Below are 115,343 nucleotides of genomic sequence, written 5' to 3' on the forward strand. Positions count from 1 at the left end.
CGGCATTTCCGAACCGAAGGGGTATTTCAGGGTTTGCCAGTGATCGGCGCGCTTTTTCATCAGCGCCTCGACCTCGGTCGCCAATTCGGTCATGCCCTCGCGCTTCAGATCTTCCAGAATGTAGACAAAGACATCGCCTTCCATCTGGCCGAACTGGGTGTAGTACGGGGCCTTGCTCATCATCGCCTTGGTCGTCTCCCCGGCGCGGGTCAGATAGGTCTGCCAGCTTTCCTTGGTCGCCAAACCGGAATGGTAGCGGCCGAGCCGATAAAGGGTCCACCAGGCAGCAGCCGGGTGCGGATAGTTGTAGGAGCGGCCGAGATCGGCCGCGCCCTTGCGGTCCCAGGCCGACCAGACCTTCCAGTTCAGCGTCGGATCGTAGGTGCCTTCGGGCATGGTTGGATCATAGAACATGACCGACTTGCGCACGCCGTACTTATCTTCGCCATCCGACACCTGTATATCGCCCCACAGGGTCTCGGAGGCAAAACGCTCGAACTTGGTGACCTCTTCCGGGGTCGGATTGTCGAGTTGCTTCATGATCGTCGCCAGCCACGAACCGGCGCCGCCCTCGTCGCTCAGGCCCGAAATCCAGACGCGGTTGTCCTGGGTGATGATCTGGTTCTTGTCGCGGTCATAGCCCATGATCGACGGGCTGCGGCCGAAAGGATCTTGCGGATTTTCGTACCACTGCTCGGTCGTCAGGAAGCGGCCCATGTCGGCGACCTTTTCGGCCTCCGGCCTGGTGACGAGGTAGTGGATCGTCTGGCGCGAACCGTCGGCGTAGGTCAGCGTGACGCGCACGCGGCCGGTCGTCTTGCTGGTGACGGTATATTTCAGCCAACCGTCCTTCGCCTTGACGGGCGTGGAGATGTCGAGCGCGCCTTCAGGCGACTGCGCGATCAGCTTGACCGGCTGCTTGGCCTTCAGGAACAGGCTCGCCGGCATATCGGTCGGCACGATGTAGCCTGGCAGGCCAACAGCCACAGGCCGGTCATTCTTGCTCAGTGTCGTCTCGATCTCGCGGATCGACGGTGACAGCGCAAACCGGAAAGCATAGGTCGTGGTGGCCCCGGGCTGGATGTAAATCGAGGAGGTTTCATTCCACTGCTCGACACCCTTCCAGTCGGTGTCCGCAAACCCCTTGGAAGCGACCATCCAGCTGTAGAAGCCTTCGAAGGTCATGTTGCGCGGCTCGGGATCGTTGTAGATCTTCAGCGTCTTGTCGGCTGTGCGCTCATTGAGGATCGGCTTATACAGCTCGAACTTCGCCGACTGCGTATCCGGCAGGACCAGCAGTGACGGCCCGCGACCGTTCAGGCGATTGACTTGAAGATAACCGGCATCGAGGCCGACGTAAGGGTCATAAAAGGAGGCGACGTCGTGTGCCTCTTCCAAGTGACGGCCGGTGATGATGTTGTCGAAGACCATGGGCACACCGAAACCGCCGATCTCGACGGCGGTCTTGCCCGGATTGCTGACGGTAAAGCGCAGCACCAATTGCCCCTTGTCGACGGCCCAGATGCGCACGACCTTCAGCGGCAGTTGGCCCGCGAAGGCACCAGAGATATCGGCTGAGGCGATGACGCCCTTGCCGGCGCGCAATGGCTTGATCGCGCCGCGCTTGAAGGCCGTCGAATAGTCCTGCCACGCAGTCTCGCCGGCCAGGCGGACACGCAGATCGAGATCGCCAAGCCGATAATAGCCATCGCCAGTGCGCTGGGTAAAGCGGTTCGATGGCAGATAGTCAAACCCACCCTGCCCTTTCGGCTTCAGCGCCACCAGGGTTTGCGACGTCGTCTGGAAAGCGCCGTCAAAATCCTTTGTCTCGAAGAGGGTCGTCTGCGCTTCCGGCGTATTCCACGGCAAGACCGTAGCGGTTGCCGCCTGAGCCAGGGCGTGCGTGCTCACCCCGGCGGATGCGACCATCAGGGCGGCAAGAACGGGAGCAAAAACACGGCAGACGGACGTCATGTGGTTCTCCTTCGGCCCGCGGGTCCGAAACAAATAAAGCGTCCGTCATGCCAGGACTAGACATGCACAACGGACGCTCAAGTTTATCCCGTCCAGGAGATGCCGCCGCAGGGAGTTGCAAAACGGACCAAGGGCAAGGGTCGAAGATCCGGAGATCAGGGATAAGCGAAACTTACGCGTACACACGGGTGAAGCTTTGGAAATGCAGTCCGACGGCAGAATGGGTATTCCACTGCTTTGCATTGCTGGTGCTCCACCCGTGGAACACTCAGCTTAAACTTGACGAACCCGGAGGAGTATCGACCCGCTATCAGAACCATGCCCCTCTGTCGGCGTCAAGTATATATTATACTATTTTGTGACGGTCAGCACTTATCGCTTCTTTTTCAACGCCTTGGGTTTTAGGGCAATCCGGACGGTCGCCCCGCCCGAGGGGGCCAGACGCAGCGAAAGGGTCGCCGTCCGCGTAGTCGCCTGCGTCGTGCGATCAAGCGTCTCCGGCGTCGATCCGTCCTGCCAGAGCGTGGCGTCATACTGGCCGTCGCTCAGGAAGCTCAGGGGCACCTCAACCGTGCGACCGGCCTCATTGGTCATGGCGCCGATATACCAGGCGTCGCCCTTGCGCCGGGCGGTGACGATATACTCGCCGATGTCGCCGGCCAGCACCCGCGTCTCATCCCATGTCACCGGCACGTCGCGGATAAAGTCGGCCCCGTCTTCCCAGGAACCGTCGGCTGTCTTGTAGGCTTGCGGCGCATCGGAAACCATGACCAGCGGGCTGTCATAGACGACGTACATGGCGATCGCCTGTCCGCGCGTCGTCATGATCAGCGGACGGTTTTCGTGGATCTCGAACGTTTCGGGCGTCCGGTTGGCAAACCCGCCTGGTGTATAGTCGATCGGCCCCAGGATCATGCGCGTATAGGGCAGGGTCACATTGTGCCGCGCTGTAATCCGCGTCGTCCACTTGTTGTATTCCGCCCCCAGCACACCTTCCTGGGTGATGTAGTTCGGCCAGGTCCGGACCAGTCCGTTGGGCGCATAGGCGCCGTGCAGGTCGACCAGCAATTTATGGCTCGCGGCCTTCGACAGCACCTTGTGGAAGTAGTCGACCATCTCCTGATCCGAGCGGTCCATGAAGTCGATCTTGACGCCGGCAATGCCCCACTTTTCATAGGCGGCGAAGGCCTCGTCCATCTGCCAGTCAAGCTGTTGCCATTGCAGCCAGATCATGACGCGGACATTGCGTTCCTTTGCGTATTTCAAAATGGCCGGCATATCGACAGCCGGAATGGGTTTGGTGACATCCGAACCGGTGCGCGGGCGCGTCGACGAGCCGGTGTACCAGCCTTCGTCGATCAGGATGTAGTCGAGACCCATCTCCTTGGCGAAGTCGACATAGGCCTTGTAGGTCTCGGTATTGATGCCAGGCTTGGCGACCGGGGCATTGAAGCCGTTCCACCAGTCCCAGGCGCTCTTGCCGCCCTTGATCCACGACGTGTCCTTGATCTGCGAAGGCTCACCTAGCGTCGCGACGAGGTTAGATTGAACGAGCTCGCGGGCGCTATCACCCAGCATGACGACGCGCCAAGGCGTGCGAAATTCGCTGCCGGCTTGGGTAATCTTCGCGACGTAGGGCTTGATCGAATCGCTGTCCAGACGCGGCGGCAGCTTGATCGTTACGCCCAGGCCATTGTCACCTTTGCGGGTGTAGAAGGTCGCAGGATAGCCCTTCACGTCCGACTCAGCGATGGCAAAGGCGGTTTCTTTCACCCCGGTTTTACACACCAGCGGCGAGTCGAGCAGGTAGTGGTCGCGGATCAGCGACGACTTGACCGGATCGAACTCGCCTTCGTGGGCGTTGTGGTACTTGCCGATGTTCAGGCCCCAGCAGTCGTAGTCCTTCGCAAACGAGAACTCGGTCTTTTCGCCATAGACGCCAAAGGTCTCAAACCCTGGCTGCTTTGGTAGAACATAGCGCAGCGCGACGCCATTGTCGTAGGCACGCACGATCAGACCGATGGCCCGCCCCCCCTCCTTTTCCTGAAAGGTCAGTTGCGTCTCGGTATAGACATCGGGCGCCGTCTTCGCCTTGCCGAGTACGATGGCGTAGGTCTCATTGACCGAACGCGTCTTGGCATCGACAACCGTAAAGCCCTTGGCGCCGAAGCCTGTGACATCGGTGCGCAGTCCAGTCGCCGACGGCGCAATCACAGCAGAGCCATCGCGCGTCACCGACCATGTCGGCAAGTCCGCGCCCGATTGATCGAGCGTCACGACATTGCGGCCATCGGGCGAAGCCACGGTCCATGTCTCGGCCGACGCAGTGCCGGCAGCCATCAGAAACAGGAGGGGGATCAGGGAGCGGGACATGCGAACCTTTTTCGGATGGACGAACGGATAAATATGGATACTGTATACGATATTGGAATGTAAAGGTGGATTGAGATGCGCGCAGCTTTGATGGCGACTTTGATTGGCGGGTGGGCCTTGACGCAAGCCACGATGGCTGCCGCGCCCACGGGCGCCTATGTCTTCGACAGTTCGCCGAAATATCCGGACTTCACCCGCGTCGTCATTTCGGACAAAGGCGGCAAACTGACCGGCACCATTACTTCGCGCTGGTACGGTGATCTGCCGATGAAGGATCTGCGCGCGGACGGCGACCGGCTGATCTTCCAGATCTATAACGGCAACCCAAGACTCAAGCCTGAAGACATCGTCATTGCCCAAGACGCCAAGGGTCTGCGCATGACGGGAAAGCTCTGGTACCAGGACTTCGACATCACCGCGCACAAGGGTACAAGTGCGCAGATCAAGGCGCTCGATTTCCCGACCTATCCCCTGCCCCCGCATCGCGTTGTTGCGCAAAAAAACCTGGCCGCGAAGCCGCCCATAGGCTGGAATTCGTGGAACAAGTTCGCCACCGATATCGACGACAAAACCGTGCGTGAGATCGCTGATGCCCTGGTCAGCTCGGGGCTGCGCGACGCCGGCTATGTCTATATCAATATCGACGACGGCTGGCAGGGCAAGCGCGAGGCGAACGGCGTGCTGCAACCCAATGAGAAGTTTCCGGACATGAAGGCCCTGGCCGACTATGTTCATTCCAAGGGGCTCAAGATCGGCATCTACAGCTCACAGGGGCCGAAATCGTGCGGTGGCTTTGAGGGCTCTTACGGCCACATCGAGCAGGACGCCAGGACCTGGGCAGAATGGGGTATCGATTACCTGAAATACGACCTGTGCTCGGGCGAGGCCTTCTACAATACCAGGGAAACGGTCTACGCCACCTATCAGCAGATGGGCGAGGCTCTGGCCGCGACGGGCCGCGACATTGTCTATAGCCTCTGCCAATACGGCCGCTTCGATGTCGGCTCCTGGGGGCGCGACGTCGGTGGCCACCTGTGGCGCACGACCGGCGATATCGAAGACACCTATGCCCGCATGTCGTGGATCGGCTTCGATGCAAATGGCAAGCCGAACCATACCGGGCCCAATGGCTGGAACGATCCAGACATGCTGGAAGTCGGCAATGGCGGCATGACGCACGATGAGTACAAGACGCATATGTCGCTGTGGGCGCTGATGGCGGCGCCGTTGTTGCTCGGCAACGACCTGCGCAGCATGACGCCGGAGACGGTGGCGCTACTGACCAATCGCGACGTCATTGCGGTCGATCAGGACCCTGCCGGCATCCAGGGCCTGCCGGTCAAAAAGGACGGCACGACCGAAATTTGGACCAAGAAACTTAGTGACGGCTCGACCGCCGTTGGCTTCTTTAACCGTGCGGAAACGGCCGTCACCATCAGGGGCGCGTGGGCCGACATAGCACTGAGTGACGCCAAGACAGTGCGCGATCTGTGGGCGCATACCGATGCGGCGGCAGGTGCCGAGTATAGCTATGAAGTCCCCGCCCATGGCGCCGTGTTGGTGAAGGTGCGCTAACCGCGCACCTCCCTTACTTCACATCGATCAGGTTGGTGACGAAGTAGCTGGTCAGCTTGTTCCAGTAGTAGGGCTGCATAACTGCGTGATTGGTGTTGGGCAGGATAACCAGTTCGTGCGGCTTGCCAGCCTTGATCAGTGCATTCGAGAGCCGCAGTGAAGCAGCCACCGGCACGTTATCGTCGATATCGCCATGGATCAGCATCAGCTTGCCCTTGAGATTACCGGCGACCGAGATGTTGGAATTGCGCTCCCACGTCGCGTCGTCGGCAATGCCCATTGACACTTCCGGCCACCACGCCTTGTCAAGCCGGAGGTCGTGATTGCCGCTCGATGCAACGCCGACCTTGTAGACATCCGGACGGCGCAGGACGAAGCGCGCCGTATCGTAGCCGCCGGCCGAGCCGCCGTAGACGCCGACGCGGTCGAGATCGATATAGGGATATTTCGCCTTCATCGCCTTCAGGACATAGATATGATCGTCAAGGCCGACCTCACCCAGGTTCTGATAGGCCGGCAGGCGGAACGCCTTGCCGCGCTGAGACGTTCCGCGCCCGTCGATGGTCACAACGATCGCGCCCCATTGCGCCAAACCATTGAGGCCAGCGACGACGTTGTCGTCATACGCTTCCCCGAAACGGTGCGTCGTGGGGCCGGTATAGACGTTCTCGATCACCGGATAAGACTTCGACGGGTCGAAATTGGCCGGGCGATGAATTATACCGTAAAGCTTCGTCTTACCGTCGTCGGCCAGGGTCTCGAAGGGTTCCGGCATGGTGAACCCAGACGCCAGCAAGGCCGAAGGATCTGCGCGGCCCAGTTCCATGACGATGGCGCCGTCGGACGCCCGGCGCAGCAGGGTGCGCGTCGGCTCGGTCGGCGACGACATGCGATCGATGATCCATTGGCCATCGTCCGAGACGCGGGTTTCGTGGTCGAGCGGTTCCGGCGTCAGATTATTGATCTTGCCGGCCAGATCGACACGATAAAGGCTTTTATAGTAGGGATTGACGCCCTGCTCGCGGCCGATGCCGGTGACCAGAACAGGACCATTCTTGGCGATATGGGTGATCTCGGTGACCTCCCAGTTGCCCTTGGTCAACGGCTTGCCGCCATTTGGATCTTCACCGCGCTTGATGTAATAGAGTTGCGCCCAGTCCGAGCGCTCCGAAATCACCAGATAGCCGCCCAGTTCCGATGTATTGCGGATGGCCGTCGAGGTTACGGTGACCAGCGGCTTAAGCGCCTCGCGGACGCGAACCTCGGCCCTGCCTGTCGCCGGATCGGCCTCATAAAGCCGGACTTCGCCGTAACCCCGCTGCTGCCATTCGTAGACGACGCGTCCCGCATCATCCCAGTAGATTGCCGGATCGCCCGGCCACAACAGCGACTGAGACGGCGCATCGATGGCAGTGATCGCCGCATTGCCTTTTATGGCCTCGGCGAGATCGATGACGATCGGATGGACCTGCGGTACATCCTTGGCGCCGGCGCTTGGGTAGACATAGGAGAATTCGCGCGCGAACTGGCTGCCGGACGGATTTTGCTGGACCGCGCGCCATATGTAGCTGCCGTTGCGATCAAGACGGTAGGTCAGGATTTTCTTGGAGTCCTGCGACCACTGCACCGACACATTGTTTGACGGCGTCTCGGAATTGGCGGCGACCATATCGCCCAGCAGCGGGTAGTTCTGGCCATAGCGCCGGTCGTAGGTGCCGTCGGCGGTAAGCGCCGTTTCCTTTCCGGTGGCGACCTCGATGAGCCACAGATTGTAGTTGCGCGCGACGACCTTCCATTTGCCGTCGGGCGAAGCCACAGCGTCGTCCTTCACTGGCAACTCAGCGGCTTTAACTGTGACTGTGCCGGTGTCATAGAGCCAGTCGAGGCCGCCTGCCAAGACCTTCAGAATCTTGGTTTCGGTATCATAGTCCTGAAGACGGATATAGGCCGGGCCATCGATTTTCGCGCCCTGGGCCGTCAGCAGGGGCACAAGCGTCGCTTCGTTGACCAGTTCGCGCGTCGTTGCGGTTTGCGGATCGGCAATCATGAACCGCCCTTCCCCGCGTTTGCCCAGGCGATAGACGACGCCCTTGCTGCCGCCGACGAAGCGCGCCTCGATATTGAGATCGGTAATCAGCGCACCGATCTTGCCGCCCATGTACATCTCGGCCTTAGCTGCGCGCGGATCCTGGGTAACAACGGCTGTTGGTGTTTGAGCGAATGCCGTAACAGCGGGCGTTGTCATCAAAGCCGCGGCACAGGCAGCAAACATCAGGGAGCGGATACGCATGAAAAGAACCTTCCGGTTATCTGGAATTAAATTCGGCGGTTCTGTCTTGCCCGCGCCCACATCCGGAGTTTTGGCACAAACAACCGCCCAGTCAAATAAATTATACGATATACAACAAGATTGACACTAGCTGGCCTATAACTTCATATCTAAGCTCTGTTTGGAATTCAGGGGCATATCATCATGGCTGTTGGCGCTGTTCGCAGGATCGTTGTTGTCGGGGGCGGCACTGCGGGGTGGATGGCGGCTGCGGCACTGTCGCGCGCGTTTGGCGCCGGCGGTTACAGCATCACACTGGTCGAGTCGGATGAAATCGGCATTGTCGGCGTTGGCGAGGCGACCATTCCGCCGATCCGGGAATTCAACGCCATGCTGGGCCTGGACGAGAACGAGTTCCTGAAGGCTGTCAACGGCACCTTCAAGCTGGGCATCCGCTTCGTCAACTGGTCCGCGCCAGGCAGCGATTATCTTCACCCATTCGGTGTCTACGGCGTCGACATGGGCGTCAACTTCAACCACCACCTGATGCGCTACCGCAAGGCTGGCGGCAATAGCGACTTTGGCCTCTTCAATCCCCAGACTATGGCGGCGCGTCAGAACCGCTTTGCCCGAATGGAGGAGATCAACCCCAAGGCGCCGCGCGTCAACTATGCCTTCCATTTCGACGCCTCACTCTACGCCAAGTACCTGCGCGCCTATTCGGAAAAGCTGGGCGCCGTTAGACGTGAAGGCAAGATCATCCGCGTAGAACAGCATCCGGAAAGTGGAGACATCACCGGCGTCGTCCTTGAGAACGGCCAGGTCATCGCCGGCGACCTGTTTATTGATTGCTCGGGCTTCCGCGGTCTCCTGATCGAACAGACGCTGAAAAGCGGCTATGAGGACTGGTCGAAATGGCTGCCGTGTGATCGCGCTGCTGCCGTGCCGTGCGACAAGGTTGGACCGGCAGCCCCCTACACCACCTCCACGGCGCGCGAAGCCGGCTGGCAGTGGCGCATTCCGCTGCAGCACCGGACGGGCAACGGCTATGTCTTCTGTTCCGAATACATGTCCGAGGACGAGGCCGCCGCAAAACTGCTGGAACGGCTCGATGGCAAGGCCCAGGCCGATCCGCGCATCGTGCGCTTCCAGACCGGCCATCGCCGACAGATGTGGAATCGCAATGTCGTCGCCATGGGCCTTTCTTCCGGTTTTCTGGAACCGTTAGAATCGACCTCGATCTGGCTGGTCCAGCAAGCCATCATGACCTTGCTGAAATATTTCCCGCGCGACGGCATCACCGCAATCCAGCGCAAGTGTTTCAATGACGATCTGCTTGCGGATTACGACAACGTCAAAGACTTCCTGATCGCGCACTACAAGGTCACGGAGCGTGAGGACACGCCGTTCTGGGCCTACTGCAAGAATATGGACATTCCCGACAGCCTGGCCGAGCGACTGGACTCGTTCAAGGCGCACAACCAGCCGCTTGTGCGTGACGCGGAGCTGTTCAAGGAGGCCAGCTGGTTTGCCGTCCTGGTCGGTCAAGGCATGGAACCGGCCTCGTACCATCCCCTGGCCGACATCATGCCGCAGGATGAGTTCCGCTGGCGGATGGACCGTATTCGCGAAGGCACGGCCGGTCTGGCTGCGGCCATGCCCAGCCACGAAGCCTACCTCGTCAAGGCCTGCCCTTCGCCCAACCTGGTCCCGGTTTAGTGTCAGACCTGTGGAATGGTCAGGAACAGGTTGGCCGTGAGCCGGCCTGTCCTTGGATTGGCGTTGTAGGCGAATGTATCCGGTATCTGCGCCGTATGCAGAAGCGCGCCGGAATAGATCAGAAGCCGGTTGAAAACGCCTTCAAAATAGCCGGTCTGCTCATAGGCCTTGTCCGAGCCGCCCATATAGGCCTCAGGGGGATCGCCGTAGTCCGCCCAGTCCTCGCGCAGGCCCTCATGAAACCTGTCCTTGCGTTCGGCCGTTATGCGTTCAAAGCCCGTGCGCTTGTGGCGATAAAAGCCGGTTCCCCCCTGGGATACCGGGGTCAGGAAATGGAGGAGCGCATATTTGACCTGGGTGATCTCATCATAATGTGGAATGCGCGTCAGGGGATTGGCTTGCAGTGGGCGCTTGGTCATCAATGAAAACGCCGCATGATCGACGTTAAAGCGCTTGATACCGAACGTCTCATGCATGATCGGCCCCGCGAGCTTGCACAGGAAGTTGACATAGTCGCGCTCGGCTTCATGTGCTGGACTAAGCACGCGGCGAATGCCCGGATAACTGCTGGCCGTCACCTCGCGAAATGGCTCACCCAGCGCCGCCATGGCAATCAGGCCGTCGGCGGCTGGCACGGCCTGGTCAATAATGATGACCTTATTGCCTTCGTTGCCAAGCGTGTGAACGGTGACCTTCATGGCTATCATCTCCCGAGGCATTACCCGGCACCGCCGGACAAAAAACAGCCTGCCGTTTCCGGCAGGCTGTTTCTGTAACATATCCGCCGGCTATCAGTAGCGGAAGCGGGCGCTGAGCTGGATGGTCCGCGCCTGAACCCGCATACCCATCGGAATCAGATGCTGCTCACCCCAGAACCGCTGGGTATTGTTTTCCAGCAGGTTGGTGCCTTCCAGCGCCAGCGTCAGCTGCTTGATCGGCGTCCAGTTGACCGCTACGTCGAGGCGCGATGTCGGATCGACGTAGAGCGAATAGAGGCCGTTGGCATAGTTCAGGTCGGCACTGTCGCGGTAGCTGTCGCGATAGTTATAGGCGACCCGGGCGCTGAATTCCGGTGTATCGTAATACAGCGCCAGATTATAGGTCGACTTCGAGTTCCCGATGGCGTTGTAGTCGCCGAGGCCCGTATCGTCGAGGTACGGATACTTGATCGTCGCCTTCTCGTTATAGGTCGCGTTGACGCTGGCGCCAAAGTTGGCCCACTTGCCCGGCAGGAAGTCGAAGAAGCCCTGAGCCGAGAACTCGTAGCCCTGGAACTCACCCGGTCCGGCGTTGGTCGGACGGTCGATCGTCCACAGGCCCTCATAACCGCCAACGGGAACGTTGACTTCGTGCGTCCAGGTGATGAAGCCGTCAGGCTTCTTCAGATAGGTCGCGAACGAGACGATGCCGCCACGGCCGAAATAGTATTCCAGCGAGGCATCATAGCTCTGTTCGTGGTTAGGACGCAGAAGTGTATTACCACCCCAGCCGCAGCGGCAGCCGGTATCCAGGGACACCCAGGACGTCGCTTCGCCGAAGTTCGGGCGCTGGACGTTTTCTGTGTAGGCCATGCGCAGTTGCAGCTTAGGCGTAAAGTGCACCACGGCCGTCACGCTGGGCAGGACGAAGTGATAGTCGATCGGGGCTTCTACCGGGTCAGCAGTTGGGTTTTGCTTGGTGGTGCTGGTGCCTATGGTGTTCGTGGCACGGAAGCCGACGACGCCGTCAACCGGGAAGCTGCCGAGGTCGAAGCCATAGAGAGCCTGCGCATACACCGCTGAGTTCTTTTCGGTGGCAGTGAACGAGCCGAAGCCGTCCTCGGTCGTGACGACCTCGTCCGTCCAGCCGCCAGAGCCCGTGAACGAATTGGTCTTCTTGGACTGGGCGAAGGCACGGATATCACCAAAATTGTCGATGATGCTGTCGAGATCCAGGCGGTACCAGGTCGGCGAATCGAAGCCCGGAACCTGGATTGATACGGCGTCGTAACCCTGGCCGGTCGGGAAGTCGACCAGCTTGACGCGGTTGGGCGCGGCAAAGGTCGCGTAGCGATAACCGTAGGCACGGCCCGTCTGGCGATCCTTGTGCTGGGCGCCAAACTTCACCGAGCGGATCAGCTTGTCGTCGCTGACGCGGTAGCTGGCGTTGAACTGCCAGACGTTTTCCTTGCTGTCTTCGAAGCTCTTGCCGTTTTCGAATTCGTGCAGGTAGTAGTTGTTGACGTCATCAAGATTGATGCCGGTAAATTCGACATAAGGAGCGCCCTGGATGGTGTTGGGCGAGTTCATATCGATCTTGAACTGGGTGGCCGTGCTGAAACGGATGGTCTGACGGTACCATTCCATATCGAAATTGTTTTCGTCGACCGAGATACCGGCGTCGATATCCCAGCGATCATTGGTCCAACGGGTCTCGAAGTTCAGGCGAGTGTTGACGACATCTATATCCTGGTCGTTGGCCCAGGGACCGATCGGCAGGTCGGTGCCGGTGAAGGTGGCCGACTTCAGCGACTTGCCGTCCGGCATCAGGACGACGTTCGACAGCGTCGCGTTCGAGTCTTTCAGGCGCGCTTCCAGCACGTCCAACTGACGATGCTCCTTGGCATTGAACTGCGAGGCTTCGAGGAGGAAGGTCAGTTGGTCACTGGCGCGCCACTGGAAGGCGGCATTGTACGACGGACGTTCGACATAGCCGCGTTCGACACCGTAACGGACCTTGTAGACACCGACGATGTCCTTCTGGTTGGCTGGCAGGCTGGTCTGTTGGGCGCCCCAGAATTCACGCGGGGTTTCGCTTTCGATATACTGTTCGCCATAATTGTTCTTCTGGAAGGACAGGTTCAGCAGGAAGCCCATCTCACCGATCGAGGTGTCGAATCGGTTGGCAACCAGGCCGCTGATATAGGGGCTCTCGGTCTCGCCGACATTGCTATAGACGTTACGGATGCTGCCCGCCGCGGTCCAGCCCTTGCGCAGGTCCAGCGGACGGCGCAGATCGACGTTGACAGTGCCGGCGATGCCGCCTTCTTCCTGGTCGGGCGTGCGGGTCTTGTAGACCTGGACCGACTTCAGCAGTTCGGCCGGGACGTCGTTCAGGCCCGCCGAACGGCCGGTGCCCGAATTGGTCGCCTTGCCGTTGACCGAGGTCTGGATGTCCGTCATGCCGCGGATGGCAACGCTGCCGCCTTCGCCGCGCTCGCGCGTAATCTGAACACCGGAAACGCGCGAAATCGCTTCGGCAACGTTGTTGTCTGGCAGCTTGCCAGCGTCTTCGGCGTCGATCGAATCGACGATCTGCGCCGAACGACGCTTGCGATCGACTGCGGTTTTAAGGCTCTTGCGAATGCCTTTAACGACAACGACGTCGTCATTCTGTTCCGCCGCAGTTGCCGTGCTCGTATTGGCTGGCGCAGAAACCTCCTGCGCGACAGCCGGTGAGCACAGTACCGCAGCGATCAATCCCCCAGTGACCAGATATGTCCGCTTAATCTTCATAGTGCCTTGTCCTTTTTTCCCTGACAAATGTGCGACGCCATGAAGACACAAGTTTACAAAACCGTCAAAATATTTTATACGATATACGTGACTACCTTGGCCTTTTGTGCACTATCGTCAATCGCGTGTCATAAATGCAACGAAGGTTATATAGAAGATTTTTGTGTATATAAGCCAATTTTCCCCGCATGAAATGAAATATATAGAGATTCCTACTCATTGCATGCATGCACTACATCGTTGCAACTTAAACATGTTGAAGTTTAAATTACATATTTGCAGGATTTTGATTTTCATATACGGCAATAACTTCCTAAGTCCGAGGCTAAAATTCTGACAAAACGGTGATATTGTCTGACAACATTGTTGAAATTCACCCTGTATATCGTATACATATGTCAGACATATAGGGGTGTATAATGGGCGCAGTTGTCATGAATCGTCGCGGACTCCTTTCCGGCGCAGGTGCGCTGGCTCTGGCGACGGCCGCCGGGCCGCTTCGCGCCGACACGATCAGTGCCCCCATAACCGCGCGGTCTCTGCCGCTGAGCACAGTTCGCCTCCTGCCCTCACCGTATAAGACAGCCGTCGATGTCAATGAGCGGTACCTGCTCAGCGTCGATCCTGATCGTCTGCTGCATAATTTCCGCAAGAGCGCCGGCCTGAAGCCCAAGGCCGAAATCTATGGTGGCTGGGAGCGCGATACGATCGCCGGCCACAGCCTGGGCCACTACCTGTCCGCCATCTCGCTGATGCATGCCCAGACGGGCAATGCGGTGCTTAAAGCGCGCGCGGCATATATTATAGACGAACTGGCCCTGATCCAGGGCGCCCATGGCGACGGCTATGTCGCCGGCTTCACGCGCAAGCGCAAGGACGGTAGCGTCGTCGATGGCAAGGAGATTTTTCCGGAAATCATGGCCGGCGATATCCGCTCGGCGGGCTTCGACCTCAACGGCTGCTGGGTGCCGCTCTATAACTGGCACAAGCTTTATGGCGGCCTGTTCGACGCCCAGACCTTCTGCGGCCACGGCAAGGGCATCACCGTCGCGACGCGATTGGGCGTCTATATAGACCGCGTTTTCACCTCGCTGAGCGACGAACAGGTGCAGAAGGTCCTCGACTGTGAGTTTGGCGGCCTGAACGACTCGTTCGCCGAACTCCATCGCCGCACCAAAGACCCCCGCTGGCTGGCCCTGGCCCGCCGCATGCACCACAAGCGCATCATCGATCCGCTGATCGCCGGCGAAGACAAGCTGGCCAACAACCACGCCAATACCCAGGTGCCGAAGCTGTTGGGTGAGGCCACGCTTTATGAGGTTGCAGGCCAGGACGACAATCGCAAGGCGGTCAGCTTCTTCTGGGATCGCGTCGTCAACCACCACTCCTACGTCATCGGCGGCAATGCCGACCGGGAATATTTCTTCCAGCCAGACACCATCTCGAAGCACATCACCGAGGCGACGTGCGAGCATTGCAACACCTACAACATGCTCAAGCTGACCCGGCATCTCTATAGCTGGGACAATGATGCGCGCTATTTCGACTATTTCGAACGCGCCCACCTGAACCACGTCATGGCGCAGCAAAACCCCAAGACCGGCATGTTCAGCTATATGACGCCGTTGTTCACGGGCGCAGCGCGCGGCTTCTCGGATCCGGTCGATAACTGGACATGCTGTCATGGTTCGGGGATGGAAAGCCACGCCAAGCACGGCGAGTCGATCTTCTGGGAAAGCGGCGACACCCTGTTCGTCAATCTCTATATCCCGGCGACGGCGAAATGGGCGGCCAAGGGCGCTCAGGTCCGCATCGACACCGGCTATCCCTACGATGGTGATATCGCCGTGAGCCTTCCTTCCTTGCGCCGCCCGACTAGGTTTAAAGTCGCTCTACGCATTCCAGCCTGGGCCAAGTCGGCGGACCTTACCGTCAACGGCAAGCCGGTAGCGGGCACCCGCGACCGCGGCTACCTGATCGTTGATCGTGTCTGGAGCGGCGGCGATACCGCGCGTCTGAAGCTGCCGCTCGACCTGCGCTTCGAAGCGACCAGCGACAATCCGAACGTCGTCGCCCTGCTGCGCGGACCGATGGTCATGGCGGCCGATCTCGGTTCGGTCGAAGAAGACTACAAGGGCACCGAGCCGGCGCTTGTCGGTGACGACCTGCTGGCGACCTTTGCCCCCGTCAGCGTCAAAAAGGCGCTTTATCGCACCAAGGGTTCCGGCCGTCCCGGCGACATGGACTTCGTACCCTTCTATAGCCAGTACGAGCGCCGCAGCGGCGTCTATTTCAAGCGCTTTACGGAGGCCGAGTGGAAGACCGAAGAAGCCGCCTTCCTGGCCGAACAGGAGCGCCAACGCGACCTGTCGGCGCGGTCAGTCGACGTCATGTACCTTGGCGAGATGCAACCCGAACGCGACCATAACCTCGAGTCCGACGTGTCGTGGCCCGGCACCTATCGCGGCCGCAACGGCCGTGATGCCCGCCAGGGCGGCTTTATGCAGTTCACCATGAAGGTCCGCCGCGAGCCCGGCAAAGACGCTGGCCCGCTCAAGCTGCAAGCAACTTATTGGGGCGACGATCGCCGTTCCTACGACGTGATGATCGACGGCAAGGTCGCCGTCAGCGTCTCGCACCCAGCGGCGCCCAAGCCCGGTGAGTTCTTCGACGAGACTTACGATATCCCCGAAGAACTGACCAAGGGCAAGGGCACGGTACTGATGCGCCTGCAACCGACTAATAATCGCTCGACCGGCATGGTCTTCGGCGTCCGCCTGTTCACCGCGTCAGCATCGAAGGGTACCGTCTGATGCGTACCCTGCTTGCTGTGAGTGTAGCCGCCCTGACCCTTGCACTCGCGGGCGCCGCCCAAGCAGAAACCTGCGTGCCGGGCGACTGGACTATCGTGTCTGGTGAGCCGAACGAAGCGCCAGTGCGCTATGAAACCGCGCACTTTGCCTTCCGCTGGAAGGACAACACCGTCAATCCGGACGACGCGAAGGCCGCAGGCATAAAGCTGGAAGAGATCTGGAACTTCTATATGGGCCCGGTCGCTTTTGCCGAGCCCTATTGCGATACCGCCAAGAAGCACAAGACCAATATCAATCTCGACCCGACCTTTGGCCTGGCGGGCGGACCAACCGGTGAACGCGACATGGGCATGTGGATCGCCCCACCGGCGCTCAAGGACAACTGGGGGCTGGCGCACGAATTTGCTCATGCCTTGAGTGGCTCGACGCAGGCTCTGCGCGACTCTCCTTACGTCGGCTGGCTGTGGGAAAGCCACGCCAACTGGATGACGCATCAGATGCCGGAGTTCCACAACAAGGAAGTCCATTGCTCCGAGATGCTGGTCAATTTCCCGCACCTCTATTACGGCTCGACGCGCGACCGCTACTGCAACTGGCAGTTCCTCGAGCACCTCAAGAACGAGTATGGCTATGAAGCGGTCAACAATATCTGGCTAAAGGCGATCAAGACCGGTCAGCCGGGCTATCTCGAAGAAGACCCGTTCTCGATCCTGAAGCGCAACCAGGGCTGGAGCCAGGACGATCTCAACGACGTTTTTGGCGCCTGGGCCATGTACAATGTCAACTGGGACTACATCAATCCGGACGGCAGCGACCAGGGCGTGCTCTATCGCACCAAGTACGGCAGCTATGACCAGCGCGATGGCGACCGCCGTTTGCGGGTCACCGCGCTCGACGCGATCGATGCCGCCAAGGGCCGCTACGCCGTGCCGTTCGACTGGGCGCCGCAGCGCTGGGGCTACAATATCGTCCAGTTGGTTCCCGATACCGGCGCGGGCAAGATCAAAGTGACCTTCAAAGGCGTAATCCAGGACAAGCCGGCCGCAACCACCCTGCCCGGCCTGGCTAACGAGCCCGACAGCATTGGCAATCCCGATTCCGATTGGCGCTGGGGTGTGGTGGCAATCGACGCCAACGGCGAGTCGCGCCTCAGCCCACTGATGGGTGGCGCCGACGGCGAGATGGTCTTCCCGGTCAAGCCAGGCGACAAAGCGGTTTACATGGTCGTCGTCGGCACGCCGAAGACGATGCACAAGATCAAGTGGGACCAGCCCTACTATTCGATCTATCGCTATCCGTGGATGGTCGAGCTTCAGGGCGCCAAGCCGCAAGGCTTTGAGGCCAACGCGAAGACGCCGACGGCCAAGGGACACAAGCATAAGAATGGCGGCGGCTGGGTCGCTGAAGGCGCACAGGTCGATTCCACAGCCTATGTCGGGCCTTACGCTCAGGTGCTGGGTGGCAAGGTCCTGGGCAATGCGCGTATCGAAGACCACGCCATCATCGTCAACGGCACGGTCCAGGACAATGCCACGGTCGGCGCTATGACAATCCTCGACAGGGGTGTCGTTGTGAAGAACAAGGCCGTCGTCGCGACCATCTTCATGAGCCCGGGCGCGTTCGAGCCCGGTACGGTCGTCGGCGGAACGGCGCAGATTCGCGGCGATGCCGAGGTGCGCGGCGGACCTAAGCTGTCGAAGGGCGTCTATTACGGCTTTGTCGATCAGAACAGCCAGGACAGCCCGGAAGCGGCCCAACAAGGCGGCACACTGACCGCACCCGTGCCGGAAGTCACCGCCAGGCCGGATTATCGCTGGTAAACCCTAGCCGGTATATCCGGACTGCCGGCTGATCTTCATGGCGGTGTCCTTAACGTAGCCGCGCATGAGTTGAATGCGGTCGTCGTCCATATATTGCGCCGCCGAAGAGACCGAGATGGCGGCAATGATCTTGCCCGACATGTCACGAATCGGGGCTGCGACGCAGCGGACATGGTCCTCGTTCTCATCGAGGTCGAGCGCATAACCGTGCTCGCGATAATGCGCCATGACCTCAAGCCACTGCTTGATGTCATATCGATAGCGCGGATAGAGCAGGGCCTCGCGCTGGAAGACTTCACGCAGGCGATCCTCGGGTTCATCCAGCAGAAGCGCCTTGCCGAGGCCGGTGTGGCGCAGTGGCTGGCGTTCGCCGACGACGCAACGGACTTCGACCCGGCGCGTGCCGGGGATCTTGTCGATATAGTGGACCTGGTCGCGTTCCAGGATACCGAGATTGACCGTGTCACCCGTATCGGCCGACAGCTGGCGCAGATAGTCGTGGCTGACGCGTGTCAGGGTGATCTGCTGCTGGGCGGCAAAGCCGAGTTCGAGAAGCTTGGTGCCGAGCGCATAACCCTCACGCGGCGAGAATGATAGAAAGTCGCTTTCGACCAGAGTCGTAGCCAGGCGGTGCACTGTCGTCTTGTTCAGCCCCAGCGCCTTCGACATCTTGCCCAGCGTATTGTCGCCCTTGGCCACCCGCGACAGAACGTCCAGCCCCTTGGCCAGGGTCAGGGCCGCAGGCATGCGCACCGCCGCAGCCTCATCGACGGGTTCGCTTTCCACATTGGGGGTTACGGGCTTGTTCATGCCAGGATTCTCTTAAACATTAACTCGGGTTACTCTTACAAAGCCGCTTTGGCAACTTCCACGGCATAAACATGATTCACGCCGTGCATATTCGAACAGAAGATGATCCACTTTCCGTCCGGCGTAAAGCGCAGGTTCGGTTCCAGCTTATAGTCATGCGTCGACATATCGACGAGGCGCGTAGACGCAAAGGTCTCGATCGAGATCAGCCTGTCGTCATATGATGGCAAATCCGCGTCGACGATTGTGTTCGCCTTGAGAAGCGTAATCCATTTGCCATCAGGCGCATGCGCCACCATGTCGGCATCGCCGCCGTCGCTGGCGAAGGTTACGCCATCGGGCGCGACGTTGAAGTGCACACCCCAGTCGTTTGGCTCCATCCGCTTCCAGACGCGGCGGCCAGTCGCCAGTTCCAGACCTGCCACCCAGAACACCTGGCCGCGCGGTGTTTGCAGGTCGTACCACAGCCACTTGCCATCCTGGCTGAAGAATTCATGGCCCCAGATTTCCATGTTCATGGTGCGTTGATGTACGCTTCTGAGGTTGGAACCATCGGCATTGATCAGCTTGATGCGATCGACGCGATGCCATGGCCCCTCCATACAGAAGCGGACCAGGTTCGGATCGGTCGGCGAAAACTGGGCGTGGCCGATCCATTCCTCAGTCTTGTAAAGAACCTTGCGCTCGCCGGTCCTGATGTCGATGGTGAACAGCTCGGCCGGCACGCGCGCCGCCCACCGCTCCAGCATGCGCACGCCCTTGGCCTTGGCAAAGTTCAGCGGCTTGCCGTCAGGCCCCAGCGCCGCATATTCCGCCTGGCCAAACTTGTCGACGCTGTCCTTGTCCTTGGGTTGCAATGGCTTGGCACCATAAGCGACGGTGCCGAGCAGCAGCGTATCGTCAGCATTCATAGCGGTGATCTGGCCGGCCACGATGCGCGTGATCTTGCGCACCTTTTTGGTGTCGACATGGACGGCGTAGATCGTCTTGGGGCGGTCGATCGCCTCGCCCTCGCCGGCATCTGTGACGGAATAATAGACCTCGCGGGACTTGCGCGCCATGAACATCAGCTCAAAGCCCGGCCCGGTTACCAACGGCTTTACCACCCAGGTCTTCAGGTCCACCGTCTGGATACCGGTCGGCGATTTGATGACCATCAGATCGCCTTCGGGCGTGTAGACCGGACGGTAGAAGTACATAACCATCGCGCCCGGCTCGTCCGATATGCGGACGACGCGATGACCGGTCTTTACGTCTATCCACGACTTCGGCGGATTGCCTGCGGGCTGCACAAGCACCGCTTGGGCGTTTGCCGGACCATGGATCATCAACGGAAGCAAGGCCGAAGCGCTCCACAGGCCCTTCAGCGCCGTCCGGCGTGTTTCACGCATCATGCGGATACTCCCTTACTTACCGGCGTCGAAGCTGAATTTCTGCGCGTTGGCGAAGCTTTCCCAGGCATCGCGCGAGGTGAAATCGAGACCGCCATCCCAGGCCGATCCCATATAGTAGACGAACGGCTTGCCCGGCGTGACGCGCAGCAGGATCAGGTAGTTTTCGGCGTCCTCGGCAAAGCCTTCGACCATGGCCGGATCGACAGCGATCGAGATGCCGATGCTGCCGTGAACGCCGTCGTTCGGCTCCCAGAAGCTCAGGCGGCCGGCCTTGGCGTCCTTGGTGACGTTACCGGAACCGCCGGGACCTTTCCGCTTGTCGATGCCGATGCCGACGATCAGCGGCTCGGATGTATCCGACTGGAGGGTCGACACCATGCGCGTGAAATTTGAACCGAGCGGCAGCGAGAAGCTGCGCGTCTCCCAGACCTTACGCGTCACATCGACCGGCCAGGGCTTGTAGTCGACAGTGAACTTCGCCTCGTCGCCGCCGGTCTTGAGGATCTCATATTTCGTGAAATTACGAGATGTCCACAGCTTATTCTCGTACCAGATGCCAAGTCCGCCGGCGCCGCGACCACGGCCGACATCGTAATAGTCGAGCCCCTCGCCGCGATCGACGTGATAGGACGGAAACTTCAGCTGGCGGTCCATATACGGATAGCGAACGCGCTTGGCCCAGACATCGATTCCCGAGCCCGAAGGCGGCTCGCGCAACTGCAGCGCCGGTCCGTAGATGCGGTGGGCGACCTTGTCGTTTTCCCACAGGATGTCATCGAAACGATCTGGTGCGAAGCGGGCCACGGCGCGCGGCGTCTGGTCGGCCGGTGGCGTCAGCCGCTCGACCGGCGCTGGACGCTTGAGCGTCGCCGGATCGTAGGCCAGGGCGCGCGTCGCCTTCATCTCGTCCTCGCGGCGTGCTTTCTCGGCGTCCCCAACTATGGTCGCGGGCGGTACCGGCTGCGGCGTCGTAGCCGTGATGGCAGTGTCATTATCGCGGGCGGGTTCGGCCTCCGGCAGGCTCTGAGTCTTGCCATTCAGATCCATCACTTCGATACCTGCCAGCAGGAAGGCACCCGTGGCATAGGGGCCAGTCTCATCGGCCGCTGTCGTCACAGGACGGTCACCAGTCTTCTGCGCCGCGCCGATCAGGCCGTTCGGCAGAATATGGCGGTTGAGGGCCGCCCAGCCCTTCAGCACATGCGGCTGATAGGTCCTGCGGTCGAGCAGGCCGTGATTGATCCCCCAGGCCAGGGCGTAGACGAAGAAGGCCGAGCCCGAGGTTTCCGCCTCGGGGAAGTGGGTCGGATCATTGAGGTCGGCGCGCCACAGGCCGTCGGCCTGCTGAAGCGTGACAATACGCTTCGACATTTTCTGAAACATCGTAATGTAAAAATCGCGGCCGGCGAAATCGGCCGGCATGGCTTCGAGCGTACGCGCCAGGCCGCCCATGACCCAGCCATTGCCGCGCGCCCAGTAGATCGGCTTGCCGCCCTCGCCCGTCCGCGTCTTGAAGCGTTCGTCACGCAGGAACAGCTGGTCGTCTTCGACCCACAGGCGCGCATAGGTGCGGCGCCATTCCTTGTCCATGGCGCGCACATATTTGGGATCGCCGGTCAGAACCGACATGCGCGCCAGCACCGGCGGCGCCATATAGAGCGCGTCGCACCACCACCAGACCAGCGCCTCGGTCTCTTCGGGGCGATTGAGGTGCGGCACCTGGTAATCGAGGCGCTGCTGCAGCGGCATCAGGGCGCCCTGCTGGCCGCGGCGGCTATAGAGTTCCTCATAGAGATCGCCGATCGCTATATCGTCGGCGTTCAGCAAGGTCCGTTCGGAGCGCCCTCCGCGAAGCGCGTAATTATAGTGCTCGGCCGTCGCGGTCAGGAAGCGCAGCGTCGTCTTGTTCTCCGACATGCGCGCCAGGCGCGCCGCGCCGATATAGAAGGTGGCCGCCACCCAGTTGGAGGAAATTTCGGTCAGGTTTGAACCCGTCGACAACTGGATCGGCCGGCGGCTCATATCCGCGATCTGCGAGGTCGCGACATAGTCGAGCACCGTCAGGACAGCTTCGCGCGTTGGCAGGCGGTCGGGCGAGAAGACTGTATCGGGCCGCGCCGTCGGCGTCAGCCAGCTGGCTTCGATGCCGGCGACCGGAGGGGCGCTCTGCGCCGCAGCCGACAGTGGGGCCGCTAGGATGGCGGCAGCCAAAACGCAGCCAGAAACATAAAGGCCCAAGACGTTGAGACCCAAGACTTGGCGCATGATCATGATCGAGTATCCTGAAAGACGAAATCTTGCAGCAAAAGCCACCCCCGACGAGCAACCTTAGCCTGACATCAAACTTGCCGAAAGTCCGACCCCGCGCTGCAGGGCCGGACCTACGGTTTACGCGTACCTAGAAGGTTGCAATGACGCCGAAATAGAGACGGCGGCCATAGTACAGGGTGTCGAAGACGTAGGGCGTGCCGTTACCAACATCGCGGAACTCTTCCGGAGCATAGCGGGTGAGCGTATCGTTCAGAAGGTTTTTGCCTTCGGCGAACAGTTCGACGTGCTTGTTGATCTTGTACGACATGCGGGCATCAAGCGACTTCGTCTTGTTCTTGAAGACCGGCGTGACGGTCTTGAAGTAGCTGGTCGCACCGCCATACGGCGGCAGATTGATACCCATGGCGTTCTGGGTGGCTTCATTCGGGACGCGGTTGGTGCCTTCGGAAGCATCGATCCGGTCGTAGTAGAAATCACGCTCCTGGTAGGCGACGCGGGCATTCAGCTTGCCGTCATCGTACCAGAAGTTGAGGTTATAGTAGTAGCTCGACTGCTTGATGGGCGGAAGGGGCTTGCCGGTTATCGGGTCGATTGCCGTGAAGCTTTCGTTGCTTTCCGTGGTCGAGTAGTTGAAGCCTGCACCCGTGTACTTAAGGACGCTCGGTGCGAAGCTGAACGCGGTCCGACCCGCCAGTTCAATGCCCTTCTGTTGCAGGCCGCTGGGCCCGTCTTCATAGGTCGGAGCAATGTAGGTGTTGCCTTCCAGCTCGTATTCCGGGAGCGTGACTTCTTCCGGGCGGCCCGACTTCACGTCAATGGAATAGCTGGCGATGCTCAGCTGGCTGTCGCGGTTCGGATACCATTCCAGCGAGATGTTCGACGTCGTGGCCCCATAGCCCAAAAGCTCCGGGTTGCCGATGCGGCCTGAGCAACGCTTGTCGTTGTTTGGCTCCACTTCCGCGTCCGGGTCGGCGTCGTTCCAGTAACCGGGGAAATTGATCCCGAGTTGTTCCAGTGTCGCCGAGTCCTGAGTGCTGATGAAGTTACAGGTCGCCGCCGACGTGCCGGTCAGCTGCGCCATGCTGGGACGCGCACGCTGCTTGGCGATCGAATAGCGGACCACCAGTTCGTCTTCGATTGGCCAGACGGCCAGGTTGAAGCTCGGCAGTACGTCTTCCGACTGGCGATGAATGTCGAAGATCCGGCGCTCGACAAACGTCGTGACCGTGGGGTCGATCCCCGTGCCGCCGGCCTGGATCTGACCCAGACGCACCGGGTCAATCGTCGTGGTCTGGAAGACGACCGATGGCGCTGCATCGACCGTAATCTTCTGATAGCGCACGCCCAGGTTACCAAACACCGGCATATTGAACAGACGCGTTTCGAAATCGCCCATGACGTAGGCAGACGTCGTCACTTCGTTGGTCGAATAGCTGGGGCGCGTATAGGTCTTGCCGTCCGAAGCGATGCACTCATACAGACAGTCGAGCGTATGGTGGCTCAGGTCGGCATATTTGCCCAGGGTGCCGAACAGGTTATCGAAGCTGAAGGCCTGCCACGAGTCGATCAGGTTGCCGCGATCGGGCATGCCTTCGAAGTAGTTCGCGCCCGGAAGAGGCATGATGCTGTTATTGATCAGCTCCTGATACTGCGCCCGCGTCAGCATATGCTCCTTTTCAAGCCGGTCCTGACTGGTCGCGACCGTGTTCAGCGTGCGCGAACCGAAGGTGCAGTTGGCGCCGCTGACCGCCGGGTCGCAGAAGCGGACATAATCGAGGCTTCTGGCGCGTGACAGCATGACGCCCGGCGCGATGTTGAAGCCGCCTTCGCGCCAGGTTTCGTTGTCCCGATCGGTGTGCGAGCCACCGAACTTGATGCTCTTCAGCGGACCGAAATCGGTGAAGTTGCGCGTCAGATCCAGTTGGTAGTTCCACTCCTGGTTCTTGTCCGCTTGCGGCGTATATTCCAGGCGCGCTGTGGTCGTCGGGTTCTGGAAGACACCGGGACGGACCGGCGTCGAGTTGTCCGGCGAAGTCGGATAGTAAGACGCCGGGTTGTCGAGATCGACGGTCGGGACGTCGAACGTCCACAGGCCGTTTTCCGGGATCATGTAGAAATGCGCCGACGGGATCGAGGCGATGATCTTGAAGGCATCGTCCTCACGTTCGCCTTTCGCAAAGCCATATTGGATACGCGCCTTCGCGATCCAGTTTTCGTTTTTGAAATCAGCGCCAATCTGGGTATAGTGCTGCTCGTTCGTGCGCTGGATGTCGCGCACCTGGCTGTCATAGTTCAGCGTCGTGACACCATTGCCGCGGATCAGGTCGTATTCCGTGACGTAGTGGTTAGCGTTGACCTTGACGTTGCGCATATTGGTGGTCAGTGCGCCCGTTGTGCCCGTCGTGCCACTCGGCGCGATGATCTGCAGGTTGTAGGCCTGGAAATCCTGCTTGCGGATGTTCGGGTTGTACGACGCGAAAACCGTCAGGTCATCGCTCAGGCGATAGTCGGCGCGCAGCTGGAACGAGGTGCGGGTGTCGCGGCGGTTTTCGCGGCGCATGCGCGGCAGCGACGGCGTATAATCTTCCCACTGGGCGTAGCAGTTCAGGCGGCTGTTGATGCCGGTCGTCGGCAGGGCCGCGCAGCCGGCCTTGGTCGTGACGGCCGCGGCCACCTTGTCATAAGCCTGAGTGAAGGTCTTTTCCGGCGAGTTGTCGTGATCGCCGAAAGGCTGATAGCCGACCTGCTTGTCCGACACGCTGTTGAAATCGGTCGAGGTGCGCTGGTCGTCATAGGTGAAGTTGAACAACAGGCCCAGACGGTCATCGAGGAACTTGCGGGTCGCGATCACGTTGAGACGCGGCGACCACTTACCGTCCAGTGTATTCTTCTGGTACTGCAGGTTCATCTTGTAGAGCGGCTTCTTGAAGTCGAGACCGCTGCGCTGTTCGATGCGCACCGTCCCACCGACGCCTCCCGGACGCATGTCAGCGGTCTGGCCCTTGACCACGTCCACGCTCTTGATCAGGTCGGAAGACATGTCGTTGAGGCCAGTGACCGAGCGGCCGTTCTGGGAATCCGTCGGCAGCATCGACATGCCATCGACTTCGACACGAACCAGATCAGCGGCCTGACCGCGGATGGTGAAGCCGCCCTGGTCGCCGGCGTCGCTGACATCCAGTGCCACACCCGCGATACGCGAAATGGCCTCGCCGACATTCTTGTCCGGGAAGTTGCCGACGTCGTCGGCGACGATCGAGTCCTGGGCCGTCGCCGCGCGTTTCTTGCGCTGGATGGCCGATCGCTCCGAGTTACGAGCGCCGGTAATGACGATCGCCTGGTCGTCAACCGCCGCATCGCTGCTGGCCGCAGCCGGCGCCTGGGCGTGGGCCGACGCCGCCGTCAGTGCCATCAGGGATGCGCCGAACATGAACCTTAATGTACTACCCTTGAGTTTCATCGTTTTCCTACCTTTTTCATTTGCCGCTTGAAACGGCTTTTGCCGGATGGCTTCGCCACCGGTGTCATCTGGCAGCGCTTTACGCGCCGTCTTTTGCCCCGTCAGGGCAATCCTGTGATATCGCTTGTGTTTTCCAGTGTGACTGTCCCCCCTTGGCTGGCTGTGATCCGGCTGTTGCTGAAGTGAATGCCGTTGGCATGACGAATGACGCCGAACTGCTGGGCTTCGATGTCGATGTCTTCCAACCGGACGTTCTGGATGGGCGCATCGGGATAGGCCTCGAACTCGACCGCCGTTTTGAGGCCCCGCGCCTTGACGCGCGCGATGCGGATGTCGCGGACGTGGGGCAGGCCCTTTTCTGCCGGAACCTGGGCCGTCAGCACCTTCCAGTGCGCCGGCACGTCGGTGATGCCCTTCGGAATTTTGGTATAGGAATACTGCGGAAACCAGTTGAGATTGATGCGGATACCCGCGTCCGCCTGGCCGATATCGATATCGTGGATGTCGATGTCCGACACTGTCCCGCCGCGCGTCTTCGCCGACTTGAACAGGATGCCGTAACGCACCGGTCCTACGACCTTCAGGCCATAGACCTCGACATTGCGGATGCCGCCTGACGTCTCTGACCCAAAGGTGATACCAGCATAGGCGTTGCGGATGGTCGAATTGCGGATGACGACATTTTCGGTTGGCCGGTTGACCTTCAGACCGTCAGCGTCGCGTCCGGCCTTCAGGCATAGGGCGTCGTCATTGGCGTCGATGTCGGCATTTTCGACCAGGATTGTGTGCGAGGAATCGATGTCTATCCCATCCGTCGAAGGCCCCTTGCCGTCGACATTGTTGCGCACCATGACGCCGGACACCTTGACGTCATGCGAATAGACGATCTGCACCGTCCAGAAGCCCGACCGCGTCAGCAGCAGGTTCTCGGCCTCTCCGCCCAGCTCAATGCGGCTCGACTTGTAGATCTGGATCAGGCGCGGCCGTTCGGCGTCGTAGTCGGCCGCCCAGCGCAGGCCGCGCGGTTCATAGTCAGCGCGGATCCTCTGAAAGCTGTCCCAGAAGACCTTGCCATCGCCGTCAATTGTGCCTTCGCCATAAACCCTGATATCCGACTGCTCGTAGACATTGAGCAGCGCCGACGGCCAGGTGATTTCGACGCCGGCGATGCGGGTGAACTGACGGGGATAGGCATCGATCGTCTGGCGGCCCAGCAAACGCACGCCCTTGTCGAGGCGCAAGGCCATGCCGGATTTTAGAAACAAAGACCCTGTCAGATAGGTGCCTGGCGTCAACACCAAGGTGCCGTGTTTCGTGGCTGTGGCATCGATTGCCTTTTGCAGGGCGACAGTATTGTCCGTAAGCCCGTCACCTTTGACCCCATAGTCGTCTGCACGCACGATCGTACCGGTCAGCCCACGCGGCGCCGCCGGATCGACGGCCGCCATGGCGTGCGCCGACATCATCACCACAAAGGCAATGATGGCGATCAGGGACTGACTAAGACGCGTGCACAAGGCCACGAACCGACTCCACATGACAAACGAAAGACCCTGAAAAAGGTGGAGCGTGCGCCACGGGAAGGTACACACCCCAAAGGCTTCAGAGGTTCTTCAGGGTCCACTCCGCATAGGCGTCGAGCGCTTTCTGCGGCATGGCTGAGTACCAGGAGTAGCCGTTGCGACGCCCCTTGGAGATAGCGTTGACGTCATCCTGGATTGACTTGTCCCAGTCGCCGAAGATCGGCTTACCCGTGCGGATGTCGTAATTGCGTGACCAGATCGGGCCAGCGCCCGGCTGCTCGATCAGCTTGCGGCCTTCGAGGTCACTGACCTTGGTGAAGGCCTTGCCGTAGATGGCGTGCGCCTTCAGCCAGGCGACTCCGGAATGCACGGCGTCCTTTATCTTCGGCGACGGATTGGGCTGGCGCATCAGGAAGATCAGGATGTCGGCGCTCTCGGCGCTGGCCAGCGAGCGCATCTCGTAATTGCGCGCCGAAATGGGCTCCAGCGTGAGGGCGTCGACCTGCTGCGGCCACACGGTTGCCTTGCCGTCGACCACGACCTGGGCGGCCAGAATGACCTCAACGGCTTGTGCGCTGGCGGCGCCGGCCTTCTTGCGCAGGTCGGCCGGGACAAAGGCGAATTCGGCGCTGCCCTCGGCGACATCTTCCAGGATCATCGACGCCTCGGCGACCGCATTGTCATTGAAGGTGATCCCATCGTGGAACCCGCCTTCGATCGGGTAGATCTGCGGCCATCCGCCATTGGGATATTGCCCAGCCAGCAGGTATTTCACGCCTTTGATAATGCTGGCGCGATAGACGTCGCCGTCCCTGCCCGGCAACTGCTGCTGCACACGCGCCAGGAAGCGCATCTCAGTCGTCGTAGCGCCGTTGTCGAGCGTGCCGACAAAAGTCCAGAAACGATCCTTGGGTGCATCGAAGCTGCCTGTGCCGACCTCCATGGTCTCGGCATTATTGCTGTAACGCTGGCCCGGCAGACGCTTGGGGCCGGTGCGGTTCTGGTTCTTGCTCCAGCCACCGGCAGGCGTCTGGAAGCTGACAATGGTGTCGGCAATGGCGCGCGCCTCTAATGTGCCGTACCAGGCGGCATCCTTGTTGAGCACCATATGGCCGCTGCCGGCGACCGGCGGTGGCGGCGGCAGTTCGCCCGGCTTCAGTTCCGCGGCCAGGGTGGCGCGATCGGTCTTTTCCTGCGCTTCCGAGCGACGGATATAGTCCGCCCACGGCATGTGCTGATTGGCCGGCAGTTCGCTCAGGCGTTCGACGGTCAGGGGACGCGCCGGCGTATTCTCGCCGACGACTGCCGCATGGATGACCATCGGCGCAGCAAGACCTGCAATGGCTACCGCATACGTTAAAACGCCCACCTTCATAACTCGTCCCTGTTTTTGATATCCTTATGTCAAAATTGATACGGATCATTTCGCATTTGTAAACACAAATGATCACGATCGATTAGTTTTTTTAAAAATGGTTTTAAATTTGAAATGAAAGTACACGTTCAATTTTAGATGGGGAAATATTGTTGCAAAACTCGCACAACTCATCATTTCCACGCACGCTTTCATGCAATAAGTTGATTGTAATACAAATAAAGCGCTGGCGCGGCGTAAAAAGGCGCGCAATATAGGCTTGCGAAGGCCGCGACATCGGTAGGATCGGCCTTCTTTTCGCTTAATTTTCCAGCATTTCCGCGTGTCTGGCTCAACAGGTACAATTTAAGATAACGCACGTCATTTGACTGTTCCGGATAACGGAAAACGTTGTCAGTATTTTTTGCGCACACCGACGCCGCTCAGGACGATCCTATGCCTCGCCTTCCCCAGCTGCACCACCTCTCCCGCCGCCAGTTGCTGGCGGCATCGGCTGCGACCTTCGCCGCTGCGGCGACGCAGCCCGTCCTGGCCGAGGCACCGATTGACCGTCAGGCCCTGGTGACCCGGCACAACCCGGTGCTTACCCAGGTCGATCCTTCGGCGCCGCTCATGCTTGGCAACGGCAATATCGGCTTCACGGCCGACATCACCGGGCTTCAGACTTTCACCGAGCCCTATTCAAAGATCGCGCCCTTGCTGACCGAGGCGCAATGGGCCTGGCACAGCTTTCCCAATCCGCAGGGCTTCACGGTCAGGGATACGCAGGTTCCGATCGACGTGCGCGGCCGCACGCGCCGCTACGGCTATATCAAGGACTGGGCTGACGCCGCCGGGAACCCGGCCGTTGCCTATATCCGCGAGAACCCGCATCGCTTTTCGCTGGGACGCGTGGCGCTCGATCTGAAGACAAAGGACGGTACGCCGGCACGGTTCTCGGACATCCGCGATCCCCGCCAGACACTCGATCTGTGGACAGGCACGCTGATCAGCCGCTTTGTCTACGATGGTGAGCCGGTCACGGTCACCACCTGTGTCCTGCCAGATCAGGATACCGTCCTGGCCGAGATCACTTCAAAGCTCGTGGCCGATGGACGGCTGGCCGTCATCGTCAAATTCCCCGGCGTGTCGAAGTCACTTAATCCCGATCCGTCCGACTGGTCCAATCCCGATGCGCACAGCACGACAGAACGCCGCCGCACTGCCAGCGAGGTCCGGCTGGAACGCAGGATCGACGCAACTACATATCATGCCGCCATTGCCGCACCCGGCGGCCAGGTCGCGGCAGCGGGCACTCACACTTGGCGCGCCGCCGCCAAAGGCCATACCCTCACCGTCCTGACCCAGTTCGCCACCCCCGATATCGCCCTGCCCGCCCCGGCGAAGGGCAGGGCCGCTGTGACAACGCACTGGCGCGACTACTGGTCGAAAGGCGGCATGGTCGATTTCTCCGGCAGCACCGCCCCGCGCGCGCACGAACTGGAGCGGCGGGTCATCCTGTCGCAATACCTGATGGCGGTGAATGCCGCCGGCGACTTCCCGCCACAGGAAGAAGGCCTGTTCTCCAACAGCTGGAACGGCAAGTCGCATCTGGAGATGCACCCATGGCATTCGGCGCACTTTGCGTTGTGGGGCCGGCCGCAACTGTTGGAGCGCAGCCTCGGCTGGTACCTGACCCACTTGCCCAATGCCAAAGCGCGCGCCGTCAACCAGGGCGTCAAGGGCGCCTGGTGGCCCAAGATGATCGGGCCGGATGGCGTCGATAGCCCCAGTAAAGTGTCGCCCTTCATCATGTGGCAGCAGCCACATCCGATCTATATGAGCGAACTGATCTGGCGCGCTGGCAAGGACAAGGCCGTGCTGACGCGTTACGCCGAACTGGTCGAACAGTCCGCCGAGCTTCTGGCCTCCTTCGCGCATTTCGATGAGGCATCGGGCCGTTATCGCCTGGGTCCGCCGATCATCCCGGTGCAGGAAAATTTCGATCCGCTGACGACCTTTGATCCGATGTTCGAAGTTGCTTATTACCGCTGGGGCATCGAAACCGCACAGAGCTGGCGCGAACGTCGAGGGTTGGGCCGTCGCGCCGACTGGGACGCCATACTTGCAAAGTGGCCGGACCTGCCGCAGAAAGATGACCTCTACCTGCCTACGCGCTCTGTGCCCGACTTCTGGGATCGCGCCGCCGGCACCTGCCTCAGCAACGCGCTCGAGGAATCGTGCCAGAATCGCGATCACCCATCCTTCCTGATGCCGCTTGGCTGGTTGCCGGGCCGCGACGTCGATCGCGCCGTTATGCGCCACACACTCGATCGGACGAAATCCGACTGGGATCTGCGCCAGACCTGGGGCTGGGATTACGCCATGATCGCCATGACGGCGGCGCGGCTGAACAGCCCGGAAGAGGCCGTTGACTGGCTGTTCTTCGACGCCAAAAACAACAAGTACGGCAAGTCCGGCATGACCCCGCGCGTCCACCTCGATGCTCACGCCCAGGCCTTTGTGCCGACCGCAACCGGCGAAGGCCCTGGCGCAGATGGCCCCGGTTATCAGCGCGCGGCCGAGACCTACTTCCCGTCGAACGGCAGCCTGCTGATGGCGGTGGCTCTGATGGCGGGCGGCTGGGATGGGCAGTCAGGCCGTGCCCCGGGCTTCCCCAAGAAATGGAATGTCAGGGTCGAGGGTCTGAAGCCCTCGCTTTAACGCTCCAGACTGACCGCCATCAGGCCAATGACCACCTCATTGGCGACGCTGCGCACGGTCAGTGACTTCAGCGTCCGCGTCGCGTCCAGTTCGATGTCGAGGATGTTCGCGGCCCCGCCGTCGATTGTTTCGCGGTCGGTCCGGCCCTTGCTGTCCGGCCCAGGAAGGGTCACAGTGCCAGTCTTGAGGTCAAGCCGCACCGGCGCTTCACCGCACAGCTGGAACTGATAGTCATCTACGAAATAGTCGCGCTCAATCGGCCACCAGTTTTGGGGATTTGACAGCGTCATCCGCGTTTCCGTGCCGTCCGTATAGGTGACAATCACCTCACCATTGGTGACACGGCTTTGCATGGCATTGGTCGATCCAGCCATCATCAGGAAGGCGCGCCTTGCCTTGCCGTTAAGCGGCACGGTTGCCTCTTTCGGATAGTTATCCCATTGCGACGTAAAGACGATATTGGCGCCCTCAGCCGGCGTCCTGAAGGTCAGGCCGCTGGGCAACCTGACTTCGCCGCCGGCAGCGCGCAAGGCCGCATCGTCGATATTGGCAGTCGCCTTGACGTGGCCGGCCCAGGCGCCGATGCCCTGCGCCGGGATGGCCAGCGAGACATGCGGCGAACGTGGCGAACGGTACTTGCCCCGCGCGAAGATGTCCGTGACCCTGGCGTTGAACGACGCCGACAGATCGACCGCTTCGGTCTTGAGCAGACGGCTCATCCATGCCCAGCGCGGCGCCTGAAGCGCGCAAGCTGTCTGATCGGGTGCTGGCACGGCGGCCAATGTCCACCATTCGAAATTGCCCTGGCGATGCGCCGTAAAGCGCGGATCAGGGCCGGTGCCGATGACCTCGGCCCTGGCCGGATCGAGCGCCGCGCCTTTGAACACGACCTTCACGACCGCCTGCTTTTTCAGCGCGCCTTCGATGCGCAGCTTGGGCGCACCGACGCCCTTGACCGCTGTCCAGTGCACTTCCTTGCCGTCGACTGTGACCTCCTCGACCATCTCACCCGTAACCGGCACTTCGATAACAAAACGGGCAAAGAGCGTGCCTGTCTGGCTGACCGTCCAGGTCTCATTCGCACCGTCGCGCTTGAAGCTCAGTCCGAGATCCGGATGGATCAGGCTGGCGTGGTTCCAATCCTTCGGAAAGCCCGGCGTCAGTCGCAGCGTCTTGTCGAGCGCATCGGGCTTGACGCCGAACAGGCCTTCGACGACAGCGCGCGACATGACACCAGCGCCATCTGCGAAGTCGCGCTGGGCCTCACGGCGATAGGTGTCGAGATAGTTGAGGCTGCCGATATTGCCGGGTGCGATGCCCATATAGAAGCTGGCCAGCAGGCTGCCGCGCGTCAGCGTATAGGCGCCTTCCGCATCACCCGCCTGCCACAGGGCCAGGGCGGTATGCAGGTTCTCGCCCATGACCACATTGTTGAGCGACCAGCTATAGGGCATCCAGTCCGAGCTCGGCAGGACGTGGTGCGGCCGGTCGACAGGAACGCCTTCACCGGTGACGGGAATTGGCTTTAAATGCCGCTCGAGGTCGGCAGCCATCTGCGCGGCTTCGAAGCCATCGGGCACGCCGGAATCGAGCGTGTGATAGAAACTCCATAGACCGTAGCTCGGGTGGAGCATCTGCCCACCCAGCAGGTCGCGGAACTCACCAAAGGCGCCGCGATCCGGCATCCACAGATATTGCCGCATGCCCCGACCGATCAGCTCCGCCTCACGCGCATAAGCGCTGCCGTCCTTGCCTAGTAAGCCAGCGACGCGCGCCGCCATGCGGTTATGATAGAGGTTATAGGCCGAGGTGTAGGCCACGCCGCCGCCATGGTACTGCATGTCGTCGCTGGCCCAGATGGCCGCATAGGCCTCGTAGAGCGGCAGCTTTTCAGGCCCGTATTCGCGGCGAAACAGCCGCTTTTCCCACGCCAGATGGCGTTCGATCACCGGCCAGTTTGTGCGGGCATAGTCGAGGTCGCCGGTCCACAGGATGTGGCGGAACATGGCGTCGATAAAGCCGACATTCATGTCGTAGTGCGAATTCGACATGTCGCCGTTGGAGTGCAGCCCGACTTCGTTGCGGGCGAGATTTGAATCTTCGTCAGCGGGCGGCAAGGTTGCCGGAATGGCATCGGTGTTCTGGCGCACAGTCCAGCCGTCGAAATTGCGCCGCGCCCGGTCGTGCCAGCCCAAGGCGTCGAGCGCATACGGCCCGCGCCAGCCAAGCAGCTTGGTCCGCCAGGCGATGGCGCCGTGCATGATGCCGCCCTGACGTTCGTCCCACAGGGCATCGGCGGCCACGTTCAACGAACCCACGGCGGCGTCGAGATAGGGGTCCGGCGTCTCGACGCGGACGCGATTGCGCAGGGTCTCGAAATGCCGACGTGTGGCGTCGAAGCGCTTGGCCAGCTCAGTGGGCTTATAGGCCGGGTCAAGCGGACTTGGGTCTTGAGCCTTCGCCGGTACGTTGCCGCGTGATGCGGTCACGGCGCTATAGGTGCCGAGGTCACCGGCCTGCGGGCGGCTGGTCACCTGCACCGACAGGAAGACCGGCGCGCTGCCGAGCTTTACCCGGCCGACCACGACTTTGACGGCCGCATCGGCCGAGGATGCGAGCAAGGCGTTAGCATCCGCCCACTGCGTGGCATCAGCCAGGCGCAGCTCAGCCTGACCCGACACAACGCCGGCGAAGCGCGCCGCCTTGCCATCGACCGTAAAGCCACCCTTCGTGAACGCATAGCTGTCATCCGCCGCATATTCGGGCTTGAACTGGAAATACTGGCTGATCGGTACTTTTTCCGTGCCGATATCGCCGTCGCGTACGCCACGCACACCATTGCCACCGCCATAGGCGAAGACCAGTTCGGCGCCCGCCGGCAGCCCCTGCCCTTCGGCGCGGACGATCAGACCCTCGGTCTGATGGTAGGCCAGGACGCCGACCTCAAAACGTCCCCGTCCCAGCAAGGGATCGGTGATGACATAGATCAGTTCGCCCGGCCGGTAGCGGGTGACGATATGGCTGGCATCGCTCAGCCATTTGACGCCCTGGGCGGTTTTGATCCCCAAACGCACATTACCGCCACGTCCAGGCAGGTAGAGTGAGAATTCCGGCATGTCGCCACCATCGACCCGGAAGGCGGTATTGCCGCCGTAGAGCGCGCGATTGAAGACCTCAGTGCCATTGCGGATGACAAAGTCGCCGCCTTCGGGATGGTACCTGAGCGGCGTAGCGATCTGGCCTTCGATATTGGGTTTCAACCCGCCGGTTGCCGACGGCGCCACCTGCGCGCCTGCGGAGCTTACTGCCAGTAACAAACAGATCGAAGCCGTCGCGCCCAATAGCCTGTTCATAAGCATTTCCTGCCAATAAGTATATTATGAAGAACGACGCTCACTATAGGTGACGGATGGCTCTCCGGCCTTGCAATATATACGGCCCATTATTGCTGATGATATTGGCCATGCAGTGAAAAACCGTCAAGCAGTATTCAGGGAGTAATCAGAGATAACTACCAAGGCAGTTCCACATGTTGGAATGTGCTTTAATTCGTATCTATAGATGAAACACTGCCAAGATCAGACCTGACTTATTTTCGCACACGCACGGTCCAGATCATCAGCAGGGCGCACACGGACAGGCCCGCGATCGGCGGCAGGACCATCAGGGCCTTCAGGCCGCCAAGCGTTTCCGCCGTCTGGGCGACATTGGGCCGGTACCCCGATACACTCAACCCCCAACCGAACAAGGCTGCGCCGATGCCGACAGACACTTTCGATATCATGCCCGCCACACCGAAGATAAAACCGTCGGCGCGCACGTGTGTCGCCTGCTCGCCATAATCGACCGTGTCGGGCAGCAGCGACCAGAAGGCAAAGAACAACCCCAGAAACCCGCTGTGCACCCAGACCAGCAGCGCCATTGTCCAGCCGGTCCCGACGGCAGGCAAGATGGCCAGCGTCAGGAGACCTGACAGGCCGACACAACTGGCGGCAATCCATACGCCGCGCCGCCCCAGACGCCGGGCCAACAAGGTCCAGAACGGAATGACGACCAGCCCGGCAGCACCCGTCGCGGCCAGGCACAGGGCGCCCGCCGCCTCATCGTGGAGCTGGTATTTGAAATAGTAGAGCACCGATTTGGTCAGGGCCGTGCCCGACACGGCAAAGGCGATAGCGCCGAGGTTCAGCCCCCAGAAGGCGCGATTGCGCATCAGGCTCCAGATCAGGGCCTTCAGCTTTGGCGGCGGCGCGGTCGCGGCATCTGTCTCCGGTTCGCGTGTTACGGCAAAGACAAGCGGAAAGAGGGTTGTTGCCACGACCGAAAAGGCTACGGCCAGCAGGAAGTAACCCCTGCCTTCGCCGCCCGCAAACGGTATGGCCAGCGACACCAGGGCGGCCGCCAGCGCGCCGAAGAACATGCGAAAGCCGGACAACTGCGCGCGCCGGTCGGGATCGGCTGTCAACCGCCCGGTCAGGGCCGCATAGGGGATATTGACCAGGGCATAGACGGTACGGAAGATCAGGTGGCTGACCAGCATGAAGATGGCCAGGGCGTAGTCTTCCAGCGGCGGCCGGTAATAGAGCAGGCAGAAGCTCAGGCCCAGCAACGGCCCGCCCATCAGGATATAGGGCCGGTAGGCGCCGAACCGCGTGCGGGTACGGTCCGCTGCCATGCCGATCAGGGGATCAATCACACCGTCCCACACCGACGCGATCAAATAGATCAGGCCGGCCGTGGCGGGCGACAGCCCCACCACCTCAGTATAGTAGAACAGCAGGAACAGGCTGACGCTTTGCCAGTAGAGGTTACAGGCAAAATCTCCCAGGCCGTAGACGGCCGCGCCCCTCAGTCCAATACTAGCCGGTTTCGCCTCAGCCATTCAGGGTGAAGGTCGCAGGCGTGCCACCCACAGCCGACGGCGCAAGCCAGACCAGGAAGGCGCCGGCTTCGGCCTCGGTCTTCAGGTCGGCCTGGACGAAGGCGAGATCGGCGCGTTTCAGGGTGAATTCGACCGTCTTGCGTTCACCGGGTTTCAGCGTCACCCGCTTGAAGCTCTTGAGAAGGCGCACCGGCTGGACCAGGCTCGCCACCTTGTCGTGAACGTAGAGCTGCACGACCTCGTCGGCCGCGCGGGCGCCGGTATTAGCGACCTCGGCACTGACGGTGAGCGACCCATTCCAGTCGAGCGTCGCCGCACTGACCGCCGTCGCGCCATATTCAATTTTCGAATAGGTCAGGCCGTGGCCGAATGGATAAAGCGCTTCGTTGGTGACTTCGCGGTAGCGGGTCTTGTACTCCGCCACCTTGGGGTCGAGTTGCGGCCGTCCGCTGGTGCGGTGATTGTAGTAGTAGGGCTGCTGGCCCGATGCCTGCGGGAAGCTGACCGGCAGACGACCCGACGGCGCGTAGTCGCCGAACAGGATATCGGCGATGGCGTTGCCGGTTTCCGAACCGAGGAACCAGGTGGCCAGGATCGCATCCGCATCGCGCGCCGCACCGGTCAGCGCCAACGCGCGGCCGTGACGCAGCAGGATGACAGTGGGCTTTCCGGCTGCCTTGACGGCTTCGATCAGCGCCAGTTGCGCCGCCGGCAGCGAGATATCGGTGCGCGCCTGCGCTTCGCCTGACATGTTCTCTGCCTCACCGACCGCGAAGATAACGACGTCGGCGGCGCGAGCGGCGGCGACCGCGTCATCGATCCCGCCCGGCACATCCGCATCAAAGTCGCAGCCCTTGACGACGGTGACATTCTTGGTGACAGCGCGCAGGCCTTCTTCGATGGTCACGCCCTTGGCACGATCGGGGAAGACCGACCAGGGTCCCGGCAGGTTATGGCGGTCGGCGCCCAGTGGCCCGATCAGCGCAATCTTGCGGCTCGTCTTCGCCAACGGCAGCAGATTGCCTTCGTTCTTCAGCAGGACGATAGACCGGCGGCCGGCTTCGCGTGCCAGGGCGACAACCTCCTTCGAACGCACATCGGCCTTTTCGCGCTTGGCGTCCATCGAACGGTAGGGGTTTTCAAACAAGCCCAGCGCCTTCTTGACGCGCAGCGTGCGGCGCACGGCTTCGTCAAGCACGGCCATCGGCACTTCGCCGTCCGCGACCAGCGACGGCAGGTGCTTCATGTACAGGCCCGACTGCATCGACATGTCGCAACCGGCCATGATGGCCTTCTTGGTGGCGTCACGACCATCGGCAGCATAGCCGTGCAGGATAAGCTCCTCTTCGGAAGTGTAGTCCGACACGACCAGACCGGGGAAACCCCATTCGTTGCGCAGGATTTCGGTCAGCAGGTGACGGTTGGCCGTTGCCGGCACGCCCGCCACATCGTTGAAACTAGACATGACGCTGAGGCAACCGGCATCGAGACCTGCTTTGAACGGCGGCAGGTGGATTTCGCGCAGCGTCGTTTCGGGGATATCAACCGTGGCATATTCCAGACCGCCCTGAACCGCGCCATAGGCGGCGAAGTGTTTCATGGTGGCCAGCATGGTGCGGCCGTCTTTCAGGTCATCGCCCTGGAAACCACGCACGCGGGCGGTCGCCAAAATATTGCCAAGATAGGTGTCCTCACCGGCGCCTTCGACAACGCGGCCCCAGCGCTGGTCGCGCGCGATATCGACCATGGGCGCGAAGGTCCAGTGCAGGCCGACGGCGGTCGATTCGATCGCCGCGGCGCGCGCTGTGCGGTAGGCCAGATCGGCATCGAACGCCGACGCTTCGCCCAGCGGCACCGGGAAGATCGTACGCAGGCCGTGAATGATATCGGCGGCAAAGATCAGCGGTATCTTGTGCGGTGATTCCTCGACCGCCACCTTTTGAAGTTCACGCGCGCCGGCAACGCCGATGCCGTTGAACAGGCCGGTGATCTCGCCCTTGCGGATGCGGCCCTTGACCTCGTCCTTGGTCTGGGCGATCGCCGCTGGATTGACATTGCCGAAGTCGGGGCGCGTCAGGTCTGCATAGAGGCTGAGCTGGCCGGCCTTTTCTTCGACCGACATCGAAGCGATAAGCTTTTCAATAAAGGGATCAGGCGCGGCGGTGATCCTGGCAAAAGCAGGTGCGACAATCGGCAGGAAGGCGGCCGTGGCGACGGCACCCTTGAGGAAAAACCGGCGGGAGGGCGTAAAAGCGGTCATGGTTTGATCCTGTTCTGCTTTCGGGAAATTTTCAATGTCATCTTACCGTCTCCAGCGAGACGACGGCGCGGGGTGCACGGATAAGGACTTCGTTGCGGGCGTCGGGTTTGACAGTCTTGCCATCAACGCGGACCGCAACCCGCCCAAAAGGCGTCAAGTCGAGCGCGAAACCATCCGGCGGAGCGGTCTTGGAGGTAAGCGTCACTTCTACGGCGGAACCGTTGCGCCGGGCGGCGAGGGACAACGGGCCATAGGGCGTCTGCAGCGCTTCGAGTTTGGCGCCTTCACCGTCTGCCCACTTCGGATCGAAGCCCGACAGCAGGACCATCTGCTCTGCTTCGGGTCGTTCATAGGCGAAGAGATCAAGCGCGACGCGCAGATAGTCCGACTCGACCCAGCCATGCGGCAGGTCGCCGATAAACAGCGGCTGACGGTAAGGAACAGTGATGACCTCGGCCCACTGGAACCATTCTCTCGGCGACTGATCGGCAAAGAACATGTCGAGCGCCTGGCGTGCCCGTTCCGGCTGTTTCAGGCGCAGAAATGCGCCGACATTGCGCAGTTCGTAGGGGGTGTAAACATTGGGCGTGTCATGGCGCGGCGTCAGGATTTTAGACCAGTAGCGTTCAAAGGTCTGGCGCTTGAGGGCCTCAGGGATATCGGCCTCGTGGGCGCCGGCGGTCAGGCCCATTGTGGTCGAGGTCGGGTCAAAATCGCCGCGATCGGCCGCGCCGGCAACCACGTCCTGACTGTAGTGCGCGGCAGTCGCGGTGATAGACGCAGATAGATCGCGGGCAAAGGCCTCGCCCTGCCCGGCTACCCTATGCGCGTCATCACCGCGACCCAAGGCCCTGGCGGTCAGGACGGCGCCGCGATAGCCTTTCAACGCCCAGAAATTATCCCAGTAGGCATATGCCGCCTTATCCGAATAGCCCTCATGGCTGATTGACGGCGGCAGCAGGCCCTTGAAGCGCCGCTCGGTTTGCGGCGTCAGGTTCTGTTGGCGCAAGCCTTCCTGATAGGCGATGGCACCCGATACCTGCGGCCAGTACGGCGCGATCTCGGCGGGCGACACACCATAGCGGATCAGTTCGCCCGCCAGCCAGGCCAGTTCGCCATGACTGTCATTTTCCGGCGTCGGGTCGGCGCCGCGCGCATCGACGCAGCACGGTACCTTGCCATTGTCGAAGCTCATCGGCGCATAGGCCTTGAAAAAGCGCAGGGCTTCCTGGGTCAGCCCCATGCGCAGCAGGCCTTCGGACATCATGGCGCCATCGCGGATCCACGACCGGTCATAGGAGCGCGCACCGGGTTTCAGCCAGTCGCCATCCATCAGCATAAGTTGATAGCCGAGCGCCAGCTTCAGACTGTCCGCGATCGGCGGCGCGCCCTTGGGCAAGCTAAGATGGGTTTGACCCAAGCGTTGCTGCCAGTCGGCGCGCATGGCCTTGGCCTGCTGGTCAGCCCAAGCGACCGGATCGCCGGAAACCTGCGGTGGAGGAGACGCATCACCCAACGGAAAAGCCAGGACGATGCTGCGTGTGTCGCCGGCCTTCAACACCAAACCATAGCCGATAACAGCTGACGCCATACCGTCGGCATCGCTCACCTTTGCCCCTTGCGGTCCCGTCAGGAAGCCGGAAGTCATTACTTGCGACGGCGTTGTCAGCAGCCATAGCGGCTGGTCGTCGATGCGCAGAACCTGAGTGTCGTAAAAGAGGTCACGAATGGGCGCAAAGCCGCCCGGCCGCGTCAGGAACTGCGCAGGCGGATTGACCTGCATGGGCTGCAAATGCAGATCAAGCTGAACGCTTGTGTCGACCTCTGACCGCAGATCATAGCGCACCAATCCAAGCGGCGATTTGCCGTCACCATAGGCCAGGGGCGCGATCGTCATCCTTACGGGCCCCGCCTGCCATTCCACCGATGGCAGGGGCAAACGCTCAGCATCGGCGATGGGCGTCACCCTGGCCTGCGCCCAGGTGTAGCGCTGACCATCAACAGTCAGGACCGGCGCCAAGGACGGGCGTTCCGGCCCCAGTTCGACCGCGCCGTCCTCAGACAGAAGCGCCGCGCGCGAACCACCATGAGCAACGCCCACGACCGTCCAATAGCTCTGTTCCGAGAAGCCGCGCGGATAATCACCGCGCGGCGCCGCCTTGGCCAGTTCAGTTAGCAGGGCGTTCGGCTTTACGCCCATCTCCAGCGGCAGCATGGCGGCCTCATTCAGCCGGCCCGATCCACTGATTTTGACGAAGCGCGCATCGACCTCGCCCAGCGTCACATAGTCGGTGCCGCCATCGCTGCCGGTGACGGTGCGAAGATTGCGGAACGTCTTGCCGTCATCGGACACGGCGATGTCGTAGCGTGCAGGAACCTGCCCCCACTCGAGCCTTAGGCCACCAAAAGGCCGCACCCGCGACAGGTCAATCGTCACCGCTTTCGCAGACGCGCCGGTTGCAGCATTGCCGTCGACGACCGCAGCAATATCCGCTTTCAAAGCGGCTTCGACTTTTGGCTCAGGCGTCTCGGTGCGCCAGGTCACCGGCCCGACTTCGAGCCAGCCCGACGCCGCGCCCTTGGCGGTCTTGACGACAACCACCTCAATGCGCTTGCCGCCCTTGAAGGTCTTGTCGGGCGTTGGTCCCCAGGCGAAATCGATATGGCGCGGACGAATGCGCAAAACAGTGCCGTCCTTCGACGGTACAAAGCCCGGCCGCGTCATCCACCAGACATTGTCGCCCGAGGCATCGGTGAACTTGATCTGCAGATCGTTGCCCGCGCCCTCACCTCGCACCGGGATCTCGATGACGAAATTTTCCGGCGCAGCAAAGTCAAGCGGATGGATCATGAAGGCATAGCCGGCGCCGGCAAAGCCATAGTCGAGCCGCGCCGTGTCCGTACCCGTCGCCTTCGACATTACGCCTTCGGAAGCGCCGGCCGTCCAGGCGCCCGGCGCAAACAGCGGCGCGTCGGCTGCCACAGCAGATCCGCAGCACACCATCAGCACAGCAAGAGCGACGGCAGTGCGCATCACAGCGCCTCGAAACCGGCCAGCTTCAGGCCGCGTTGCAGCGGAGCGCAGCCCTTCATCAGTCGCCACAGCAGCCCCGAGCGCAGGTTTTCGATGCTGCACAAAATGGGCCCTTGGTCGATACCGATATAATCGTTCGACACCCAGCCGGCGCGCTTGGTCTGATGGCCCTCACGCGACGGATAGTCGGTCACGAAGGTCGGGTTGAAGCTGTCGTGGAAGCCGTATGTGTCGTAGATGTCAGAGCCATAGCGCGTCTTCATCGCCTTGGCCGCGGCCAGCGATTCCACCGGCGTGAACATGATCGACCCCAGTGCCGCCGTCGGCGCAATCGTGCCGTCGTCGAACGGATGATCGCCGCCCGGGCCTCGCGCCGAATAACTGCGGAACTGACGCTCAACACCATCGATCGTCAGCTTGACGTCGGCCGGACCGTCGCAGGCCGTAAAGCCCCAGATGTCGACGCCATAGTCCTTGAACCCCATCGGGTTAGTGATGGCGTAGTTGCGCTGGGACAGGGTGGCGCGGCGCGAGTTCTCGAAATAGTCGAAACCCTTGGCGCGCATATAGGCGTCGGCAATGCCGCGATAGTCGATCCAGATGTGATTGTACTGATGACCGAACAGGGCGTGGAAACCCAGATGCTCATAGCCATTGATGACACCGTAGGTCTCGTCATAGGTCGAACACCAGACCTCATAGGCCTTGGGATCGATCGGATGGGTCGGCGATCCCATAGCCAGCAGATAGACCATCATGCCTTCGTAATAGCCCTGCCACTCGGCCTTGATGAAGCCGGTTTCGGGGTGCCAGCCCATGGTCTGGCGGCCCGATGGACGTTGCATGAAGGTCCAGTCGACACGTTCATAAAGGGCATGGGCCAGGCGGCGAATTTCGTTTTCCGCCGCATCTTCGCGATCGAAATATTGCGCAGCACAGAGCGCACCCATCAGCAGCAGGGCCGTATCGACGGAGGACAGTTCGCATTGCTTATAGCGCGTGCCGTCGTCGAAATTGAGGAAATGGTAGAAGTAGCCCTTGTGACCGGCTGTGCCGGACGCCCCCTCGCCCTGCGGCAGATTATAAAGGAAACGCAATGTATTGCATGTGCGCTCAGCTGCCTGGACGCGGCTGATGTAACCCGCTTCGGCGCCGATGACATAAGCGTTGAAAGCAAAGCCGATGGCGGCCACTGACGAGAAGGTGCGCGTCGGCCAGCGGTCTGGCGTCAGGCCCGTGCGGTGATCGGTGACCTCCCAGAAAAAGCGGAAGACGCGTTTATGCAGGTCCGCCAGCAACGGGTCGGAAAACTCAGCTTGGGCCTTCTGGCCTGGCAGATGCGCGCAGCCCCCCAGCGCGAGCAGACCCAGGCTCAAGGCCCGACGGGTCGGTTGGTACAAAGACATGGCAGCGGACTCTCTTGGTTTTTACCCTGAGAAAAGGACCGGAGGCTCCGGGAAAAGCCTCCGGCCATCAGGGAGTAGTGGCCTCTCACCGCGGGGAAGACAGGAACGGCGGAGGCAGATGTCCGGCGCGCGCTTTAGGGAGACGGACGCGCCGGGCATTGAAGAAGCGATATGCCAAAAAGTGTGCAGCGGTTTTCGGCAAATATCGCGAAAGCAAAATCCAGCGATAGTAGGCGCTATCGCTGGGATATCGGCCGCGTCCCGCTTCCGGGAAGAGCGCAACGCAGCCGATTATGGACTTACCACTTATAGGTCAGGCCGACCTGGAAGGATCGCGAGGGTCCGACCTGGACGTTGTTGTCCGGCTCCAGGCTTGCGCCCGAGCCGCCGTTGAAGCCGCCGGTCCAGCCGGAATAGGCGCGGTTGACCGTGTCAAACAGGTTGTAGATCTGCCCATCGACCGTAACCATCTGACCGTTCGGCAGGGTGAAGTCCTTCGAGAGGCGCAGGTCGACCTGTGAGAAGCCCTTCTTCGGCCAATAATAGCCATCGATGATGCGCAGGGCCGGGCCAGTATTATCGATTGACTGGAACGGCGCACCCGAAGCCAGGGTAACGATGGTTGATACACGCGTGTCCCATGGTCCGGAGACGATGCCCGAACCGACAAAGCGCCACTTATCGACGCCTTCCGCATGGTGCATGCCGCTGTCGACCGGATTGGCGTAGTCGAAGATGAACTGGTCGTTGTGGCCATTCATTTCTGCGTCGGCGAGCGTCAAGGTGGCCGTGAAGCCGTACTTCGATTCCGCTGTCCATGGCTTGTCGGCATTGAGGTACAAGGCGGTGTAGGTGGCTTCGCGATCATTGGTCGAAATGATCAGGTTGCCATAACCCGGCAGGCCGTTACCCCAGGGCTGGCAGGCATATTGTGGGCCATGGACGCACCACGATCCGTCGGGCAAGCGGTTGCCCAGCACCCAGTTGAACAGGTTGGCGTATTTGATGTGGGACAGGGTCGCCGAGGTATTGATCGCGCCTATGCGCTTGCGCACGCCGACATTGAACTGATCCGAATAGGGGACCTTGACGTCGTTGTTGAGCGCGAAGACTTCGCCTTTGATGTTGAGCGACTTGGCCAGTGCGACCAGGGCTTCCGGGTTACCGAAATAGCTGCCGTTCCAGTCCGCCGTGGTCGGATCCGCATCCGTGTTACCGCCGGCGCGGAAATTGATCTGGGCAACGTGGATCTGGGCCCGGCGCATTTCCGTCTGGGCGCTGTCGTAGATGGTCCGGTCGTAATAGCGCCCATAACCGCCGAAGAAGACAAGGTCGCGGTCGCCATTGACGTCATACGAGAATCCGACCCGCGGCGCGATGCCACCCATGAAGGCTTCGCGATTGCTGCCGGTCGAAATGTAATCATCCGGGTTGAAGGCGACATTGAAGCCCGCCGTCGAACGCATAAGGGCCGCGACGTCCGCCGGCGTGACGAAGTCGTTATTGAGCATGTTCGACTCGTAATCCCAGCGCACGCCGAGATTGACGGTCCAGTGCTCATCGATCGTCCAGTCGTCCTGAATGTAGACGCCGAACTGCGAATTGTTCGATGTAATGCGCGGATTACCATCGGCGATCCTGACGGCATAGGGCACATTGTTCGACGCGCCGTAAACGTAGGACGAGGCATTATAGTAATATTCGGGGTTGGCAGCGCGGTCGTTTTCTTCGGCCGTGTACTTGTAGTTGGCCAGCTTGAAGCCACCCTTGATGACGTGGTTGCCGTGCCATTCCGTGCCAACCAGCGTGATATCGTTGCGCAGAGTCAGGCTTTCCTGACCCTTGACCTGTGAATAGGACGCACCGCCGAAGGTCGCCCACACTGTATTGAGGTCGTTGGTTCCGCCAGTAATGGTGATGGCCGGCGAGGTCGACAGTGACGACTGGCGCCACTGGGCGTCCTCATAGCTGAGCTGCATGTCATTCAGCAGGTTGCCGGCGCGATGACGCCACTTGATGCCGGCACCCTTGATTTCCTGGTCGAAGGTCGAACCGCGCTCATAAGCCGCTGTACCGCCGAAGTTGCGCAGGTCGTCTTCCTTGCGCAGCTTGTAGGTTACGTCGACCGTATTGTCGTCATCGGCGAACCAAGTCAGCTTGCCGAAGTACATGTCCTGCTTGAAATCCTTGGCAAAGTCGCCGTTGTAGGCGCTCGCAAGCGCCTGGGTCAGGGTCGGGTTGGCGGTGTTGAACGCGCTGTTGTTCTGCATGTTGACCGCATCAGTCGGACGCTTGTCCTTACGGCCTTCATAAGCGGCATAAAAGTGCAGCTTGTTCTTGATAATCGGGCCACCGATATCGAGACCGTATTCGGTGTTCTCGTACTCCGGCTTATCGCCGGTCACATAGTAGGGCTGACCGATCATGTCCTTGGTCTGCAACGTGCCGAAGACCGTTCCGTGGAACTCAGTGCCGCCCGTCTTGGTAATTGCAGTGATGATGGCGGAGCCGGCCTGCTCATATTCCGCCTTGAAGTTCTGGGTGGAGACCTTGAACTCCTGCACAGAGAGCTGCGGGAACGGATTGCCGCGCGACGCGTCCTGACCGGAAACACCGCCTTGCAGGACTTGGTTCTTCTGACTCATGCCGTCGATAAAGACGTTGACCTGATTGGCATTGACGGCGCCTGCCTGGAAGGTCTTGCGTTCCGGGTCGGTCGAAACCGACACGCCCGGGGCAAGGGCTGCGAAGTTCAGGAAGTTGCGGCCGTTCTGCGGCAGGGTTTCGATCTGCTGACGCGACACCGAGGTCGAGATTTCCGAGCTGCGCGGGCTGTTGCGGCGGCCGCGGACGGTGACGACACCGTTTTGCGTGTCGCTGGAGGCAGTATCAGCCTGCGCATTCAGCTCGATCGTCTGACCGACCGGCAGCACAGCCGTATCGGTGCGGATCGTGCCATCTGGCGCCTTGAATGTAACGGAGTAGTTGCTGGGACGCAGGCCGACAATGACGTAGCGGCCATTGGCGCCGGCCGTTGCCGACGAGGACGCGCCGGTATTGGTGTCGGTGGCGGTAATAACCGTGCCGGCGGCAGCGCTACCCGTCAGGGTGGCGTCAGACTCGGCGGCTATGACGGGCGATGCCATGACCAGGGCGGTGACGAGCGCCAGTCCCGATGCGCCAAAGCGCAGGCCTGAATTGCGTTTCATCTGCATATTCCTTCCAATCTTCCTCTGAACGTTTCTTGTTGTGTGCTTACGCTTAAGGTTACTTTTGGCGGCGGCTGGATGCCCGCACCACCAGTTCTGGCCGTACCGTCTGGCTTGCGACAGGCGGGAACCCTTCCGCATCGCCGCGTTCGATCAGGACGGACAAAAGCTCGAGACTGCGCTGGCCGATTTCGAAAACACCGGCGCGCAGGGTTGAAATCGGCGGCGAGGCGTAACGCGTCACCGGAATGTCATCGAAACCGACCACGGCCACGTCGTCGGGCACTGACAGGCCGGCTTCACGCAGGGCCAGAGACGCGCCCAGCGCCATCATGTCGTTGGCGGCGAACAGACCGTCAGGACGCTGCGCCAGAGTCATCAGGGTGCGGACGGCCTCATAGCCGGTCGTCTCCATAAAATCGCCGGGCAGGACGATCGGTTCCTGTGTGCCGCCATCTTCCCTGAGCCCGTCCAGGTAGCCGCGCAGACGGTCCTGGGCCTCAAGGTTGCTGTCAGGACCGGCAATGTGAGCGATGCGCTGGCAGCCCTCTGCGCGCAGGTGGCGGACAGCATCGAGCGCCCCGGCGTGATTGTCGACCACCAGGCTGGGCAGGGCAGCCTGACCGGCGGAACCGCCCATCATGACCAGCGGCAGGTTGACCGGCAGCTTGCCCGCCAGGTCGCCGGCATTGGCGTAGGGCGCCATGACCAGCAGGCCATCGACACGACCAGCCATCGACCGTACGGCGGTCACCGCTTCGTTGAGATCACCATGGGAGCCGGATACCAGGATGTGCAGACCGCGAGACCGCGCGCCAACGTCGATGCCGCGGATGATTTCGGAGAAAAACTCGCCGTAGATGTCGGGCAGGATGACGCCGATCGTATTGGTGCGGCTCATGGCCAGGGCGCGGGCGGCGCCATGCGGCACGTATTTCAACCGGCCGGCTGCGGCCAGGACACGCTCTCGAATCTCTTCGGTGACGTTGTCGAGGCCATTGATGGCGCGGGACGCCGAAGCGATCGAGACGCCAGCTGCCTTGGCCACGTCATTGAGCGTTACACCTGCCGCCATACCAGATCCACCAACCCTGCCATTCTGTAAGCGCTTACATGCACCTTGGGCTGCGTCTGTAAGCGCTTACATTAACCGAGTCAACACGCTCTGTAAGCGCTTACATCCAAGTGCAGCTTATGGGTCACAGGATGCAGTGCAGCAGATACCGTTAACAGCTACCGGTGAAAATGGATGAAGCCATTTGCGCACAAAAGCATCGCAGAGCGATATGCCAAAGTGTGCAGCGGTTTTTGGCTAATTATCGCGACAGAACAAAAACCTAGAGCATGATGACGGATGGACCTAAACGCATCATGTTCTAGGTATGGATGCTCAGGCGCGAAAATGTCTGGCAATCACGTCTTGATGGGTGGGCAAACGCCGTACCGTATCGGCGATAACCTCTTCGATATCCTTCAGGAAGGCAGCTGAATCCGCATCACTCATCAGATCGACGCTCGGGTCATAACGCGCGTCGATGCCCTGCCCGATCAGCACCTGGACCCAACTTTCCTCGCGGAACAGTTCGATCTCATTGCGCTTGAAAAACCGTGCGGAACTCCGGAACAGCTCAAGCCGGCTTTGCAGGCTGTCGGGCACATCCATATGTTTGCAATAGGCCCAGAACGGCGCGTCTTCGCGGTTGGTGACCTTGTAGTGGGCGATGATGAAATCGCGGATATCGGCATATTCGCTATCGGTCTGGCGGTTATATTCCGCCACGACGGCCGGGTCGAAACCCATGTCCGGGAACAACGAGACGACGCGCAATATGCCCGTCTGGATCAGATGGATCGAGGTCGATTCCAACGGTTCCAGAAAACCGGAAGCAAGACCGATGGCAATGACGTTCCTGTCCCAGGTCTTGAGGCGCTTGCCGGGCGTAAAGCGGACGGGCTTCGGATCGGCCAGTGGCTTGCCGTCGAGATTGCTCAGAAGGATATCGGCCGCGGCCTGATCGTCCGTATACGCACTACTGTAGACGTGGCCATTGCCGATACGGTGTTGCAGCGGGATACGCCATTGCCAGCCGGCATCCCGCGCCGTCGATCGCGTATAGGGCGTCAAAGGTGTGATTTTTGTTTGCCCTACCGCTTCGCTGCTTGAGGGCAGTCCGCCTTCACACGGCACCGCCAGTGCCCGGTCGCACGGCAACCAGTGCGACCAGTCCTCGAATCCGATGCCAAGCGTTTGGTTGATTAACAGACCGCGCTGGCCCGAACAGTCGATAAACAGGTCGCCGGCAACTTCGCGGCTATCCGCCAGCTTCACGGCCGAGACGTGGCCGTTTTCGCCATTGCGCAGAACCTCGACAATCCGGCCCTCGATACGTTCGACGCCCCGGCCTTCGGCGTGGCGGCGCAAAAACTGGCCGTAGAGCGCCGCGTCGAAATGATAGGCGAAGTCGATATCCGAGACCGGCTTGGGGCCGCGCCCGTCGGAGAAGCGGTTAGCGCGCGCCGCCACGACATTGATGGCGTAGTGGTCGAAGTCCCTGGCCGCGCCCTTTGGGTGCATCTTCAGCCAGAACTGATGCGGCCGCAGCCACAGCCGGTCGACACCGATCTTGCCAAAGCCATGAATGTAGGAATGGCCCTTTTCGCGCCAGTCAACGAATTCGATTCCCAGTTTGAAAGTGCCCTTGGTGGCCTTCAGCATCTCGACATCGTCGATGCCGAGCAGTTCGTTGAAAGTGCGGATGGCCGGAATGGTCGCCTCACCGACGCCGATAATGCCGATCTCATCCGACTCAATCAGTCGGATCGCGTAGCGCCCCATGAACAGCTTGGACAGCATGGCCGCCGTCATCCAGCCTGCCGTGCCGCCGCCGATGATTGTGATGGATCTAATCGGCTGAACAGTCATGGCGCCGCGCCTCCCTGGGTCATTTTTCGCAGTTATGCGCTGGATTTCGGACGTTTCGCAATGCGCCTATTTCATCAGCGCTTCGGGCGTCGGCAGCAGCCTGTTCTGGAAGACGACGACGGCGGCGCCGATCGCAGCGGCATCCACCGACACCGTCGAGGGGCAGAACGGCGCCAGCGGCACGGCACTCTCAACCTCCATCCTGGCATTCAGGCGATCGCACAGGCGCCGCGTGACAAAGGCAGGCAATTGCCCGCCGATGACGTGCAGTTCCGGGCTGAGCACATAGTTGATTGTCAGGCAAGGGTCGAGGAGGCAGTCAGCTGCCGTCTCGACCCAGGCGTTGACACCCGCGCGTGTCGCCGGATCATCTTCGCGCAGGTCGCCGACGTCCGATATCGTCACGCCGTGCCGGGCCAATTCCTCATAGAAAGCGAAAAGCGACAGCACATCCCACAGCGTTTTGTGTTCGCCATCTTTCGATCGGACCGGGATCTTGCCAAGGTCACCAGGATTGCCAAGGCCGCCGGTGTAGGGTTGGCCGTTGATAATCAGCCCGCTGCCGATGCCAGCGCTGATCAGGGTGTAGACGAAAGTCTTGTGCGTCATGCCGAGGCCGAACTGCAACTCACCCAGGGCAGCTGAAGTCGCGTCGTTCGCGACGTAAACCGGGATTCCCAGGCGTTCGGAAAAAGCCTCACTAACGTTGAGTTCCGACCATGCCTCATAGCTTTCGGGGCGTTCGGTCACCTGGACACCGGCCAGCTTTTCCGGAATGGCGATCCCCAGTCCAATGACCCGTTTACGCGGCACGACGCGTTGCGTGAAGATGTCCTCCAGCTGGGCTTCGACGAAGGACAAAACGTCTTCAGGCAAGGCAAAGTGCTGGCCGGTGTAGATCCGCCGCTTCACCTTTCCTGCCAAATCCATAAGCACCAGGGTTATGTGTTCACGGTCGATATTCAGCCCGATGGCGTAGGATCCGTTGGCATTTACAACCATCCGCGCCGCCGGCTGGCCGCGTGCCCCCGGGATTGGGTCCTCATCTGCAATCAGGCCGGCGTCGAGCAGCCGCCGGCTGATATTGATGACAGACTGATGGGTCAGGCCAGTGATTTCAGCAACGTCGCCGCGCGTCACGGGGCCATTGGCGCGAATGGCCTGTAGGACGACCCGCTGGTTATAGTCCCCTGCCCGGCTGAGATTGGTGCCCGGCAGACGGCTTTTGATCGGTCCACGCGCCTTCACAGCCATAAAACGGCATCCCACAAGTCATCCTTGTGATTTACTGAAATGTTTTGCCGCAATTGTAAAGGATACCAATCGCCCGATTTCAAGCCTACATGGCCTTTAGCACGACCTTGCCGCTGGCCAGGCCGGCGCCCGAAGCCGTCACGGTAATACTGCCTGTGCCGCGCGTCTGGACGATAGCACTACACAGGCCGTTGAAGGCTTTTCGCTGGCTCGCCTTGTCGGCCTCGTGGCTGTTCGGGTTGCCGTTGCCGACGCCGATGACTTCGCCAGGCCCCGCGACCGCAAAGCTGATCAGGTCGGAGGCCCTCGGCACTGGCCGGCCCTTGGCGTCGAACACCTCGGCGTGCAACACAGCGACATCCATGCCGTCGCCGGTCAAGGTTGTACGATCGGCGGTGAGTACGACCTTGGCCGGCGCACCGGCCGTTTCGCGCTTGTCCTTCAGCACGACCTTGCCGCCCTTGTAAGCAAAGGCTTCGATCTTGCCGGGCACAAAGGGTACGCTCCATTCGGCGTGACGGTTGCGCGGGATGGGCTTGCGGCCCGCCGACTTGCCGTTGACGAACAGCTCGACCTCGTCGCAGTTGCTGTGCGCCCAGACCGAAACGGTCTCTCCGTCTTTCCAGTTCCAGTGCGGCAGGAGGTGCAGCAAGGGCTGCTCCGGACGCCACCAGGCGCGGTAATAGTAGTAATTGTCCTTCGGGAAGCCGCAGGTGTCAAAGACACCGAACTGCGACGAGATGCTGGGCCATTCCGAAAATGGCGTCGGTTCGCCGCGATAGTCGAAACCGGTCCAGATGAAGCCGCCGGCCATGTAGGGCTTGTCGGCGGCGTGGGTCCACCAGGTCTCGCCCGTCGTCGCCCACCACGGCGCCGTCGTGTCGTAGGCCGGGACGATGTGGTTGGCCTTGTCGAGCACATATTCACCGCGCGTCGCCACCGTCGATGCCGTTTCCGAGCCGATGACCGGAATATGCGGATACCTGGCGTGGAAGTCATCGATCAAGTGCGTGCGGTAGTTGAAGCCCAGTACGTCGACGACCTCGGTCACGCCGTGGCCATAGCCCTGGTCCATGGCGTAGGTAACGCCGCGCGTCGGGTCCAATTCGTTGCACAGGCGTTTCATGGTGCGGGCGACGACGGCGCCGCGATCGGTGCCCTGCTGGGGCTCCTCATTGCCGATCGACCACAGGATGATCGACGGATGGTTGCGGTCGCGCAGAATCATGGCGCGCAGATTTTCCAGCCCTTCCTTCGAGGAGGTCATCAGGCGCGTCTCGTCGATGACCAGCAAGCCCAGGTCGTCGCAGGCGTCCAGCACTTCCGGCGTCGGTGGGTTGTGCGAGGCGCGATAGGCGTTACAGCCCATCTCTTTCAGCAGCCTCAGCCGGTAATATTGCAGGGCGTCCGGAATGGCGGCGCCGACGCCGGCATGGTCCTGGTGGTTGCAGGTGCCTTTCAGCTTCAGATGCTTGCCATTAAGGAAGAAGCCTTTCTCGGCGTCGAACTTCACATCACGGAAACCGAAACGCGTCGCGACGGAATCGACAACCTTGCCGCCATCGTTCAGTGCTGTCGTTACGGTATAGAGTTGCGGCTTGTCCACAGACCAGAGGCGCGGTGCTGTGACGCTCGCTGTCTGCGTGAAATCAGCCTGCTCCCACGGTTTCAATTCGACTTTCAGGATGGAACCAGGCGTAAGATCCAGCCCTGTAACCGTCTCCACCGGGCTGACGGTGGATTGTAGATTGACAGCGCGGGTCTCGTTCGAGTCATTCCGGATTGTCGTGGTGACTTCGACAGTGCCGTCTGTCTTCGGCCGCACCAACACGCCATGCTGCGGAATGTGTACGGGATCGAGCTTCGTCAGCCAGACGTGGCGATAGATGCCGGCGCCTTCGTAGAACCAGCCCTCGCCCAGCGAAGCATCAACGCGGACAGCGACGATATTCGGCTTGTCGTCGGTATTGAGGAAGTCCGTCACATCGATTGAGAAACCGGTATAGCCGCCGTCGTGCTCACGGACGATGTAGCCATTGAACATCACCAGAGTGCTGCGAAAGACGCCGTCGAACTCGAGGAAGATTCGCTTGCCTTTGTCGGCGGCGTCGAGCGTAAAGGTCTTACGGTACCAGCCGACACTCGTTTCCGGATATTCTCGGCCGAGCGGCTTGAAACCGTGATTGGCTGCCGGGTCCCAGATCGCGCCCCGGTCATCGGGTTTCAGTTCGGCTGCCTTGGGATTGGGTACGAAGGGCAGTTCGACCGCCCAGTCGTGCGGCAGGGTGACCTGGCGCCACTGCGAATCATCAAAACCGGCCTGGGCCACCTTACCCGAATCCGGCCCCTGCTTGGCATAGGTGCGCAGGTCGAGACCAAAGCCGAAATCCTTGTCGCCATCGTGCAAGTGTCCGAAGGCAAAGCGCCAGCCGTCGTTGAAGCGCGTCCGGCCCATGCGCCCCGGCTTCACATCCTGCTGCGGCAGCTTGGGTTCCGGCACAGGAATTGAAAGGGCCGAAGCGGAAGACGCCGCAAGCGTCATGGCCGTTGCGGTAGCGAATACTTCGCGGCGATTGAGGGTCATGGCGGCAGTCCTCCGGAATTTCGTTAGTATCAGACAATGATGGCCGGACGCTTCTAGGGTCAAGCGCCCGGCCATGAGTTTATCGCTCGCTTTTAAAACTCAGTACTTCACAGTCACGTCGAACAGGAAGCGGCGGCCGTAATAGTCGAGACGGCGCAGGCGGTTTTCCTTGTTGTCGTCATAGGCGCGCAGCGGCGTGTCGAGCAGGTTGGCCGCCTGGAAACGCACCGACACTTGGGCGTTGACGTTGTAACTTGCGCTAAAGTCGACGGTCGTTTCCGGCTCGACGGTAACCAGGGCACTCGAATCCCAGCCGTAAAGCGCGGTATATGCGCTGTGGTACTTGGTACCCAGGCGGGCTTCGAACGTCCCGTCGCTGTACCAAAGGTCAACCGTACCCGTGGTGTCAGCGACGCCGTTCATCGACAAGGGATTGCCGGTCGGCACGAACTCTTCGATGTCGGAATCGACCAGGGCCAGGTTCGAGTAGATACCGAACTTCTCAAAACCCGGAATAAAGCTGAACGGCGTCTGGAAGGTGAATTCCAGACCAGAAATATAGCCCGAATCGTCCTTGTTGACCGGCGAAACCAGGGTGTAGGTGTTGCCGTTGATCGACTCCGAACGCTGGTTGTAGCCGATATAGTTCTCGATCTGCTTGTAGTAGCCGGCCACCGCGAACAGGGCGTCCTTGTCGAAATAATGCTCGTACGAGACATCGAACTGAGTCGCTTCGAACGGCTTCAGGAACGGGTTGCCAGAAGAGCCGGTGTAGGGCGCGGTCGGCGAGATGCTGCGGTTGGCCTTCAGCTCATTGAGCGGCGGACGCGACAGGACCTTGGCGGCGCCGAGCTTCAGGTAAGCCCCATCACCCAGCTCGATACGCGCCGTGGCGCTCGGCAGCAGCTTGGTATAGTCGCTGCCGCCCTTGGCAGAGGTCTTGACCAGCGGATAGAAGGCCCAGTTGCCGGAAAGATCCTGGAACCAGCCGCCGCCCGAGAAGCTGTCGCCGGCGCTCTTGCTGTCGACACTGACAGCGCGCACGCCGAAATTGCCGTCCGTGGGCTTGCCGAACCAGCTCGTTTCGTAACGCGCCTGGGCGTAGGCTTCGAGCACCTTTTCCTGGACCGTCGAGTTGTAGTCGACCGACTCTGGATCGAAGTCGAGCGCGCCGGCGCCGTAGGCCGCCGTCACCAGCGTGTCGAAATCGCCATTCAGCATCGACGGCACGGTGAAGTTCTTGAACTCATAGGAGCTGAAATTGCTGGTCGCCAGAGTCGTCACGCCGGTCTTGTGCGCGGCCTGGCCATTGGCGACGCTCATTTCCGACTTGGTCCGGTCGGCGTAGCGCACGCCGAACTGGACCGACGTCACGGCGCCACCCGACAGGTCGCGGCGGGCGTCGAAGGCGAGCGCATTCATCTCATCCTTCAGGCGGCCCGGCGCGTATTCGCCCGGCACCCATTCGATGCTCTGGGTCTCGGTCTGTGGCTGGGTCGATACCTTGACGAAGGGATCGTCGCCGTCCAGCATCCAGTCCATGGTCGCCGGATAGTACTGCATCTTCACGGCCTGCCACAGATTGCTGCGCTCGGCCTTGGAGTAGGAGGCGTCCGCCGTGACGGTCCACTGATCGTAGGTCCAGCGGCCATTAAGGCCAGTGACGATCAGGTCCTTGTTTTCGGTATATTGCCCGATAACCGAGGTGACGGTGCTGTAGGCCGTGCGCGCGCCGACCAGGTCGCCGTTCACGATGACCGGGTTGGTATAGCCGCCGGTATTGCCGCCGGCCCAGTTGCCCCAGTTGCCTTCATACCATTGCTGGTTCTGGTGCTCGTCGATCTTGAAGTTCGAATACAGCAGGTCGTAGCTGAGTTGGAAGTGCTCATCCGGACGGTACTGAAAGCCGGTGGAGACGCTGTAGCGGTCGGACGTCAGGAACTTGGCTTCGGCAGCCCCGCCCCACGGCGTTGGCACCTTTGGGCCGCCGGTGACGATTGGGCCGGTCGCGTTGGCCGGGCGGATGCTGTCGTCGTTATAGCCCCAGCCCTGGAACGACTCGTAGCCATTCTTCTGCTGCTGGGCGGTGACGCCGATGACAAAGGCAAATTCCGGGGTCAGCTTTTTGACGAACGATCCGGAGGCGCGATAGCCAAGGCCGTCATAATCCGGGAAGGCCGTGCCGCCGTCATAATAGACGGCGCCGGCGCGCGCCACCAGTTCCGGCCCGCGGTATTCCAGCGGGCGGATGGTCTGAATGTCGACCGTACCCGAGATGCCGCCGGCGATCAGGCTGGCCTGCGACGACTTGAAGACGCTGACGCCGGAAACGACTTCCGACGGATAGATTTCCCAGCGGACGTTACGATCTGGCTCGCTCGATGCGACTTCGCGGCTGTTGACGGTCCCCAGCACCATGCGTGGGCCGATACCACGGATCGCCGCCTGGCTGTCATTACCGCGGTCACGGGTCGTGTTGACGCCCGGCAGGCGCGCGATCGACTCGGCGATGGTCACGTCGGGCAGCACGCCGATATCCTTGGCGGCGATGGCTTCCATGACGCCCGCTTCGCGGCGCTTGACGTCGAGCGCGTCACGCATCGATTTGCGCATGCCGACAACCACGACGTCGTCGGACTGCGCCGGGGCTTCGGCGGCCGCCGGAGACGCAGCGTTTTCAGCAGTCGCCGCGCGGGCCAGCACAACCGAATTGCCGGCCCGCGACTTGACCGTCAGGCCGGTGCCGCTGATCAGCGCATCGAGCGCAACATCAGCAGTCATGCTGCCCTGGACGGCATTGGTGCGGATGCCCCGCAGTTCGCTGGCGGCGGCCAGCACCTGAAGGTCCGACTGCTGCACGAAGCTCGGCACAGCCGAGACGGCGTCCTGTGCCGGAATATTGAAGGCTTTTTCCTGCGCCATGGCAGGCGCGGCCACGACCGCGACAACGGCGGCACTACCCATCAGGGCAGCGCGCAAACCGGCACTATACATGTCTCTCATTGAGGGTTCCCCTGTCTTTGACATCTTCCACGAGGGACGCTTCCCGGCCCCTTCAATAACAAGATGAACAATGGGAATCTTTTCCGCCGGTATTATCCTACAAATTTATGACGACGTGGCTTGTGTACCAATTATGATACGGTCGTGGCGGATGCTGACGGGTACGCCAAAGGCGCTGTGAACCGCGCGGGCAAAGGCTTCGGGCCGGTCAACCTGGAAGCCGCCCACCAGCTTGATATCCTGAAGCGCGGCGTCGGCGATGATAATCTGCTGATCATTATAACGGTTGAAATCCGATGCGGCGGCGGCCAGGCTTTCTTCGCGCAGGATGATTTCGCGCTCGCGCCAGGCAAGTTTGCGATCGATCTCTTCCGGTTGCGCGATCACGGCCACGGGTTCGGCGATCTCAGTCACGAACGCGCGGCTGCCGGCCGACAGGCGCGTGCGCTTGTCAGGATTGCGGACACTCCAGGTCTCGACCGTGCCTTCGGTCACCAGGACGTCGGCGCCAGTGGCGTGACGCCGGACGCTGAAGGCCGTGCCCACGGCACGCACGCGGATATCGCCGGCGGACACGACAAAGGGGGCATCCGGGTTCTTGGCGACTTCGAACCAGGCTTCGCCCTTGACCAGTTGCACCTTGCGCGAGGATTCGCCCATGGCGACCTCGACATGGCTGTCGGTATTGATGGCTGCCAGCGAACGATCGCTTAAAGGTACATTGCGCAGTTCACCGCGTCGCGTCTCATAAGTCGCGCGCCGCGAAGCTGCATATCCAACGCCCAGTATGGCCGCGGCCGATGCTGCCAGCCCTCCCATCAGAGCATGACGGCGGGACGGACGAACGGGTGTACGCGGCGCAGCGGCAGGCGCGACAAGCGGACGTGACAGGATGTCATCGGACGCCGCTGCAAGCCCCACACCATGCGTCAGGACCTGAGCGCGATCGAGCAGCATCCACGCTGCTTCGGCGCGCAGATAGGCACCGGCATGGCGGCGGTCGGCATCATGCCAGGCCTGGAAGGCGGCTTCCGTCTCGGGGCTTACTGCCCCTGCCCTGCGCGCGACCCACTCTGCCGCTTCTGCGTCAATCCGCGACATGCCTCACTCCGGCAGAACGATGCGGAACGGCGATGGTCAGCACGGGCTGATCCGCCAGGGTACGCAGTATAAGGTTCAGCCCCCGGGCCGTTTCCTTTTCAACGATGTTCTCGCTGATGTGCAGGCGCTTCGCCGTTTCGGCCTGCGACAGGCCGTGGACCTTGCGAAGCTCGAACACCTGGCGGCAGCGTTCCGGCAAGGCGCCGATCAGGCCAAGCACACGCGTCAGTTCAGCGCGCGCCGAGGTCGCCTTTTCCGGGTCGGGGGCATGATCGGCCATGCCGAGATCATCAAGATTCTGCACCGTCATGATCGACACCACGCGGTTTCGGCGCACCTGCTCAAGCACGATGTTGCGCGCGGAACGGAAGAGATAGGCGCGCGCGTCCAGGATATGGTCCGTCCGGTCCATCCGCAGCAGTCGGCAGTAAACTTCCTGCACGATGTCATCGCGTTCATCCGCCTTCACGCCCAGCCGGGTCAGCCATTGGCGCAAATCCGCCTCGTGGGGCAGGATCTGCGTACCGATAAAGGCCAGCAACGCGGCGCGGCTATCCGCCGTCGTCATGGCCTGTCTCCTGATGTTACGATGCGCGACGCGATCATTTCCGCCACCCTGCTTTGCACTTTTCCCTGGAAACAGCAGGTTGTCGTGTCCCGCTGCGTATTTGTGCGCAAGTCATAGCACATGTTGGGATGAAGGCGACGCTTATTGTATGACAAATTATCAGTTGGCCGGCGGCTGTGACCTGTTCAGCACGATCGTCTTGGCGGCCTTGGGCACGACGAACGTCAGGGCCTCAGCCGATTCCAATGCCGCCTCGCTGTCGGCGTGGCCTACGATCGCCTCAATGCCTGGCCGCAGCCAGGCGCTGTAGGTGAAGGCGTTGCCGGACCTGGCCATCGCGACCTTGACGCCGCCGGTGAAGTCGGCGGTCAGATATTGCGCCGCCTGGCCCTGATCCGGCACGCTGAACGTCACCTCGACCGGCCAGACATACTGCGCCTTCGGCCATTCCAGCGCCGGCAGGGCATTGCCCTTGAAATCGAAAAAGGCAGCGTTTTCCCAGTCGGAGCCCTGCGCCCAGCGCGTCTTGCACCTGGTCGAGACCCAGGCCGGCTCCCAGTAGACAACGCCCACACCACCATTATCGAGCGTCAGTTGCATGATGTCGTGCATATACTTTGCCTGGCCGGCCGGCGTCACCGGATAGGCCTTCAGGGCCGAGTCGGATCCAAGCAGGTTGCGCGCATTGTCGGCCCATTCATCGGTAAAGGCGTGGCCCGTCTCGACTACGACCACCTGCTTGTTGAAGCGATAGTGGACGCGCCGAATCGTTTCCGATAATCCGGAAAAATCCATCTTGGACCACTTGCTGTAGTAGCTGAGCCCGATGATATCATAGTCCGTAACGCCTGCCTTCGTCGCCGCTTCGAACCACGGCTCGACGTTTTCAGGCTGGGCGACGTGCAGCATGATTTCCGGTTTTACAGAACTATCAGCGCTGGCGTCCCTCACCCCCTTGATACCGGCATTGAACAGTCGGGCATTACGCGCCCAGTTGATCGGCGCGTACTCTTCGGGCTTGGGTCGCAGAATCTCGCCATTGGTTTCGTTGCCGACCTGGATCATGTCCGGCATCAGCCCCTCGGCCTGGAGGGCGTCGACCGTATCGACCGTATATTTATAAAGCGCGTCGACCTGCTGGTCGTCATTCAGCTTTGCCCAGGCAGCAGGCACCAACTGCTTGCCGCCATCAGCCCAGTCATCCGAATAGTGGAAGTCCAGCAGAACCTTCATGCCGGCCTTCCTGGCCTCGCGGATGGTAATCTTCACATCGTCGAGGTCGGAATAGGGCGTCCACCTGGCATCGACCCAGATGCGCACCCGCACCAGGTTGTGGCCCGATTGAGCAAAGATTCCGTAGGCGTCCTGGGCCTTGCCCTGATAGTTGTAGTGCGCGCCGCACGCCTTCATCTCGTTGACGTAGGACAGGTCGGCGCCGAACCAGTAGTTGCGGTCGTGCGCTCCAGAGCCCTGGGCATGGGCGGCTGGCACCGCGATCACGGCAGCCAGGGTGAATGCGGAGATGAGTTTATGTGTCATATCAAACCAGATGCACACATAGCCCTTTTCCGCCGACCAAGCCGAACTATTTATAAAACGGGCAGCCACAATACCGCATAAGACAGCGCGTGTGAATCACGTTTTGTTCTTGGCGTTGGAATCCGGAAATGGTATTGTACACTATTGGATTCACTGAGGATTCAGCTGTGACGATCCGCATTCTCCATCGCATCGACAAAGACCGCAATATGGCGCGTGGCTACGAGCTGTCGATACAGCCTGGCCTGTTCGGCGATGTCTCGGTCCTCCGTCACTGGGGCCGGATCGGCACGATGGGGCAATCGAAGGAATATTGGTTCCGCGACGAGACCGAAGCCGAAAACGAGGCCGGCGCCATTCTCAGGCAAAAGCAGAAACGCGGCTACGTCCTGCGTGAACCTGTCACCATCGCCGACCTGTGATGGCCGTCTATGTCGATGACATGTACCGCTACGCCATCGGCCAGTTTCGCGGCATGCAGATGTCGCACCTGATCGCCGACACGGCTGACGAACTGCACACCTTCGCCCGGCGCATCGGCATGCGGCGCGAGTGGTACCAGGGCGATCACTACGACATTCCCTTGCCCCGCCGCCGTGAAGCGGTCACCTCAGGCGCCATCGTCGTCACCTATCGCCAATGCGGCATGATGCGCCGCCGTCAGGCCGTCGAAGGCCACTGCGGCGATCCGGCCGACGCCGCGCGATGGTACCGGCAGTGGCTGCGCGACCGAAGCCCAAAGGACTGATCAGGGCTGAAGCAGCCCGGCTTCGACCACCATGGCCATGGCCGCTTCAAAGCTCAGTTGCTCCGACGCCCAGCCGGCCTTCAGATCGGACTGACTATGCTTGCCATCAAGGCTGAGTATAAAGGCACGCGGTTCGGCTTCGGTAATGGTCTTGGTGCGATGATCCAGCGCGTAGATCATCGGATAGTTCTGCCGGATCATGGCGCGCGCCAAAGGGCTGACCCTGGGGCGATCATCGGGGCTGTCCGAAAACGGCGACGGCCCACCGTGCAATTGCGTCAGGCCAAAATCGAACAGCCGGAACAGGGCGTGGGCATAGGGCTCCTGATCGGTCAGTTCATCGATCCTGAAGCGGCGCGGCCAGGCCGCGGACAGGCGGTCCAGTATCTCCGCCAGACCTTCGTTGGAGATGACGAACTCGCCCTCCTTCGAGGTAAATTTCTGGCCGTCACGCGTGCAGCGCGCCGACACATAGACCGGCAGGATAAGCGCCGGATTGAGGCGGCGCTCGGGCTTGGCCGTCGCCCGGACAAACAGGCTGTGCCGGAAAAAGCGGATGATGTCGTCGTCGCGGCGCTGGACGGCGGCAACGATGTCGCCCACCTGCGTGCTGTCGCCCGCCTCGCTGATAAAGCCGTCGGCCATCAGTCCCGGATGCGCCTCATTGAGGTACTGCATGCCGTGGGCTTCCGCCGCCTGGGCCATATCGGTCAGGGATTGCGGCTCGAAACACGGTCCCAATTCATCGTGGTAAAGCACCTCGGCCGGCTTTTCGAGCATATTGGCCGCTTCACCACGCAGGCCGGTCTGCAGCGGCCGGTCGTCGTCGCGCGGCGCAGCATACGCCTTGAGAAAATCCCGCGCCGCCCCCGTCCGTTCCTCATCGGGAAGGCCTGTGACGTGGCGCAGGATCATGTCGCGCAGCAGCTTACGCACGTGGCCGCCGGGCAAGGCATTGTAGCTGATATAGGCGACGCCTTCTTGTGCCAGGCAGCGCTCGATGATCCGCCAGATGCCGTCGCGCACCGCTTCGGGCACCCAGGCATAGACGCCGTGCACGATGATATAGTCGAACGTCTCCGACAGGTTTTCGGCGGCATCGAGGATGTCACCGACCTCGACGCGGACATTGCCAAGCCCGGCCTCTTTCAGCAGCGCCTGGCCGCGCGCCACCGCACTGGCGGCCAGGTCGAAATTGAAAAAGCGTCCTTGCGGATAGGCCGCCGCCATGGCGATGACATTGGCTCCGTCGCCGCCGCCGATTTCCAGCACGCGCGCGCTGCCGACCGGAGCCGGCTCAAGACCATGTATGCGCGCCATCAACGCCATCCGGTCGGGATGGGCGTGCGGGAAGATCATCGTCGGGTAGCTGACGGAATCGTAGGAGGTTCCGGTCACGCTTTCAGGACGCCCGGAGAGATCGAACGCGCGCCGCATCCATGCCGTTCCAGCACAGTGTTCATCGTCGTCATCCGGTGCTCAGTCAAAGGGTTCATCGACGTGCCGGCGATGCGCAGCACTTCGCCGTAGTGGACGCCGATCTTGCTGACAACGTCATTGTGCAGGCAGATATTCAGCCCCTTGACCTCATTGAAGATCGCACGCGCGTCGCGCGCCGCCTGCATGGGGTGGCGCACGGCGCTGACCAGCATGCCCGCAGTCCGGATTGCCGTCATGGCGACCGTCGCCTGAGCGATATTGCGCGAGGCAAAAACCGCGACGCCCGGCGCGTTGAAGGTCACCATCGGAATGTTTTTGCGATTGGCGACGACCTGGGCGATGGCGCCACCCAGAGAGTGCCCGCACACGATGACATTTTCGCCGGCAAACTGTTCAACGAATTTTTCGCCGGCTGAGAAATATGAGGAGTTCATCCCCGACCCCAGCTTGAGGTCGGCTACGGCGTCCATCTTCTGGCTGGTGCCGCGAAAAGCCACGACGATACAGCCACGGCCGGCATAGGCGGCGGCCTGGAAACCGTCGAAAGCGCCAGCCGCGCCGTGCATACGGATACAGCCAAATCTCGTCTTGTTGGGTCCGTCGCCATAGACGGCCTCAGCCAGCAAACCCAGTTCACGTATCAACATGGCGCATCCTCCAGCGATGACCGGCTTCAGGTGATGGCCGGACCCTGACGGCATCGTCACGGTCCGGCTTTTTTGTTTTTACGCGATACTTTTGCTTCGTGGTCTACTCGCCCGACGAGAAGCTGTAGGTAAACCCGCTGGCGCCGTCGCCGACACCGACTTCGATGGCTGTGACCTCTTCGCCATTCATCTGCTTTTCAAGCAGGGCGATCGACAGTTCCGGTAGCATAGTGTTGGTCAGGATGGCGTCGATGACACGCCCCCCCGACGCCACTTCGTTGCAGCGCGACACGATGAGGTCGATGACCTCCTGGCTGTAGGTGAACGCGATGCCATGGTTTTCCTGGATGCGCTTCTTGACGCGGTCGATCTGCAGCTTGACGATGCCCTTCAGCATGTTTGGCGACAGCGGGAAGTAGGGCAGGACCAGCAGACGTCCCAGCAGCGCCGGCGGGAAGACCTTCAGCAATTCCGGGCGCAGCGCGTCGGCCAGGCTTTCCGGATCTGGCTTCATCTCCTCGTCTTCCGACAGCGTCGTGATCAGCTCGGTACCGACGTTCGAGGTCAGCAGGATCAGGGTGTTCTTGAAGTCGATATGCCGGCCTTCGGAATCGTTCATGAAGCCCTTGTCGAAGACCTGGAAGAACATCTCGTGGACGTCCGGATGGGCCTTTTCGACTTCGTCAAGCAGGACGACGCTATAGGGCCGCCTGCGGACCGCTTCAGTCAGGACCCCGCCCTGGCCGTAGCCGACATAACCGGCGGGCGCGCCTTTCAGCGTCGAGACGGTGTGGGCTTCCTGGAACTCCGACATGTTGATGACGATCATCGAATCGTCACCCGAATAGAGCAGCTCCGACAGGACGTGCGCCGTTTCGGTCTTGCCGACGCCCGACGGGCCGCACAGCATGAAGACGCCAACGGGCTTGTTCGGATTGTCGAGCTTGGCGCGGCTGGTCTTGATGCGCTTGGCCAGGGCGTCCATGGCATGGTCCTGGCCGATGACGCGTTCCTTCAGACGATCGGCGATCTCGAGCACGCTCTTGATCTCGTCCTTGACCATGCGGCCGACCGGGATGCCGGTCCAGTCGGCGATGACGGCCGACACGGCATCGGCATCGACAACGGCAAAGACCATTGGCGTGTCACCCGCCGCGTCGCGCATGCCGGCAATCGCCGTATCTAGCGCCGCTTTCAGCGGGGTTTCATCCACCGGCTCCGCGCCCTCTTCGGCCGGCGCACGCGCCTCTTCCAGGGCGGCACGTGCCGTGCGCACGCCTTCCAGCGCAGCCTTTTCGGAATCCCACTTGACGGTGACTTCAACTAGGGCCGCCTCGGCTTCCGCCAGCGCTTCCTTCAGTTTCGGGCCGCGATCGTCGCTGCGGTACTGGCCGGCCAGTTCGCGGGCGGCAATCTCGATTTCGACATTGAGCAACTCGACTTTGCGGCGACGATCTTCGACGGCGGCCGGGGTGGCGTGCTGGGATACCGCGACACGAGCGCAGGCCGTGTCGAGCAGGCTGACCGCCTTGTCCGGCAGTTGGCGGGCCGGCACGTAGCGCTGCGACAGCTTGACAGCCGCCTCGACGGCTTCGTCGAGCAGGACGATCTGATGATGCTTTTCCATCATCGGCGCGACAGAACGCAGCATGGCGATGGCGTTATTGGTTTCCGGCTCGCCGACATCGACCGTCTGGAAGCGACGGGTCATCGCCGGGTCCTTTTCAAAGTACTGGCGATATTCGGCATAGGTCGTGGCGGCGATGGTGCGCAGGCGTCCACGCGCCAGGGCGGGCTTCAGCAGGTTGGCAGCGTCGCCGGTCCCGGCCTGGCCGCCGGCACCGATAAGTGTGTGGGCTTCATCGATAAACAGGATGATCGGCTTGGGCGAGGCTTCGACCTCATCGATCACCTGCCTGAGACGCTTTTCGAACTCGCCCTTGACGCTGGCACCGGCCTGCAACAGGCCGATGTCGAGCGCGCGCAGAGTGACGTCCTTGAGCTGCGGCGGTACATCACCATCAACGATGCGGCGGGCAAAGCCTTCGGCAACCGCTGTCTTGCCGACGCCAGCCTCACCGATCAGGATCGGGTTGTTCTGGCGGCGACGCAGCAGGATATCGACAACCTGGCGGATTTCGGCATCGCGACCGACAATCTTGTCGATAGCACCGGTGCGGGCGCGCTCGGTCAGGTCGACCGAGAACTTGGCCAGGGCCTCGCCCTCGCCTATCGGACCTGCGCCGCCGTCAGCGGAACCGCCGCCGACGCTCGACACCGTATCGACCGTCGTCTGTTCGCTCGACGACGCCACGATCTTTTCGAAAGTCTCACCCAGCTTGTCGATACCAATCTTGCGGAACTCACCAGAGATATTGCCGAGCGCGTTCTTGAGCGTCGGGGTTTTCAGCATACCGTAGATCAGGTGACCGGTGCGAACGCGGTTGGCCGAAAACTGCAACGAGGCATAGAGCCAGCCCTTTTCGATGGCTTCCTCGATCTGAGGCGAAAAATCGGAAATGGCCGTGGCGCCACGCGGTAGGGCGTCGAGTGCGGCGACGACGTCGCGCGCCAGCTGGGTGTCGTCCATATTGAAGCCTGTGCGGATTGCCGCGACGTCATTGCGCGGGTCCTGCAACATGACGTGGATCCAGTGCACCAGCTCGACATACGGGTTTCCCCGCATCTTGCAGAAGCTGGTGGCCGTCTCGATCGCCTTCAATGCCGTGGGGTTCAACCGCCCGAACAGCGACGACCTGCTAATTTCCGCCATAATCTAGCCCTTCCCTAATCCCTGTTGTTTTTCAATGTATCGTCGCGCCTGCGCGCGGCTTGGCGGCCTGACGCCGCACGATGGTGTCGCGCCGGACGCTGGTCTCTCCCTTAGGCGCCAGCCAGCTGGTCCAGCCCAGCCGGCCGCGTCCATCCAGCTTGAGCGGTGGCGACTTGGCCTCCTCCATCTCAAGCGCGATGTCCCATTCCAGGTGCTGCGGCGCAAAGGCGTCGAGCGCTTCGGCCACGATGGCGAAGCGCGATCCGGTCGGCAGCAGGCTTTCGTATTCGCGCACACTATTGGCACGGATGACGATGCGAAAGGCGTCCGACGCCGTGCGCACCCGCCCCCCCAGCAGCATATCGCCGCCCAGTTGGGCGTAGGATTGCCCCAGCCGCGTGCGGTCTTCGGGCTCGATATTGCGCCAGCGCGGTTGAAACTCCAGGACCTGTACCTTCTGCCTCAGCAGGTGCGACAAGGCGTCCTCGATGCCGCCGGCATTGCGACGCGACGCGAACAGGCTGGCATAGTGCAGCCGCGCCCGCGCCGGAAAAGCCGAGCGGTCGCCGGCGCCTTCGGCAGCGCCCGTTACGGCCGCGATATAGGCCGCGAAACGATCGTCCTCGGGCCGGTCAGCCATCGGCGCCGGCTGGCTGTCGGCCCAGGCGCGATAAAAGAATTGCAGCATGCGGTTGGACAGCATGTCGAAGAAGCGCCCGACGGGGCGGGTCTTGGCGTACTTCTTCTCATAGAGCACGAACTCGGACATGTGGACAGGCAAGGGCCCCATGGGCCCTGTCAGGCCCAGCCAGAAGCCGCTGACCCGCGCGCGTCCGCCGGTGATTTCAACCTCGTCAAGCGTGCTGTCGGCAAAGCCCAGGGACGGCGACTGCGCCAGGTCCGCGACATTCTGCGACGGCAGGCGTGCCCGGCCAACGCGCGGCAAGCCATGGGCGCGCGCTTCCGCCCCCCGCAACAGGGCGAACAGACCCCAGCGCCGGACTATCCCGGCGGCCTGGGCCAGGAAGTTCAGATGTTGTGCTGACGGCCTGTCCGGGGCGGCCATTTGACAAACACTCCTTCAACGGGGGATTCAAACTCGCACTCAGTGAAACTGTTTATCGTGGTGAACTCGGCCAGAAAGCGTTCCAGCACCGCCGAAAAGACGAACAGGCGCGCCCGGTCAAAGGCGCCGTCGTCGAGGTGGATGCGGATGTGCTGGCCCGAGGCCACCGCCATGCGATCGCCACCCGGCACGCGCCGCGACACCCGCCGCGACGATACATTGAGGATGCCGTCGATCTGGCGGCGCGACGAGGCATCGTCCTGGCGGCCGTAGAGTGTCAGATGGTCGCGAAGAAGCGACGGGTCGCCGTCCGGCTGGTTGACCAGGGTCGTATAGTTCGGCGTCAGGTGGCCGATGATGCGCCAGGCGGCGTCGTGCATCCCCAACGGCGGACGCGGACGCGTCGGCGCCCGCACAATGCTGGCGGCGCGCACCGGCAGGCCCGCAACGTTGAAGTGGCTTTCACCGCGGAAGGTCAGGCTTTCCGGCAGTTCGCGATTGGTGACCAGGGCGCGCACGGCCAGTTCGTGCAGGTTGTCGACAATGTCGGGATTTCCCGGTGCCGTCAGGCTGAGCCAGGTCTCGGTGCCGACATAGTCGCTGGTCCGGCGCACGCGCTGCTCGCGCGTCGACAGCCGCCGCGCCTTCAGGCGGGTGACGTAGAAGAGCGCGTTGCGCCAGTCATAGAGCAAGGCGCCGAAGGCGTAGAGCGGCGCGACCGTGCTGGGGTCGGTGTTTTCCTTGCCGAACGCCTTGACGTCGATGATGCGGAAGACCTCGAAATCGATCGGCTTCGCCCGGTCCGGGATGACGTGGTATTCGTGCTCGTACGGCTTGATCTCGACGCGGCCCAGCTGCTTTTCGAACAGGTTGATGGCCGGCGTGGCGAACAGGCGAAAGTTCGACGGCGTCAGCGCCCCGTTCAGAGTCGGCACACTGCGCGAGAACAGGAAGACGACGTCGCACGACTGTTTAGATGCGGCAAACGCCTTTTCGAGGCCGTTCAAGCCAACGAACAGGAAGCGTTCAGGACAGGCGAAATACTCGGTGAGCAGGCGGTAGCCACGGAACGAACGGACCTCGGCCGGCAGAAGCGCTTCATCATCGTTGAAGCCCACCTGCACTGGCGCCGGCAGGTCCATCCAGCCGCCCGCGCCCGCGCCGGATTCGGCATCGCGCGCGACGACGGCGATGGTCTCCCCGGCCATCTGGCGGTAAAGCTCGCCTGGAATGGTTTCGGAACCGTCGAGGTAGAGACTGATCAAACCCGGAATGATCTTGTTCAGCTCGACACCCGGATTGGCGCTGAAGCGCAGACGCAGGCCGGCCTCGGCCTTGAAGCGTGTCCCGGCGGCAAAGGGCGCCACGGCGGCGCGCGACCCCAGATATTCGGCCTGGGTGATCTTGATCGGCCACAGCGTCACGTCGTGGGCGGTGCGGAAAATCACTGGTGTGGTCTGGTCAGAGCCCTGCGCGGTAATCTCTGTGCCGCGTGGGACCTGCGTACCGGTAAGGAGACCCGGATCGCCCTCCTTACCCTCAAAGGCGGTGATGCAGATCGACGGCGTGGGCGCCATGTAGTGCGGCTGGATCGCCTGCAGCAGGTGCTGGGTGAATTCGGGATACTGATCCTGCTGCTTGAGCTGGACACGTGCCGACAGGAAGGCCACGCCCTCCAGCAAGCGCTCGACATAAGGATCGGGATCAGTCGGCGTCTTTAAACCCAGCCGGCCGGCGACCGCCTCGTGCTCTTCGCCGAACTCGCGTGCGCTTTCACGCAGGTAGGCCAGTTCGTCATTATAGGCCTTTAGCAGCCGCGGATCCATGCCCTAGTCCCTGATCGTGACGGTCGCCGAGTCAGCTTCGACATCGGTTTTGAAATTGATGGGAATGGCCTGGACGGCGGACGTGATATCGCCGTGGATGACATAGGTGACACGATTTTCGCGCTCACGGTCCGATGGCTCGACGTGCAGACTGTCCGGGCTGATGCGCGGCTCAAACGCCTTGACCGCCGCCTGGATATCGCGGGCGCGTTGAGCCACCGCCCGCTGAGTGTAGGATTTGCCCGCGAGATCCGTGACGCCGTAGTTCAGGACCGAGGTCTTGATCTGGGGATAGGGCGACAGGTCGAAACCCGACGACAGGCTGACCGTATTCAGCAGCCAGTAGAGGTCGCGTTTGATAGTCTCCTTCAAGGCGGTTTCGGTGAAGCGCTCCAGGCGTGGGACGCTGTAATACTTCATCGAGTCGCGCGACAGTTCGGCCATGGCGCTGTCCTCACGCAGACCCGGCATATCGAGGTCGGCCGACAGCTTGTCGAAGAGAGAGGGATTTAACCGCTCGGGTATCGCCATGGCGGGCGCCTTACCGGAATTCGAGTTTGCGCAGCGACAGGAGGTCGCGCTCGTCCCCGCTGGAAAGGTTGAGAAGGTGCTGGCCCAGACCCGTCGCACCGTCGTCGGTTTCGATCCAGCGCGTCGACCGCGCCAGGACATCGTTGACGTCCTCGCTGGCTTCGCTGCCCGGATAGCGTGCCGGCAGGAAACCGGCAACGGACTGGCCACTCTTGAAGCCGATCTGCACCGGATACCACAAGGTATCGCGCAGGTCTTTCGCACCTTCGCTCTTTACATATTGCAGCGTGTCGAAGGTGATCAGGCCCCACTTGCCGGCGATGATGGCTTCGAGTGCGGGACCGAAGCGGCTATCCGCATCGGCAATCCAGTCGAATTCGATACCATCCAGCGTACCAGGTGTATCCGGAGCCGCGGCAAAGGCACGTTCCCGCGCCTCGGCCGCTGCTTCCGTTCGTCCTGCCAGTTCATGACCCAGCGCTGCCGCCAGATCGGCAGCCCACGGCTGAGATTTCGTCAACAGGGCCACAGGGGCCTTACCGGCGAAAACCTCGGCGCGTTGCGCTTCCGCCTCGATGGCCTGCCCGTAGGCAGTGCTCAACATCATGGCGTCGGGCGACAACTGCGCCAGGGCATTCAACTGGGTACGCGCCTTCGTCCACTCGCCCGACAGGGCAAGCAATTGGAACAGGAACATCCGGGCTTCGACATTGCCGGGTGTTTTCTTTACCAATTCGACGAGTTCGGCCCGTGCCCCGTTCAGGTCACCCTGACGCAATAGGGTCTCGGCAGAAGACATGCGTTAGACGGCTTTGTTTTCGCGGAGGTTGTAGCCCGACTTCACGACGCCGCCGACATTGCCGGTCGAATCCTGTGGCAGGTATTCGAAATCGATCCGGGCATAGTTCAGCGTGATCGTTTCCGACGGGAAGTCTGCGGCATTGTTGCCGGAGTTCTGGACGCTCGAGACCAGGACGTCCGTCAGCTTCACCTTGTAGTATTCCTTGCCGCCGTCCTTGCCACCGCCGGCCTTACGGACGGTGATCAGGGCTTCCTTGATGTGCTCGCCGGTGGCGCAGTGATTGACCAGGGTCGGCGTGGCCTTGTCGACCAGCTTCGAGATGGCGATGTCCTGGAAATCGGCCTTGCCCGAACCCGAGCCACCTGCACGGGAACCGCTGCCCGACTGGGAGACACCGAACGAGAACGAGTCGATGTCAATCTGACCCTTGTGCTTGGAATCCTGTGACTCGCCGGCGATGCCCGTAAGCATCAGGAACATATCAACAGCCATGGTAAACTCCCTTTATATTGACCGCCGCCCCTTGTCGGGCGGCGTATGTGATAAAATTATGCCCCCTTGGGCAGACGCGAAACCATACTCATCGATACGTCCATGCCTTCCAGCTGGTAGTGCGGGACGAACAGGAACTTACCCTTGTAATAGCCGGGGTTTTCTTCATCCGGCACAACCTCGACCTGGGCAGCTTTAAGTGGCAGGCGGGCCTTGGTCTCCTCCGAAGAGGTCTCGGGCGCACCGTCGACATACTGCATGACCCAGTTTTGCAGGTCACGCTGCAGCTGCGGCGCTTCGCGGCTGCCACCCACCCAGTCGCGCACCATGCACTTCAGGTAGTGGGCAAAGCGGCAGCTGGCGAAGATGTAAGGCAGACGCGCCGACAGGTTGGCCGAAGCCGTTGCCGCCGGATCGTCATAAACCTTCGGGCTGTGAACCGTCTGGGCGCCGATGAAGGTCGCCTGGTCGGTGTTCTTGCGGTGAACGAGCGACAGCAGGCCCGAAGCCGACAGCTCGGCTTCACGACGGTCCGAGATAGCGATTTCCGTCGGGCACTTCATATCGACACCGCCGTCATCGGTCGGGAAGGTCGCGGTCGGCAGGCCATCGACAGTACCGCCCGATTCGACACCACGAATGCGCGTGCACCAGCCCCAGTCCTTGAAGGCGTCGGTGATACGGACGCCCATGGCGTAGGAGGCATTGACCCACAGGTGGTTGTCGTGTTCGCCGCCGGTATCTTCTTCGAAGTCGAAGCCTTCGACCGGATTGGTCTTGGCGCCGTAAGGCGCACGGCCCAGGAAGCGCGGCATGGTCAGGGCCAGATAGCGGCTGTCTTCCGTGGCGCGGAAACCACGCCATGCGGCATAGTCCGATGCGTCGAACAGCTTGCCGAGATCACGCGGCTGCGACAGTTCCGTCCAGCTTTGCATACCCATCAGGCCCGGCGCCGCATTGGCGATGAACGGGGCATGGGCGGCAGCGCCGATCTTGGACAGGCCCTTCATGACCTCGATGTCCGGCGCGCTCTGGTCGAAGGCGTAGTCGCACAGGAAGGCGCCATAGGGCTGGCCGCCCAGCTGGCCGAATTCCGACTCGTAGATCTTCTTGAACAGCGGGCTTTGGTCCCATGCTGCATCGCGGTACTGGCGCAGCATTTTGCGCGTTTCGTCCTTGCCGATGTTCAGCACGCGGATCTTCAGATCCTTGCCGGTCGGCGTGCTCATGACGAAGTAGTGCAGACCGCGCCACGCCGATTCCAGCTTCTGGAAGTCTTCGTGATGCAGGATCTTGTTGACCTGCTCACTCAGCTTCTTGTCGATGGCCGAGCGCATGGCGTCGAGCGTGGTAAACACGTCGTGGCCGATAACGGCAGTATCACCCAGGGCCTGCTGGGCCAGGGTCGCCACGGCCGATTCGATGCGCGAGGCGCGCACGTCGTCAGTGGGCTTGAATTCTTTTTGCAGAAGTGCCGAGAAATCGTCGAGGCCGCCGAGTTCCGAGGCCGCGCCGTCTGTCGAGCGAAGCGTTTCCTGAGCCATGTTGTCCGTCTCCGTTTCGCTGGTTATTGGTCTGCGGCGTCTTCGCCGGCGGCCTTTTCGGCCTTGCTGGCGGCGAGCGCCTTGAGCAGGTCAGGATCCTTCAGGACCTTGTCGAGCAGTTCCTGCGCGCCATCCTTGCCGTCCATGTAGATCATCAGGTCGTTCAGTTGCTGGCGGGCTTCGAGCAGCTTGTTCAGCGCCGGCACCTTTTTCGCCACCTCACCTGGATCGAAATCGTTCATCGACTTGAAGGTCAGGTCGACACCCAGCTTGCCGTCGCCGGTCAACGTGTTATCGACATTGAAAGCGGCGCGCGGCGCGATCGCTTCCATGCGCTGGTCGAAATTGTCCATGTCGAATTCGACGAAGTCGCGCTTGTCCAGCGGCTTCTTCTCGACGAGGCTCTTGCCCGACAGGTCGGACATGACGCCCATCACGAAGGGCAGCTCGACCTTCTGGCGTGCGCCGAAGGTTTCGACTTCATACTCGATGTGGACGCGCGGCTTGCGGTTCTGGCTGATGAAACGCTGGCCACCTTTTGACGCTGACATGGCAACCCCCTTGCATAAGGTTCAGGCTTGGGAGCCTGGTGTTTTGTTACGGCCCTGAGGCACGCCAGAGGGCACTGCGATTTGCGGGAAATATCACCCGCCCGTTTTGCTTTTACAAGCGAATTTCATGCTTGATTCTATATTTACGACGTTTTCCAACGCCGTTACGCGGTATGCGGTTAATAACTGTCTTCTTCCTTCGGTCGCGACATCAAAACAGTACGCGCTTCCGCCACACTATTAGGGGCGATATCCTCAAGTACGGCAAGGAAATCAAGCGTCACCCACTCACGCGCCCGCCGCAACGCCATCGGCACAGGGCTGGTCGGCTCCTTGCGGCGATAATAGTCACTGATGGCGTCGATGGCGCGAATAACGTCCTCACGCGATTCAATCGACCCTGGCGCACCGGAACGGCCGCCACCCCCGCCGCCGCCCGACGAGACCGGGGCATCGTCATAAGCCTGAGCCTCCTCTTCGCCGGCGCCCGCACTGGTAAAGGCCGCCAAACCTGTACGCATGGACTTCAAGGCTTCATAGGTCGGCGCGAAATTGACCGAAGTTCCTTCCGAATTGGCGGTCATGATGCCGTCGGCGATCTTGAGCGCCTCGACAATGGTATCGATCTGCTGAACGACCGCATCAAGATCCTCGGGCGCCGTCTCATTTACAGCGGCGCGGAACATGCCGTAACCGTCCTCACTGTCACCGCCGGTCGCAAAGCGCTCAATATCGACGCTGGAATATTCACCGAGACGCGGATGCCGGATCAGGATGATGCCCTTAAGCGGCCCCAGGAACTCACCGATCCGCGTCAGCGCCTCGCACGGCGCCTTGCGCCCCTGGAAGCCATATTCCTCAAGTTGCGGGTGAACCGTGTCCCAATAGTTTCCAACCAGGCCGGCCAGGAACTTGGCGCCGGTCTCGACAATATCGATCTGGGCCATCCGCGCGCCGGCACGCATCAGATAGATGGCCAGCGAAATATCCTTGGTGCGGGCGCTCTGACTCTCGATCATGCGCACAATGGCGCGCCAGTCGGTATCGCCCTCATTTGCGGCCCCGCCGCCCGCAGAGGTTTCGAACGCCGCCTCGATCTCCTGGCGCTCGCTGTCGTATTCCAGGTTTTCCCCGACTGGATTGTCTTCCGAAACAGGCTCAAGAAGCGTTTCGACATCCACGGCCATTCGGCACTCCCAGTCCCGCCACAAAGCATGGCAAACGGCCGCGATGCGGCTCTGTTATGAAGATCGGCAATGCGCCAGGCACCTATACGCCCGCCGCATTGCCCGCGAGCAACGCATACTTAAAACAGGAAAACGCTCTAGCTGGCGCGAACCAGCTCAACACGGCGATTGGCCGCCGAACGCTTTGAAACACCACTTAAGGGGCGATTCGGGCCAAAACCCTCAGCCTTCAGGCGACCGGACGACACGCCACTGGATACCAGATAATCAACGACAGACTGCGCCCGGCGCTGCGACAGGTCCATATTCTTGGAATAGGCGCCGGTAGCATCGGTATGCCCCTCGATGACAAAGGTCATGGCCGACAGCTGCGGTGACTGCATCGCCGCCACGTACTTGGACAATTCGGTCTTGGCACCATCGGTCAGGTCGGCCGAACCAACTGTGAAATTGACCTGCATCGTCAGCTGACTGCTCGAAGCGGCCGCCGGTTGCGCAACCGCCTTCTTGCCGGCCTTCGCTACCTGAACCTTGCCGGCAGCAGGCCTCGCCGCCGCGGGCGCTTCAGTGCGCCTCTGCAGGCTGAACATCTTTTCCGGACCGGTGTCCTGCTGCTTCTTCTGCAGGCTAAACATTTTTTCGTCGCCGATCGCCTTCTGCTCGCCCTCGGGGGCTGGCGCGGCGCCGCAGGTATCAGACATCTTGCAGATGATATCGTCGGTCGTCGTTGCCGACTGCGCAAGCGCGGCCGTGTGCGCAAAGATCAATCCGGCGGCCACCAGGCCACTCGCCATGGTTAATCTCATCTTAACGCGCATGGTTATCTTCCTGTTTGTTACTTTTTAACAAAATATACTGCGCTACTAAGCGGCAAATTATCCCATTTACAAACCGGGCGCAACTGCATTACCCTTGCGCCACAATAATAAATGGCTACCTCATCCGGCCAGTGCCGCGTGAGGCGCCAGCGAACGCGTCCGCGTCAGGACTGACCGTTAGGGAGCCGCGTGTTGGATAAAGTAACCCTCCATACCGTCGCCAGCATCAGCCTGTCTGTCGACAGCTACGACGCAAAGCTTGTGCGCTTTGAAGCAACCGAAGCCCTGGGCGAGCTGTTCCAGTTTACAGTCGATGTCCTGTTCGAAGACAAACCCAACGCAAGTGTCGAGCTGTCCAAGTGTCTCGGCCAGGCGACAACGATTACACTGAAGCAAGGCAATAGCCCCTTTCGGCATTTCCATGGTGTGATTGTTTCCGTTGCCTTTGTCGGCCGGACCGTCGCGGGCGCCCGCGCACAACTGACCCTGCGCCCACGCCTCTATCTTTTTGCGCACAACAAGGACTACCGTCTTTTCGAAGAGATGACGGTTCCGGAGATCATCACGTCCGTCCTCGGCACGTGCGGCGTTGCCAACACCAAGAAATTGTCCGGCACCTACCGCAAGCGCGGCTATACGACCCAATTCGGCGAAAGCCATTTTGCCTTCATTTCCCGGCTGATGGAAGACGAAGGCATCTACTACTATTTTACCCACACCGATGGCGCCCATAACCTCGTCCTTAGTGACGGAAAGTCGTCTCACGACAGGGCTACCCCCCAGACGTTAGAGTACAATCCAGACGTCGACGACATTAATATCGGCAATGTCGACGGCACGAAGGCCAACTTCGTTAATACCTGGGAGCAGACCCTCTCGGCGCAGGGCCACAAGGACGTGACCCTGTGGGACAACCTGTTCACCATGCCCGGCAACCATCTTGAGCAAAAGTCGGCGCTGCTGACCCATCCCCTCGGCAACAAGCTCGCCCTGGTGGCCGAGGTATACGACTTTGAGGGCACTTACGACCTGCACCAGCCGGCCGGTGGCGACGAGGATGCGGCCGAAGGCGGCCGCCATATCCAGTTCGGCAAGGCACGCGCCAAGCTGCGCAGCGAAATCCTCGAAGCCCGCCGCCGCACACACTTCGCCGTTGCCCTTACGCCCGCGCTCGCCTGCGGCACGACCTTTACGATCGAGAAGCAGCCACCCGGCATGACCATGGTGGATGAATTCCTTATGACGCGCGTGCGTACCGTCGTCTACGGTGCCGGCTTCGAAAGCGGCAACGGGATGCCGACCGACAACATCACCGAGATGGAAGTCATCCCGAAGGACACGCAGTGGCGCAGCGAGCCCACGACGCCCAAGCCTATCGCCCATGGCCCCCAGACCGCGGTTGTGGTGGGTCCCAAGGACGAGACTATCTTTACCGACAAGTATGGCCGGGTCAAAGTGCAGTTCCCCTGGGATCGCACCGGCAAGAAGGACATGCACAGTTCGGCGTGGCTGCGTGTGTCTCAGACCGGCGGCATCGGCAACATCATCATGCCGCGCATCGGCCACGAGGTTCTGGTCGGCTTCCTGGAGGGCAATCCGGACCGTCCCATCGTCATCGGCCGGCTGTTCAGCGAAGACAATATGCCACTGTACAAGCTGCCCGATCACAAGACCCGGGCGGTCTGGCGGACGCAGACCTATCCGCACGTCACAAGCCTCAAGAATCCTTTCACCGAGAAGGATGACAAGGATGCCGTCGGCAACGAACTGAGGTTCGAGGACAAGGCCGGCGGTCAGGAAATCTATCTGCTGGCCAACAAGGACATGAATACGCGCATCTTCAATGATGAAACGCATCATGTCGGACACGACCAGAAAACGCTGATCCTGAACGACAGCGAACGCGAAGTGAAAAACAACTCGACCGTCAAGATCGGCAAGGACAGCACGATCGAGACCAAGGGCAACGAAAAGCGGACCGTCACGGGGACCAGTACGGTCGAAATCACGGGCAACCACGCGGTTACGATGAAGGCCGAGGCGTCCTATACGACCAACGGCAAGAATACCGTCAAGGTCGATGGCGACGACAAGCAGAGCTATGGCTCCAAATCCGAAATCGATGTCGGCACGTCGCTGACGATCAAGGCCGGAACCAAGATACTGCTGGCCGTGGGCAGCAATTCCATCGAGATTTCAAACAGCGGCATCAAGATCAACGGCGTCATGGTCAAGATCGAGGGCACGGCGACGGCCGAGATGTCCAGCGCCCTGACAACCGTCAAGGCGTCCGGTATCCTGACCGCGCAAGGCAGCCTGGTCAAAATAAATTAGGGAATGGCGATGTCCGAATGGGCTTTGATACAGTGGTCGCAGGCGCGCCAGATCACACAGACCATGGGCATCAAGGATGCGCAGGCGCCGGCGGCCGGGGTTACCCCAGGGCAGCACTTCGCCAGCCTGGTCCAGGATGACCGTCTCACCGAAGCCGTCCAGTTCCTGGCCCACGCCCTGCCGCGCTTTGAGGCCGTGCAGTGGGCGGCCAACGCCATGGGCAATTTACGGCCCGCTGCCGAGCGTGACCTCGACGAAGCGCGCGCCTTTGATACCGCCCATCAGTGGCTGCGCGATCCCGACGAACGCCTGCGCCGCACCGCCGAGACCCTGGCCGACACCATGGAGGAACCGGTCCCGGAAAAGCTCCTGCTGCAAGCCATCTTCCTGTCCGGGGGCTCGATCGCGCCCGAGGACCTGCCGCCCGTCCATCCGCGCCCCGACACGACGGCCAAGCTGGCCTCGACGGCGATCCTGCTGGCTGTCTTTGCGACGCCCGAACCAGAAAAGGCGCTGAGCCAGGTTTTACAGGATGGCGAAAAACTGGCGGCACGCGTATCCTGACAGCATGAGCCTTACCCTGACGATCCTGGGCCGCGACCGGCTGGACAACGGTCTTCCCGCCCAACTGCAACTCAATGAACGTGGCGCCATCATCGGCCGCTCACCAACCGTAAGCTGGTGCCTGCCCGACCCCAGCAACTTCGTATCGTCGCGCCACTGCGAAATCGGCTATCGCGACGGCGGCTACATGCTGACCGACACCAGCACCAATGGCACGACGGTCAATGGCACGCCCTTGAGCGGGCCGCACCGCCTGCGCACGGGCGACGTCGTAGCGATCGGCAGCTACCAGATCCGCGTTGAAGTCGCCGGTGAAGCCGCCCCCAACGCGGCCGCCTCCTCCGCCCAGGCCAGTGGCGGTTGGGCCGGATGGGACAATGTTGCGCCGTCTGCCACCGCATCCTCCGGCGATGACTGGAACCGGCCAGCGCCGCAGGCGGCCATTAGCGGCGGTGGGTCGATGTCGCAGAACTGGACTCCACCAACGGCGAAGAGCGAAGACGACGCCAAAAACGACCTTTGGGGCGCGCCACCGCCTGTTACCCCTGCGCCCTCTGCCGCGTCCGTGCAACCCGCTTCCGCCTGGGGTCCCTCTCCTGCTGCGTCAACGCCATCCGCCGCGCCGGTTTCCGATCCCTGGGGCAGCGCAGCCCCCGCTCATCCGGCGCAAGCCGCTTCGGGCTGGTCCAGCGAAGGCCATGGCACCGCCCCCGCCGGCGACGATATCTGGGGCAAGATCTCCGACGGTTATGTCGTCGACTGGGCGCGCGGCGGCTTTGGACAGCCGGCAACACCTGCACCCGCCGCCGATCCGCTGGGCCTGAACCGCACCCCGGAGCTGCCGCCGGCAGCGCCAGCGGATTCGCAGGGCTGGGCCAGTTCCACACCCGCCCCCGCGCCTGTCGCCCAGCCCGTGAGCTACGCCGTCTCCGCTAGCGCGTTTGGCAATTTCGTCGGCACACTCGGTCTCGATGCCTCGGCCTTGAAGGCAAGCGAAGCACAAACCCTGGAAACCTCGGCCATCCTGCTGCGCCGCCTGATCGCCGGCATGGTTGTCATGCTGGAAGCCCGCGCCCGGGCCAAGGCCCAGATGGGCGCGCAGACAACCGCCCTGTCGTTCGACGGCAACAATCCGATGAAGTTCGCACGCACGCCGGAACAGGCATTGCTGCAACTGCTGAACCCGCCGGAACGCGGCTTCATGGCCGCCGACAAGGCAATCGAAGATGCCTTCCTCGACCTGCAGTCGCATCAGATGGCGACGCTGCGGGCCATGCAGGGCGCGCTCAAGGCGACGCTCGACCGTTTTTCGCCAAACTCCATCCGTGAGCGTGCCGAACAGAAGGGCCTCATGGCCAAGATCTTCCAGGACTCGCGCGATGCCGCCCTGTGGAAGGCCTATGAGCGCGAATTCTCGGGCGTCGTCTCGGGTTCGGACGAAGCCTTCATGGACGTGTTCTCGAAGGAGTTCCGCCGCGCCTACGAAGACCTGACGGCGAAGAAAAGCTTTTAGTGTTTCCACCCGTGGTGGGAGGAAACACACAGCACTTTCAGGACAATTTAATTCGGCGCTTCGTCGACCGTGTTCATCCAGATCATTTCCGTGTGCCAGCCCTTGGCGGCGGCGATCTGGTTGAACGACTGCTCCCATTGCGGGGTACGTTGTGCGGCCGGGGGCAGGATGATCTCCTGCGCGATCGGGCCTGAGCCCCGGACGATCAGGATACCCGCCCAGCCGGTTTCGCTCTGGTCGAGACCCATCTCATAACGGCCGCCCCCCAGGTCCGAAATGCCGTAGCCCTGGCGGAAGCTGGCGTCCTGGAGCTGGCCCAGGCTCTGGATCAGCGCAATGCCGTCGCCGCTGTTCTGCAGGCCGAACATGGCGAAGTCCTGCGTGCCCGGATCGATGCGGAAGTTGACGATGGTCTTGGCCATCGCCTTGCCGTCGGTCGAATCCGCCGGCACTGACATTTCCCACTTGACCTGCGGCGAGCCAAGCGTCGTCGTTTCCGATTTTATGGAATTGTACTCGGTCAAGAGTGGACAGGCGTCCTGACGTGTCAGGGGCGCCACGCCATTGGTGTCGAGATTGGCCAGGGTCAGGCCTTTGGCTGCGATGGCGTTCGAGACCAATTTCTGCACGGCAGCCGTATCGCGCGCCACGCCCTTGATCGACAGGTTTATGCCCGAGGCATCGCCACTGACGGTATCGATGTCCAGCCAGGCGCATTGTGCCGCCGGCAGGGTCGCGTTGATGGTCTGGCGCGCCGTATCAAGCGCCTGGGCCGGCGTCAATTGCGCCGATGATGGCGCCTTATCGCCCTTGCCACCGCCAAAAATCAGCACCCCGGCGATGACGAGCACGACAAGACCTGCCGCACCGCCGCCGATCATCAATACCTTTGGGTCAAGGCCGGGCTTGGCGCCAGCCGTTCCAGACGCTGACTTCTGCGGCGGCGGCGGAGGCGGTGTTGCGCCACCCTGCGGCGCTTTTGGTGCAGCCCCCATGCCATCGACCATGGCAATGACGTCGTCCATCGAACGCAGGCGTTCGACCGGATTGGGCTTCAGCATGGCTTCAAGCAGCGGCCTGACCTCGGCTGGCAAAGCGCTCAGGTCCGGTCCCTGGCGCCGCTTGTCGACCGCGTCGACCAAGGTCGCGCCCATATCGACGCCTCGCCCTTGCGCCACCGACAGGATGACGAGGCCTAGACTGTAGAGGTCGGTCCACGGGCCGACTTCGCGGTTGAAGTCACCAAGCTGTTCCGGGGCGACATAGTTGAGCTTGCCAGCGAAGCCATCGCCGATGATGGTTTTCGACGAAGGATCAAGGTCCTTGGCGATACCGAAGTCGATAATCCGTGCCTTGGCCAGTTCACCGTCTTCGAGCAGGATATTATCTGGCGAGATGTCACGGTGAATAGCGCCCAGGCTATGGGCGACGCGCAGGCCGTCGGCCAGGCGGCGCGTCAGGGCCAGAAGCTGAGCCGGAGTAGGCCGCAAAGACGACAGGGCGTCCTGCAGGTTCGTGCTGTCGACGTATTCGGTGACGATGTACAGCACGCCCAGCTGCGGTTCCTGGGCGATGACGCGGTACTGGACCAGGGCCGGGTGCGACAGACGGGTCAGCGTCCGCGCTTCCTTGCGGAACATCGCCTGGACGTTCGGATCGGCTGCCAGCGACGGCAGCATGACCTTGATAGCCACGCGCTCATCCGAATTGACATTGACGCCTTCGAAGACCTCGCCCATGCCGCCGCGCGCGATAAAGCGCCGAACCTCAAAGATATGGTTGAGCACATCGCCGACTTGAATCTGGCCGGCGTCAGTGCGCGCCGCCATCGGCGGAAAGCTGGTCATGCGCGGGTCCGCTGCCGGAGGCGGAGGAGGCGGTGCTGCCGCAGGTGGGGTCTCGGGCAGGTCTTGGGGCGCGGGCTCGAACTGCGTCTTGGCGCGCGACTTGCGCGGCTTCTTCGCGTCTTCGGCGGTCGCCGTCTGAATCGGCAGAGGCGCGAAGACTGTCTTCTGTTCCTCAGGCTGCGCGGGTGTTTCGGGAACCATGTCGAAAGGCGACTGCGGCTTGCTGTCAGGTTTGTCCTGTTCGCTCATTGCGGGCTTCCCCAGTTTTGCGGCGCCAACTGGAGACGGGTGGCCTCAGATGCACGGATGACTATGACCGTAACATTATCCTTTGCCGCCTGGCTGAGACAAGCATCAACCAGGGCGCCCGCCGTATTTTCGAACGGTGTATGCGTCAGGATATGGGCGATGTCGGCGTCGCTGATCTCGCCGTACAACCCATCGCTGCACAGCAGGAAGACGTCGCCCGCGCTGACGCTGTCTGCCACCGCATCCAGTTCGAGCGCCTCGCCGACACCGACAGCGCGCGACAGCATGTGTCCCATGGGGTGGCCGACGCTCTGTTCGACCGTCAGGTAGCCGCGATCAATAAGCTCCTGGACGCGCGTGTGGTCGCGGCTCAGCTGATGCAGGACGCCGTTGCGCAGCACGTAGGCGCGGCTGTCGCCGGCCCAGACGACGGCAAACCGGTTGTCGCGCACCACGCAGGCCACCACGGTCGTGCCCATATTGATGCTCTTTTCGCGCGCCTCTGAGAAGATGACACCGTTGGCGCGGTGGATGGCCTTGGCGGCCTGGTCGACTTGCCTGTCGAAATCCACGCCGTCAGTAACAGTGCCCAGCGCCTCGACGACGACGGCCGAGGCCCATTCGCCCCGCTCGTGCCCGCCCATGCCGTCGGCGACGGCCCATACGCCCACCTGGTCGCTGCCGAACAGGGCGTCCTCATTGTGCTCGCGCACCTTGCCGGGGTGGGTTTTGGCCGTCCATTCCAGCCTGAGCCGTTCGCTCATCATGACACCTGCCTCGCCGCTTCGATCATTCGCGTCATCACATCCGCCGGCCATTCACCGTCGGCGCGGACGATGACTGTCCGTTCACTGTCTTCCAGCCACCAGCCTGACGCCGGTGGCGACCCTTCCGGCTCCGGCGCCGCCGACAACCGCGCATAGAGGGCATCAGCATCGAGTCCCTCGGCAAAGGCCTGGTAGAGCTGTGCCTCGCAGGCATCGATGTGCAAGTCGACGTCCGCGCCCGCCGCAACGCCCGCCAGTATCGGAAACTGACGGCCGACGCGATCGACCGACGGCGCCAGCACACCGCACACGGCCTTGCCAGCGATGGTCGTCACGAACCGCCAGGCCGGTGCCGCCGGATAGAGGTCGTCGAACCCGTCCACCATTGCCGCCGCACTGAGCGAGGCCGACAGAAAGTCGTCCAGCCGCTCGACATCGGCGTCGCTCAAACCCCGCGCGATGAAGTCGCCGTGCGCCGGCAGCTTGCCGAACAGGATCGCCATCACAACTCCTACAGCGCCGGCGGGCAGCGGAAGGTCCACACCCCGCCACGGCTGAACGGATTGAAGGTCGAGTTGAGCGTCACCTTCAGGGCCGCCGTCCGGCTGCCTTGCCCGAAGGTGGCGGTGAAGGCATTGCTGCCGGAGTTTTGCCTGGCCGAAGCGTCCATCACCCGGAACAGCGCCCACGGCCCTTCGCCGGTGAAGGTCTGGACCTGCTGCCCGCCCTTCAGCAGCGTTACGCGCGCCTCCGGCAGGCCCTGGACCGACCACATGACGGGTTTCGCCTCGGTGGCGCCGGCCTTGAAGCTATACATCGTGCCGCCGGACGAGAACTCGACCGTATCGACGTCGGGTCCCAGATTGGCCAGTTGGACCTTGAACGAGATGCCGCCGCTCAGCATGTCGCGGATCTGCGCGGCACGCGCCATTTCGGCAGCGCTCGACGGGTTGAAAGCGGCCGCGATCGGATTGGCCTCCTGCCAGCGCCAGACAGGCCCGGCGGTATCGAGCAGGCTCAACAGGCGCGTTGTGGCGAAACCATCGACTGTGCCGCCCGGTCCGAAGACACGGATGGCGTCGAGCGTCGAAACATCGATCTTGGAATTACCGAAGAACGGATACTTGTCGGTCGAAGCGATCTGGCACTGCGGCAGGACGGCGGACGTCCAGGCCTGGGTGACCACGCCTTCGGCCGCCGACACCTGGGCCGCCGCGCCGCCCTTGACGGCAGCGCCCATGAAGCCCTGGAGGCTTGGTGGCGCCACAGCCGCAGCGCCTGCCATGGCGGCATTGGCCGTGGCCGTCTGAGCCTGGAGCCCGTCGGAACCTGCAGCGCCACCCAGCGATTTGGAGGCCATGACCGCCTGGCCGGCTGATTTGACGGCATTCATGAAGTCGTCGACCGGCGTACCCGAATAGGCGCGGACCGGCGCGAAATGCGTCTGGATCAGCCGTCCCGCATCGACATTGCCGGCATCGGATGCCAGCAGCGCGCCGGCAGCGCCCATTTTCGACTTGAGCGCATCGGCCGCGCCCTGCTTGGCTGCACTGGTGCCACCGGTGAAGTCGCTGTTCTTGGCGACCTCCAGCAACAGTTGCTTAAGCGGCGACGGCGTACGCGTGAACGCACCGAAAGCCGCCGGATTGTTGAACAGGTCGGCCGGCTTGGGCGTATTCAGCACCTTTTCCCAGGCGTCGATATAGTCCTTGGCGTAGTGCGCCGCGACGCCCGGCCGGATCTGGCTGAGCTGCGACTTGACGCTGGAGGTCGAGGCATCAGAGCCAAGAACCCACATGTCCTTTTCAAGGTCGCTCTGCAGGGTCAGTAGGGCCGGCTGATAGACCTTCTCAAAACCCGCCCGCGTGAAGACGTGCGGTACGGTCATGGCCAGCACTTCGTCACCATTGGTGAAGGCGGGGGCATCGCCAGTCGACAGGATGGCCGAGGCTGTCCAGTCCGGGCCGTCGGCGGCCATCGCCTTCTGGCGGAAGATGGCATAGGCGCGGTCGGCCAGGGACAGGGCCTGGACCGAGGCGCGCGCCCGGGCGATCAGGTCGGAATCGAGCGGCGCAGTCCGGCCAGGCCAGGCGGCCTGCAGGTCCTTGTCAGACAACAGGGCCTGAAGGTGACCCGACAGGCGCTTGCGCAGATCCTCTCGGTCGGCGCCGGGATAGACTTCGTTGGCCCAGTCGCCCTCGACCCACGACCGGATCGGCTTGGCGTCGATGGCGCCCGGCTTCTGGCCGCCCAGCATCAGATAGGCCTTGAGCGGCTCATAGATGGCCAGCGGGTCGTTGATATTCGTGGCAATATAGGTTTCCAGACGCAGCAAAACGCGCGGCAGCAGGATGCGGCGCAGGCCCTCGCGATATTCCAGTTCAGCGCGCTGGCTGTGGCCGCCCTGATAGAGGCCGAACCCCATGAACAGAGGCCCGCCGCCTTTTTGCCGGGCCTCGTAACCGCGCGGCAGGGCGCGCAGGCTATCGAGCACGGCGGCTGCCTGTTCGAGATCGGCATCATTCGGGCCGACCTCGACGAGGTCGATACCGAGATCGCGTTCCATCTGCGCAACGGCCGTGCCTTGCGTGTTGAGATCGTTCTGCAAGCCACGGTTCTGCAGGAAGCTGACGGTCCACAGGATAAGCAGGATCAGCGACAGCGCCCCGATGCCGGCGAAAGCCATCAACAGGCGAGCGCGGATACGCGTCCGCGCGGCCGGTTCCATCTGGACAAGGCCGGCTTCCGGAAAGAGAACCTCGCCCAGCAGACGGTTGAGGAAGTAGGCGCGTCCTTGACTTGCCGTTTGCGGCTGGTCGCTGGCGCCGCCGACACCGGCCAGCAGCCGGTCGATGGGGGCACCGTGCTGGACGCCGCTGGTCAGATAGAAGCCACGCAGGGTGCCGACCGGCTCGTCACCGGCAACGAAGGCGCCTTCGAGGAAGCGGACGACGCGGGCGCGGATCGCCGAGACCTGAGCCGGGAACCCGAGGATCAGGCTGCGGCGGCGGATATCGGGCTCGTCGGCCAGGCGCTTGGCCTGACGGTCGGCGATCGACTGCGCCACCGTATCAAAGGCCTGCGCCATGTCGGTGACGGTTGGATTGCCGGAGCCAAAATTAAACGTCTGGCCGAAGACAGCGCGACGGCCTTCGACGTCGAGATCGTCGAAATATTCCCCGAAACCGGCCAGCAGGTCGGCCTTGGTCAACAGCACATAGACCGGCACCGACAATTCGAGCGTGCGCCGGATTTCCGACAGGCGGCGACGGACGGTCGAGGCGTGATGATCGATCTGGGCCTGGTCGGCCTGGGCGATCTCATCGAGCGGCAGGGCGACCAGAATGCCGTTGACCGGCTGAAGCGGGCGGTTCTTCTTTAAAAGCTCCAAGAAGGCCGTCCAGGCATTGGCGTCCTTTTGGCCGTGCGAATCCTGGCTGGTATAGCGGCCGGCCGTGTCGATCAGCACCGCTTCGTCGGCGAACCAGAAGTCGAGATTACGCGTGCCGCCGACGCCCGCCAGGGCCTGTTCAGCAAATGGGAAGCGCAGACCGGAATTGAGCAGGGCCGTCGTCTTGCCGGCGCCCGGCGGGCCGATAATGACGTACCACGGCCTTGAATAGAGATAGTCCTGCTTGTTGTTACTAGCGGTCTTGAAGCTGGCCAGGGCTTCGGTCATGCGCTTGGCCAGTTCGGCGCCTTCCTGGCTGCCGCTGTTCTGGGCCGCCAGTTCTTTCGCAATAGCTTCTGCCGCCGCGCGCCCCTTGCGAATACGCAGGAAGGCAAAGACACCCCAGACGGCGGCAACGCCGACGAAAAACAGCAGACGCACCCACCACGGGCGCATAAAGCCGACGAAAATCGGCAGGGCGATGCACAGCAACAGTGCGACGAGAACCGCCAGGGTAATGGTCACCGTCCACCAGTTGAGGAGCGCGCGTTTGATCTTATCCATTGGTTCGCCCCTGATTTAGTCGTTGCGTTGCAGGACGATTTCAACCCGGCGGTTGAGCGCCTTGCCGTCCGCCGTGGCGTTGGACGCCACCGGCCGCGTGTCGCCGAAGCCCTGCGCCGTCACACGCGATCCGTCCGACAGCTTGCCGGCGATGATCCCTTCGACCGTCGCGGCGCGCGCCGAAGACAGCGCCATATTGTCCGGGAAGCTAAGCGACGAAATGCGGTCGGAATCTGAATGGCCCTCGACCGTCACCGGGCCTTTTTCGCTTTCGATCGCCTCGCCGATCCGGACAAAGAGCTGCTTCTGCTGGCCGCTGGCCAGCTGGTCAGAGCCCGACTGGAAGAGTTGTCCGACCGTAGTGCGCACGCGCACCGTATTGGCGTCTTGGTCGACCGTGACCAGGCCTTGGGCGATTTCGGGCGCCAGGAACTGCTCCAGGCGCTGCTTCTGGCCGCCGGCGGCGGCCGGCGGGGGGGCCACGACCTCACGCGACAGGCGCAGCGGCTCTTCGGGCATGGTCGATTTCAACGCCTGCCACGACGGCTGTCCGGTCTGCAGCAGGACCAGGCGCAGGATGATGAAGATGAGCATCAGCACGCCGGCAGCGATTGCGGCGGCGAGTGCGATATGGCTCCAGAAGCCGACTTTCACGGGCGGCGCGTCCTCGCCCTTCCAGTGTGGCACCAGTTCGCGCTGCGACTGCGAGCGTGGGTGCTCGAGTGCGGCATAGAGGCGGTTCATCACCTCCTGAAGCCCGCGCCGACCGTCCGGCATGATCCGGAACCGGCCCTCGAACCCCGCCGCCAGGCAGGCGTGAAACAGCTCGATCAGGTCGGTGTTTTCCTGCGGGCGGTTCAGCATGTCGTCGACGAGCTGCCAGAAGCGGTCACCGCCGATGTTTTCCTGGAAGAAGGTCACGACCATGGAACGGCGCGCCCATTCGGCCGTGTCATTGCCCTGGCCAGGCAGGTTCTGCGCAATGTCATCGACCGTGCTGCACAGGGCATAGCGGGCGCGTTGATAGGTTTCGTTCGGAACCGTGCCGGCGATGTTGCGGTCGAAGCGCGCGATGGCAGCACTTACAGCCTTGTGGAACTGCGGCAGCGGTGTACGGGCGCGGCCGGATCGCAGCGACGCGGTCAGGGCCAGCACCGGCCCGGCCTCGGCCATCAACCGATTGCGAACGGCCGGCGGAACCGGCGGCTGGGTGATGTCGTCGGCGTCCAGGACCGCCACGGACTGGGGTTGCGGCGCCTGGGCGAACGGCGAGGCCATACCTTGCGGCGCGGCCGCTGGCGGGGTCGCGGGCTTGTTCTGGTTCAGTCCCTGCAAGGGACTGGGGCGGAAAACCGTCCGGTTGCCGCCGTTTCCATCCTTGTCGTTCACGTTCCGCTCCCCGTCAGATCGTCCAAAGGTCCGGCCTGACTTGTCTTGTCGCGATGTTTTGCCAAAAAACGCTGCACACTTTTTGGCGTATCGCTGTAGCACTACAATCTAAATTATGTTCTGCCGCGCGAACGGTATCTAATCACTTATCCGCGCGTTTGACGCACCACAGTTCCAGCTTCAACGCAGGCCAGTCGCCGGCCACATGCAGACCCAGGCCGGGCGCGGACGCAAAGTCGCGCCAGTCCGGCACGCCACGATCGAGCTCGAAATAGACATAGCCCGGCAGGACACGCAGTTGCGGCGGCGGTGTTGGGGCATGACGCAATGGCACACCCGGCAAGGCCGATTCGACGATGGCGCGCATCTTGGTCACCGGGCCGATCTTGGCGATGGCCGGGAAACGGGCGCGGATTTCGTCGAGCGGTGTGGCGGCATTGACCGCCAGGTAGAAATAACCGGTCTTGTAGAGATTGTGGTCGGTGATCGGCGAGACGAAGGCGCCGGGTCCCGCCGCGTCGAGCGGCAGTTGTACGGCCGAGCGGTCGAAGACGGCGGCCATCATCGAACGCAGCATGTCGAACACCGGCTCGAAGGTCTGCTGCAGATTCTCGTGATCATAGGCCGGGAAGCGGCTGACGCGGCGTTCGGGGCGCGTCAGGGTTGCCAGTTCGCCCGCCATGCTGGCCAGGGCCTCGTACAGGCGCTCCGGATGGATGCGCGGCACCTGCTCTATGTGGTGCAGGATCGGGCACCAGCGGTTCAGCGCCTGCAGCAACAGGAAGGATGCGAAGGTTTCAGCGCCGCCGTCGGTGGCTTCCGCCGCGCGCAGCGCCAGTTCATCGGCACGCTGTTCGGCGCGGCCGAGAATATCCGACACGCCGCCCTTGAGCCGTTGTGAAGCGGCGATATCGTGGCACGGCGGGATATAGCGGTCGTCAAACATCAGCCGCTTGTTCTGCAATTCACGCACGCGCATCAGGCCGACGGTCAGGCGGCCATAGGTCTGGTCGCGGGTGACGCCGAAGGTCAGGTTCGGCACGCCGAACTCGATGCCCTCCTCGACACGGTCATCAGAGAACGAGTCGATGACCGGGTGCTCCTCGACCAGGAAGCGCGCCTCATGGCTGCGGCGATCGGCGTCGCGGAATTCCACAGCACCCTCCTGACGGGCGGGCAGGGTCAGGTAGACGATGGCGTCGCGCGTATCGCCCGGCATGTCGAGCGGCGGCGGCGGTGGCATGTCCTCGGGGATCGAAAAGGTCGTGCCGTCGGGCATGACGCCAGCGCAACGCACGACGCCGAACTTGCCGAGCGTCGCCAGCTCTTCATCGACTACCAGCTCGAAGAGGCCCCACAGGTACGGCCCAGCCCCCGAAACGCGGGTGTTGATCTGGGCATCGACATACCGGTCCTGCTGCTGGAAATGCTGCGGCCGAAGGAACATTCCCTCGCGCCAGGCCACGCGCCTCTTGCCTGCCATTGCTTGGTCCCTGAAAGCGTACTTTGAATGCCGGCTGCCGGTCGCCAATCGTTAACGATCTTCGGCCTTACGCGCGCCGAATCGCCACGGTTCTGGACGCGGCAATACCCCATTGTTTGCGGGACTAAAGCACAGCTTCCCGCCGCATGAAAGCCATGTTACACGAAAAGCCTGCGAATAATCCGCGTTACGGGGCAGCGGGAAACATGAGCGACAACGAAGACGGCTTTTCCTTCGATCCAAAGACTTGGAACAAGGCCGAGAACAAGGCCGCGGCCCGCGCCGAAACCGCTCCGGCCGAACCCGTCAGTCCCGTTCCGGCGCCCGAATCACCCACCAAAATACCCGATGAAAATACCGTGCCGTCACGGCGCAATCTGATGGCCCTCGGCGCCGGCGGCGCGCTGCTGCTGACGGGCGGGATTACCGCATTTCTTTCGCGCAGCAAAACACCTCCCGTACAGGCCGCAACCGCCGCCCCGCCCCTGCCCGCCGGTACCATGACACGCAGCCTGACCCTCGCCCAGGCGGGTGACCTGCAGAGCGCGCTCGTCTCGGCGGGTGTGCCGGCAGAGGAGGCAGGCCGCGCGGCAACCGCGGCCCTCGGTACGCTCGGTTCGACCAACGGATCTTTGCGCCTTGTCATGCACCTGACCGGTGGCGCCGCAACGCAGCTCGAACGCGCCGAGGTGACGCGGCCCGACAGCTCAGGCGTCAGCCTAGTCCGTTCAGGTTCGGGCTTTACCGCCACGGCCATCGCGGCTTCGGTGACAACCGAAGTCGTCGTCAAGCGCGGCGAAATCGACCGCGACAGCTTCTATACGTCAGCAGTGACCGCCGGCATCACCGACAGTTTGATCCCGGAATTCGCCAAGGCGTTTGCCTACGATTTCGACTTCCAGCGCGAAATCAATCCCGGTGACATTTTCGAAGCCGCGTTCGAACAAGGCCGCAATGCCTCGGGTGAACCGGTCGGCATTCCACGTCTCGTCTATGCCTCGCTGAGCACCAACGCCAAGTCGCGCGCCCTCTATGCCTTTACACCCGAAGGCCTTGAGCCCGGCTGGTTCGACGGTAACGGCATCAGCATCATCCGCAGCTTCCTGCGCACGCCGGTCGATGGCGCGCGCATCACTTCGCGCTTCGGCATCCGTGTCCATCCGGTGCTGGGTTTCGTCAAGGCGCACAAGGGCACCGACTTCGGTGCGCCGACCGGTACCCCCATCTATGCCGCCGGCGACGGCGCAGTGACCTGGGCGGCCATGAAAGGGCCTAACGGCAACCTGGTCATCCTGCAGCATGACAATGGCTGGCAGACCTACTACCTGCACATGGACCGCTTCGGCGACGGCATCACGCCGGGGGTGCGCGTCCGCCAGGGCCAGACCATTGGCTATGTCGGCACGACCGGCCGCTCAACGGGGCCGCACCTGCACTATGAGATGCACGTCAATGGCGAGGCCGTCGACGCCATGACCATGCCGATGGACGAAGGCCATTCGCTGAAGGCTGCCGAACTCACTGCCTTCCAGGCCGAGCGCGACCGGATCGATTCTATACGGTCGCAGGCTTAGGCACGGCAGTTTTCCAAAGTGCAAGCGGCAGACAGAAGGCCAGCAGCACGAAGGTGACCGCCAGCGAGGCATTCAAGCCTTCGGTCGATCCGCCCCATAGTGCCGGTCCCGTCAGGTCGAGGTCGATGATCGCCGTCGGATCGACGCCCGGATTGGGAAACAGGCCCAGGCCCAGCGATTCCGTCCAGTTCCACGCACAGTGCGCGGCCATCGGCGCCATCATCCCGCCCGTACGCCACGCCAGCAGTCCAAACAACAGGCCGGCCAGCGCGATGTTCAGAAGGCTTACCGGCGTTTGCGCCACCCCGGCGGCAAAATGCAGGGCGGCGAAGGCCAGCGACGTCGCGGCAATCGCAGCTACCGGCCCAAAGGCGCGGGTCAGGACGGGCTGAATCCAGCCACGAAAATAGATTTCCTCGACAACGCACTGCATAAGGACCAGCGGCGTCATCAGCAGCAGAAAGCCGATATCCGGCGTATTTGGCGTATGAATCAACGTGCCCGCGACGGCGGCATAGGCGACGCAGACAAGCACGCCGCCAAACCCAAAGGCCGCCCCTGCCCCGGCCATGCGCCCCACTGAAGCTCCGAACGCCGCCACCGAGGTTTGCGCGACAGCGCTCCATATCGCCGCAATAGCGGCCATCAATCCGAACAGGCCGATCGTCACGCTCGCCGTCTGGACGACGGGTCCCAGGCTCTCGGTAGCCGCGAACAGGAGCGGCGGCAGGACGGTGATCAGGACAAGCGCGAGGCCCAGCGCCACCGCGGCGACCAGGCCCGCCGCCACCTTCGTCTCACCGCGAACCCATGCCATGGCGCTCATCATCGTCCCTCAGTGTACGGGTGTATCGGCGTCGTAGAGGCGGTCGCCGCGCAAAGTATAGTTATGCAGTATGTCCGGCCGCACGCCTTCGACCGCGAACAGGCTCAACTGGTCGAACCACGGCCGGCGCTCATCGGGCGTGCAGGCGCGGATGTAGGTATTGAAAACGCGCGGATCGTAGAAGCGGAACAGCGCTACCGTACCGTCGGGCAGCATGGCCTGGAGAAATTTGCGGAAGTGCCTGCGCATCTGTTCCAGGTTGGCAGGTGACCGGCACATGATGCCCCAGTTGCGGCCACGCCCTTCGGCCTTCCAGGTCTCCAGCAGCGGTTCGCCAGGCCTCAAACGCACCAGCCACGGCGAGGCTGCGGCCAGGACTGGCGGTACATTGCCGGAAAACAGGCAGACCTTGCCGCGCGCGCGCATGACCAGGCTGTGGAGACCGGGGTCCTGAGCGGTGTCGATCACCGCAAACCAGTCGCTCTCGACCTCACTCATGATTCCGGCGGCTGCTTGCAGGTTTCGGTAAAAGGCGCACCTGTTCTGGCTGATTCCTTCAGCGTTTCGGCCTGGGCTTCAGGCTGCGAGAAGGCGTTGCTGGTCGTCAGCGCTTCGGTCTGCGATGCGGTGCCGATGGTCGTCGCCGTATCGACCGCGTTGTCTACCGCAGCCTTGACGGCATCGCCGGCTTTACCTGGCGCTCCGACGCGCGGTGCTATGGCTCCGCCACCGCCGCCCCCTCCGCCGCCACCGCCGGCGTCACCGATCAGTACGGTCGGAAATCCCAGGATGATCGAACCTCCATGGGCGGTCATATCGCCCATCCGCGCCGCCGGCATGCCCATAACCAGAACCGTCATAGAGCCCTTGACGATAACATCGGGTGGCCCGACGCAGACCAGCATGTCGGAGACACGCGCCTGCGGCAGGCAGCCAGTCAGAACGGTCGGCGCACAGGGTCCTGAGATCGGCCCCCCCACATGCGGAATGATCCCGGTCACCATGGGACAGACGTGCATGTCGGTAATCCGGGCGGCTGGGGGCATGTGTCTCTCCCGTTTGCAGATCTTTTTGTTGCGCTGTATACGCGAAAGCACTTAGCGCGAAGCCGTCTGCAATTCCTTCGGGCTCAGCATGGACTTGGTTCCGTCGCCAATCAAGACATAAGCGCCCCAATAATACGGATGTGAATAACGGGGTTGTCCGATCAGGCGCGTCTGCGCAGTGCGCAGTGCCGCCGACATGCCGTAGATCCGGCCGCTCGAATAGAAGGTTTCGATCAGCTGGTCGGTTTCGGCGGATGCCGGAACGTTCCAGTAGGTCGCCATGACCGCCCGCGCCCGCGCCGTGATGAAGGCGCGCACCAGGCCGTCGAGCGTCGCCGACGATTCGTCCTGGCCCGACAGACGGCCAAGCTCGCCGCTGACGCCGGCCGCCGTGTCGCAGGCCGACAGGACGACGAGATTGGCGTCGAAGCGCAGTTGCGCCACTTCCGGGAAGGTCAGGAAGCCATCGGAGACCGCTCCGGCGCCTGGCTCCGGCATCGCAACGCTGGTGATCAGCGACGGCGGGATGCGCGAACAGCCCAGTTCGCTTTCCGGAATACCGTGGGTGGCGAAATGCACGACCTGGTACTGTTCGTAGGTGCCCTGGTCGCTGGCCTTGAGCAGGCCAGTATCGCTGAATTCCGCACCTGTCACTTCGGGCACGTCGTGCAGCCCCATGGCCCTGGCCGCCAGCGAGATTTCGCGGGCACTCACCGGCTTGTTGCTGGCGATCGCGTTGAAGAAGTCACTATACTCCATCTGGCAGCCGCCGATTTCGAGCTTGCGGCCCTGGAAGGCGGCGACATCGGGCGGCGGCGCGTTTTCGCCGAAGCCAATGAAAGGCTTGCTGGCGCGCGACGGCGTCAGGCTGCGCGACACCAGCAGTGAGCGTGGCGACAGCGCGTAGTAGACGTCCGAACGATAGGCGATGAAGTCGACATGGCTGTAGTCGTAAGGGTCCACAGCGCGGTTTTCGACGTAGCGCTTGACGCTGTCGGCGCTGGTCACCAGCACGCTGGCCGGCAGGTTTTCAAGCGGCCCTGACGGATCAACGATAATCGAGCGCGCCAGGCGCAGTTCCGACGCCGCCGGCCCGGCTACCAGGCTGAACATGGCGTAGGAGGCCGAAACGTCGAAGAACGGGACCTTGCCGCTGTCATCGCGGATCGAGGCGCGGACACGCTTGGCGATCGCCGACAGCTGGTCGGAGGTCGCGCCGATGCGGAACAGCCAGGCGCGGCGCGGGCTGAGCACGATGGCGTAGCTGCGCGTCTTGAGCTGGGTGATCTTGAGGAAGTATTCACCCGACTTCAGCACGCCCTGCACCTCGGCGGCGCGGACCAGCTGGTCGTCGACCAGCTTGAACTGCGGGTCGTTGGTTAGCTCGGCATTGACTTCGAGCAGCCGGTTTTCGGCATCGTTACGCTGTGTTTCCAGAGCCCCGCGCGCGGCGTCATCCAGGGTGCCGCTGCTGGAAATCTGATAGCGCAGCTGAATGACGCGGCGTTCCAGTTCGTTGCGGTCCTTGACCTTGGCGGCGATGGCGCTGTTGCCGGTGACAACGTCGCGCAGCTGTGCCATCTGGCGGGCGACAGCCGGTTCGCCAACCGACTGGATAGCCTTGAAATAGAGCTCGACGGCTTCGGGCGAACGGCCACTGGCGGCGCGTTCCACGAGGATGTCGAAGTAGGGTTGCAGCTCCGCCGGCGGACGGGCGCCGAGGTCGCGCGTCGCCAACAGGGCGTCAATCGAGGTCGAGTAGGCCTTGATGACCTCGTCGCGGTCGACCGCACGGTCACGGCTGAGCAGGCTGGCACGCTCCATCTGGATATCGGCGATAATCGGGCCGGAGAAGGTGGTCGAGCCGGTCACCGCCAGCACGGCTGCGCTGGGGCGCGCATCAAAACGGCACTCGCTACTGTCCGCCAGCACAACGCCCTGCAACAGGGCCAGGGCGCAATCGAAGCTCCTGACGGCTTCACGCGGCTTGTTGCGGAAAGCCTGGATCCGGCCATTCTGACGCTCGATACGCGCCTTGATGCCAAGCAGCGAATCCGCCCGTACGCTGCGTTGCAGCATTTCTGTATAGGCGACGGCCTGGTCGAGTGCGTCGGAACTCTTCTTCACGTCGCGTACGCCCAGCCAGGCGATACTGGCCGCCCAGCTACGCTGCGCTTCGAGCAAACGGCCGGACAGTTCGCCTCGGTCGGCGACGGCGCCGGCCGTATTGGCAGTGCCACTGGCCGGCTGGTTGAGCGCGCTGATCGTCGCCATGTCCGTGAGCGGATTGGCGGCGCTTTCACCCGCCTCCAGCGCGTCGAGCGCTTTGCGCCATTGGCGGCGGTTATTGGCGTCGAGCGCCTCATAGGTCGAGAGCTTCCGCATCAGATAGGCGCTGACCTGGCCGCCTTCCGCCGGCGCCAGCTGCTTGCGTGCCTCAGCAAAATGCGCGTCGGCGGCCCCGGTCTGGCCAATATTGGAATCGGCGATGCCGGCCTCTAGATAGAATTCTGCACGCGTGATGACCGAGGTTTCGGGCGTCAGGCGGCTCAAGCCGCCGTTCAGCAGCCGGGAGGCTTCGACATATGCGCCCTGCTGATTGAGCAGGATACCGTTGCCAAGAATGACATCGGGCAAGAAGGCCTCGCGCACCGGCTCGGAGGCCGGCGTCGCGGCAGGTGTGCTCACAGCCGGCAAATCGGCGGCCACGATGGCCGCCTTGGTATCAGCGTAGCGGTCGCTAATCCGGTCCTCACCGGTCAGGGTGCGCAGACCCGCTTCCATTGGGCCCGCCGCCGTGAAGACGGCCTCCCCGCGATAGATGTACTTGCCCTTTTTAAAGCTGGCTGACACCATCGGCGTGCGTGACTTGGCGTCGAAGCACTGACGCGCGGCGACAGTGCCAATCTTGTCGACCTCGACCTTGCGGGCTTCTGCGCAACCATCGTCCGACCACGGATAACCAGCGTCGACCACGACCAGGGTACCGTAGGATCGGCCGGCAGCCGCACCCCGGCAGGTGATGGCGTATGTCCGGTCATAGCGGCTGCCGCGCGGATCGTTCCAGGTCCGGCTGGCGCTGCACGGCTCACCGGTGGCATCCCTGCCCAGCAGGAAGCTATCAGGTACGGGGCCGGCAGCGTGCGGGGCGGCGACGGCCGCTGCCGAAGCCAGGGCTGTCACCAGACCCGCGACAAGACCTGCCATCATGGATTTGCGAAATACGCCGATCATTATTGCGTTCCCTTTTCGGACGCGGCCGGGCACTGACTGACGGCCGGATCGCAGCTTGCTTCATCCGACATCGCCGACGCCGGCGCAGCAATATCCGAGAACAGGGCCTCGTTATTGCTGCTCAGCACCGAGTCGAACGACAGGTCGGGTGGCGCGGCCGTCAATATGGTCATGGTCGAGTTGTCGAAGACGGCCAGCGGCGGCTGAACCAGCGAGGACGACAGACAGGCCGTCGCCGCGCCAATCACACACCCGTTGATGCGCGTGTTCTGGACCGACGCGCCGGCGCCGACCCTGATGACATTCTGGCCGAGCAAAGCCGACGCCGAGCCGATGACGTCGTTGACCTTGCCGAACATGGCAAAGGCGTTCGGCGGCGAGACCGGATCGATATCCACCGAGCCCGGAACCGTCGCCGTGCCAATTTCGGTGCCGGTATTGGCGGGACCCTGACCGGTATTCTGGAACAGGGCGAAGGTCTTGTACTTCAGCTTGATGCTGCCGGCACGAACCAGAACGGGCTCACTGTAGGGCAGACGGCTGCGATAGAGAGTCGAGCTCGGCTGGTTGACATAGCTGGCCGCGACCGTGTCGCCGTCGAGTGGTGTCGCACCGGTATTGACGCCGAGATCGTCGAGGAAGCCGTCAGCCTGACCGACAGCAATCGCGCCACCGCGCAGGTCGAGCGTCGCGCCGCCGACATCGATGCGTCCGCCCGCCGCGGCCGTGGACTCGATCCGGATGACAGAGGCTATCGCCGTCGCATCGGTAGCCGAGCCGCCGAGGATAAGCGTGCGCGCAGGCGTCGATGCGCTGGCCGTTCCCGTGCCGTCGGTAGACACACGTCCGGTCAGATCGACACGCGCTGTCGTAAAGATGGCAGCGGTCGTGCCGGGATCAGTCAGGGTCCAGTTGAGATCGCCGATAGCGACGTCGTGCGTTCCCGCATCGAGCGCGACCACGCTGCCAGCGCCCGATGCTTTCAGGCGGTTGACTTCAGTTTCGCTCAGGTCGAAGCCACCGCTGCCGGAGGAATTGCTGCCCAGGCGCAGGGTGCGGCGGGCAGCGACGCTGATCGTCTTGGCGGTGATATCCCCCGCAATATCGGCATCCGAGGCCTCGAGCTTGACGGCCTGTCCGGCCGCCGAAATGCCCTGGGTCTGGATGGCGTTCGCCGCCGTGACGCTGACGTCGCCGGTACTGGTCGTTGCCGCTAGCTGGGCACTGCCAGCCGACTTGACCATCACGCCCTTGGCCGTCAGGCCGCCGGTAACGGAAACGTCGCCGGTCGTGCCCGTCGTCTCCAACGTTGCGGAGCCTGCGGCCATCCCGGTGCCAAGCATAACACCGCCGGAGCTGGCCGACAGTTTCAGCACGCCGCCTGCATTGGCTGTTGTCGTCGAGATGCTGGTGCCTGTAACCAGGACGTCGCCGCCCGTGCTGCGGACCTCGGCGACCTGCGCCGTACCCGCTGCCGTGACCGTCGCTGTGCCGCCGCCACGCAGGTACACCTGAATGGTCGCGTTGCCGCTGGCCCTGACCTCGCCGGTCCCAACGGCGTCGCCGCTGCCGAGCGTGGCATTACCGGCAGTAGCCTCAACTGCCAGCTTGCCGCCAGCCTTGGCTGTCGTGACGACGACGGCCTGACCCTTGACGGCCAGGTCGGCGCCCGTGCTGTCGGCCGACCCCACGGTCGCAATCTGACCGGCAGTCACGCCAACAGTGCCGCCGGCGTTCAGGGTTGTCGCATCGACATTGCCCGTAGCGGTCAGGGTCGCTGTCGTGCCCGCCTGCCCTGCCCCGAGTTTGAGATTGCCGTTCGCGGCCTCGGCCACCAGCGTTGTCTTGGCCGCAGTCTGGGTGACATCGACCGATGCCCCCTTTATGGTGACATTGGCGCCCGTACTGTCGGTTCGTGCGGCCTTGGCTGCACCGCCAGCATTGAGCGTTGCAGCGCCCCCAGCGATCAGCGATGCGGTAATCGTAGCGTCGCCGCTGGCTTTGACATCGCCGGTGCCGCCGGTCGTGCCGGTGCCGAGCGTGGCATTACCGGCAGTAGCCTCAACCGCCAGTTCACCGCCGGCCTTGGCTGTCGTCACATTGACAGTTCCGCCCTTGACCGAGATGTCAGAACCTGTGCTTTCGACCGAGGCAATCGTCGCCGTCTGACCCGCCGTGACGCTGGCAGCATCACCCGCAACGAGGGACGTGATGTCGGCGTTTCCGCTGGCGGTCAGGGTCGCTGTATTCCCCGCCGAACCCGCGCCCAGTTTGAGATCACCACTCGTCGTCTCGATCGTCAGCGTCGTCTTGGCCGCAGTCTGGGCTACGTCTGCCGTTGTGCCCTTGACGGCGACATTGGCCCCCGTGCTGTCGATCCGCGCTGCCTTGGCCACACCATCGGCATTCAGGGTTGCTGCGCCATCGGCGATCAATGACGTCAGTACGGTCGCATCACCACTGGCCTTAATCTCGGCGGTTCCACCCGCCGCGCCGGTACCGAGCGTAGCATTGCCGGCAGTGGCCGCGATTGCCAGCTTGGCCTTGGCCTTCGCCGTCGTCACATTGACAGTCCGGCCCTTGACCGAGACGTCTGAACCTGTGCTTTCGACCGAGGCAATCGTCACTGTCTCACTCGCCGTCACGCCAGCAGCGCCACCGGAAACCAAAGAGGTAACGTCAACATTGCCGCTCGCTACCAGGCTCGCCGTACCCACCGAGGCGCCAGTGCCCAGAACGACATTGCCAGCCGTCGCTTCGACCATCAGATTGCCGCCCGTCTTGGCCAGGCTGACATTCGTCGCCTGCGCCTTGACAGAGACATCCGAGCCCGTGCTTTCGATTAAAGCGATCGTCGCCACCTGGCCCGCGTCGACGGTAGCTGCTCCGCCGGAAACGAGCGTGATAACATCTGCATTGCCACTCGCCGTCAGCGTCGCTGTCGTCACCGCTGAGCCCGTACCGAGCGTGAGGTCACCCGTCGTGGCCTGAACGGCGAGAGACGTCTTGGCAGCCGTCTGGGTTATGTCGGCCGACGCGCCCTTGATGGCGACATTGGCCGCCGTGCTGTCGATACGTGCCGCTCTTGCCGCACCGCCGGCATCGAGAGATGCCGCTCCGGCTGCGATCAGCGAGGTCGTAATGGCCGCATCCGCGCTTGCCTTTATATCCGCGGTTTCACCGGCCGTACCGGTACCGAGCGTGGCGTTACCCGCCGTCGCTTCGATTGCAAGCTTTTTGCTCACCTTGGCGGATGTGACATTCACAGTCCCGCCCGTGACCGAAACGTCTGAACCGGTGCTCTCCACCAAAGCCACAGTCGCCGTCTGACCAGACGTAATGCTGGCCGCACCGCCCGAGACCAGCGAAGTAACATCAGCACTGCCACTCGCCGTCAGGGTTGCGGCACTATCAGTCGTGCCCGTGCCGAGGTCGATATCACCGCCCGTGGCCTCGACGGTCAGCGTCGTCTTCGCCGCCGTCTGGGTCACCTCAACCGAAGCGCCCTTGATGGTGACGCTGGCGCCCGTGCTGTCGATACGCGCAGCCTTCGCTACCCCGCCGGCATTCAACGACGCCGCGCCACCGGCGATCAGCGACGTCAATACAATCGCATCCGCGCTTGCCTTGACGTTCGCCGAACCTACCGAAGTACCGGTATCAAGCGTGGCATTGCCCGCCGTCGCCTCGACCGTCAGCTTGCCGCCTGCATCCGCAGTCGTGACGTTTGCCACCTGGCCCTTAACCGAAATGTCCGAGCCCGTGCTTTCGACGGAAGTGATTGCCGCCGTCTGACCGGCCATAATGCTAGCCGAACCATCGGAAACGAGCGAGGTCACATCAGCGTTGCCGGTGGCTGTCAGGGTCGCTGCACCGTCGGCCGTACCCGTACCCAGGTCGATATCACCGCCCGTGGCCTCGATCGCCAGCGTCGTCTTCGCCGCCGTCTGGGTCACCTCAACCGACGCGCCCTTGATGGCGACATTGGCGCCCGTGCTGTCGATACGCGCAGCCCTGGCCACACCGCCGGCATTCAGCGACACCGCCCCGCCTGCGATCAGCGACGTCAGAATGGTCGCATCCGCGCTTGCCTTGACATCCGCCGAACCTACCGAAGTGCCGGTGCCGAGCGTGGCACTTCCCGCCGTGGCTTCGACCGTCAGCTTACCGCCGGCATCCGCTGTCGTGACGTTCGCCGCTTGGCCTTTAACCAAAACGTCCGAACCCGTGCTCTCGACCACCCCGACCATAGCCGTCTGACTGGCTGTAATGCTGGCCGCAGCCACGGACACCGCACCCGTCACATCCACGCCCTTGCTCGCCGTCACGGTCAGTGCCGAACCGGCATCGACTGTACCGAGCTGCACGTCTCCGCCCAGCACGTCGATATCACCAGAGGCCGTCATGTCGGCACGATTGAAACCGCTCAGCAGGCGCCCATCGGTGGCCGCCGGGCTCAGCGCAAGGCCCGACACATCGCCATTGCTCGCCGTCACGCTGACATTGCCGCCAGCCGACGTCAGGCCGTCAGTGCGCACATTGCCGTCGGCCAGCAAGGTCACGCCCGTGCCGGCATTGCCGGCCGCGATCGTGATATCGCCGGTGATAGCTTCAACGCCGATCTGCTGGCTGGTCGCCTTGACGAGATCCGCCGTCACCGCACCCTCCGCCGAGATTTCGGCATAGGTCGATCCGGTGACGGAAGTTGCCGTAACGTCGGCGCCCGTCGCGGTCAAGGTGACGCCGCCGTCCTTGGCCTCCACTGTTTCCGCGTCAATATCCGCAGCGGTGATGGACACACCGTCGCCCGTCAGCGCCGGGCTGAGCGTGCCGCTGCCGGCCAACACATCACCGAGCAACGCATTGCCGGATGCCGTGGCCGCGATGGTCGATCCCGCGCCAGCGGCCGTCAGGTCCGTGCGGCCGCCAGACGTCCCGCCGATCGTCCCAGCCGAAGCCAGCTCGATCTTGCCGTCCGTCGTCGTCACGCTGTCGGCCACCAGATTGGTGCTCGAAGCGGCGATCTTCTGCGTCGTCAGCTTGGCATTTTTGCGCGCCTTGACCGTCTTGGTGGTAATGCCGCCGTCCTTGGCCAGAATGGTGACATTGCCGTCCTTAGCCTCAATGCCGCCCGCGACGTTGGCATCGATCGCCCTGCCGGCGGTCAGCGTGATCTGATCCCCTACCGCAGCACCGGCCCCATCGCCGGCTGTTACCGCACCGGTCTGGACATTACCGGTCGTGGCAGTGACCGTGATCGTCTGGCCGTGGCCACCGGCTGTAATCTGTGTACGGCCGAAACCGTCCAGCAAGCGCGAATCGCCCGCCGGAGCAATCGTCCGCCCACTGACATCACCCGCATCTGCTACAATCGACACCGCGCCACCGGTGGCGGTCGCCGTATCTACCCGGACATTTGTCCTTGACGCCAGAGTCAGGTTTCTGGCTGCAACCGCGCTGCCGAGGGCGATGGTGTTAGCATCGACCGAGATATGGCTGTTGGCGGCCAAGGGCGCCGTATCGCCGGCCGGGGTCGCGGCAGCGGATCCCGTCGGCAGGGCCAGAGTCCCGGCCACGCCCGCCGCGGCACCCGCGCCCGGATCGCTGGCGTCAGGGCTAGCCGGACCCGTCACACCGCTGACCAGCGTCGTAAAGGTCACATTGCCGGTGGCGACCTGCGCCACCTTGCCCGCCGCGCCCAGGTCGTCACCGGTAATGTTGCGGCCGCTGGTCAGATCGACATTGCCGGCCTGGCTGCGCGAACCGGCCAGCGCGATATCGCGGCCAGCATTAAGGACCACGTCGCCCTGAGCGGACAGATCGCCGCTGACCGTGATGTCCTTGGTCGCACCCGACGCGGTCAGTTTCGCGCCTTGCGCTGCCCCGCTGACGGTAATCCCGCCGGTCGTGATATTGCCGCCGGTCGTGGTCAGCGACAGGCCATTGCGGACAAACACCGTGCCAAAGCTGATATCGGCCGTCGTGTTCAGGCCCACCGTAAAGGTCTCGCTGCCGACCGTGCCGCCCAGGCCATCGATGGCGCGGGCATTGACCGTGCCCATGGTGACGGTCTGCCCGGCAGCCACCCGGATGCCGAGGCGCCCGGTGCGGTTCGGACCGCCCTGCACCGTCGTGCCCGCGCCGAACGCCACCACACCACTGGCTGCTTCCAGCAGGACCGGTGCGCCGTGCGGCGCCGAACCATCGCCGTCAGACGTCAGAGTCAGGTCGCCACGGCCCGCGACGTTGCCGCTGGACGCGGCCACACGGACAAGACCCGTGGCCTTCTGGTTGACCGCGCCGGCGGTTGATTTACCCAGCGTGACCGATTGTCCGCGTACGTCATACCCACCGCCGGACACGGTGCTGCCCGCCGTCACATTGCCGATAACCTCGGCATTGCCGGTAGCTGCGACTTGGATGTTCCGTCCGGCAGTCAGGACATCGAGCTGGCTCACGCCACCTGACGTCACTTGGATGTCATTGCCAGCCACCGCAGTGGCGTGACCGAAGGTTTCCGGTGTCGTACCAAGCGGTATGCCCGTCACGTCACCGCCGGTCGCCTGGACGACCGCATCATCTTCATGAGCCGTCAGCCCGCCAAGACGAACATTATCCGATGCCGTGACCGCAGCGCCCGAACGTGCCTCGCCTGTGCCGAGCGTCACATCGCCGGCGGTAGCCGACAGAGTCAGTCCTCCGTCCCTGGCCCACGCCTTGGCGGTGCCGAAATTGATGGTCTCGGCCGTGACCTTGACCTGGTCTGGCGTCACAGTTGCCGAGACGCTGCCCGAACCTGCCGTCAGATTGCCGAGGCGCGCAGTGCCATTGACCGCACTGACCGTGATCGACTTCGATTCCCCCGATGCGGTGATCGCCGCCGCCGTCGATCCACCGCCGGTGCCACTGATATCGCCGCTATCGGCCGTTACCCGGATATCGCCGGCGGCAGAGGTAACCGTATTGGTGCGAAGATTGCGGACCGATTCCAGATAGATATCATCCGCCGCCGTGACCGCGCCAACCGACAGGTCATTACCGGCAAGATTTGCTGTCAACTCCACGCCGCCATCGCGCGCATTCACCGAGGTCAGGTCGACACCCTGCGCCGTCACCGTAATCTGCGTCACGCCCGTAGAGGCGGTTGCGGGCCCGTCGCCCGCCGTGATGGCCGCCAGCTTGACCCGTCCACCGGTGCTCTCAACCAGGATGGTCTTGTCCTTGGTCGCCGCATTGCCCGACACGCCCGAGGTGACATCGCCCCGGCCATAGTCGTCGATCGAAGTCGGCGTACCGGTCGTGGCATTGCCGGTAATATCTTTTGCCGCCGTTACGGTGACATTGCCGCGCTTGGCTGACACTTCCTCCAGGCGGATATCGTCTACCGACTTGACCGTCGCATTGCCGTCGACCGTATTGCTGTTGGACGCCCGGGCAGCGGTGGCGATTTCGATATCGCCCGTTGTGCCGCCACGATCGGTGTTTTCGATCTGCACATGGCGATCAGCGGTCACCGTGCCGGCCTTGATGTCGCCATTCCGTGCACTGAGCGTTGCGTCCTGACCAGCGATCCCCGTTGTCAGTGCGATTCCGCCATCGGTCACGGAAACGGTGTCGCCCGCCGTTACACTCAGATTGCGGCTGCTCGCTTCCAGCGTGCCGATATCCGCCGAGGTCTCGGCTGCCACCGTGGCGTCGCGGCCGGCCGTGCCACTGGTCGCGATCGTCACCGTACCGACCGTCGAGGTCACTGAGATGTCGCGCGCCGCAATGAGCGTACCAACATCGACAACCTGTTTGTTGAGAATGATGTCGCCCGAACCGGCGACAGCGCCCGGCGCCGCCGGTGTCGCGTCGCAGCAATCGGTGACAACGCCGCCACCCGCGCCCGTGTCGGCATCGACATCGGCCGTATAGGGCGATGGCGCCGCCGTTCCGGCGGTGATGGCCGTGACCGTACCCAGCAGGCTGGTGTCGGTGACATCGCCCAAGGCCTGCAACAGGTCGGCATCGAGGCTGTTGCCCGAGGTCTCGATATTGCGATTACTGTAGATATTGGTGGCGGAAATCGTGTTGGCGTTCAGGTCGACATTCCCCTGCGCTGCCAGGTCGCCATTGGCCGTAATGCCCGTGCCATCCAGGAACAAGCCCTGCCCCGTGCCACTGACGACGATCTTGCTCAGCGCACTGATCGTTCCCGTCGTGGTGATCGACAGGGTATTGCGCAGCGACGTGTCACCCAGCGTCACATTGCCGGAGTGGTTGAGATTTGTCAGGAAAGCTTCGGCGCCACCGGTGCCAGCCAGCTTGTAGAGACCGCGCGCCTGGACACCGCCCAGGGTCAGGTCCTTGGTCGCATCGCCCATGAAGATGCCGACCTTGCTGTGGCGGCCGGTGCCGCCCCTAAGCAGGCTGGTCGAAGCAAAATTGATCGTGCCGCCAGTGCTTTCCAGCAGCAGGGGTTCCTGACCGGAATTGTTGGAATCCGCCGTCAGGGTCAGTGTGCCACGGCCTTCAATATCGCCGGTGGCCTGGATGCGGACCAGGCCACGCGCCTGCTGCGTCCGGGTCGTCGCGTTAGCGCCCAGCTGGATCGTGCTGCCGGTGACATTATAATTGCCGGTCGCGCCGGAATTGGCACCAGAAGTGACATTGCCCGTCACGGTCGCCGCCCCCACAGCCGCAACGGTGACATCGCCCGTACGGCTGATCAGGGCGCCGGCGGTCGCCGTCGTCTTGGCGTCAATATCGACGTGGCGCTGGGCATCGGCCGAACCGACCGTGATCGTTGTGCCGGTCGCGACCTGCGTGGTGAGTGTGACATCGCCGTCGCTGGCGGTGGCCGATGTGACGTCGATCTCCTCGGCGGTAACACTGACCTGATCGGCCACTGAAGACGCGGCGGTGCCCGTGCCCGCACCCAGCGTGCCGAGATTGGCCTTGCCGGTCGTCGCCGACACCGTAAGCTTCGAGCTCTCGCCACCCGCCGTCGCGGACAGGCGCGCCGACGACAGCTTGCCGGTGATGTCGCCGGTATTCGCCGTCAGGGCGATGTCTCCGTCCGTTGTCGTCACGCTGTCGATGCGAATATTGGCAGACGAGACGATCGCGGCATCCGCCTGGATCGTAGCGGTGCCCTTGGCAGCGATAGAGGTCGCCGTGACATCACCGTCGCTGGCGTGCAGGTCGGCAGCGCCATCCCTGGCATTGACCACGCCGGCGGTAATGGAGGTACCGTCCAGATCGATCTGCGGGGATGGCGGCGTCGTGCCCGTCCCGTCGCCGGCCTCGACGTCGCCAAGCGTAAGCGTCGTGCCCGCCCTTGCCTTGACGGAGGTGTCGGCGCCGGTTGCCTTCAGGTCGGGCGCGGTCGCCGTGACCCCGGCGATGCTGGTGACAGCCGCAACATCGATATTGCCGGTCGTGGTCATCGCGCTCAGCTTGACGGCGTTGCCGGCAATCGAGACATTACCCGTGCCCGACGACGCGCCATCGATCGAGACATCGGTAAAGTGGCCGGTCGTCGCACCGCCCTTGATCGTGGTGGTGCTGCCGGTAAGCGTGATCCCGCCAGTCGCGGTGACACTCAACGCACCTGCGGCATCGCCAGTCGTCAGGGCGTCGCTCTTGTTGGCGGTCAGCGCCAGGCCGTTGAAGGTCGCTGTCGCGCCCTGGACCGTCACCTTGCCATTGGCGCCCTGCGTACCGCCGAGCGTCACCCGGTTGGTATCGGCGGTCGCCGAGTAATCGCCTTCGACAGAGACATTGCCGCTGACCACCAGGGTCGTCTGTGCACGGAGGATCGCATCGGCCACCGCCCCACCGGAGACGCCGTCGTCCGCCGTTATCGCCGTGGCTGACAGGCTGCCGCTCGTCGAGCGCAGGCTGAGATCGCCCTTCACCGCCACCATGCCGAGCGCGATATTGCCCGCCTGGGCGCTCAGACCGGTGAGATTGAGAGCCGTAACATTACCCAGGGTGACATTCTGGCTGGCTGCCGAGACGGCAACATCTGACTGGCTGGTGGTACCGCCATTGAGCGCCGTCGTCATATTGACGGTGCCGGTCGAATTGAGTGTCAGCGCCTCCGTGCCGGTGGCGTCGCTGTTCGACGTCAGGCTGCCGGACCCGAGGATGCCGACGCCAGTCACTGTCACCAGCCCCTTGGCGCCTTGCGTGCCACCGACCGTAACCGTGCTGGTGTCTGCCGTCAGCGTGTAATCGCCATCGACCGATACAGGGCCATTGACTGAAAGTGTCGTGTTCGCACGCACGGAGGCGTTTGAGCTGCCGGCGCCGCCGTCGTCGGTCGTGATGCCCGTAAGCGAAGTAGACCCCGAGGTCGAGCGGATCGTCAGGCCATCGGTCACCGAAACCATGCCCAGCGAGATGTCGCCGGCCTGGGCACTCAGGCCCGTCAGCTCGTCGGCGCTTATATTGCCAACCGTCACGTTTTGTCCGGACGCAGATATGTCAACGACCGACTGGCGCGCGGCGCCACCATTCAGCGCTGTCGTCATGTTGATCGCACCCGTCGAACTGAGGCTCAGGGCTTCGGTACCCGTCGCATCGCTGTTCGCCGTCAGGCTGCCGGCACCGAGAATGCCAACGCCGGTGACTGTCACCAGCCCTTTGGCGCCTTGCGTGCCCCCGACCGTGACCGCGCCCGCATCCGCCGTCAGCGTGTAATCGCCGTCAACCGCTACCGGACCATTGACCGACAGGGTGGTGCCTGCGCGTACCGAGGCAGCGGAGCTGCCTGCGCCGCCGTCATCGGTCGTGATGCCCGTAAGCGCCACTGCCCCTGAGGTCGAGCGGATCGTCAGGCCGTCGGTTACCGACACCGTACCCAGCGAGATGTCGCCGTCCTGGGCGCTCAGGCCTGTCAGGGCCTTCGCACTGATATTGCCGACCGTCACGTCCTGGGTGGCCGCAGCGATATCGACATCCGATTGCCGCGCCGTGCCGCCGTTCAGCGCCGTCGTCATGTTGATCGTGCCGGTCGCCTTGAGCGACAGCGCCTCGGTACCGGTCGCGTCGCTGTTCGATGTCAGCGTACCCGAGCCCGACAAGGTGGCGCCATCGATCACGACCTCGCCCTTGGCGCCCTGGACGCCGCCCAGCGTGATTGCCGCCCCGGTGACGCGATAGTCGGCATCGCCCGTGACGGCGCCGGTCTGCGATACGTCGCCCGGCGCCGTGATAATCACATCCCCGCCCGAGGTCAGTGCCCCGGCCGAAACGATGTCGGCCGCCGAAGTCGTGCCCGACGGCGTAAAGTCCAGCGAAGCGTGAGTAGCCGAGGCCGCGTCGGCGCCGACCGACAGGATGATGCGACCGCCAACATCGACGGCTTCGAGCGTGGCCCCGGAATCGACACCCAGCAGGGTGTCCGTGATATTGGCAGCACCCGCCACCACAATCGAATCCGCCGACAGCTGGCCGGTCGCACCAACCGTAACCTTGGCGGTCGCCAGCGTCGTGCCGGCATTGACCTCGATACCGAGCGGGCTGCCCGGTGTGAAGGTGAAGGTCATATCCCGTGTAGCGATCAGGGCGATGTCGCCGTCCGTCGCCGTCATACCGCCATTGGCGGTAATGATCTGCCCCGCCGCACCGACCGCGCCCGGATGGGTGAGATCGCCAGCCGTGACGGTGCCGCCAAAGGTAATCGCGCCGTTGGCCACCCAGGTCGCGTCGGGCAAGCCGGTGATGCTGTTGATGCCATCCTTCAGCTTATAAGACGCGCTGATAAAATCATTATTGGTCATGTTCAGCGTCGAGACGAAGAACGAGCCAGTATTGACCGTCGATGCGCCGCCGAACAGTACGCCGTTCGGGTTGAGCAGCCACACGGCGATATTCTTGTCCGAGCTCAGCGTGCCGTCGATGAGCGACTGGCCGCCGCCGACCGCCACGCGGTTGAGCACCGACATGGCCGTCGCAGTGCCGTTATTGTCGAAGTGGACTTCGTTGCCCGAAGCGATGTTGAATGTCGCCCAATCGATTACCGTATCGGCGGCGTTCAGCGTCACGGTCATGTTTGTGTCGCTGGGCGCCGGCACCGGAATCGTCGGCGCGCCCACGGTCCCCGTGCCGCCCGTCGGCAGGTCCTGCCCCTGCACGGCGCCGGACAGGCTCCATACGACGAGCAGGGCCGTCGTACCTGACAAAAGCCTGCGATTACGGAACGCTTGGGACGACTGATGGGCACTCATGACGTGAACTCCAAGGGCGTTTTGCCGATTTGGTCTTTAAACCTGGCGTAGTCAGTTCGGACGGGGCAGGAATTGCGTGGTAAGCGAGAACATGACGCGGCCCGCCGCGACCTTGCTGTCGATCGACAGGGCCTTGTCGAGCGGCTGCGCGTACATCAGGTCAAAGACGAGGCGGCCCGGCAGGAAGACGCGCAAGCCACCACCCCACGATTCCAGGGTACGACCATTTTCGGTCGTGCCGGAATCCTGGTTCCACACAGTCACCGAGTCGTAGAAGGTGAAGACTTCGCCGTTCAACGACGTATTGGACGGCCAGCCGGCGCGGATTTCGCCGCGCAGGCCGATGGCGCTGTCACCACTGTTGGCGCCGGGATCGTAACCACGGCCGATATTCAGGTTGCCGACGGAAAACTCTTCATAGCTGAGGAGTGGATTGTCCGCCCATTGTCCCCGCACCGTCCCGGCCAGCGTCACCCAGCGGCCAAGGCCGATGGAAGCGTCGGCGTCAAAACGGGCGACCGTTGCCTGCGAATTGCCTTCCGAACGGGACGGCGTAAATCCATTCTTCGACGAGACAGGACTATTCGTCGGTACAGCGGTCGCGTCGAACAGCTCGGTGCCCTTGCGCAGCTCCAGGGCCGCCCGCCCCTGCAGCGCCCCGCCGAAGATAAACTCCGGATAGCGCACCTCGCCCTGGACGCGGGCATAGGCGATGCTCAGCTTGTCGAGGTTCAGGTTGGAGACCGGCCCCGTGCCGTGAATCTGCGTCTTTTGTTCGATGACCTCGAAACCCGTGGCTACGCCGACATTGTGGCGCAGCGACCGGATAAGCGGCAAACGGAATTCAACTTCGGCGATCGACGAGCGTGTGCGCAAGTCCAGGCCGTCGAGGCCAGGGCGCGAGCTGGCCGTGATGAAGCTGCCGCCAATCACGGCGCCGCTGCGGCCGACGGCCATCGAATGACCTACCTGGACGATCTGCTGTTCCCGAGGATCGAGCGTGCTGGACAGGCCCAGATAGGTGACGTCACCGTGGCCGGTCAGGCCGTAGACCTCGGTCCGGGCGTAGACGGCTTCGGGACCAACTTCGCGCGAGCCGTAGTTCTGGGCGTTGATCATGACGTTGTAAGGAATTGAGGTCAGGGTCAGGTCACCGATGACCGCGCCCGGCGTCGTGCCCGCGGATCGTAGTGACAGACTGACGTCAAGCCCCGGCACGTCGCCGATCAGCAGCAGAATGCGTTCGGCATCGAACTGGTTGAGCGGATTGAGCGCCTGCAACTGGGCAATGCGGTCATCCAGCAGGTCGCGATATTTGCCGGCATCACCATGGACGCGGATTTCGGCAATGCGCGCCGTGACGACCACCAGCCGCAGTTCGCCGCCCGACAGGTCCTGGGCGCGGATCTGCACCGACGCGACATAGCCAGAATTGCGCAGCAGGTAGCTGGCGCGGTCACGCATTTCACAGACATTGGCGACCGGCTGCTCACCCTTGGTCAGGGGCGCGAAACCCTCAAGCACCTCGGCGATCTCCGGCGCCAGGGCCGCACCGCCGGGGCCTTCGAAGGCAACGGAATTGATCGATGCCCGGTAGGGAGAGTCACTCAGCGCGCATGGCGCCGGCTCAAACGCCTTGGCCGGATCGACCTTGACGCGTGGCGCAGCCAACGGCGCCGGTGTGGCCGGCTTTTCGATTTCTTCACGCGTCGGCAACTGCGCCGAAGGCTGGGTTTGCGCCCAGGCACTATTACACCCCGCCATTGCCGCTGCCGCGAAGACGAGGCTCAGGATATGTCTGGTGTCGTTCTGACGCATTTTCGCCCCCACGGATGTCCCGAACAGCCTCTTTTCCCGGATGGCTGCAAAACAATTGCCAAGTCTTAATGATCAATATGCAATCCGACTTCATTAAGCTCAAATTAGGAAATTACAAAATGAATTATGAACTTGGTTATCTGAGCGGCGGTAACATGATGCTTGCCCGCCATGAAGCCGCCACCATTGACGCTGATCATAACCTTGGGTACTCATTACCATCAGATTTTGCGCGAGGCATCGACATGACCACAGTGACACGGGTTCTTCTGGCGGCCGCAGCCGCCCTGACTTTGGCGCAGCCGGCCCTGGCGGATCCCGCCGGTGACGCAGTCGCCGGCAAGAAGGCCTTTGCCATGTGTGGCGCCTGCCATTCGGTCGTCGCCGACAAGAACGGCGTCGGCCCTTCCCTGTTCGGCGTCGTCGGCAGGAACGCCGGCGCGTCCGCAGGTTTCAAATACTCCGACGCCATGAAGACTGCGGGCAAGTGGACCCCGGAAAAGCTCGACGCCTTCCTGACCGACCCGAAGAAGACCGTGCCGGGCAACAAGATGCCCTTCGCCGGCATCAAGGATGCCAAGCGCCGCTCCGATATCGTGGCCTATATCCAGACCCTGAAATAATCGGACCGCCGAACCTAATGAAAAAGGCGCCTGCGATATGCAGGCGCCTTTTTTGTTTCAGGAGCGAGCCGCTTTAGTGGTCGACCGCGCCGGAAGCGCCAAGTCCCGTCTGCGACCGGACGAACTGCGCGAAGAACTTCTCGCGCTCGGCCTTGGCCTTTTCGGAATTGTCGGTCACCGAGAACAACCAGATTCCGCCAAAAGCCGCGACCATGGCGAACAGGGCCGGGTACTTGTACGGGAAGATGGCCGCCTCGTGATGCAGGACATCGACCCAGACGGTCGGGCTGAGCACAGTTAAGGTCAGGGCGGTAATCAGCCCGATGGCTCCGCCCAAAACAGCGCCGCGCGTCGTCAGCTTCGACCAGTACATGCTGAGGAACAGGATGGGGAAGTTGGTCGACGCGGCAATCGAGAAGGCCAGGCCGACCATGAAGGCGATATTCTGCTGCTCGAACACCACGCCCAGCACAATGGCAACGATGCCCAGCACAACAACCGCGCTCCTCGAGACTGCCATCTGCGACTTTTCGTCGACATCGCCGCTGCGGAGGACGTGGGTGTAGAGGTCGAGCGCCACTGCCGATGCGCCGGCCAGCGCCAGGCCCGCCACAACGGCCAGGATGGTCGCGAAGGCCACTGCCGAAATGAAGCCAAGGAAGAGGTCGCCACCTACGGCCTTGGCCAGGTGGATCGCCGCCATGTTGGGGCCGCCGAGCAGTGCGCCCGTCGCGTCCTTGAACGCCGGGTTGGTGCCGACCAGCAGGATGGCGCCGAAGCCGATGACGAAGGTCAGGATATAGAAATAACCGATGAAGCCAGTGGCATAAAAAACCGACTTGCGGGCCTCCTTGGCGTCGCTGACGGTAAAGAAGCGCATCAGGATGTGCGGCAGACCGGCCGTGCCGAACATCAGGGCCAGGCCGAGCGAAATGGCGGAGACCGGATCGGAAATAAGCACGCCGGGCGCCATGATCGCACCCGCCTTGGGATGGACCTCGACCGCCTTTTCGAACAGCTGGGCGAAGTCGTAATTGACCGAACGCATGACCATGACGGCCATGAAGGTCGCGCCCGACAGCAGCATGACCGCCTTGATTATCTGCACCCAGGTGGTGGCCAGCATGCCGCCGAACAACACATAGGCAACCATCAGAATGCCGACCAGCACCACGGCGACCATATAGTCGAGGCCGAACAGGAGCTGGATCAGCTTGCCCGCGCCGACCATCTGGGCGATCAGGTAGAAGGCCACGACCGTCAGCGACGACAGGGCGGACAGGAAGCGGATTGGCTTCTGGCCCAGGCGATAGGACGCGACGTCAGAGAAGGTGAACTTGCCGAGGTTACGCAGGCGCTCGGCCATCAGGAACAGGATGATCGGCCAGCCAACCAGGAAGCCGATCGAATAGATCAGCCCGTCGAAGCCCGAGGTAAAAACCTGGGCCGAAATACCAAGGAAGGACGCCGCCGACATATAATCGCCGGCGATCGCCAGGCCGTTCTGAAAGCCGGTGATCTTGCCGCCGGCGGTGTAATAATCCTTGGTCGACGCCGAGCGCTTGGACGCCCAGCGCGTGATACCAAGTGTCAGCAGCACGAAGGCCAGGAACATGCCGATGGCGATGTAGTTGACGCCCTGCTTGTGGACCTCACCGCTGATGGAGTCGGCGATCGCCATGGCCGGCAGCGCGAAGGCAACGGCTGCGGCCAGGAGTATTCTGGACGCTTTCATTGACCGGCCTCCGCCAGGATTTCACGAACGGCGCGGTCATAGGCGCCATTGGCCTTCCAGACATAGATGCCCGTCAGGATGAAGGACAGGAAGATCAGGCCAAGACCGGCAGGAATGCCCCACGTAATGACCATGCCCGGCTGGATCGGCTGACCCAGCAGCTTGGGGTCGAACCCGATCAGGGTAATGAAGCCGTAATAGGCCAGCAGCATGATGATCGACAGCGTCCAGGCAAAGCGACTGCGCCGTTTGACGAGCGCCTGGAATTTCGGGTTTTCATAGATGCGCCGGTGGACGTCTTCCGTCGTCATGCCTTGCCCCTGTTTGGATTTGTGCAGATGTTTTTATTGCTGCCACCAATACCGGACTTTGCGTCACCGTCCAGCGCTTTCAGCTGTCAGGCGTGATTCAACGATAACGTTAACGGGAAATGCGGCATCTGTTAACCACATTTTATCCATTGAAAATTTTACTGGGCGATATTCGCAAGGAGCCCGCAGAAAGCCCGGCGACAAAGGGAGACATTCATGGTTCGCGCGCTGACCCAGTCGATACGCGGTAAATTTGCTTTGGCCTTCGGCCTGTTGATGGTGCTCTCGGTCGCAACTGGCGCCTTCTCCATCCTCAAGCTGAACGAGGTCTCCGCCATAGGCCGCAAGCTGGAAAGCGAGATCGCGGCCGTATCGACTCTGGGCGACCTGGCGCGGACCAGCCAGACCCTGTCCGTCATCTCCTTCCTCGAGCACCACGCCCCCGATGCGGCCAGGCGCGCCGAATTCGCCGAAGAAGGGGCTGCGACACGCCGGGATTTCTCGAAACTTTGGAGCGAATACAGCGTCATGGTTTCAGGCGACGAGGAGGCCGCTATGGCCGCGTCGCTGCGTCAGGCCTGGCAGCACTTCCTGGCTGTCCAGGAAGAGGTGACCTCGCTCGACCGCGCCGGACTTACCGATATGGCGGGACAGGTCCTGACCAACGACCTGAACCACGAACGTGTCGCCTTCTTCAATGCTGTACGCAAGGTCCAGAAATTCCGCGAAACCAAGGCGCGCGGCGCTGCCGAGGCAGCCGCCGCTGTCAATGCCTCGGCGCGGATGTGGATCGTCATCGCACTCGGCTCGCTCACCCTGTTCTGCGTCCTTGTCGGCGGGCTTCTGACCGCCAGCATTTCGCGTCCGATCGGCCGCATGACCCATGTCATGCTGCGTCTGGCCCAGCAGGAAACCGACATCACAGTCCCCGATACCGCTCGTCGGGACGAAATTGGCGGCATGGCGGGCGCTCTCAACGTCTTCAAGGACAAGCTGCGCGAAGGCGAATTGCTGCGTGCCAATCAGGCAGCGCTGGAAAAGGACATGGATCGCCAGCGCCAGGCGGAATTGACGCAACTGGCCCAGGACTTCGAAAACGCCATCGGCAGCATCATCGAGGCCGTCTCCAGGTCTGCTGCTGACCTGCAGGACTCGGCCGCCACCCTGTCGGCTGCCGCCGAAGAGACCGAAGCCCAGTCCGTCGCCGTGGAAACAGGCGCGCGTTCCGCCGCCGACAATGTCCGCTCGGTCGCCGCCGCCATCGAGGAATTGTCCGCTTCGGCCCGCGAGGTCGGCTCCCAGGTCTCGCGTTCAAGCGAAATCAGCGGTCTGGCCGTCGAGCAGGCCGAACGGACCCGGCGTGCCATGGACGCCCTGCGCGACGATGCCGCCCAGGTCGAATCCGTTGTGGGCCTGATCAATGCGATCGCCTCACAGACCAATTTGCTGGCGCTCAACGCCACGATTGAAGCCGCCCGCGCGGGTGAAGCCGGCAAGGGCTTCGCCGTGGTCGCCTCCGAGGTGAAGAACCTGGCTAACCAGACGGCGCAGTCGACCAACACGATCGGCGTCTCGATCGAAAAAATGCAGGCTTCGACTGGGCAGGCGGTCGGCGAGATCAGCGGCATCGAACAGACCATAGCCGAAGTCAGCGGTATCGCCTCGTCGATCACCCAGGCGGTGAGCGAACAGGAAAGAACCAGCCAGGAAATCTCGCGCAACATTCATGAGGTATCGCGGACCACGGCCGAAGTCACCGGCAGCATCATAGGGGTAACCCAGGCGGCGCAGGAATCGAGCCAGGGCGCCGTGCGCGTCCTGGATGCCGCCCGGGCTCTGTCGCAACAGTCGGACCGGCTCAAGGGCGAAGTCAACCGCTTCCTCGACCGCGTCCGAGCCGCTTAAGAACGGGATAAGAGCCATGAAAATACCTACGCTTCTAACTGTCTTCCTGGTGGGCGTACTGGCCGTCAGCCCCGCCTTCGCCAAGACGCGCATCTTTCTGTCGATGGCCAAGACCAATGACAAGTTCATCGGCATTCTCAAGAATTCGGTCGAAGCCGAGGCGGCCAAGGACCCGGACATTGAGCTGATCGTCGGAGACGCGAAAAACGACGAGGCGACCCAGGTCAAGCAGGTCCGGGATGCCATCGCCGACAAGGTCGATGCCATCATCGTCCTGAGCGTCAATACCGGCTCGGCCAAGAGCATTCTCGACCTCACCGCCAAGGCCGGCACGCCCTTGATCTATCTCAATCGCCGGCCGCCGATCGATCGCCTTGCCGGCAGGGTCGCCGTCGTCTCGTCCAATGACCTCGTCGCCGGGCGGCTACAGATGCGGTTGGTGGCCGACAAGATCGGTAATGCCGGCAATGTCGTCATCCTGCGCGGCGAAGACGGCCATCCCGCCGCCATCGAGCGCACCCAGGGCGTCAAGGAAATCCTGGCGACCAAGCCTGATATCACTCTCGTTGAGGAAGCCACCGGCAACTGGGATAGGGCTCAGGGCGAGCAACTGGTGACGCAGTGGCTGCAAGGCGGGAAGCCCTTGAAAGCCATCCTGGCCAATAATGATGAAATGGCGCTGGGCGCCATAGATGCCCTGAAAAAAGCCGGAAAAAAACCCGGCGATATCTATGTCGCCGGGGTCGACGGAACCGCCGACGCCCTGCTTGCAATCAACAGCGGTTATCTCAACCTGTCACTGCTGCAGAACGCCCGGGCCCAAGGCGCCCAGGCCCTTGCCGACGCCAAGAAGTTCGTCGGCAAGGAATATGCGGAACTATACGACTGGGTGCCGTACGAACTGATCATCCCGTCGAATATCCAGCAATACGCCGGTCAGTAGGTACTGGGCGGGTCGCTGGCAGGAAAGCTCTCGTCGATCATAGAATCGACCTGATCGTCGTCGAGATTGTTACGGATCTTGCGCTCTCCGCGCATAGTCGTCTTCTTCGGCGTCACGTGAAAGAAGCCGTTCCAGAAGCCGGTGATAAAGCTGGTGACCTTGTTCATAACAAACTCTCCCAATACAAGCGATACGCCGAGCGGCTTTCGGCTGAGTATCACGCCAAAACAGATTTCAAATTAAGGGTGGCCATCCGGTATGTGGCGGGCGGCGATGAGGCGGGCGCGGGCGGCGCGAACCGGCGGCAAAGTATAGGCCGCCAACGCTGCGCTTATGCCCAGTATGGCCAGCACGCTCAGGAACAGCATGAAATCGCGCGGCAGAAACGGCGCCACAACGACCGCGATGATCGCTGCGGTTAGCGCGGGCGCCAGCGTAATCAGCTCGTCGCGAAAAAAAGCGTAAGTCCTGCGTTTCAAGTGAAAGTTCCTCATGTGACGCATTGTCATTAGCTCAGTATGTGAGCGAAATGAGTCAGGTGTCGCTGAGGGGCTTGACCGGTAAAAATCAGTTTAGCGCAAGTGACAGTCCGGAAAGCGCTCCACCGCGCAACGCCTCTGGCGACCCCCCAAAGGTCCGCCGGAGACGATCGTCGCCCTCTTCTATCCGCCCCCCGGCGGTTGAATGAAAACGACGTGCGCGGTTGCCCACGCGCCGGCTGGATCATGAGATCCGCCAGAACGAAGATGCAGAACGCATTGAAAATCAGCGCCTTCTGTCCCGGAGCGGTACAAGGTTAGCCCAACCGTGATCACTTATCAACACGAAGATAACTTCGAGTCGGGGCTATTTTTCCATCCCGTACGGATCGCGCGCCGGCACTGCATCGAGCAGGGACTGCAGGCTGTCCAGATAGTCGTAGAAAGCCTGGCGGCCGGCCTGGGTCAGTTCCGCCACCGTCTTGGTCCGGCTGGCGATGATCGACTTGTGCAGGGCGATATATCCGGCATCGGCCAGTTTCCGGAGGTGCTGGGACAGGTTGCCATCCGATATCGCGATCTCATCGCGCAGCCGGACGAAGTCAGCCCGTCCTACGGTCGTCAGATAGGCCAGGATGGCAAGGCGCGCACGGCCATGGATCACTTCCTTGAGTGTATCGGCGGCGAAAATACTCATACAGCACTTCTCCTCTCCTGCCACGTCAGGGCGAGGCCAGGAACAAGCATCAGGAACACCGCCGCACCCGCG

At 62.2% G+C, this 115,343-nt stretch carries 69 protein-coding genes (2 of these 69 only partly in view); 14 read left to right on the forward strand and 55 right to left on the reverse strand.

Annotated elements, in window-relative coordinates; all coding sequences use genetic code 11:
* Positions 1-1,974, reverse strand: partial view of a DUF5695 domain-containing protein gene (locus tag AC1DON_RS14320; protein ID WP_476935488.1) — the 5' portion only. The gene continues 798 nt to the left of window position 1, outside the view; only the first 1,974 of its 2,772 coding nucleotides appear in the window; its start codon is at positions 1,972-1,974; the stop codon falls past the left edge of the window.
* 372 nt (positions 1,975-2,346) lie between these two features.
* Positions 2,347-4,347, reverse strand: a complete 2,001-nt coding sequence (locus AC1DON_RS14325; protein ID WP_476935489.1) for a glycoside hydrolase family 97 protein — start codon at positions 4,345-4,347, stop codon at positions 2,347-2,349.
* A 75-nt stretch (positions 4,348-4,422) separates the two neighbouring features.
* On the opposite strand from AC1DON_RS14325, the gene AC1DON_RS14330 reads away from it, so the two are divergent.
* Entirely contained in the window at positions 4,423-5,922 is a 1,500-nt protein-coding gene (locus tag AC1DON_RS14330) for a glycoside hydrolase family 27 protein (protein ID WP_476935490.1), read from the forward strand.
* 13 nt (positions 5,923-5,935) lie between these two features.
* Here the strand turns inward: AC1DON_RS14330 and AC1DON_RS14335 are convergent, their stop codons facing one another.
* Positions 5,936-8,212, reverse strand: a complete 2,277-nt coding sequence (locus AC1DON_RS14335; RefSeq protein ID WP_476935491.1) for a S9 family peptidase — start codon at positions 8,210-8,212, stop codon at positions 5,936-5,938.
* 183 nt (positions 8,213-8,395) lie between these two features.
* Here AC1DON_RS14335 and AC1DON_RS14340 point away from each other — a divergent pair, with 183 nt between their 5' ends.
* Complete coding sequence (locus tag AC1DON_RS14340; protein ID WP_476935492.1) at positions 8,396-9,910, forward strand: tryptophan halogenase family protein; 1,515 nt, start codon at positions 8,396-8,398, stop codon at positions 9,908-9,910.
* Positions 9,911-9,912: 2 nt separating this feature from the next.
* Here AC1DON_RS14340 and AC1DON_RS14345 read toward each other — a convergent pair whose 3' ends face one another.
* Positions 9,913-10,608: a DUF6445 family protein gene (locus tag AC1DON_RS14345; RefSeq protein WP_476935493.1), complete on the reverse strand. Its 696-nt coding sequence runs from the start codon at positions 10,606-10,608 to the stop codon at positions 9,913-9,915.
* 93 nt (positions 10,609-10,701) lie between these two features.
* The gene (locus AC1DON_RS14350; RefSeq protein WP_476935494.1) at positions 10,702-13,404 is read right to left on the reverse strand and encodes a TonB-dependent receptor; all 2,703 of its coding nucleotides are present in this window, start codon (positions 13,402-13,404) and stop codon (positions 10,702-10,704) included.
* A gap of 434 nt (positions 13,405-13,838) precedes the next feature.
* Between AC1DON_RS14350 and AC1DON_RS14355 the strand changes: the two genes are divergently transcribed.
* Both AC1DON_RS14355 and AC1DON_RS14360 read left to right on the forward strand, forming a co-directional pair.
* Positions 13,839-16,217, forward strand: coding sequence for a beta-L-arabinofuranosidase domain-containing protein (locus AC1DON_RS14355; RefSeq protein ID WP_476935495.1), 2,379 nt, complete (start codon positions 13,839-13,841; stop codon positions 16,215-16,217).
* A complete protein-coding gene (locus tag AC1DON_RS14360; RefSeq protein WP_476935496.1) occupies positions 16,217-18,037 on the forward strand; it encodes an Svx/AvrXca family virulence/avirulence protein in 1,821 nt (606 codons plus the stop codon). Before AC1DON_RS14355 ends, AC1DON_RS14360 begins: the two co-directional genes overlap by 1 nt.
* Positions 18,038-18,040: 3 nt before the next feature.
* Here AC1DON_RS14360 and AC1DON_RS14365 read toward each other — a convergent pair whose 3' ends face one another.
* The 6 genes from AC1DON_RS14365 to pelA all read right to left on the reverse strand — a co-directional run bounded on the left by AC1DON_RS14365 (position 18,041) and on the right by pelA (position 28,870).
* Positions 18,041-18,847, reverse strand: coding sequence for an IclR family transcriptional regulator (locus AC1DON_RS14365; protein ID WP_476935497.1), 807 nt, complete (start codon positions 18,845-18,847; stop codon positions 18,041-18,043).
* Between the two features lie 35 nt (positions 18,848-18,882).
* Positions 18,883-20,241: an oligogalacturonate lyase family protein gene (locus tag AC1DON_RS14370; protein ID WP_476935498.1), complete on the reverse strand. Its 1,359-nt coding sequence runs from the start codon at positions 20,239-20,241 to the stop codon at positions 18,883-18,885.
* A gap of 12 nt (positions 20,242-20,253) precedes the next feature.
* A complete protein-coding gene (locus AC1DON_RS14375) occupies positions 20,254-22,512 on the reverse strand; it encodes a glycoside hydrolase family 88 protein (protein ID WP_476935499.1) in 2,259 nt (752 codons plus the stop codon).
* Between the two features lie 127 nt (positions 22,513-22,639).
* Positions 22,640-25,972 carry a TonB-dependent receptor gene (locus AC1DON_RS14380; protein WP_476935500.1) on the reverse strand — a complete coding sequence of 1,111 codons (3,333 nt, stop codon included), beginning with the start codon at positions 25,970-25,972 and terminating at the stop codon, positions 22,640-22,642.
* Positions 25,973-26,073: 101 nt separating this feature from the next.
* Entirely contained in the window at positions 26,074-27,495 is a 1,422-nt protein-coding gene (locus AC1DON_RS14385; protein WP_476935501.1) for a glycoside hydrolase family 28 protein, read from the reverse strand.
* 79 nt (positions 27,496-27,574) lie between these two features.
* Complete coding sequence (gene pelA, locus AC1DON_RS14390) at positions 27,575-28,870, reverse strand: pectate lyase (protein WP_476935502.1); 1,296 nt, start codon at positions 28,868-28,870, stop codon at positions 27,575-27,577.
* 435 nt (positions 28,871-29,305) lie between these two features.
* On the opposite strand from pelA, the gene AC1DON_RS14395 reads away from it, so the two are divergent.
* Positions 29,306-31,573 (forward strand): hypothetical protein, encoded by a 2,268-nt coding sequence (locus tag AC1DON_RS14395; protein ID WP_476935503.1) that lies wholly within the window; start codon positions 29,306-29,308, stop codon positions 31,571-31,573.
* Here AC1DON_RS14395 and AC1DON_RS14400 read toward each other — a convergent pair.
* The 14 genes from AC1DON_RS14400 to AC1DON_RS14465 form a co-directional block, all read right to left on the reverse strand.
* Entirely contained in the window at positions 31,570-34,926 is a 3,357-nt protein-coding gene (locus AC1DON_RS14400; RefSeq protein ID WP_476935504.1) for a DUF4450 domain-containing protein, read from the reverse strand. The two genes, AC1DON_RS14395 and AC1DON_RS14400, sit on opposite strands and share 4 nt — an antisense overlap.
* Before the next feature lie 236 nt (positions 34,927-35,162).
* Positions 35,163-36,455, reverse strand: a complete 1,293-nt coding sequence (locus AC1DON_RS14405) for an MFS transporter (RefSeq protein WP_476935505.1) — start codon at positions 36,453-36,455, stop codon at positions 35,163-35,165.
* Entirely contained in the window at positions 36,448-38,715 is a 2,268-nt protein-coding gene (locus AC1DON_RS14410; protein WP_476935506.1) for a glycoside hydrolase family 3 N-terminal domain-containing protein, read from the reverse strand. The genes AC1DON_RS14405 and AC1DON_RS14410 overlap by 8 nt, the downstream gene beginning before the upstream one ends.
* 37 nt (positions 38,716-38,752) lie before the next feature.
* Positions 38,753-41,749, reverse strand: a complete 2,997-nt coding sequence (locus AC1DON_RS14415; RefSeq protein ID WP_476935507.1) for a discoidin domain-containing protein — start codon at positions 41,747-41,749, stop codon at positions 38,753-38,755.
* On the reverse strand, positions 41,749-43,155 hold the full coding sequence (locus tag AC1DON_RS14420) for a glucoamylase family protein (RefSeq protein ID WP_476935508.1): 1,407 nt from the start codon (positions 43,153-43,155) through the stop codon (positions 41,749-41,751). The genes AC1DON_RS14415 and AC1DON_RS14420 overlap by 1 nt, the downstream gene beginning before the upstream one ends.
* Positions 43,156-43,454: 299 nt before the next feature.
* The gene (locus AC1DON_RS14425; protein ID WP_476935509.1) at positions 43,455-46,364 is read right to left on the reverse strand and encodes a TonB-dependent receptor; all 2,910 of its coding nucleotides are present in this window, start codon (positions 46,362-46,364) and stop codon (positions 43,455-43,457) included.
* A 58-nt stretch (positions 46,365-46,422) separates the two neighbouring features.
* A complete protein-coding gene (locus tag AC1DON_RS14430; protein WP_476935510.1) occupies positions 46,423-47,439 on the reverse strand; it encodes a LacI family DNA-binding transcriptional regulator in 1,017 nt (338 codons plus the stop codon).
* 315 nt (positions 47,440-47,754) lie between these two features.
* A complete protein-coding gene (locus AC1DON_RS14435) occupies positions 47,755-49,287 on the reverse strand; it encodes a tryptophan halogenase family protein (RefSeq protein WP_476935511.1) in 1,533 nt (510 codons plus the stop codon).
* 66 nt (positions 49,288-49,353) lie between these two features.
* On the reverse strand, positions 49,354-50,541 hold the full coding sequence (locus AC1DON_RS14440; protein ID WP_476935512.1) for an ROK family transcriptional regulator: 1,188 nt from the start codon (positions 50,539-50,541) through the stop codon (positions 49,354-49,356).
* Positions 50,542-50,626: 85 nt separating this feature from the next.
* Positions 50,627-53,125, reverse strand: coding sequence for a beta-galactosidase GalA (galA, locus tag AC1DON_RS14445; RefSeq protein ID WP_476935513.1), 2,499 nt, complete (start codon positions 53,123-53,125; stop codon positions 50,627-50,629).
* A 99-nt stretch (positions 53,126-53,224) separates the two neighbouring features.
* Positions 53,225-56,128, reverse strand: a complete 2,904-nt coding sequence (locus AC1DON_RS14450; protein WP_476935514.1) for a TonB-dependent receptor — start codon at positions 56,126-56,128, stop codon at positions 53,225-53,227.
* A gap of 105 nt (positions 56,129-56,233) precedes the next feature.
* Complete coding sequence (locus AC1DON_RS14455; RefSeq protein ID WP_476935515.1) at positions 56,234-57,229, reverse strand: FecR family protein; 996 nt, start codon at positions 57,227-57,229, stop codon at positions 56,234-56,236.
* On the reverse strand, positions 57,216-57,797 hold the full coding sequence (locus tag AC1DON_RS14460) for an RNA polymerase sigma factor (RefSeq protein ID WP_476935516.1): 582 nt from the start codon (positions 57,795-57,797) through the stop codon (positions 57,216-57,218). The genes AC1DON_RS14455 and AC1DON_RS14460 overlap by 14 nt, the downstream gene beginning before the upstream one ends.
* Before the next feature lie 159 nt (positions 57,798-57,956).
* Positions 57,957-59,336 (reverse strand): glycoside hydrolase family 53 protein, encoded by a 1,380-nt coding sequence (locus AC1DON_RS14465; protein WP_476935517.1) that lies wholly within the window; start codon positions 59,334-59,336, stop codon positions 57,957-57,959.
* 167 nt (positions 59,337-59,503) lie between these two features.
* Here AC1DON_RS14465 and AC1DON_RS14470 point away from each other — a divergent pair, with 167 nt between their 5' ends.
* Both AC1DON_RS14470 and AC1DON_RS14475 read left to right on the forward strand, forming a co-directional pair.
* The gene (locus tag AC1DON_RS14470) at positions 59,504-59,758 is read left to right on the forward strand and encodes a WGR domain-containing protein (protein WP_476935518.1); all 255 of its coding nucleotides are present in this window, start codon (positions 59,504-59,506) and stop codon (positions 59,756-59,758) included.
* The gene (locus AC1DON_RS14475; protein ID WP_476935519.1) at positions 59,758-60,084 is read left to right on the forward strand and encodes a DUF4031 domain-containing protein; all 327 of its coding nucleotides are present in this window, start codon (positions 59,758-59,760) and stop codon (positions 60,082-60,084) included. The genes AC1DON_RS14470 and AC1DON_RS14475 overlap by 1 nt, the downstream gene beginning before the upstream one ends.
* On the opposite strand, the gene AC1DON_RS14480 is transcribed toward AC1DON_RS14475, so the two are convergent.
* The 12 genes from AC1DON_RS14480 to AC1DON_RS14535 form a co-directional block, all read right to left on the reverse strand.
* The gene (locus AC1DON_RS14480) at positions 60,085-61,521 is read right to left on the reverse strand and encodes a methyltransferase domain-containing protein (protein ID WP_476935520.1); all 1,437 of its coding nucleotides are present in this window, start codon (positions 61,519-61,521) and stop codon (positions 60,085-60,087) included. It lies immediately after the preceding gene.
* On the reverse strand, positions 61,479-62,171 hold the full coding sequence (locus AC1DON_RS14485; RefSeq protein ID WP_476935521.1) for an alpha/beta fold hydrolase: 693 nt from the start codon (positions 62,169-62,171) through the stop codon (positions 61,479-61,481). The genes AC1DON_RS14480 and AC1DON_RS14485 overlap by 43 nt, the downstream gene beginning before the upstream one ends.
* Positions 62,172-62,274: 103 nt before the next feature.
* Positions 62,275-64,944 (reverse strand): type VI secretion system ATPase TssH, encoded by a 2,670-nt coding sequence (gene tssH, locus AC1DON_RS14490; RefSeq protein ID WP_476935522.1) that lies wholly within the window; start codon positions 64,942-64,944, stop codon positions 62,275-62,277.
* Positions 64,945-64,975: 31 nt separating this feature from the next.
* Positions 64,976-66,010, reverse strand: a complete 1,035-nt coding sequence (tssG, locus tag AC1DON_RS14495; RefSeq protein WP_476935523.1) for a type VI secretion system baseplate subunit TssG — start codon at positions 66,008-66,010, stop codon at positions 64,976-64,978.
* Complete coding sequence (gene tssF, locus AC1DON_RS14500; protein WP_476935524.1) at positions 65,974-67,836, reverse strand: type VI secretion system baseplate subunit TssF; 1,863 nt, start codon at positions 67,834-67,836, stop codon at positions 65,974-65,976. Before tssF ends, tssG begins: the two co-directional genes overlap by 37 nt.
* A 3-nt stretch (positions 67,837-67,839) precedes the next feature.
* Complete coding sequence (tssE, locus tag AC1DON_RS14505) at positions 67,840-68,367, reverse strand: type VI secretion system baseplate subunit TssE (protein WP_476935525.1); 528 nt, start codon at positions 68,365-68,367, stop codon at positions 67,840-67,842.
* Positions 68,368-68,377: 10 nt separating this feature from the next.
* Positions 68,378-69,166, reverse strand: coding sequence for a type VI secretion system accessory protein TagJ (locus AC1DON_RS14510; protein ID WP_476935526.1), 789 nt, complete (start codon positions 69,164-69,166; stop codon positions 68,378-68,380).
* A gap of 3 nt (positions 69,167-69,169) precedes the next feature.
* Positions 69,170-69,661, reverse strand: coding sequence for an Hcp family type VI secretion system effector (locus tag AC1DON_RS14515; RefSeq protein WP_476935527.1), 492 nt, complete (start codon positions 69,659-69,661; stop codon positions 69,170-69,172).
* Between the two features lie 56 nt (positions 69,662-69,717).
* Positions 69,718-71,205 carry a type VI secretion system contractile sheath large subunit gene (gene tssC / locus AC1DON_RS14520; RefSeq protein WP_476935528.1) on the reverse strand — a complete coding sequence of 496 codons (1,488 nt, stop codon included), beginning with the start codon at positions 71,203-71,205 and terminating at the stop codon, positions 69,718-69,720.
* Positions 71,206-71,228: 23 nt separating this feature from the next.
* The gene (gene tssB, locus AC1DON_RS14525) at positions 71,229-71,756 is read right to left on the reverse strand and encodes a type VI secretion system contractile sheath small subunit (RefSeq protein ID WP_476935529.1); all 528 of its coding nucleotides are present in this window, start codon (positions 71,754-71,756) and stop codon (positions 71,229-71,231) included.
* A gap of 179 nt (positions 71,757-71,935) precedes the next feature.
* Positions 71,936-72,943, reverse strand: coding sequence for a type VI secretion system protein TssA (tssA, locus tag AC1DON_RS14530; protein ID WP_476935530.1), 1,008 nt, complete (start codon positions 72,941-72,943; stop codon positions 71,936-71,938).
* A gap of 137 nt (positions 72,944-73,080) precedes the next feature.
* Positions 73,081-73,737, reverse strand: a complete 657-nt coding sequence (locus AC1DON_RS14535; RefSeq protein WP_476935531.1) for an OmpA family protein — start codon at positions 73,735-73,737, stop codon at positions 73,081-73,083.
* A gap of 216 nt (positions 73,738-73,953) precedes the next feature.
* On the opposite strand from AC1DON_RS14535, the gene AC1DON_RS14540 reads away from it, so the two are divergent.
* From AC1DON_RS14540 to tagH, 3 genes are read left to right on the forward strand one after another with little or no spacing between them, the layout of a single operon-like run.
* Positions 73,954-76,095: a type VI secretion system Vgr family protein gene (locus AC1DON_RS14540; protein ID WP_476935532.1), complete on the forward strand. Its 2,142-nt coding sequence runs from the start codon at positions 73,954-73,956 to the stop codon at positions 76,093-76,095.
* 9 nt (positions 76,096-76,104) lie between these two features.
* Entirely contained in the window at positions 76,105-76,659 is a 555-nt protein-coding gene (locus tag AC1DON_RS14545; RefSeq protein ID WP_476935533.1) for a DUF6931 family protein, read from the forward strand.
* A gap of 4 nt (positions 76,660-76,663) precedes the next feature.
* The gene (tagH, locus tag AC1DON_RS14550; RefSeq protein ID WP_476935534.1) at positions 76,664-78,172 is read left to right on the forward strand and encodes a type VI secretion system-associated FHA domain protein TagH; all 1,509 of its coding nucleotides are present in this window, start codon (positions 76,664-76,666) and stop codon (positions 78,170-78,172) included.
* 47 nt (positions 78,173-78,219) lie between these two features.
* Here tagH and AC1DON_RS14555 read toward each other — a convergent pair whose 3' ends face one another.
* The 6 genes from AC1DON_RS14555 to tssK all read right to left on the reverse strand — a co-directional run bounded on the left by AC1DON_RS14555 (position 78,220) and on the right by tssK (position 87,862).
* A complete protein-coding gene (locus tag AC1DON_RS14555) occupies positions 78,220-80,268 on the reverse strand; it encodes a serine/threonine-protein kinase (protein WP_476935535.1) in 2,049 nt (682 codons plus the stop codon).
* The gene (locus AC1DON_RS14560) at positions 80,265-81,035 is read right to left on the reverse strand and encodes a PP2C family protein-serine/threonine phosphatase (RefSeq protein ID WP_476935536.1); all 771 of its coding nucleotides are present in this window, start codon (positions 81,033-81,035) and stop codon (positions 80,265-80,267) included. Before AC1DON_RS14560 ends, AC1DON_RS14555 begins: the two co-directional genes overlap by 4 nt.
* A complete protein-coding gene (gene tagF / locus AC1DON_RS14565; protein ID WP_476935537.1) occupies positions 81,032-81,538 on the reverse strand; it encodes a type VI secretion system-associated protein TagF in 507 nt (168 codons plus the stop codon). Before tagF ends, AC1DON_RS14560 begins: the two co-directional genes overlap by 4 nt.
* Before the next feature lie 8 nt (positions 81,539-81,546).
* On the reverse strand, positions 81,547-84,990 hold the full coding sequence (gene tssM, locus AC1DON_RS14570) for a type VI secretion system membrane subunit TssM (RefSeq protein WP_476935538.1): 3,444 nt from the start codon (positions 84,988-84,990) through the stop codon (positions 81,547-81,549).
* Positions 84,991-85,005: 15 nt separating this feature from the next.
* Positions 85,006-86,379, reverse strand: coding sequence for a type IVB secretion system protein IcmH/DotU (gene icmH, locus AC1DON_RS14575; RefSeq protein ID WP_476935539.1), 1,374 nt, complete (start codon positions 86,377-86,379; stop codon positions 85,006-85,008).
* 142 nt (positions 86,380-86,521) lie between these two features.
* Positions 86,522-87,862, reverse strand: a complete 1,341-nt coding sequence (tssK, locus tag AC1DON_RS14580; protein WP_476935540.1) for a type VI secretion system baseplate subunit TssK — start codon at positions 87,860-87,862, stop codon at positions 86,522-86,524.
* A gap of 206 nt (positions 87,863-88,068) precedes the next feature.
* Here tssK and AC1DON_RS14585 point away from each other — a divergent pair, with 206 nt between their 5' ends.
* Complete coding sequence (locus tag AC1DON_RS14585; protein ID WP_476935541.1) at positions 88,069-89,436, forward strand: peptidoglycan DD-metalloendopeptidase family protein; 1,368 nt, start codon at positions 88,069-88,071, stop codon at positions 89,434-89,436.
* Here the strand turns inward: AC1DON_RS14585 and AC1DON_RS14590 are convergent.
* Genes AC1DON_RS14590 through AC1DON_RS14615 form a run of 6 tightly spaced genes read right to left on the reverse strand, consistent with a single transcriptional unit; the run spans position 89,417 to position 108,578 of the window.
* On the reverse strand, positions 89,417-90,253 hold the full coding sequence (locus tag AC1DON_RS14590) for a lysostaphin resistance A-like protein (RefSeq protein ID WP_476935542.1): 837 nt from the start codon (positions 90,251-90,253) through the stop codon (positions 89,417-89,419). The genes AC1DON_RS14585 and AC1DON_RS14590 overlap by 20 nt on opposite strands.
* Positions 90,254-90,271: 18 nt before the next feature.
* The gene (locus tag AC1DON_RS14595; RefSeq protein WP_476935543.1) at positions 90,272-90,760 is read right to left on the reverse strand and encodes a DUF4123 domain-containing protein; all 489 of its coding nucleotides are present in this window, start codon (positions 90,758-90,760) and stop codon (positions 90,272-90,274) included.
* Positions 90,757-91,308: a PAAR domain-containing protein gene (locus AC1DON_RS14600; protein ID WP_476935544.1), complete on the reverse strand. Its 552-nt coding sequence runs from the start codon at positions 91,306-91,308 to the stop codon at positions 90,757-90,759. Before AC1DON_RS14600 ends, AC1DON_RS14595 begins: the two co-directional genes overlap by 4 nt.
* Before the next feature lie 51 nt (positions 91,309-91,359).
* Positions 91,360-94,542: a CHAT domain-containing protein gene (locus tag AC1DON_RS14605; RefSeq protein ID WP_476935545.1), complete on the reverse strand. Its 3,183-nt coding sequence runs from the start codon at positions 94,540-94,542 to the stop codon at positions 91,360-91,362.
* Entirely contained in the window at positions 94,542-106,760 is a 12,219-nt protein-coding gene (locus AC1DON_RS14610) for a filamentous hemagglutinin N-terminal domain-containing protein (RefSeq protein WP_476935546.1), read from the reverse strand. The genes AC1DON_RS14605 and AC1DON_RS14610 overlap by 1 nt, the downstream gene beginning before the upstream one ends.
* A gap of 51 nt (positions 106,761-106,811) precedes the next feature.
* The gene (locus AC1DON_RS14615) at positions 106,812-108,578 is read right to left on the reverse strand and encodes a ShlB/FhaC/HecB family hemolysin secretion/activation protein (RefSeq protein ID WP_476935547.1); all 1,767 of its coding nucleotides are present in this window, start codon (positions 108,576-108,578) and stop codon (positions 106,812-106,814) included.
* Between the two features lie 245 nt (positions 108,579-108,823).
* On the opposite strand from AC1DON_RS14615, the gene AC1DON_RS14620 reads away from it, so the two are divergent.
* Complete coding sequence (locus tag AC1DON_RS14620) at positions 108,824-109,201, forward strand: c-type cytochrome (protein ID WP_476935548.1); 378 nt, start codon at positions 108,824-108,826, stop codon at positions 109,199-109,201.
* A gap of 73 nt (positions 109,202-109,274) precedes the next feature.
* Here the strand turns inward: AC1DON_RS14620 and AC1DON_RS14625 are convergent, their stop codons facing one another.
* Both AC1DON_RS14625 and AC1DON_RS14630 read right to left on the reverse strand, forming a co-directional pair.
* Positions 109,275-110,936 carry a cation acetate symporter gene (locus AC1DON_RS14625; protein WP_476935549.1) on the reverse strand — a complete coding sequence of 554 codons (1,662 nt, stop codon included), beginning with the start codon at positions 110,934-110,936 and terminating at the stop codon, positions 109,275-109,277.
* Positions 110,933-111,247 (reverse strand): DUF485 domain-containing protein, encoded by a 315-nt coding sequence (locus tag AC1DON_RS14630; RefSeq protein ID WP_192621337.1) that lies wholly within the window; start codon positions 111,245-111,247, stop codon positions 110,933-110,935. Before AC1DON_RS14630 ends, AC1DON_RS14625 begins: the two co-directional genes overlap by 4 nt.
* A gap of 216 nt (positions 111,248-111,463) precedes the next feature.
* On the opposite strand from AC1DON_RS14630, the gene AC1DON_RS14635 reads away from it, so the two are divergent.
* The gene (locus tag AC1DON_RS14635; protein ID WP_476935550.1) at positions 111,464-113,152 is read left to right on the forward strand and encodes a methyl-accepting chemotaxis protein; all 1,689 of its coding nucleotides are present in this window, start codon (positions 111,464-111,466) and stop codon (positions 113,150-113,152) included.
* 16 nt (positions 113,153-113,168) lie between these two features.
* The gene (locus AC1DON_RS14640; protein WP_476935551.1) at positions 113,169-114,095 is read left to right on the forward strand and encodes a substrate-binding domain-containing protein; all 927 of its coding nucleotides are present in this window, start codon (positions 113,169-113,171) and stop codon (positions 114,093-114,095) included.
* On the opposite strand, the gene AC1DON_RS14645 is transcribed toward AC1DON_RS14640, so the two are convergent.
* The 4 genes from AC1DON_RS14645 to AC1DON_RS14660 form a co-directional block, all read right to left on the reverse strand.
* On the reverse strand, positions 114,089-114,262 hold the full coding sequence (locus AC1DON_RS14645; protein WP_476935552.1) for a hypothetical protein: 174 nt from the start codon (positions 114,260-114,262) through the stop codon (positions 114,089-114,091). The two genes, AC1DON_RS14640 and AC1DON_RS14645, sit on opposite strands and share 7 nt — an antisense overlap.
* Before the next feature lie 72 nt (positions 114,263-114,334).
* The gene (locus tag AC1DON_RS14650) at positions 114,335-114,574 is read right to left on the reverse strand and encodes a hypothetical protein (protein WP_476935553.1); all 240 of its coding nucleotides are present in this window, start codon (positions 114,572-114,574) and stop codon (positions 114,335-114,337) included.
* A gap of 367 nt (positions 114,575-114,941) precedes the next feature.
* Positions 114,942-115,271, reverse strand: coding sequence for a transcriptional regulator (locus AC1DON_RS14655; RefSeq protein WP_476935554.1), 330 nt, complete (start codon positions 115,269-115,271; stop codon positions 114,942-114,944).
* Positions 115,268-115,343 carry the final stretch of a hypothetical protein gene (locus AC1DON_RS14660; RefSeq protein ID WP_476935555.1) on the reverse strand. The gene runs 569 nt beyond the window's last position, so 76 of the gene's 645 nt are visible here — the last part of the coding sequence; the start codon falls outside the window, past its right edge; the stop codon is at positions 115,268-115,270. Before AC1DON_RS14660 ends, AC1DON_RS14655 begins: the two co-directional genes overlap by 4 nt.

Source organism: Asticcacaulis sp. P4_H10 (assembly GCF_056400965.1).

What these genes read in the sequence shown, in the direction of transcription:
- tssB (WP_476935529.1), bottom strand. Translation starts at nt 71,756, where the DNA reads ATGTCAGCGTCAAAAGGTGGCCAGCGTTTCATCAGCCAGAACCGCAAG.
- tagH (WP_476935534.1), top strand. Translation starts at nt 76,664, where the DNA reads ATGAGCCTTACCCTGACGATCCTGGGCCGCGACCGGCTGGACAACGGT.
- AC1DON_RS14595 (WP_476935543.1), bottom strand. Translation starts at nt 90,760, where the DNA reads ATGAGTGAGGTCGAGAGCGACTGGTTTGCGGTGATCGACACCGCTCAG.
- AC1DON_RS14365 (WP_476935497.1), bottom strand. Translation starts at nt 18,847, where the DNA reads ATGAACAAGCCCGTAACCCCCAATGTGGAAAGCGAACCCGTCGATGAG.
- AC1DON_RS14605 (WP_476935545.1), bottom strand. Translation starts at nt 94,542, where the DNA reads ATGATCGGCGTATTTCGCAAATCCATGATGGCAGGTCTTGTCGCGGGT.
- AC1DON_RS14555 (WP_476935535.1), bottom strand. Translation starts at nt 80,268, where the DNA reads ATGAGCGAACAGGACAAACCTGACAGCAAGCCGCAGTCGCCTTTCGAC.
- AC1DON_RS14420 (WP_476935508.1), bottom strand. Translation starts at nt 43,155, where the DNA reads ATGTCTTTGTACCAACCGACCCGTCGGGCCTTGAGCCTGGGTCTGCTC.
- AC1DON_RS14535 (WP_476935531.1), bottom strand. Translation starts at nt 73,737, where the DNA reads ATGGCGAGTGGCCTGGTGGCCGCCGGATTGATCTTTGCGCACACGGCC.
- AC1DON_RS14560 (WP_476935536.1), bottom strand. Translation starts at nt 81,035, where the DNA reads ATGATGAGCGAACGGCTCAGGCTGGAATGGACGGCCAAAACCCACCCC.
- AC1DON_RS14460 (WP_476935516.1), bottom strand. Translation starts at nt 57,797, where the DNA reads ATGACGACGGCGGATAGCCGCGCCGCGTTGCTGGCCTTTATCGGTACG.
- tssH (WP_476935522.1), bottom strand. Translation starts at nt 64,944, where the DNA reads ATGGCGGAAATTAGCAGGTCGTCGCTGTTCGGGCGGTTGAACCCCACG.
- tssK (WP_476935540.1), bottom strand. Translation starts at nt 87,862, where the DNA reads ATGGCAGGCAAGAGGCGCGTGGCCTGGCGCGAGGGAATGTTCCTTCGG.
- AC1DON_RS14640 (WP_476935551.1), top strand. Translation starts at nt 113,169, where the DNA reads ATGAAAATACCTACGCTTCTAACTGTCTTCCTGGTGGGCGTACTGGCC.
- AC1DON_RS14590 (WP_476935542.1), bottom strand. Translation starts at nt 90,253, where the DNA reads ATGGCATGGGTTCGCGGTGAGACGAAGGTGGCGGCGGGCCTGGTCGCC.
- galA (WP_476935513.1), bottom strand. Translation starts at nt 53,125, where the DNA reads ATGACCCTCAATCGCCGCGAAGTATTCGCTACCGCAACGGCCATGACG.
- AC1DON_RS14370 (WP_476935498.1), bottom strand. Translation starts at nt 20,241, where the DNA reads ATGATGCGTGAAACACGCCGGACGGCGCTGAAGGGCCTGTGGAGCGCT.
- AC1DON_RS14360 (WP_476935496.1), top strand. Translation starts at nt 16,217, where the DNA reads ATGCGTACCCTGCTTGCTGTGAGTGTAGCCGCCCTGACCCTTGCACTC.
- AC1DON_RS14620 (WP_476935548.1), top strand. Translation starts at nt 108,824, where the DNA reads ATGACCACAGTGACACGGGTTCTTCTGGCGGCCGCAGCCGCCCTGACT.
- AC1DON_RS14435 (WP_476935511.1), bottom strand. Translation starts at nt 49,287, where the DNA reads ATGACTGTTCAGCCGATTAGATCCATCACAATCATCGGCGGCGGCACG.
- AC1DON_RS14355 (WP_476935495.1), top strand. Translation starts at nt 13,839, where the DNA reads ATGAATCGTCGCGGACTCCTTTCCGGCGCAGGTGCGCTGGCTCTGGCG.
- tssE (WP_476935525.1), bottom strand. Translation starts at nt 68,367, where the DNA reads ATGGCGATACCCGAGCGGTTAAATCCCTCTCTCTTCGACAAGCTGTCG.
- AC1DON_RS14375 (WP_476935499.1), bottom strand. Translation starts at nt 22,512, where the DNA reads ATGATCATGCGCCAAGTCTTGGGTCTCAACGTCTTGGGCCTTTATGTT.
- AC1DON_RS14585 (WP_476935541.1), top strand. Translation starts at nt 88,069, where the DNA reads ATGAGCGACAACGAAGACGGCTTTTCCTTCGATCCAAAGACTTGGAAC.
- AC1DON_RS14405 (WP_476935505.1), bottom strand. Translation starts at nt 36,455, where the DNA reads ATGGCTGAGGCGAAACCGGCTAGTATTGGACTGAGGGGCGCGGCCGTC.
- tssG (WP_476935523.1), bottom strand. Translation starts at nt 66,010, where the DNA reads ATGGCCGCCCCGGACAGGCCGTCAGCACAACATCTGAACTTCCTGGCC.
- AC1DON_RS14625 (WP_476935549.1), bottom strand. Translation starts at nt 110,936, where the DNA reads ATGAAAGCGTCCAGAATACTCCTGGCCGCAGCCGTTGCCTTCGCGCTG.
- AC1DON_RS14455 (WP_476935515.1), bottom strand. Translation starts at nt 57,229, where the DNA reads ATGTCGCGGATTGACGCAGAAGCGGCAGAGTGGGTCGCGCGCAGGGCA.
- AC1DON_RS14645 (WP_476935552.1), bottom strand. Translation starts at nt 114,262, where the DNA reads ATGAACAAGGTCACCAGCTTTATCACCGGCTTCTGGAACGGCTTCTTT.
- AC1DON_RS14410 (WP_476935506.1), bottom strand. Translation starts at nt 38,715, where the DNA reads ATGACCGCTTTTACGCCCTCCCGCCGGTTTTTCCTCAAGGGTGCCGTC.
- AC1DON_RS14440 (WP_476935512.1), bottom strand. Translation starts at nt 50,541, where the DNA reads ATGGCTGTGAAGGCGCGTGGACCGATCAAAAGCCGTCTGCCGGGCACC.
- AC1DON_RS14335 (WP_476935491.1), bottom strand. Translation starts at nt 8,212, where the DNA reads ATGCGTATCCGCTCCCTGATGTTTGCTGCCTGTGCCGCGGCTTTGATG.
- AC1DON_RS14480 (WP_476935520.1), bottom strand. Translation starts at nt 61,521, where the DNA reads ATGCGGCGCGCGTTCGATCTCTCCGGGCGTCCTGAAAGCGTGACCGGA.
- tssF (WP_476935524.1), bottom strand. Translation starts at nt 67,836, where the DNA reads ATGGATCCGCGGCTGCTAAAGGCCTATAATGACGAACTGGCCTACCTG.
- AC1DON_RS14430 (WP_476935510.1), bottom strand. Translation starts at nt 47,439, where the DNA reads ATGGCGGCAGGTGTAACGCTCAATGACGTGGCCAAGGCAGCTGGCGTC.
- pelA (WP_476935502.1), bottom strand. Translation starts at nt 28,870, where the DNA reads ATGAAGGTGGGCGTTTTAACGTATGCGGTAGCCATTGCAGGTCTTGCT.
- AC1DON_RS14400 (WP_476935504.1), bottom strand. Translation starts at nt 34,926, where the DNA reads ATGAACAGGCTATTGGGCGCGACGGCTTCGATCTGTTTGTTACTGGCA.
- AC1DON_RS14345 (WP_476935493.1), bottom strand. Translation starts at nt 10,608, where the DNA reads ATGAAGGTCACCGTTCACACGCTTGGCAACGAAGGCAATAAGGTCATC.
- AC1DON_RS14600 (WP_476935544.1), bottom strand. Translation starts at nt 91,308, where the DNA reads ATGCCCCCAGCCGCCCGGATTACCGACATGCACGTCTGTCCCATGGTG.
- tagF (WP_476935537.1), bottom strand. Translation starts at nt 81,538, where the DNA reads ATGGCGATCCTGTTCGGCAAGCTGCCGGCGCACGGCGACTTCATCGCG.
- AC1DON_RS14330 (WP_476935490.1), top strand. Translation starts at nt 4,423, where the DNA reads ATGCGCGCAGCTTTGATGGCGACTTTGATTGGCGGGTGGGCCTTGACG.
- AC1DON_RS14395 (WP_476935503.1), top strand. Translation starts at nt 29,306, where the DNA reads ATGCCTCGCCTTCCCCAGCTGCACCACCTCTCCCGCCGCCAGTTGCTG.
- AC1DON_RS14340 (WP_476935492.1), top strand. Translation starts at nt 8,396, where the DNA reads ATGGCTGTTGGCGCTGTTCGCAGGATCGTTGTTGTCGGGGGCGGCACT.
- AC1DON_RS14485 (WP_476935521.1), bottom strand. Translation starts at nt 62,171, where the DNA reads ATGTTGATACGTGAACTGGGTTTGCTGGCTGAGGCCGTCTATGGCGAC.
- AC1DON_RS14655 (WP_476935554.1), bottom strand. Translation starts at nt 115,271, where the DNA reads ATGAGTATTTTCGCCGCCGATACACTCAAGGAAGTGATCCATGGCCGT.
- AC1DON_RS14615 (WP_476935547.1), bottom strand. Translation starts at nt 108,578, where the DNA reads ATGCGTCAGAACGACACCAGACATATCCTGAGCCTCGTCTTCGCGGCA.
- AC1DON_RS14610 (WP_476935546.1), bottom strand. Translation starts at nt 106,760, where the DNA reads ATGAGTGCCCATCAGTCGTCCCAAGCGTTCCGTAATCGCAGGCTTTTG.
- AC1DON_RS14475 (WP_476935519.1), top strand. Translation starts at nt 59,758, where the DNA reads ATGGCCGTCTATGTCGATGACATGTACCGCTACGCCATCGGCCAGTTT.
- AC1DON_RS14325 (WP_476935489.1), bottom strand. Translation starts at nt 4,347, where the DNA reads ATGTCCCGCTCCCTGATCCCCCTCCTGTTTCTGATGGCTGCCGGCACT.
- tssM (WP_476935538.1), bottom strand. Translation starts at nt 84,990, where the DNA reads ATGGATAAGATCAAACGCGCGCTCCTCAACTGGTGGACGGTGACCATT.
- AC1DON_RS14465 (WP_476935517.1), bottom strand. Translation starts at nt 59,336, where the DNA reads ATGACACATAAACTCATCTCCGCATTCACCCTGGCTGCCGTGATCGCG.
- AC1DON_RS14510 (WP_476935526.1), bottom strand. Translation starts at nt 69,166, where the DNA reads ATGTCTTCTGCCGAGACCCTATTGCGTCAGGGTGACCTGAACGGGGCA.
- AC1DON_RS14635 (WP_476935550.1), top strand. Translation starts at nt 111,464, where the DNA reads ATGGTTCGCGCGCTGACCCAGTCGATACGCGGTAAATTTGCTTTGGCC.
- AC1DON_RS14630 (WP_192621337.1), bottom strand. Translation starts at nt 111,247, where the DNA reads ATGACGACGGAAGACGTCCACCGGCGCATCTATGAAAACCCGAAATTC.
- AC1DON_RS14450 (WP_476935514.1), bottom strand. Translation starts at nt 56,128, where the DNA reads ATGAGAGACATGTATAGTGCCGGTTTGCGCGCTGCCCTGATGGGTAGT.
- tssA (WP_476935530.1), bottom strand. Translation starts at nt 72,943, where the DNA reads ATGGCCGTGGATGTCGAAACGCTTCTTGAGCCTGTTTCGGAAGACAAT.
- AC1DON_RS14545 (WP_476935533.1), top strand. Translation starts at nt 76,105, where the DNA reads ATGTCCGAATGGGCTTTGATACAGTGGTCGCAGGCGCGCCAGATCACA.
- AC1DON_RS14350 (WP_476935494.1), bottom strand. Translation starts at nt 13,404, where the DNA reads ATGAAGATTAAGCGGACATATCTGGTCACTGGGGGATTGATCGCTGCG.
- AC1DON_RS14425 (WP_476935509.1), bottom strand. Translation starts at nt 46,364, where the DNA reads ATGAAACGCAATTCAGGCCTGCGCTTTGGCGCATCGGGACTGGCGCTC.
- tssC (WP_476935528.1), bottom strand. Translation starts at nt 71,205, where the DNA reads ATGGCTCAGGAAACGCTTCGCTCGACAGACGGCGCGGCCTCGGAACTC.
- AC1DON_RS14415 (WP_476935507.1), bottom strand. Translation starts at nt 41,749, where the DNA reads ATGCGCACTGCCGTCGCTCTTGCTGTGCTGATGGTGTGCTGCGGATCT.
- AC1DON_RS14380 (WP_476935500.1), bottom strand. Translation starts at nt 25,972, where the DNA reads ATGAAACTCAAGGGTAGTACATTAAGGTTCATGTTCGGCGCATCCCTG.
- AC1DON_RS14515 (WP_476935527.1), bottom strand. Translation starts at nt 69,661, where the DNA reads ATGGCTGTTGATATGTTCCTGATGCTTACGGGCATCGCCGGCGAGTCA.